The following is a 113778-nucleotide window of genomic DNA, read 5'->3' on the forward strand; positions in this document are numbered from 1 at the left end:
TGTGCGTGGTGCCGCACATCTCGGCGGCCCCGCGATAGGTGCCTACCTCACGGTAGGCGGCGATGATGTCCATGACTTCCCCCGAAGACTTCATGGCCGGGCAGACCCCCTGAGCGGTGATCTCGTGGCTGGCTGACACCGTCACGATCACCGCTCAGGGCACACCCCTCCTCACGACACGCGAACAGCGCGAAGGAGAAGTGGAGACCTAAACCGGCCATCAGTGGTGACCTGGAACTGGCCACCTGTGGGGACTTTTACATGGCCACGGACAGGCGAGCGCCTGCTCCCACACCTGTTGAAGACCCTTGCAGAGCTGGGTCCTCCAGCCCTTGGCGATGTGCGTGTACCGGCGGCGCACGTCTCCCCGCTTCATCCCCCCGTGAGGTGTGCCCGATCCGGTCGTCCCTCAGTCGAACCGGCGTCCCCAGCCCGTCCAGCAGCATGGAGTGACCATGCTGCATTCGGTGCGGCGTCAACCGCTCTTTTGGCCGGCAGCCATGACGCCAGCGGCCCATCATCGGTTCTGTGGCGCGGGCGCATCCGCCGGTCAAGGATCTTCTGGCGCGTCCACACCGTCGCCACACCCGGGGTCCGGGGATCGCTCCTCTGCCGAGAGGTAGCCGTAGAACCAGCGTCACGGCGAACTCGTCGCAGCAGTCCGCCAGGTCAAGGCGCCGGACAGTGCAGCTCGGGCGGAGCCGGACCGCCCATGTACTGCCGCCACTGATCGGCCGTGAGGTCCCTCCCAGCCGAGCGGCAGGCGGCCCCCAGCCAGGCGTCGTCGTCGACCCGCCACCCGACCACCGTGCCCCCGTCCACGAGGCCGGCACCGTCACCGCTCACTTCGGTGGCACTCACGAGCGTTTTCCCACCCGGAGCGAACTCCAGGCCGATGGAGGTCGCCTTGTAGCCCTTGGGCACGGGCAGGGTGCCGAGTCGGTGTCCGGACGGATAGTCGATGAGTGTGACTGTGCTGTCGCTGTCGGTCTCGACGATCGTGTCGACGCCGTTGACGACGGGTCCGATGACGCTGTCGGGCACCCCTCGCAGGGTGGCGGTGCGGGATCTGCCGGAGGCGTTCCAGACCTCCAGCACTCCGCTGGAGATCTGGATCAGCAGCTTGTCCCGGACGAAAGCGACGCCGCTCGCGTCCTTTCCGTGGATGACCTGGACCTTTCCGGCGGCGATGTCGGTGACGTGGACCTGGCTGTTGTCTTGGTCGATGACGGCCGCGTACGTCGCCGCGGCGTTCGCGGCCGCGTAGCCCGGGGGTAAGGGGGAGGGATCGTACGTTGTCGGAGTCATGCCTGCGGGCCCCTGGATCCTGCGCAGGATCCGTCCCGTTGTGGCGTCCCTGAGCTTCACGGTTCCGGTGTCGCCGATCTCCACCACCTGCCTGCCGGTTGAGGTCATCTGCAGTAACACCGGTGCGTCGGTCTGGTGCGGTGGAGCGCCGGGAGCCGGCCACGAGCCGACGGACGGGAGCCCGGGGGCGAAGGAACGGATTTGAGCGCTGTCGTCTTCCGCGCTGACAAGGATGATCTTCGTGCCGTCCGATGTCCACAGTGGTGGGCCGTAGACGGACAGCCGTCCCACCTCCGCCCGTTCCGTCCACCGGCGCGTAACGCGCGAACCGAGCGCCTGTACGTTCAGCGCTGAGCCGTTGCCGTCAACGACCGCGACGTGCCGATTGCCGGGCTGGACCCCGATCCGGGGCTCGTTACAGCCGTTGCAGGACTCGGGGATGATCGCTTCCGACGCCGCGCCAATGCGTGACACCTGGCTGAGGTCCCACAGGGTCAGCAGGTCGCCGGATGCCGAGAGCAGCCTGTCGTTGCCGGGCCCGACAAAGGCGAGACTGTCGTAGTGAAGCGGGCCGGCCCCGGTAAGGGCGGTGGGTGGCTGCCGATCCTGCGTCGACCGGACGGTCACGGACACGTAGATGGTGGTGTTGACGCCCTGCGCGACGCGTGAGCCGTCGGCGCTGAGCGCCAGCGCCACCGGATTGGTGCCCTGCGTCGCCGCGGTGAGAGTGGGCCTGTCGTAGTCAGGCGAGCCTCTGGTCGTCCACAGCGGCAACGAGGTGCCGGCGTTGGAGTAGGTGAAGTAGCCGCCGTTCGCCGCGAGGGCCGAGCCGAAGTTGTGGGCCCCGAAACCGACCGCGCTGCCGCCGAGGTGCCTCAGCTCGGGCACCGACACGCGTGCCCAGTTGCCATTTGCCGCGTCGAGGAGAATCAGCTGTCCATCGTCGGGGGCGGCGATGAGGTCGGGTGCGCTGCTCATGTCCTTCAGCACCTTGTCGCGAACGCGGCCGGTGGTCAGCTCCACGAGCCGGAGTCGCGGTTGGGTGAGGTCGTCCTCCATGGTGACCGCCACGTAGCGGCCGGAGGGAGAGACGGCCACCGCGGTCGGTCGTTGCCCGGGAGGGAGACTGAACGATCCCACGGAGCGGCTGGACGACCAGATCCGTACCGCCGTGTCGTCCATGGCCGCCCCAGTGTCGCCATCCGCGTCGATCGCGATCATCTTCACGGCGCCGTCGAGCGTGGTCGCCTGCTGCCGGCGGGCGTACCCCAGGTCGCCGGCGGGCCGCCACGTCAGGACCTTTCCTCCCTCGGTTCCCGCGGCGACCGTGTGCCCGTCGCCTGAGGCGGCGGTGGCCGCGATCGGACCGTCGGCCTGGAGGCTCCGGACCAGGTGGGGGCTTGCCGTCACCGCCTGGAGCAGGGCGGCCCGGGTCTGTGGTGTCGGGTCGTGGTGGTACGCCTGGGCGGCGAACAGCTGGGCCAGTCCGGTATCGGTGTTCAGCAGGGCGGCCGACACGTTCGCGAGCTGTGCGGCCGTCTGCTTCCGCGTGGCGGCCGTGGCCTGGATGTTCGACACGACGGTGCCGGAGGTCACGGCTGCCATGAGGATGGCGGCGGCGGTGACGAGCCGTGCGGTGCGCCACTGCCGGGCGTACCGCTCGGCCTGGCGGAGGGTGGCGGCGAACTTCACCGTGGCGGGGGGCTCGGAGATGTCCGCCCGGTTCTCCTCTGGTACGACGAGCTGCCAGCGTTTCCGCTGCGCCACCTGCAGCTTCGCCCCCAGCCCGCCGACGCGCGCGAGCCGCGCGGCTGCGTCGAGGCACCCGGTCACGGCGGTGCCGGGCCGTAGCCCGTACACGATCGCGCGCAGCCCGGCCGCGCTGGGCCGGTTGGAGACGGGATGGCGGAACAACTCTCGCAAGCCCAGGGCGAACGCCGCGCCGAGCGAGCCGCCACTGATCTGGAGCGCAGCTGAGGAGTGCCCGGGGAGTACGAGGCGCCAGAGCACGCACCTGCCCCGGTCCGACCAGGGAGAGGCATGCCAGGCGTGAGAGAGGGACGCCGTGAAGGACTGGCCGGTGCTGCGTGCCCCGGCCATGGCCTGCGGGTCGGGGAACAGGCCCATAGGTCCCGCCCTCAGTTCCCGCAGTTCCAGGACGCCCGCGACACCCTCATCCTGGCCGGTCCCATCGTGGCCGACCCGGTCGAACACGACGGACACCCGTACGACAGGCCGCTTGCGGCGTTCCGCTCCCGCCAGCAGCAACGCGGTGAGGCCCACCATGATGTGCGCCCGGCCACCGCTCACCGCGTCCACCAGGTATGCCAGCCGCCGCCGGACTCTCTCCGGAGCGTCCGGCACCACCTGATCCGGAGCGGCGAATCCACCGAGCAGAGCTTCCGGTGGCAGCAGCCGGGCCTGGTTCCACGCCTCGTTCGCCGGTTCGAGGGCTTCGACGTGCGCTTCCGGGGAACCGGGCGCGCCGCAGAGGGCTTGGGCGACAAGATACGCGAGGTCGGCCGGATGGGGACCGGCTGCGCTGCCGTCAGGAACGTTCCTGTTGATCCAGTCCCGCCAGTGTCCGGCCTGGTCTTGAAACAGCCAATCGGGATCTTCCCGTACGGCCTCCTGGCAGCACTTCCACCACAGTTGTTCCCGGCCGATCAGCCGGTCCAGCAGACCGCTCGCGCTTGTTCCCCGTCTGGTGCCGAGTTCGGTGAACGCCTCAGCCAGAGCGGCGCGGCAGGGAAGCCGCGACCGCGCCTCCAGCGTGCCTGGGACGGTCACCGCAGGGCCTCATCGATCGTCAGCCGCAGATCTTCCGAGACGAGTTCGCGCACCTGTCGCCAGGCGTCGCGGGTGACCTCGTTGACGGCGGCCTCGACCGAGTCGGACACCGTGGCGGCCTGCCAAGCTGTCCTCTCCGTGACCGGCACAGGCACCGAGGCCGCCCAGCCACTGCCGCCGTCGAACCCGGGAAGCGCGATCTGCGCGGTGGCGGGACCGAGGTCCTGTCCGGCCATCGGGATCAGCAGCGTCCGCTCACCGTCGGCGGCCGAGGTGTAGCGCACCGAGATGACGGCAGGAAGCTCGCGGAATTCGCGTAATACGACGTCCAGCGTAAATTCCGTTCCGACCGCCGGGTGGCGACGGACGAAAAACTCCGCGCGGCCGTCGGGCGAGGCCGCCTCCACGACGACGGCCTCATCGTCGGAAGCCAGGAGCCCGTCCGGCTCAGGGAACTGCGGCAGAAGGAACCAATGAGCGCTCGCCCGGTCGGTCCTGCGAGAAGAGTCTGACGGTGTCGCGCCGTACATCGTCTGACCGGTTGCCTGCTCGGACCGTACAGGCAGGTCGGCTCCGATAAAGGAGGCCCAGTACCGCTGTCCGAAGGTGTAGCCGTGGCGTCCCCGTCCAGCCGACGGCGCCGCGCGCGCCACATCCGCGTTCGTCAGCCGGCCCCAGTAGCGGCGCAGAAAAGAGGCACCGCTCATTCGGTGCCCTCCGCATTCTGTCCCTGTCGCCCGGCCGCGCGGCCGACGCTTCCGAGTAACGCCGGCGCCGCGGCTCCAACCGCCACAGCCGCGTAGAAGCCGCTGATCTGGGTGTGCAGGAGAGCCGCCGCCGCACAGCCGAGCGCCGCACGCGTCACGGCGACAGCCCCGTCGGCGGCCGGATCGATGAACTCGCTGATGCGGGGGCGGCGCTGGCGTTTCTTCTTGAGCGCCGCGTGGCGTGCTTCCCGCCAGGCGCTCAGCCGGTTCCAGGTGGTGATGGCCTCCACGACCAACCCGCCCATAGCCCCGTACCCCATCGCGACGGACCAAGACAGCATGCCGGCCCCTGTCTCCTTACGTGATCAACGTGAGGCTGTCGCGCGCCGACGGGTCCCCGTTTGCCGTGGCACGGCGTAGCGCAGCCATGCCCGTACGTTACGCCGTTGTCGCGTTTTGTACAGAGAATCGCATGCCGCAGTTAGCGCACTAGACAACGCGATCGGGTCGACCAGTTTGCTTATTGTCGGACGTTCCTCCGGCGCGTATCTCTCACATTTCCGAACAATTCGCCGTTTGCCGGAATCAATCTCCAGGCCATGAAACGCTCGCTATAACCCCACGCCGCGGAGGGATCAATCATGCGCGGTCAATGAGGCCTCCTGGCCGCACTGATGGGCGCGCGGAACGTGACCTACCGGACCGCCCTCTGCTGAGATTCGCGACGACTCTAGGTGGTGAGTTCCTCGATCATGGCTGTGGCCAAAGTGGCCGTGCGGTCCTCGTCGTCGTCCAGGGCGATGATGACGAAACCGGAACCCTGATCGGCGAGGCGGACGAGTTGCGTGCTCAGCCCGGCCCATCTACCGCCGTGCCGGTAGATCCGCCGGCCCGCGTGCTCGCGGACGCCGAGGGCCCACGCGTAGTCGAGCCGCGTGCCGTCGTCCAGGTGGCCGGGCGTCTGCAGGAGCGCGGAGACGCCCAGCTCGTCGTGTGCCAGGGCCTGGTTCCAGCGGATGAGGTCCGGGGCTGTGGACCAGATCCCGCCGTCGCCGAGGGACAGCGGTGCCGGGTAGTGCGGGTCGAGGGGTGTGGCTCCGGGCGGATGCGGGGCCGGGCCGGACCAGTACCGGCTGTTGGCCATCCCGAGCGGAACGAACACGTGCTCGCGGGCGAAGTCGGGCAGCGGCCGGCTCGCCGCGCGTTCGATGATGACGGCCAGGCAGACGTAGCCGGCGTTGCAGTAGCGGTATTCGGTCCCCGGCGCGCTGACGGGGTGGTCGAGCCGGGCAAGCGCACGGATGACGCCGGCGGTGGTGCGGTCGAGCTTCGCGCGATGGAGATCGTCGAATTCGACGCCCTCGGGCAGGCCGCTCGTGTGGGAGATCAGATGGCGCAGGCGTACGGTGCCCGCCCAGGTGGGGAGCTCGGGCATCCACTGCGCCGCAGTCGATTCGGTGTCCAGCCGACCCTGTTGCACGAGTAGAGCCGCGCAGGCGGCCGTGATCTGTTTGGACAGCGACGCGGTATAGACGATCGTGCCGGCGGTCAGCGGCTCTCCGGCTGCGGTCCGTCCGCTGGTCAGGAAGACAGGCGGTGCGCTGTCCTGCTGCACGCCGACGATGAGTGGATCGCGGGCGCCGTAGCCGGCCATCCTGATCAGCGCGGCGGTCCGCGTTGCGGGTGTTGGGCCGGAGCTCGATGGCATCGGTTCAGGCCGGCAGCGCCGCGGTGAGGTCGATCTCGATGAGTTGTCCTCGGTATCCGAGCGACGCCACTCCCAGCAACGTGCTGGCGGTGGTGAACGCTTCAGCCAGTGGTGATGCCTCGAGCTGCCACCACACCGCGGACAGGATCTCGCTGTCCGGGCTCACCACGTAGATCACCGACCGGACCACGTCGGCGGGGGTGGCGCCGGCTGCCGCCAATACCGCGAGGCAGTTCGTGACCACCTGCTCGGTCTGCGCGGTGAAATCACCGGGAGCGCCGACCACCTGGCCGGAGAGGTCGAGCGGACACTGACCGGCCAGGTGCGCGAGCCGGTCGGCGGGGGAGATGGTCACATGGCTGTAGCCGGCCGGTTCATGAACCGTCGGCGGATTGAATCTTTCGATCACCGGCTCATTATTGAAGCGCACCCGGCGAGATGTACATCGATTTTAGGAGCACCGGCATTCTTGAAGATCCTCCGTTGGCCGCATGCCCTGTCATGGTGGATTGCGGAGTGTCGTGGCCATTGACACGATGTCGGCCGGCCGCTCGGTCACATGCCGGCGATGAGCTTCTCCACCCGCTCGTCCACGCTGCGGAACGGGTCCTTGCACAGCACCGTACGCTGGGCCTGGTCGTTCAGCTTGAGATGCACCCAGTCGACGGTGAAGTCGCGCCGCTTCTCCTGCGCCTTGCTGATGAACTCGCCCCGCAGTCGCGCCCTGGTCGTCTGCGGCGGTACCGACTTCGCCTCGAAGATCTTGATGTCGGACGTCACCCGCTCCACCGCGCCGCGGCGCTGTAGCAGGTAGAACAGGCCGCGCTTGCGGTGCACGTCGTGGTAGGCGAGGTCGAGCTGCGCCACCCTCGGCGAGGACAGCGGCAGGTCGTACTTCTTCCGGTAGCGCTCGATGAGCTGGTATTTTGTCACCCAGTCGATCTCGCGTGCCACCAGGTCGAGGTTGCCGGTGTCGACCGCGCGCAGCGTGCGCTCCCACAGCTCCAGCACCCGGTGCGCGATCGCATCGCCGCCGCGGCGCTCGACGAAGTCCTTGGCCTTCGACAGGTATTCCTGCTGGATCTCCAGGCTGGACGCCTCGCGGCCGTTGGCCAGGCGCACCCGGCGCCGTCCGGTCATGTCGTGGGAGACCTCGCGGATGGCCCTGATCGGGTTCTCCAGTGACAGGTCGCGTATCACGGTGCCCGCCTCGATCATGCGCAGCACCAGGTCGGTGGCGCCGACCTTGAGCAGCATCGTGGTCTCGCTCATGTTGGAGTCGCCGACGATGACGTGCAGGCGGCGGAACCGCTCGGCGTCACCGTGCGGCTCGTCACGGGTGTTGATGATCGGCCTGGACCGGGTGGTGGCCGACGACACGCCTTCCCAGATGTGCTCGGCCCGCTGCGAGACGCAGTAGACCGCGCCGCGCGGCGTCTGCAGCACCTTGCCCGCGCCGCAGATGATCTGCCGGGTGACCAGGAACGGGATCAGGATATCGGCCAGCCGGCCGAACTCGCCGTGCCGGCCCACACAGTAGTTCTCGTGGCAGCCGTAGGAGTTGCCGGCCGAGTCGGTGTTGTTCTTGAACAGGTAGATGTCGCCGGCGATGCCCTCTTCGCGCAGCCGCTTCTCGGCGTCGACGAGGAGTCCCTCGAGGATGCGTTCGCCGGCCTTGTCGTGGGTGACGAGTTCGATGACGTTGTCGCACTCGGGGGTGGCGTATTCAGGATGGCTGCCCACGTCCAGATACAGGCGGGCGCCGTTGGGCAGGAACACGTTGCTCGACCGGCCCCAGGACACGACCCGCCTGAACAGGTAGCGCGCCACTTCGTCCGGGGACAGCCTGCGCTGGCCCCTGAACGTGCAGGTCACGCCGTACTCGTTCTCCAGGCCGAAGATGCGACGATCCATTACTTCACGTTACTCCACCATCACGATCTCGCCCAGGTCATCCAGGTGGTCTTGAGGACCTTCTCGTAGCTGTCATGAACACCTGTTCAGCATGCCCGCCAACGCTGACGTACGACACGGGCAACCGGACACTGAGCGAGAACCCCAGATAACTCGCACTCTGAAATCGAATCGGTGATGCCAGAGGAATCACAGCGAGATGTTCCGGAGAGCGAGAGCCGCTCCGCCTGCCGCCTCAGTACTGTGACTTCGCATGACCGACACCGAGATCGAGATCACCGCAGACCTGGTCCGCGACCTGCTGCAGGAGCAACATCCGGACCTTGCGGGGCTGGCCATCCGTGAGGTGGCGGGCGGTTGGGGCAACCAGATGTGGCGTCTCGGGGACGAGTTGGCCGTGCGCATGCAGCGCATGGACTCCACCCCGGAGCTCCAGCTCAAGGAGCGGCGGTGGCTGCCCGTGCTGGCCCCGCGCCTGCCGCTCCCGGTGCCGACCCCGGTGCGGTTCGGCGAACCGTCCGAGCGCTTCCCCAAACACTGGACCGTGATGACGTGGGTTCCCGGCGAGCCGCTGGACCACGGCTCGATCAGCCGCGGTGCCCACGCGGCCGACACGCTGGCGAGCTTCCTCCAGGCGCTCCACGTGGAGGCGCCCGCCGAGGCGCCGATCGCTACAGACCGCGGTGCCCATCCCAGGAACTGCACGGACGGCTTCGAGAGCTTCTTCCAGCCCGTTGCCCCCGACGACATCGCTGCCGATGTCCGGGCCGTCTGGGACGACGCCGTTGCGGCTCACGCGTGGAAGGGCCCGCGGGTGTGGGTGCACGGCGACCTCCATCCCGCGAACGTCGTCGTCTCGGACGGAACGCTCGCGGGCATCGTCGACTTCGGTGGCCTGTTCGCCGGCGATCCGGCGTGGGACCTCGCCGCCGCATGGGTGCTGCTACCCGCGGGCATGGCCACACGGTTCTTCGACAGGTACGCGCATGCGGACGAGGCGGCGATCCGGCGCGCCCGCGGGCTGGCCGCCATGAAGAGCCTCTTCCTGATGCTCATGGGGCAGAACGGAGATCGGGGCCTTCCCGGCGGCAAGCCGCACTGGGGACCTGCGGGCCGGGCGGCACTCGATCGTGTTCTGAAGGGCGCTTGACAGCTGATTCTTGAACTTGTTCTCGATCTTGGTTGACGGCCATGCGGCAACCATGGGACCTCTCAAGTGCCGCGATAACCCGGAAGCGGATCCTGCAACGGAACCGACGACGTCGCAAGATCAGTGACAGAGTCGACAAACGTGCAGAGGGGCGTGCCCGATAATCGCCTGGTGAGCTGGGTGGCGAACGTCATGGTGTCGGTTGATGTGATGGACCGGCCCAACGTCGAGGCGTTGAGCGAGTGGTTGCGGGCCGAGGCCCCGCGGCGGGACCGGCCAGGAAAGGGATGTGGGTTCCTGGCCGAGACGACCGGCCAGGATTCGCAGTGGGGTGGCTGGAAGTTCCCCGAGTGCACCGTGTGGGCCGGGGCGCTCAATAACGCTGATCTGCCCGCAGTTCTTGATCGGATCCAGGGCATCGCCTGGCGATCCCCGAACGCCGTCCAGCTGTTCCTGATGGATCAAGAGGAGTCGTTCTTCCGGGTGTGGATGCTGAGGGACGGCACGCTGCAGCAGTATGCGCCCACGCTCCCCGACGAGGAGGACAAGGACTTCTTCCCTGGCGACTACGGGTGATTTCGGGCAACTGTGTGGAGGCGGTCTGGGCCCGTTCGGAGGTGGTGGCGCAGGCCGCGATCATGCCATTCCCGGTCGGGCCAGTGGTGTCGCGGTCGGTGGGGAAGTCGGCGGGTGCAGGTAGGCGCGTAGCCGCCACCGCGAGCGCGACCGCGACCGCGATGTGCGTTCTGCCAACTCCGGGACGAGCAACAAGGCCTTCAGCATGCCCGGAGTTGGCTCCTGGTCGGTCAGGGTCGCACGTAGCGCCGGAACATGATTCCTGAGGCGAAGGAACGGTGCTCGACCAGGCGCAGCCGCAGTACTTCTCGCACAGGCAGGTACGGCTTGCCGCCTCCGACGATCACGGGGAGCGCGTACACCCAGAACTCGTCGATCAGGTCCAGCAGGGAGGTGGCCAACTCGGGGCCGCCGAGTTGGAGGGTGCCGTCGATCTCCTGCTTGAGGCGCGTCACCACGGACACGGCGTCCTTGCGACGGACGATCGTGACCTGTTCGGGGACGGTCTGGAGGGTGTCGGAGAAGACGTATCGCGGCGTCTCCTTGTAGAGCTGGGCGAACTCCCGCTCGACGGCCGGGGCGCCTTCCTTGCCGAGGTCCTGCGTCCAGGGCTTTTCCATCGCCTCATACAGCCGTCGCCCGAACAGGAACGCCGCGGTCCGGCGAACATGCTCGTTCGCCGCCTGCTGAAAGTCCTCGTCCGGGTCCATGAAGTCCATGCCACCGTCGCGATTCTCGATGTAGCCGTCGATCGAGGTGTTCATCCAGTAGATGACCTTGCCCATGAGCTCCTCCTTGGTCGTAGCGGTTGTCCAGAGTGAGACCTGGTGGAGCGCCGAAACTCATCGCAGGCAGGGCGACCAAACTATCCTTTTCCAAATGGACTGGGGTCGTGCCGGACGGCCAGGCCGCTCAGTAGGGATTCCAGGCCGAAGGTGAAGCGGCCTTCCGGGACGTCGGTGTCGTTGTGGCCGGTGTTTCCGGTCGAGATCGAGCTGAGTGTGAGCCGCATCAGGCTCTGTACGCGCGAACGGGTCGCCGACCTGCCACAGCCTTGGGCGTAACAACAGGCGAGAGGGAAGATCGTGATTCTCTCGGCTCGGCTCGGGGCCAGGAAGTACTGTCGCGGGCATGGTCGAACACGATGCCCTCAGTGTCACCCGCGAGGCTTACGACGATGCTGCCTCCACCTATGCGCAGCTGTTCCGCGACTCGCTGCGTGACAGTCCTCTGGACCGCGCGATCTTGGGTGCCTTCGCCGAGGTCGTGCGTGCGAGTGGGGACGGTCAGGTCGCGGATTTGGGGTGTGGGCCTGGCCATATCACCGCTTATCTGGACGAGCTGGGGCTGGCGGCGTTTGGTGTTGATGCCTCTCCAGCGATGATCAAGTTGGCTCGAGAGGCCTATCCGGGCTTGCGGTTCGATGTGGGCTCGATGACCGCGTTGAACATCGCTGACGGCGTGCTGGGCGGCGTACTCTCACGTTGGTCCGTCATCCACACTCCGCCGCGGGAACTTCCGGTCATCCTGGCGGAGTTCCATCGCGTGCTGGCACCTGGCGGCCACCTTCTGATCGGCTTTTCGGCAAGCGAGGATCCGGATCACCCGACGCAGGTCTTCGATCACGCGGTCGCGCCGGCCTATCGGTGGTGGCCTGATCACCTCGCCGCGCTGCTGCGCACGTCCGGGTTGGCCGAGGTTGCCCGGATGGTACGCGAGCCCCAGCCCACTGACCGAAGGCAGTTCCAGGAGATTCACCTGCTCGCCCGCAAAGGCTAGAAAGGGTTCTGTCCGCGAGTCCCGCGGCCCGCATGGCGCCGGCATCGGGTCGCGGGATCGTATGGCTCAACGGCACCCATAGGCAGACGCCGCCGTGGCGGCAGCTCGTCGTCGAGACGGCAGGTCTAGGTCGGATCGGCGCTCTCACCGAAGTGCGGCAGGACCATCTCGACCAGTGCGGTGACGTCGGCGTCGACCATCGGCTCGCCCGTCATGCCCATCCGGTGGAGCAAGGTTCCGACGACGACGTCGATGAAGAACAGGACCCGGTCGTCCGGCTCGCCGAGCGCGTCCTGGAGCGCGAGCCGGTACGGGTCCTGCAACCGCGAGGACAGCACCTCGCGCAGGGCCGGATCGCTGACGGCGTCACTGAACACGCCCGCGAACGCGTCGCCCACCCCGGGTTCGCCGATCTTCGCCGCGATCCAGCGGATGGCCGAGGTCATGAGCTCGGCCCGGCTGGTGCCCTCCAGCGGCACCGGGCCGAACGCGTCCAGCAGGCAGTCCACGATCAACGCGCCCTTCGACGGCCAGCGCCGGTAGATCGTCGTCTTCGCGACGCCGGCCACCGCGGCGATGCGGTCGACGGTGGCACGCGCGTAGCCGAGCTCGTGGACCGTACTCAGCGTGGCGGCGAAGACCACGGCGTGGACACCGGAGCGCGGGCGACCGGGTGATCTGGCGGATGTGGTCGCTGGGGTCATGCCCACACCCTAACCGCTTGCGCTACCATCGGTATCGATACTTGAGGTATCGAAACTAGGGAGAACGCATGAGCGAGGTCATGGACACGGAGCGGCCGCCGCTGGGCATCCGGTTGATGAGTGCCCTGGGAAAGGAGCCGGACTGGCTGGCGATGACGGCCGAGGAGCTGGTCCTCCTGCGCGACACGGTCAACCGCAAGCGGGCGTCCCGTCTGGCACGGCTGATCCTCGGGTTTCCGGACCGCGCCGCCACGATCGAGTGGCAGGAAGTGGCCCTGCCTGGCCGCAGGATCAAGGTCCGGGTGTCCCGGCCCTCAACCGGGCGCGAAGGCGCCGACCGGGCCGGCCTGCCACTCGTGCTCCACGTGCACGGAGGCGGGTTCGTGGGCACGGCGGTGCAGAGCGACTGGGTGAACAGCCACCTCGCCGCGCGACTGCCCGCGGTCGTCGTCTCGGTCGAGCACCGTCTCCTCGACGCGGAGACGCCGCTGTCGGCGGCCGTCGACGACGGCTGGGACGTGCTCCAGCACGTGGTACGGCACGCCGCGCAGTGGGGAGTCGACCCGGCACGGACCGCCGTCTTCGGTGAGAGCACCGGCGCGATGGTCACCGCCCTGGCCGCGATCCGGGCCAGAGACTCCGGCCTGCCCCTGCGCGCGCAGGTGCTGGCCAACGCCCCTGCCGACCTGACCTCGACGGGGTTCGAGCACGCCTCGATGAAGCGGCACGCCGACAGCCCGATGCTCACCATGACGCAGATGCGGCTGTTCCAGCGGTTCGCCGTGCCGCCGGGAACGGATCCTCGCGCGCTGTCGCCGCTGTACGCCGACGACCTGGGCGGGCTGGCGCCGGCCCTCGTGCTGGTGCCCACCATCGACCCGGTGGCCGACCACGGACGCTGTTACGCCGAACGACTGCGTGCGGCCGGGACGCCCGTGCGGCTCACCGAATATCCCGGGGCGACGCACGCGTTCCTCAGCATGCCGGGCGTGGTGCCGCAGGCGAAGGCCGCGCGGGCGGAGATCGTCGAGTTCCTCCGGGACACCATGTCGAATGTCCGTGTCGTTCCGTAGGGTGCCGTGTCATGACTTCCTCCCCGGGATCGCCAGACCTGGCTGCCCAGCGCGCCAAGCTGACGTCCGCATCCCCCGAGCGCGCCTGGAAATCTGTCCGGCAGCTCGTCCTCGACGGCCGGGGCGACGCCCTCGCGTTGGCCGTCGAGTTCGCCGAGATCGCGGAGCCTTCCACCGACAAGCTGCTCAAGCTCTGGTCGCAGGCCCCCGACCCGGATGCTTTCGCCGCGTGCCTTCTCGCCCCCGCCTTCGCCGATGAAGGACGTACCGAACTGAAACTCCGCAGGCGTGACTCCCTCACCGGCCTGCGGCACCTGACGACGCTGCGGACACTGCGCCTGGACCACTGCGCGAGCCTGACAGACCTTTCCGAGCTCGCCGCACTGACCGGGCTGACCGGGCTCGAGATGGACGGTTGCGCGGCCGTCACCGACCTCGCGCCGCTCGCCGGGCTCGCCGCACTGGAGACTCTCAGCCTCCAGAGCTGTCGCGGGATATCCGACATCTCCGCGCTGCTCGGTCTGCGTCGCCTCCGCCGGCTCGACCTGCACGGTAGCGGGGTGAGCAGTGTCGAAGGCGTCGGCGAGGCCTTCCCGGAGTTGACGTACCTCGGCCTCGACAACTGCCGGTCCATCGAGGACGTACGTGCGCTGTCCGGGCTACGCCGCCTGACCGAGCTGGATCTGACCGGTACCAAAATCAGGACCATCGCCGGGCTGCGCGACCTCGAATCCGTCACCGAACTGACCATGCACTGCGCCCGCCTGACCAGCCTCGACGGCATCGACGCCATGCCTGGGCTGCGCACGCTGTGGCTCAACGGCTGCACGAACCTGAAAAGCCTGGACGGCCTCGGCCACCACCCCCACCTCACGACACTCGGTCTGCCAGGCTCGTCGCTCCCGGATCTGCGCCCGCTGTCGCGACTGCCCGCCCTGACCGCGGTCACCATCGAGGGATTCCAGAAGCTCACCTCGCTCGACGGGCTCGAAGGGCACCCATCGATCACCGAAGTCAACCTGTGCTATGCGCTGGACCTGCGGGACTTCTCCGCTCTCGGCCACATGCCCGCACTGCGTACGCTGACCCTCCAAGGTCTGGACCAGATCAACGACCTCACCCCGTTCTCGGGGTTGTGGCAGCTGGAGCTTCTCAGCGTGGCGTACGCCGATCAGCTGTGGACCCTGGGCGCACCCGAGGACCTCCCCGCGCTGCGCACTCTTGAGCTGTACAACTGCCCCTCGCTGATCGACCTGGGGACGATCATCGACCTGCCGGGCCTCAAGGAGGTCGAGGTGCATGAATGCCGTGCGCTGCCGTCCGCCGTCATCTCCGGCCTGCGCGCCCGGGGCCTCCTCACCAACTGAGGATCGCAGGATCGGCCGACCAGCGGGGCCCATGTTCGGCAGGATGATCACATGACAGTGAAGGACGGAAAGCGGTGGAACCACAACATCCACTACCATCCCCACATCCTGCGCGCGGTCCCTGATGGTGCCCAGTGCGCCCTCGATATCGGCTGCGGCGAGGGCATGCTCGCCCGCGCACTCCGGCAGGCCGTGCCGCATGTCACCGGCATCGACCTTGACGCGACCAGCATCGGCCAAGCCCGCGAGTACCCGGACGACGTCGACTATCTACTCGGCGACTTCCTCACTCACCCCTTCGAGCCCGCCTCGTTCGACGTCATCGCCTCGGTGGCCACTCTGCATCACATGGACGCCGCCACCGGGTTGGCCCGCATGCGCGACCTGCTGCGCCCCGGCGGCGTCCTGGCCATCGTCGGCTTGGCCCGCAGCACGATGCCCAACGACCTGCCGCGCGACCTGGCCGGCGTCGTCGTCGGCACCCTCCACCGCGCCGCGAAGGGCCGCTGGCAGCATCCGTCCCCTACGGTGTGGCCGCCGCCGGTGACGTACCCGCAGATGCGGGCGCTGGCGACAGAGATCCTGCCCGGCTCCGAGTACCGCCGTCATCTCCTGTTGCGTTACAGCATCATCTGGCGCAAGCCGCAGGACTGAGCAAGCCGCCGCCGGACCAGCCACCTGATGGCCGGGTCCCGAAGGCCCCCCTTGGTGCGGGATGGCCCGAGGGGGCTTCGTCGGGGTGCCGACGCCGTCCGTCGTCATCATCGCGACCACGAAGAGGGGCACCCCGTTACTTGCGCGAGCGGTAGCGCGGGTAGGGGAGCGCCTCGTCGGGTGAGACCGCGTTGACGATGACGCCGACGGTCGCGCGCGGCAGGTGATGGGGTTGCTCAGCGGCTGACGCGTTCCGTACGGAGCGGGTGTCCGGGCGCGGGGTGGCGTCGGCGCGGGACGAGCCGACCCTGGCTGATGAGGATGCCGAGGATGACCAGGACGGCCCCGGCGGGCTCGTGCCAGTGGATGGTCTCGCCAAGGACGGCGATGCCCAGGACGACACCGACGATCGGCGTGAGGTAGGTGACGGTGGCGGCGGTGGTCGCGCCCCAGGCGGCTATGACCCGCGTGTTGAGGATGTACGCCAGCCCGGTGCCCGCCATGCCCAGCACCAGCATGCTGGACAGCACGGACGGGGTGATCTCGACCGGTTCGAGCCCTCCGATGAAGGGTGCGACGAACAAGCCGATGACCGTGGCGAGGACGATCTGGCTCGCCGCGATGGTGATGGTGTCCTGTTCGGTGCCGCGCAGCAGGCGGCGGCTGAGGACGAAGCCGATGCCGTAGCAGAGGGTGGCACCCAGGCAGGCGAACTGCGACAGGAGGAAGGAGCCCTCGCCGGATGCGCCGAGAGCGCTCCAGGGGGCGGCGACGACGGTGACGCCGAACAAGGCGAGGACCAGGCCCCCGGTGCGGGCGCGGGTCAGCCGCTCGTCGGGAAGGACGACCAGCGAGACCAGGAGGGCCGCGATCGGGGTTGTCGCGTTGTAGATGCTGGACAGTCCAGACGGGATGCGCTCACCGGCCCAGGCGTAGAGCGAGAACGGCGCGACGCACAGGAACACCGAGATCACCGCAAGGGCGCCCCAGGTGCGGGCGTCACGGGGCCAGCGCCGCCGGGTGACGGCCATGACACCGGCCAGGAAGACTCCGCCCAGGGCGAGCCGGCCGAGCATCACCTGCGCCGGGGACAGTCCGTCCAGTGACACTTTGATGAAGAGGAAACTCGCTCCCCACAGCAGGGCCAGCGCGACGAACTGCGCGCCGACGGAACCTACACGCCTCGGCTGCGTCACCACTGCTCTCCTCCCGATGACCTGCTGGCAGCCTGCCCTCACCAGGTAGGATGAAGCAAATCGATGAGATGCATTGAGTGATTGGTTGATTCGATGGATGTGACGCTGCGGCAACTCGATGTGTTCGTGGCGATCGCCGACAACGAGGGTTTCGGTGCGGCCGCCGCCGTGCTCGGCATGAGCCAGTCCTCGGTGTCGCACTCGCTCGCCTCACTCGAACGCGCGGTGCGGAGCGATCTCGTACGGCGCGCCACGCCGGTCCGGCCGACGCCCCTGGGCGAGGTGCTGCTGCCCCACGCCCGCGCCACCCTTGCCGCAGCCCGCGCTTTCAACGCTGCCGCGGCCGCGCACCAGAGCACCGGCGTGGCCGGGTCGATCGAGCTGGCCGTCCCGCCGACGGCCGCGCGTGGGCTACTGCCCGGCCTGTTGCGGTTGTGGCACGAGCACCTTCCGCACGTCAAGATCATGCTCTTCGAGGGCCTCGACGAGGAGATCGAACAGTGGCTGGAGAGCGGCACGGTCGACGCGGCCGTCCTCATCGATCCGGATCCGTTGCCCCGCGGCGCCCTGCTCCTGGCGACCGACGCCTTCGAGGCCGTGGTGCGCGGCGACCACCCGTTGGCGGGCGAGGAGTCCATCGAGCTGGCCGATCTGCTGGAGGACCCGCTGCTGGCCAGCACCTCAGGCTGCGAGACCCAGGTCAAGCACCTGCACTCGCTGACCGGCCTGCCCTACCGGCCCACCCAGCGCATCCGCGAACTCACCACACTGCTGTGCATGGTGGAAGCCGGGCTCGGTGTCGGGATCATCCCGTCCCTGGCGGCGAGCATGCTGTCCGAGACCCTCACCCTGGTTCCGCTGCGACCGCGCCTGGAACGCCGGCTTGTCCTGGCCGGCCCGACCGGCCGGCCCTGGCACCCGAACGTCACCGCGATCCGGGACCTGTGCGAGAAGCAGCTCGCCGGCGCTCCGTAGATTCGCCGGAAGTCGCTGAAGGAACCCTGCCACGGCTCCTTCAGCGACCGATCACCGAAGGGACGACGCTCCTAGTCGCAGTGTTCGAAGCCGCTGGTGTACGAGCTGCTGCCGACCGAACCGCCCCACTTGACGCATTGTCCGGCCGCGTCCCGCTTGACCGGACCCGCATAGTAGCCGTAGCTGCCCGAGTCGGTCGTCCTGCTCTCCCCTTCCGGCTCCAGGAACGCCGACACCGCCGACGCCGTGCCGAGGCTCGTCGTCTTCAACGTCGTGACGCAGTTGTAGCCGTTGCCCGAGTTGTAGAGCAGATAGGTGCGGCCACCGGTGAGGGCGGCCGAGTCGATGACCGAGTAACCGCTGCCGCAGACCTCCTCGGGGGTGTAGGGGTTGCCGCCGCAGGCATTGGTGCTCGTAACGGCCTTCTTCGTGCCCAAGGGCACGTTCACGCCGTCCACGGTCGGGCTGGTGTCCATCGCGCCGCTGGAGGTGCGCTGTTCGTAGTGCAGGTGCGCGGCGGTCGCGCCACCCGTCGAGCCGACCGTCCCGATCGCGGTGCCCTGACTGACGGTCATGGAGCTGCCGGCCGACTTCACCTGGGTGGCGAGGTGGGCGTAGCGGGTGCTGGTGCCGTCACTGTGATTGATCTGTACCCACTTGCCGTAGCTGGTGCTTCCCGCGTCATAGAAGTACGCGGTGCCCGCGGCGGTGGCACGAACGGTCTCACCGTTGATGTCGTCGCTGCCGTAGTCCTGCCAGTCGATGGAGCCCGATGGGTTGTGGGCGGGGGTCCCGGTCCAATTGTTGGCGTAGAAGGTCTTGCCGCAGTTGAACGGGCTCTTGTGGGAGACGGCCAGGACGGCGCTGTCCTGCGCTGAGGCGGACTGGGGGACCAGCGCCGCCGCGAGAGTGACTAACAGGGCGGTGGTCGCGAGTCTGAGGGTCTTCGGCCAGGTCGGCCTGCCGGTTGTGGGCATGCTCACCTCTTGAACAGGTGCGTTTGGGGGGATGTGGTAGGCGCCCAGTTCCTCGGGAGGGAGGGTCGATCATGAACATAACTCTGAAAGTTCTCTTCATCAATCTCTGTCACATGAAATTTTGCGGCTTTTCCGAGCTCTGAAGGCAGCGCTCAGGTCAGCGGGGAACGTACGCGTACCACGTGCCGGGCCGCACCTCTGGCAGCCGCCGCCTCTCCCACGCCCACAGGAACGGCGCCGGGACCGACCGGCCCTTGTCGACGGCGACCACGGTCTTCCCCGCGCCCTGGGCAGCGAGCACGGAGGCCGGCACCTCGCTGTCCTGCGGCCAGCTCAGGACGGTGTGCGCCTCGCAGCCCATCCGGTAGGCGATCATTACCGCGTGCTCGCCGTACACCAGGCAAGGCCGGCGCACGGTGAACGCGGCCAGCGCGCCGGCGACCTCGACGTCGGCCTGTCGCTTGGACAGGCGAGGCGAGACGACCTTGTCGAGCGTCAGGCCCTGCAGGGTGAACTGGGCGAGGAAGCCGGCGGCCACGAGAGCGGCACCGGCACGGCGAACCGCTCGCCCGCGGGGCCCTTCCAGCGGCCAGAGGGCGCTGTGCGCGATCGGGAACACCAGCAGCGCGTACGTGGGCAGCAGGAACCGGGGGGCCGCGTAGCCGACCAGGAAGATGTACGGCACGGCCAGCGACAGGCCGGTGAGGGCCGGCAGCACGCACTCGGCCAGGCGTTCCCGGCGTCGCGCCGCGTACAGACCGAGCAGGACCAGGACGGGGATCGCGCCCCACCAGAGCAGCCAGGGCAGCACGACGGGCCCGCAGTGCGCGGGCGGCCGGCAGAGCAACGGTCCGTTGAGCGCTCGGGCGTGCTCATAAAGGGAGAAGTGCAGGCCGGTCTCGTTCGCCGCGCCGGCTGCCTGCCATCGAGCGACCGGCCCGCCGAAGCGGACGAACGCCTCGATGATCCAGTCGGCCCAGCCGGCCACCAGGCCTGCGATCAGGGCGGCCCCGGCTCCGATCCGCCGCCATCCCGGCATGGCGAGCGCCACCGCGAGCGGGATGACGAGCCAGACGCTGTCCGGCGGGCGAAGCAGGGCCACCGCGGCCACGCTCACCGCCAGCCCTATGAGCGGACCCCGCCCGCTGTCCGGCCGCGTGCAGCGTACGAAGCAGCCGACGGCGGCGACCGCGCCGAACGCCACCCACATGTTCGGCATGGCCGCGCTGCCGTAGAACAACGACAGCCACAGGGACCCGAACAGCAGGGCGGCGAGGGGCACCGTCGGTCCGGAGCGTACCCGCAGCCAGGTGCCGAACGACGCGTACAGTGCCACGGCCGACAGCAGGCTCAGATAGATCCGCAGCGCGTCCGTGGACGAGGTGATCAGCACCACCGGGGCGACGATCAGGGTGATTCCCCGAGCGCGGGGCGCGATGAACTCGGCGGCGGGCACGCGCGGATCGACCTGGCTGACGTAGACGACCTCGTCCCATCCCACTCCCATCTTGGGGGTGACGGCGGCCAACTGGACGATCCCGTAGCAGACGGCGACCAGAATCAGCAGCGTGCGCCATGGATCGGCGCGCAGCCACGAACGAAGCGATTTGGTTGATCCCACCTGCCTGTTCTTAGCGCCGCTCGCCTCCGGAGGGCGGACAAGGCGACGAGACTTGCCGGAAGGGATGCACACCCATGAAGCTACGGCGCGGCGGTGATGGTGTTGTGGAGTGCCTTGAGGGCGGAGACGTAGATCTCGGAGAAGGTGGGGAAGGGCTGGATGGTGTCGCGCAGCACGGCGAGCGGGACCCCGGCGCGAATGGCCAGAGTCGCCTGTTGCAGCCACTCGCCGGCCTCAGGGCCGAGCGCGTAGGCGCCGGTCAGCCGCTCGCCGTCGGACAGCAGGGTCAGGAATCCGGGGGACTGGGCGTAGGCGCGCGTGTATGTGGCGGTTTTGGCCACCTCGGACACCGGGACGGTGGCGGCGAACCGGGCCTCGGCGGCCCCGACCGCGGCCGCCTGCGGGTCGGTGTAGACAACGTCCGGTATGGCGGCGTAGTTGGCCTCGCGGGGCTCGCCGAGGATGTTGGCGGCGACGACTTCGCCCTGGTATTTGCCTACGTGGGTCAGCAGCCGTACGCCGGTGACGTCGCCGATCGCCCACAGCCGCTCACCGGCCCGCAGCCGCGCGTCGACCGGGATCCCGCGCCCGTCGGTTTTCACGCCGACTGTTTCCAGGCCGATCCCCGCCACCCGCGGACGCCGGCCGGTGGCCACGAGCAGGCGGTCGCCGCGCAGCTCGCCGCCGTTGTCGAGGACGAGGACGTAGTCCTCACCCTCGCGTCGCGCGGCGGTCGCGTGCACGCCCAGCCACAGCTCGATGCCGTCGGCGCGCAGCACCTCGCCGAGCGCCTCGCCCAGGGGCGCGGGCTCGTGGGCGAGCAGGTGCGCGGCGGCCTCGGCGAGGGCCACCTCGCCGCCCAGGCGTCGTACGGCCTGGGCCATCTCGACGCCGACCGGCCCGCCACCCAGGACGATCAGGCGGCGCGGGACGGCCTTCATGCCGGTCACCTCGCGGTTGGTCCACACGCCGTCGAGTTCGCGCAGGCCCGGGACGGGCGGGATGACCGGATCCGAGCCGGTCGCCATGACGACATGCCGGGCGGAGTGGCGTACGCCATCGACCTCGACCTCGCCGATCCCGGTGAGCTTGCCGGTCCCGCGCAGCAAGGCGATGCCCTTGTCCGCCAGCCAGCGCTCCTGCCCGGCGTCGGAGTAGTCCGAGACCATGAAGTCCCGCCAGGCCAGCGCCGCCCCGACGTCGACCTGCGCGGTGGCCGCCGCCTCGCGCGCGTCGTGCACCGCCTCTCCTGGGCGCAGCAGCGTCTTGGACGGGATGCACGCCCGGTAGGAGCACTCGCCGCCGACCAGATCGCGCTCGACCAGCGCGACGCGCAGGCCGCCGTCGGCCAGTTCGCCGGCGCAGTGCTCGCCCGGCGAGCCGGCGCCCACGACGATGACGTCGTAGTCGCTCATGGGCGGCCCGTCTGCTCATTCACCATGAACTGCGCGTACCAGTCCGGCCAGTCCGGGTCGGGCTGCCCGGTCTCCTCCTCGTGCTTGCCGTGCGCGGTCTCCGCACGGCGCAATGCGGCGGCCAGTTCGGCCGCGGAATCATAGGTCGCTCGCATGTCAGTACTCCTCCTCGCCGGGGCCGAGCCAGGTCACCGGCCAGGCAGGCGGGTGGTGATCTCCTGAAGGAACCAGCCGTTGCCGTCGGGGTCGCTGAACGACGCGAACGAGCCGTAGCTGGTACGGTCCGGGTCCGGGCCGGAGACCCGTTCCCGGGTCCCGGCGTGGTGGAACACGCCACCCGAGTCGTGGAACACCTCGCTCATCTCGGCGCCGCGGTCGTCCAGCTCGGCCCGGGCCGCCTCGATGTCGGTCACTATCAGGTACAGGCCCTGCGCCGAGCCCGGCGCGGCCGAGGTGACGCCGGTGCCGAAGATGACCGAGCAGCCCGATCCCGGGGGTGTCAGCTGCACCACCCGGAAGTCCTCGCCGGTGGTGACGTCGGCATCCTCTCGCCAGCCCAGTGCTTTGTAGAAGTTCTTGGCCCGGTCCACATCAGCGACGGGCAGCACCACGATCTCGAGCTTCATGTCCACGACGTAGCCTCCTCCCTTATGACACCCACCCTCGCGTCACGTATCGCCGAAGTACACAAACCCCATCAAATCGCTCGGGAAAGTCTTGGGGAGTTGGGCTAGGCCGGGCCGCTCGCGCGGATCGCTGCCGTACCAGCGGGGAGAACACTGCCGACCACCTTGCGCAGATAAGCCTCGTCGGGTAGCGGGAGATGGACCATGAGGCGGTGGAAGATCGGCCCGTACACCAGGTCCATGATCACATCCAGGTCCGCGCCGGGCGGTAGCTGCCCCTGCTCCTGGGCCTTGACCAGGCGGTGCTTGAACTGATCGATGCGCGGGCCGATCCACTGGCGATGCAGTTGCTCGGCGAGGCCGGGGTCATGCTGGGCCTCGGTGAGCACCCCGATGAAGGCCGATCGCGTGCGCGGCGCGCTCAGCACGTCAACGACCCCGGACAACTGGGTACACAGGTCGGCGGCGAGATCGCTGCCCGAGGAAGAGATCCAGGCCTATCTGGGGTTCTATCCGACCCGCGAGAGCCGTCGCCCCCTGGTGGAATGGGCCCGTTCCCTCCCCTTGGACGGCGAGCCCGCCGACGTCGCCGAACGCGTCGAGCAGTACGACGCCTGGCTGGCCGCCAGCACCGACGTCCCCAAGCTCCTGCTCACCTTCGACTCCTCGCCGAGCCTGCTCATCGACGACCGCATGGCCGCGTGGTGCGCCGCGAACATCGCCGCTCTGGAGACCCGGCACTGCGGCCCGGCCGGCCACCACGCCCCCGAAGACCAACCCGAAACCATCGCCAAAGCGATCACCGACTGGGCCGCCCACCACCACCTGGACGCCCCTCGACCGTGACGATGGGGCTCGGCTCGGGCAGCGCCACGGCCAGGTCTCGCTTGGCACACCGGGCTGGTCGCCGTGAACTACGCTGCCGGGATGGCCAACGCAGACGAACGGGCGGAACGGGGTTCGGAGTCGCCATTCCCGCCGAGGCGGATGGCGGGCCGGGGGAGTGGCTGGTACCGAGGCGACTGCCATGTGCACTCGACGTATTCGAACGGCGGAGAGCTGACGCCGGAGCAGCTCTCGGCCGGTGCCCGTGCGGCGGGGCTGGACTTCATCGCGACCACCGAGCACAACACCTCCGCCGCGCACGCCGCGTGGGGTTCGCACGCCGAAGGTCTGCTGGTGGTCCTGGGCCAGGAGGTCACCACACGGACCGGGCACTGGCTGGCGCTGGGCATCGACCCGGGGCAGGTGGTCGACTGGCGATACGGCTTACGCGACGACGCGATCGACCGGCAGCTGGACCAGGTACGTCAAGCCGGCGGGCTGTGCGTGGCGGCCCACCCGCACGCGCCGTACCCCACCGGTGTGTTCGTGTATCCGTACCAGAAGGTCGACGTGGTCGAGGTGTGGAACGGGCTGTGGGCCTCGGACCTGCCCTGGAACGCCGACAACGAGGCGGTGTTGGCCGAGTGGGGCCGCGGCCTGGCCGCCGACGTCCACGGCGGGCGATGGCGGCCCGCGATGGGAAACAGCGACACCCATCTGGAGGGCCAGATCGGCACACCGCACACCGTCGTGCTGGCCGAGGAACTGAGCGCTGACGCGGTCCTCGCCGGCATCCGGGCCGGCCGCAGCTGGATCGCCGAATCGGCCGCCATCGAACTGTCGCTCACGGTCTCCGCCGGTGACCGCACCGCCGGCATCGGTGAGCGGCTGCGGATCGGCGACGAGCCGGCGCTGGTACGGGTGGACGTACGCGGTGTGCCCTCCGGCACGGTCAGCTTTCACACCGATCGCGGCAAGGCGCACCGCGAACCGCTGCCCGGCCACGGATCAGGCGTCGTGGAGTGGCGCACCAGCGCGGCGGAATCGGCGTTCGTCCGCATCGAAGTACGTCACTCCGAGGGGCACATGGCGGCGCTCAGCAACCCGATCATTCTCAGCTAGCCCTTCGCCAGCGCCGCGAGGAGGCGGTCCTCGGTCACCTCGGCGCCGTTGAGCTGCGCGCTGATCGCGCCGTCGCGCAGCACCACCACGCTGTCGCAGTTGCCCGCCAGCTCGGCCACGTCCGAAGAGATCAGCAGGATGGCCAGCCCGTCCACGGCCAGCTCGTCGAGCAGCGCCTGCATCTCCAGCTTGGTGGCCACGTCGACGCCGCGGGTCGGCTCGTCGAGCAGCAGCACCTTCGGGTGCATGGCCAGCCAGCGGGCCAGCAGCACCTTCTGCTGGTTGCCGCCCGACAGCTCGCCCGCGGGCTGACGCGGTGAGACGGCCTTGATGCCGAGCCGCTTCATGAACGTCTCGACGATGCCGTCGATCCGCGCGTCGGAGACGATCCCGGCCCGCGACAGCCGGGGGAGCGCGGCCAGCGCGATGTTGTCGCGTACCGACAGCGTGGGGACGATGCCCTCGGTCTTCCTGTTCTCGGGGACGAGGCCGACGCCGGCGCGGATGGCGTTCCTGATCGACCACTTGCGGGCCGCCGCGCCGGCCACGGTCACCTGGCCCGCGTCCACCGGCATGACGCCGGCGATCGCCCTGGCCGTCTCGCTGCGCCCGGCGCCGAGCAGGCCGCCGAGGCCGACGACCTCGCCCGCCCGCACCGCCAACGACACGCCGTCGAGCACGTGGTGGCGGGTGAGCCCCTTCGCCTCCAGCACCGGCTCGTCGCCCGGCTCGTCCGGCTCGCCGGGCTCGATCGCTTCCTCCACCGGGTGGAACGGCCGGCCGAGCATGAGCGACACCAGCCGGAGGCGATCCAGCCCGGTCAGCGGGCCGGTGTGCACGACGCGGCCGTCACGCAGCACGGTGACGTGGTCGCAGACCTCGTACAGCTCCTCCAGCCGATGAGTGACGTAGACGACCGCGCGGCCCTCGTCGCGCAGCCGGGCCACCGCGCCGAACAGCGTCTCCAGCTCGGCGTGTTCCAGCGCGGAGGTGGGCTCGTCCATGATGACCAGCCGGGCGTCGGCGGTGGCCGCCCTGGCCAGCGCCACGAGCTGCCTGGCCCCCTCGCCCAGCGTGACCAGGGGTTTGCGGACGTCGGTACGCAGGCCGTACTCGGCCAGGATCTGCTCGGCACGGGCGTTGGCGGCCGTGAAGTCGATCAGCCCGAGGCGGCCGCGCGGCTCCCTGCCGAGCAGCAGGTTGCGGGCGATGCTCATGGTCGGGACGAGGTTCGTCTCCTGGTGGATGGTGGCGATGCCGGCCCGCCTGGCCTCGGCCGGGCTGCCGAACCTGACGGGCTCGCCCAGGTAACGCAGCTGGCCCGCGTCCGGCTGGTAGACGCCGGAGAGGACCTTGACCAGGGTGGACTTGCCGGCGCCGTTGCCCCCGATCAGCGCGTGCACCTCGCCGGGGCGTACAGAGAGCGTGACGTGGTCGAGCGCGGTCACGCCCTGGAACGACTTGAGAACACCGGACACCTGCAACACGCTTGCCTCCGCCTCGATGGTGGTCGCGGAAGGAAACAATCCAGTAACAGAAACGTCACATTCGATCAGATGCGGGCGATATGTAGTCGGACGCCCCTGCCGCTCAGCTCGTCGAGTACGTCGCCCGGCGCGCCGTCGTCGGTGACCAGGTGGCCGATCTGCTCGGCGGCGACGGTCTGCACCATCGTGTCGACGCCGATCTTGGTGTGGTCGGCCAGCACCACGACCTCCTCGGCGGCCGCGGCCAGCGCCCGGTCGACACCCGCCACCTGCATGTTCGGGGTGGACAGGCCGCGTTCGGCGGTGAGCCCGTTGCCGGAGATGAACGCCCGGCGCACCCGCAGCCCGGACAGCGAGTGCTCGGCCGCGCTGCCCACCAGGGCCAGGATCGAACCGCGCAGCGTGCCGCCGGTCAGCATCACCTCGATCCGCGGCGAGCCGGCCAGCACCTGGGCGACCAGCAGGGAGTTGGTCACCACGGCGAGCTCCGCGTGCCTGGTCAGCCGGCGGGCGAACTCCTGCGTGGTGGTGCCGGGCCCGACGACGATGGCGTCGCCGTCCTCGACCAGCGCCGTGGCGAGGTCGGCGATCGCCGCCTTCTCGGCGGACTCCAGCGAGACCTTGTGCGCGTAACCCGCCTCCCGCGACAGCTCGCCGGGCAGCGTGGCCCCGCCGTGATGGCGGTTGAGCAGGCCCTCCGACTCCAGCGCGCGCAGGTCACGGCGGACGGTCACCTCGGAGGAGTGCACGGATTGGGCGAGCTCGCGCAGGGACACGGCGCCGTTGGCACGCACCAGTTCGAGGATGCGCTGCCGGCGTTCCGCGGCGAACACCGGCCTGCGGCCGTCGCTCTGCGTGTCGCTCACATGCCGATCATAGACGAATGCTCAACTCCGGTTCACCTCTGATCATATGAGAACGAATTTGATCGGAAATCTTGACCGGGTCGGTCCAAGGGTGCTTATTTTGGAGCCAGGCAGGGTCAGAACCTGTCCGATCCTGATCGAAGGGCATGCCATGCGCACCCCGCCTTAGCTGGTCCGATCGTCCTCGCGTTATCGCTGATCGCCCTCCCGGCCCCCCGCACAGGTACGGGCACAGGGCGCGCAGCCGGACATACGACATCTCCCACCCCCCAGCGTGAAAGGACACTCTGTGCGAAAGTCACTCGCGGCAATGATCGCCGTGCTGCTCGCCGTGCTCTGGCAGGCTTCCGCTCCGGCGGGCGCCGCGGCCGAACGGCACGGACTGCGCGGCGACTACTACCTCGCCTCGGCGGCCGGCGCGTTCGACTTCGGCGAGCTCAAGGCCAGCGTCGTGGACCCGAGCCTGGAAATGGCCGATCTCAACCCGGCGCTCAAGCTGCTGACCGGCCGGGATGACGACGTCACCGTCCGGTGGACCGGCAAGATCCGGCCCGAGTACTCCGAGACGTACACGTTCTCGATCATCGGCGACAACGGTTTCCGGCTCTGGGTGGACGGCAAGGCCGTCATCGACCACTGGGTGGACGACTGGGACCGGGAGCAGGTGGGCACGCCCATCGCGCTGGAGGCGGGCAAGGACTACGACATCAAGGTCGAGTACTTCGAGCACTTCGGCGGGGCGAACCTGCACCTGCGCTGGCAGAGCGCCAGCCAGCCGAAGGTGGCCGTGCCGTCGGAGGCGTTCACGCCGCCGGACGGGTTCGATCCGCCCGGGCCCAGTGAGGCGAAGGTCGGCTCGACGGGTGACCTGGCCACGCTGACGTTCGCCAAGGCGCTCGCCCCGCTGCCCGCCGACCTGACCGACCACCTGGTCCTCACGGTCGCCGGCACCAAGTGGCCCGTAACCTCCGTAGCCCTGAAAAATCAAAACACGGTAGTGCTAAAGCTGAAATATCCGGTTCCGGCCAAGGCGGGGAGCACGCTACGCGCCGCCTACGACGGCACCGGTCTCTCCTTCGCCGACGGCACCCCCGTCGCCGCGTTCCCCTACGCCTTCGTCGTCAACGAGTCCGCCTACATCCTCAAGACCCGCTGGTCCAAGGACGTGAACCCGGCGAACCCGCTGCCCGAGTACCCACGCCCCCAACTGGTCAGAGACAGGTGGCGCAGCCTCAACGGCACCTGGCAGTTCGCCGCCGCCAAGGCGGGTGAGGCCGTCCCCACCGGCCGTGACCTGGCCGAGCGGATCGTCGTGCCGTACCCGGTGGAGTCGCAGCTGTCCGGCATCGGCCGGCACGAGGACCGCATGTGGTACCGCAGGACGTTCGAGGTGCCGCGCTCGTGGAGCGGCGAGCGCCTGCTCCTGCACCTCGACGCGATCGACTGGGACGCCACGATCTACGTGAACGGCAAGCAGGTCGGCGCGCACAAGGGCGGCTACGGCCGGATCACCGTGGACGTGACCGACGCGCTCAAGCGCGGCGGAGCCCAGGAGCTCGTCGTCGGCGTCACCGACCCGACCGACAGCGGGCAGCAGCCCATCGGCAAGCAGCGGCTCGACCCGAGCGGCATCTGGTACACCGCCGTCTCCGGCATCTGGCAGACCGTCTGGATGGAGCCCGTCGCCAAGCAGCACATCGACCGCGTCGACACCGTGCCCGACGTCGCGGGCAAGGCACTGCGCGTCACCGTCCAGGGCTCGGCCGGCACCGCCGTCATCGTGGCCAAGGACGGCCACAAGGTCGTGGGCACCGTCTCCGGGCCCGTCGGCACGGAGCTCCGGCTGCCGGTGCCGAACCCCAAGCTGTGGTCGCCGGACAAGCCGTTCCTGTACGACCTCACGGTCCGGGTGAAGCAGGACGAGATCAAGTCCTATTTCGGGATGCGCACCATCTCGCTGGAGAACAACCGGATGCTCCTCAACGGCCGGCCGGTCTTCCAGATGGGCCCGCTCGACCAGGGGTTCTGGCCGGACGGCATCTACACCGCACCCACCGACGAGGCGCTCAAGTACGACCTCGTGCAGACCAAGAAGCTCGGCTTCAACACCGTGCGCAAGCACACCAAGGTCGAGTCCGACCGCTGGTACTACCACGCCGACAAGCTCGGCCTGCTCGTCTGGCAGGACATGCCCGCCATGTTCAAGACCGGCGACAAGCCGCAGTTCGAGACCGAACTGCGCGAGATGGTGGACCAGCACCGCAGCAGCCCGTCGATCATCATGTGGGTGCCCTTCAACGAGGGCTGGGGCCAGTACGACCAGGCCCGCATCGCCGACCTGGTCAAGAGCTGGGACCCTTCCCGCCTGGTGAACAACATGAGCGGCATCAACTGCTGCGGCGCCCGCGACGGCGGCAACGGCGACGTCAAGGACTACCACATCTACCCAGGTCCGGGTGTTCCCGGCAAGCCCAGCGACATCCGCGCGGTCGTGATCGGCGAGTACGGCGGCCTCGGCCTCCCGCTCATCGGCCACACCTGGTCCGGCGGCGGCTGGGGCTACGCGGTCGAACCCGACCCCGAGGCCCTCACCACCCGCTACGTCGACATGGCCAAGGCCCTGCAGAAACTGCACGCCTGCGACCAGCTCAGCGCGGCGATCTACACCCAGACCACCGACGTCGAGACCGAACTCAACGGCCTCATCACCTACGACAGAGCCGTCACCAAGGCCGACGTCACCCGGGTCCACGACGCGAACAAGGCGCTCACCGACCAGATCTCCCCGGCTTGCGCCTGATAGGAAGGAACCCCTATGAAACTCCGTACAGCCTGCCTGGCGCTGGCCGTACTCCTCACCGCGTCGGCCTGCGCCAAGTCGGAGGAGCCGCAGAGCGCGCCCGCCGCCACCAGCACGGCCGGGCAGCAGGTCGTGCAGAGCCCCAGCGGCTCGGCGGGACCGACGTGCACGCTCGACCAGTTCGGCGGCAAGAAGTTCGACCTCAAGACGGCCACCGTCGGCTTCTCCCAGTCGGAGAAGGAAGCCAACCCGTTCCGCATCGCCGAGACCAAGTCGATCAAGGACGAGGCGGCCAAGCTGGGCATCGCCAATCTCAAGGTCACCAACGCCCAGTCGCAGTTCTCCAAGCAGATCACCGACGTGCAGCAGCTCATCGCCCAGGGCGTGCAACTGCTGGTCATCGCGCCCCTGAACTCCGACGGCTGGGAGCCGGTGCTCCAGCAGGCCGCGGCCAAGAAGGTGCCGATCATCACGGTCGACAGGAAGATCAACGCCAAGGCGTGCAGCGACTACCTGACGTTCATCGGCTCCGACTTCCACGAGCAGGGCAAGCGGGCCGCCGACCGGATGATCGACGCCCTGGCGGGCAAGGGCAAGGTCGCCATCCTGCTCGGCGCGCCCGGCAACAACGTCACCACCGAGCGGACCGACGGCTTCAAGGAGCGGATCGCGGAGAAGGCGCCGGGCATCCAGATCTCCTTCGAGCAGACCGGTGAGTTCGCCCGCGAGAAGGGTCAGCAGGTCACCGAGCAGCTCATCCAGTCCAACCCCGACATCAACGGCATCTACGCCGAGAACGACGAGATGGCGCTCGGCGCGGTCACCGCTCTGAAGGGCGCGGGCAAGGAGGCGGGCACCATCAAGATCGTGTCCGTCGACGGCACCCGCAGCGCCGTCCAGGGCATCGCCGACGGCTGGCTGCACGCGGTCATCGAGTCGAACCCCCGCTTCGGGCCGCTCGCCTTCGAGACCGCGCAGAAGTTCCTCGACGGCCAGGCCATCCCCGACAAGGTGGTCATCTCCGACCGCGACTACGACACGTCCAACGCCAAGGACTCCCTCGGTGAGGCGTACTGAGTTGGCAGCTGTTCTCGAGGCGAAGGGGATCAGCAAGCGCTTCCCCGGCGTACTCGCTCTCGACAGTGTGCATCTCGCCCTCCTCCCGGGCGAGGTGCACGCCCTCGTGGGGGAGAACGGCGCGGGCAAGTCCACCCTGATCAAGGTCTTCACCGGCGTCTACCATCCCGACGGCGGCGAACTGCGCCACCTCGGCGCGCCCGCCGCCTTCGGCACACCGCTCGACGCGCAGCGCGCCGGGATCTCCACCATCTACCAGGAGGTCAACCTCGTCCCGATGATGAGCGTCGCCCGCAACCTGCTGCTCGGCCGCGAGCCACGCGGCCGCTTCGGGGTCATCGACGCCACGAGGATGTACGCCGAAGCCGACCGGATCCTGTCCGGCTACGGCGTCGACACCGACGTCAGGCGGCCGCTGCGCACGCTCGGCATCGGTGCCCAGCAGATGGTCGCCCTGGCCAGGGCCGTGGCCGTCGACGCCCGCGTGGTCATCATGGACGAGCCCACCTCCTCCCTGGAGCCGCGCGAGGTCGAGACGCTGTTCGGGGTGATCAGGCGGCTGCGCGACGAGGGCATCGCCGTCATGTACGTCAGCCACCGGCTCGACGAGCTCTACCAGGTGTGCGACCGGGTCACCGTGCTGCGCGACGGCCGCGTCGCGCACACCGGGCCGCTCGCCGGGCTCGACCGGCTCAAGCTCATCTCGCTCATGCTGGGCCGCGACCTGAACGAGGTCAAAGCCGATGGCCTGACCAGGTTCTCCCGCGATCGCCACGGCGCCGCGAACGGCCAGGAGCCACCGGCCGTCGAGGCGCGCGGCCTCACCCGGCGGCACGTCCTGGACGGGATCGACGTGTCTGTACGGCCCGGCGAGGTCGTGGGGCTCGGCGGGCTGCTCGGCGCGGGGCGTACCGAGACCGCCAAGGCCATCGTCGGCGCGATGCCCCTCGACGGCGGGCAGGTGCTCGTGGCCGGGCTGCCGCTGCGCGGCGGCTCCACGGCCGCGGCGATCAGGGCGGGCATCAGCCTGCTGCCCGAGGACCGCAAGGCCGAGGGCATCGTCCCGACCCTGTCCGTCCGCGAGAACATCGCGCTGGCCGCCCTGCCCGCCCTGGCCAGGGCGGGTGTGGTGTCCGACGCGAAGATCGACCGGATGGTCGAGATCTTCATGCGGCGGCTGCGCATCAAGGCGGCCTCGCCGAACCAGCTGGTGTCGGAGCTGTCCGGCGGCAACCAGCAGAAGGTGCTGCTGGCCCGCTGGCTGGCCGTACGTCCCAAGGTGCTGCTGCTCGACGAGCCCACCCGCGGCATCGACGTGGGCGCCAAGGCCGAGGTGCAGGCGCTGATCGACGAGCTGGCCGAGGAGGGGCTGGGCGTGCTGCTGATCTCCTCCGACCTGGAGGAGCTGGTCGAGGGCGCCGACCGCATCCTGGTGCTGCGCGAGGGCGCGGTCGTCGGGGAACTGACCGGTGACCAGGTGACCGAGGAGAGAATCATGGCGACGATCGCGGAGCAGTCCGATGACTGAACTCACCTCTAAACCGGCGCCGCGGACCGACCTCAAACCGCGGATCTTCGCGTGGGTGCAGGACTACGGCGTGTACGCGGCCGTGCTGGCGCTGCTGCTGTTCAACGTGCTGTTCACGCCGCACTTCCTCGACGTGTCGAACTTCCGCACCCAGTTCGTCCAGGTCACGCCCATCGTGATCGTGTCGCTCGGCATGGCGCTGGTGATCGGCACCCAGGGCATCGACCTGTCCGTCGGCTCGGTCATGGCGCTCGCCGCCGCGCTCGTCGCCCTCTACCTGGGGTACGGCGCGCTGCCCGCGCTGATCGTCGCCGTGATCGGCGGGGCGGTCGTCGGTGCGGCGGGCGGGGCCCTGGTCGCCTACGTGGGCGTCCAGCCGATCGTGGCCACACTGGCGCTGCTCGTCGGCATTCGCGGCATCGCGAACGTCCTGGTGCCGCAGCTCGTCGAGTTCCGCAACCCGGACCTGATCGCGTTGGGCAGCAGCTCGGTGGCCGGGATCCCGATCATCGTGCTGATCGCCGCGGCGCTGACGCTGATCATGCTGTTCGTGGTGCGGCGCACGACGTTCGGCCGGCAGGTCGTCGCGATCGGCGGCAACCGCTCGGCCAGCGAGCTGTCCGGGCTGCCGGTCAAACGGGTGCTGCTGATCGTGTACGTGATCTCCGGGCTGCTCGCCGCGCTGGCCGGGGTGCTGGCGACGGCCCGCCTGCAGGCCAGCGACCCGACGTCGCTCGGCCTGTTCATCGAGTTGTCGGCGATCACCGCCGTCGTGGTCGGCGGCACGCCGCTCACCGGCGGGCGGATCAGGGTGCTCAGCACGGTCATGGGCGCGCTGCTCATGCAACTGCTCGCGGCGACGCTGATCAAGCACAACCTGCCGCAGTCGTGGACCCAGATGGTCCAGGCGGTCATCATCCTGGCCGCCGTCTACGCCACCAGGGAGCGTGCGAACCGATGACCTCCATAGCCTCTTCACGGCGTGAGCAGGTGAGCCGGGTGCTCCAGCAGCACGGGGCGCTCATGGTGCTGGCGATGCTGGTGATCGTGGGCAGCCTGACCTTCGACTCCTTCGCCACGGCGGGGAACGCGGCCAGCGTGGTGGTCTCCTCGTCGTTCCTGGCGGTCATCGCGATCGGGATGACGTTCGTGATCATCAGCGGCGGGATCGACCTGTCGGTGGGGTCGCTGTTCGTGCTGGGCGGGGTGCTGGCGGCCTACGGGTCCCAGTACGGCCTGCTCATGGCGCTGGCGTTACCGTTGGGCGCGTGCGGGGTGGTCGGCCTGTTGCAGGGCCTCGTCATAGCTCGCACCGGTATGGCACCTTTTATCGTTACATTGGCGGGTTTGTTGGGTGTGCGGGGGTTGATGCTCGCCATTTCCGACGAAGGGGCCACCACCTATTTGGTGAAAAATCCTGCTTTCGCGTCATTGGGGCAGGGGGAGTTGCTCGGCCTGACGTACCCCGTGTACATCACCGCGGCGCTGGCACTGGTCGCGATGGTGCTGTTGCAGCGGACCGGCTTCGGACAGAACGTCTACGCGATCGGCGGCAACGAGCAGGCCGCGGCGCTCATGGGCGTGCCCGTGGCGCGCACCAAGGTGGCCGTGTACGTGATGTCGGCCCTGCTGGCGGGCCTCGCGGGCGCGCTGAACGCGGCCCGGCTCTCGTCCGGGGTCACGATCCTGGGCATCGGGCTGGAACTGGACGCGATCGCCGCCGTCGTCATCGGCGGCACCCTGCTGACCGGCGGCGCGGGCGGGATCACCGGAACGGTGGCGGGGGTGCTGCTGCTGGGGGTGATCCAAAGCCTGATCAACCAGGTGGGGAACCTGACGTCGGCCTTCCAGCAGGTGGTCAGCGGGGCGTTCCTGGCGCTGGTGGTGGTGGCGCAGCGGCTGCTGAGCAAGGCGCAACGACTGTCGTGACGGCTGTCACATCGGCACGGCCCCTGGGAGGTGAACTCCCGGGGGCTGTCGCGTTTGGTGGTTCGGCGGGGTCGTTTGGTGGTTCGGCGGGATAACTCGCCGCGTCAGGCATTCACTGATGTTTTTTCACCTTTGCTTTCCCTGTCCGGGGAAGTCCTTTTCGGCGTGGCGCCCGGAGGAGATCGATGGCGACTGTAAGTATTTTTTCAGTCACGCTGGGTCGCCCAGCGGGCAGGTATGGGCCGTCTTCCGGCCAATGGGTTAGCCGCGGTCACGGCCGCGCTCCAAAAGAAACGGTACCTCTATGTTCACGCATACTCCCAAAACCGACGCCACAGCCATACCGACCAAGCCGGCGCGGCGGCGGCGCTCGGCAAAAGGAATGATGACGCTGGCCGTGGCAGGATCCCTGTCCGTGGCCCTTGCCGGCACCACGACCAACCCGGCCTTCGGGGATGATCCGCGGGATCACAGGGACCACCACCACTTCCTCGACCACAAACTCCGCGAGCCGGTCCTGGTCGGAGACGGGGGTGGCTGTGAGGCGGGCACCTTCATCAGGGTTCATTCCCTCAGGCCGCACAACTTCTTCATTCCGCGCACCCGCTACACCGACGGTCCAGGCGGGGAGATGACCGTCTCGGTCCACCACGAGTTCGAAGTGCTCGCGTTCGTGGAGGCCGACAAGAACAGGTTCGTCTCGCACAGAAGGTCGGACGACACCGCAGTCCGCAACGTGGTCACCACTGATGAAATCGTCCGCGCGGTGAACCTGGAGGTCACTCCGCACCTCGAGAAGAGGCACATGATCTTCACGGGCCACGACTACACGCAGACGATCAGCAAGGGCAAGTACGGAAACATGTGGTACCGCGTCTTCGGTTACCGCGTGCACTGGGGACAGTGGGCACGGCTCCACAACTGCAGCGAGGTCAGGATCGGTACCGGTATCGCGAGCATCCCGTCGAGGATCGAAGGCTGGCGCTACTGGGAGACCGACCACCCGCAGTTCCGCGGACGGTTGCTCTCCGACAAGTAAGGTCGGGTCGCCCGGGGCGCTCCAGCCCCGGGCCCTACGGAGGCAAGTCGACCGCCGGAGAGGTGTCTGGGGGTCAGGTGGCAGCGGCGGCGGATCGATGGCGTCTCGCGAGAAGCGGCGAGCGCGTCGCGCCGGTGTTGCCCTACTGTGCGGGGACCGTTGGGGGATCAGGCGGATGTGCTCAGGCACATGCTGGCTGGTCGTCGAGAGACGGTCCCCGTTCCTTTTGCTGGACCCAGCCTGACGGGGCCGCTAGTTGTTGTGGGGGTCTTCGGTGGGGAGGGGGATGCCGAAGTGGGCGAACATCGTCTCGAACATCCGGGTGTGCTTGTCGAGCGTGCGCGTGTGGCCGTCCAGGATCTCCGTATGGGTATCGAGGATCTCTGTATGGGTGTCCAGGATCTCCCGGTGCTCGGCCAATGTCTGGCTGTGCTCGTCGAGCTTCCGATCCACCCCGTCGAGTCTCTCCTCCACTCGATCGAGTCTCGCGTCCACTTGGTCGAGCCTCGTGTCCACTCGGTCGAGTCTCAGTGTGTGCTGGTGCTGAGTCTCCGCCAGTTGGTCGAGTCTCAGTGTGTGCTGGTGCTGAGTCTCCGCCAGTTGGTCGAGTCTCAGTGTGTGCTGGTGCTGAGTCTCTTCCACTCGGTCGAGTCTCAGTGTGTGCTGGTGCTGAGTCTCCGTCACTTGGTCGAGTCTGAGCGTGTGCGTGTGCTGAGTCTCCATGATCATCGACAGTTCTGAGCCGAAGACCTTGATGTCTTCTCGCTGGTTGTCAGCGCGCTTTTCCAGGCGTGCCACCCGGCCGCCCAGCTCTTGGAGGGTTGTCATGGCGAGAATCCTAGCGGTGATCATTCCAGCACGCTCCGTTATGAGTCGAGGTCGAGGAGGGCTTCTTTACTCCCCGAGGGATGATCCTGTATCCGCGAGCTGACCGTTGTCATCAGCACGGTGGAGAGGAAGCTCGCCACGAGCAATCCACCGGCGACCCAGAAGGTCACTTGGACCGCGCTACCCGGCGAGCCCGACCGGGAGCCATCGAAGTAGACACTACCCAGGACGGCGACGCCGAGCGTCGCGCCGAGTTGCTGGACGGCGTTGAGCAGGCCGGCGGCCGAGCCGACCTCCTGTGGTCTGAGCGGCTTCAGCGCGGCGGTGAAGAACGACGGGGTGAACATCCCGATACCGAGACCCGCGACTCCCAGGGCGCCGAGCAGCGGCGTGGGATAGCCAGTGGAGCCGGCCGAGTGGTACACGGCGATGGCGGCCAGCACGCCGAGCGCCAGCGTGGCGAGTCCGACGAACATCACCCGCCGTCCGTGCCGAGGAACCAGGTACGCGCCCGCGACCCAAGAAGACGCCGCCAGGCCCACCGACCAAGGCGCCATGGTCAGGCCCGCGGTGCGTACATCCGTGCCCAACCCCAGCTGCAGGTGCAGGACCACGACGAACATCAGCCCGGTCGTCACCGCGAAGAACAGGGTGGACGTCACCAGCGCGGCCGGGAAAGCGCGGTGCGCGAACAGGCTGGTCTCCACCAGCGAGCTGCGGCCAAGCCCGGCACTGCGCCGCTGATGCAGGCCGAAACCGGCGACCACGGCCAGCCCGAGGCCGATAGCGCCCCACGTCCCCATTGACAGGTGCGCTGTGTCGGCCCCGATCAGCGGGTAGACGATCAGAGCGGTGCCGAGCATCGCCAGGGCGGTGCCGACGGGGTCAAGGCTCGGTCGCGCCGGCGCGTGGTCCTCGATCAGGATCGGCGCGACGGCCAGCACGGCGACAGAGAGCGGGACGTTGACCAGGAACGCCGCCCGCCATGACGAGCCGAACAGATCGGCGTGCGTCAGCACGCCCCCGAGAACCGGCCCGCCGACAGCGGCCAGACCCATGACGGGGCCGATGCTGCCCAGGGCCTTGGACGTCTCCTCACCATCGAACATGGCGCGGATCAGACCGATGGTCTGCGGAATGACCGCCGCGGCCGCAGCGCCTTGCACGACGCGGAAGCCGATCAGCATCCCGACCGAGGGCGCCAGGGCGCAGGCCACCGACGCGCCCAGGAACCCGGTGACACCGATCCGAAAGATCCGCCGCCGACCGGCGATATCGCCCAGCCGGCCGCCGGTGATCAGCAGCAGGGCGAACGGCAAGGTGTACGCCGTGCTGAACCACTGCATGTCTGCCGCAGACCCACCCAAGTCTGCACGGATCGCCGGGGTGGCGACCTGCACGATCGTCGAGTCCAGCAGATTCATCGCCTCGGCCAGCAGCAACGCCGCCAGCGCCACCCACCGCCAGCGGTAGGTCGCCATCACACGTTCAGACATTCACATTCCTCTCCAGTGCCGCGAACTCACGCCGTCAGCTCGGCGGGGTTCCCAGAGTGGAGAGGTAGGGGCCAGTTGTTCCATCTGGAGCGTGATGTTGGAGAGTATCTTCCATGACCGCCGGCATTATGAGGGAAATCCCCATGCTCGATGAGGTGGACCGAGGTCTGATCCACGCCCTGCACATCGACGGGCGAGCGCCCTTCGGCCGCATCGCCGAGGTGCTCGGTACCTCGACGCAGACCGTGGCCCGCCGCTACCGCCGGCTGCGCGCCGAGGCCGCCCTTCGTGTGGTCGGGCTCCCCAACCCGGACCGGGCAGGCCAGACGCAGTGGATGATCCGGCTCACCGCCACCCCGTCCACTGTGCAGGACCTCGCTCAGTCGCTGGCCCGGCGAGCCGATACATCGTGGGTCAAACTGGCCTCCGGGGGTACGGAGATCTTCGCCGTCATTCACGCGTCAAGCGACACGCAGGCCGTACCCACGCTGCTGCTGCACGACATCCCTCGCAGAGCGAGCATCACCGCGGTCTCCGCCCACTGCCTGCTGCACACGTACCTGGGCGGGCCGACCGCGTGGCGAGGACACCTCGAGGCCCTCACCGACGAGCAACAACAGCAGCTCGAACCGCCCCGCGCCACTGACCCGCCGGCCAGCCGCCCACCGGCGAGCGCCCCGCCGGCCAGCCGCTCACACGCGGCCGACACGCCAGCCAGTCGTTCACCGGCGACCGATGAGCCGACTTCTCGACCGCCGACGACTGATACGTCTGCTCCCCGGCCGCCACTGACGCGTGCCGACCATGACCTGATCGACGCTCTGCGCCGAGACGGCCGGGCCACGCACGCCGATCTCGCCGCGGCGACCGGTGTATCCCAAGCCACGGTGGCCCGCCGCCTCGCCGACCTCCGCGCCAACGGCGCGCTCTTCTTCGACGTCGAGGTCGCGCCCGTCCTCCTCGGAGCCACCACCCAAGCCCTGCTCTGGATGACCGTCCAACCAGGTCACCTCGACCGCGTCGCGACCACCCTGGCCGGCCACCGCGAACTCGCCCTGGTGGCCGCCACCACCGGCCGGACCAATCTGCTGGCCAACGCCCTCTGCCGCAGCCCCGCCGACCTGCACGATTACCTCACGCACCGGCTGGGCGGCCTCGACGCCATTCACGCACTCGAAACGGCCCCCGTACTGCACACCGTCAAGGCGGCGGGCCCGCTGACCCCCGCCACTTCGTTCACACGTGGAAACTGAGGAGTTTGTCGGTCCAAGCGGTAATTTTACCGGCTGGCGCAGTTAAGTCATTCGCAAGAAGCATGTCCATAATTTGGTCATGCCGTCGATGAGTGAGCTGAGAGCAGGAGATCCCGCCGGTCTCGGAGGTTACGAGATCCGCGGACGGCTGGGAGAAGGCGGACAAGGCGTCGTGTACCTGGGCGTCGACGAGCACGGCGACCAAGCCGCCATCAAGTGGTTACGCCCGCACCTGGCGGGCGACGCGGTCGCGGCCGAGCGGTTCGCGCGGGAGGCGGCCGTGGCGCAGCGGGTGGCGCCGTTCTGTACGGCGAAGGTGCTGGCGACCGGGGTGCACGAGGAGCGGCCGTTCATCGTCAGCGAGTACGTCGAAGGTCCGCCGCTGCAGCAGGTGGTGGCCGAAGAGGGGCCGCGGGCGGACGCCTCGCTCTACCGGCTGGCCATCGGGACCGTCACCGCGCTGGCGGCCATCCACCAGGCGGGCATCGTGCACCGCGACTTCAGCCCGAACAACGTGCTGCTCGCCGGCGAGGGCCCGCGGGTGATCGACTTCGGCATCGCGAAGGCGCTCGACGCCACCTCGACGATCACGTCCACGCCGGTGGGGACGCCCGCGTTCATGGCTCCGGAACAGGTCCTGGGGCACCCGGTGGGGCCACCCGCGGACATGTTCGCGTGGGGGAGCACCATGGTGTTCGCCGCCACCGGCACCGGGCCGTTCGAGGCGGAGTCGGTGCCGCTGATCGTCAACCAGGTCCTCTATGACGAGCCCGATCTGTCCCGGCTGACCGGGCCGCTGCGCGAACTCGTGGCCGCCTGCCTGTCGAAGGACCCCATCCGGCGGCCCACCGCCGAACAGGTGATCATGCGGCTGCTGGAACACCCCACGTCGAACCCCGCCGAATTGGAGCAGGCAGCCGCGGTGGTCAGCGGCTTCTCACCCCCGCCCCCCGCCTCGCCGCAGCCGCAATTCCCGCCCCGGCAGGGGTTCCCGCCCCAGCCCCCGTACCCGCAACCCCAGTACGCACAGCCCTCCTACGGGCAGTCGCCGTACGCACAACCGGGACCGCACCAGCAACCGCCACCACCGCAGGCGGCGCCGTACGCGCAGCCGGGCCCGCACGGGCAGGGCCCGCAGGCTGCGCGCCCGTTTGGGCCACCACCTCAAGGGCCGCAGCCATCGTCGGGGCCGCAGGGTGCGGACCTGTACGCGCAGTCGGGACCGCACGGGCAGGGCCCGCAGGCGGCGCACCCCCATGGGTCGGCACCCCAGGGGCCGCAGCCATCGTCGGGGCCGCAGGGTGCGGACCTGTATGCGCAGTCGGGCCCGCACGGGCAGGGCCCGCAGGCGGCGCACCCCTATGGGCCGCCACCCCAGGGGCCGCAACCACAGTCGGGAGCGCACCAGCAGCCGCAATGGGTCTCTCCGACCGCGTCCGGGCAGTCTCCGCAGTACGTCGGCCCGCCGGTTCAGCCATCCCGGTCGGGTGGCAAGAAGAGCTACGTGGTGGCGTCGATCGCCGCGGCCGTGGCCATCGTCGCGACCATCGCCGTGGTGGCCGTCGCGCTGGTCAATCTGCCCGGCCCGCCGACCCCCACCCCCTCCCCGAGCGCGAAGAGCACGTCTCCGGCCCCGGTGGCCATTCCCACCGCGAACCTGGTCACCTCGACGCTCCCCGGCACCGACGCGGTCATCTACGAGAACCCGGGCGACGCCGTACGGCTCACCACCTATATGGTCCGCGACGCCAAGACCCGGGACTGGATCTACTACGCCCGTGACACGCTGACCGGATCGTTCACGAAATATCAGGACATGTGGGAGAGCATGCTGTCGCCCGACGGCAGGTACCTGGCCCAGCGTGGCAAGAACTTCGTCGACGGCTACGACAGCGTCAAGATCACCGACAAGGTGACGGGTGAGGCGTTCACTGTCAAAACCTCACGCCAGCCGCTCAGCGCGTACGTGCAGGGCTGGTCGCGGGACAGCGGCCGCCTGCTGTTCAACGTCGGCAACCCGGTGAAGGGCGTGTGGCAGTCGACCGGGTTCGCGATCGTGAACGTCGCCACCAGGCAGGCCACGGTCGCGTCCCTCAGAGAGGGCTCGCTGCACGGCATCCGTTACGGCTTCGACCACGCCGACACGGGGGTGGTGGCCCTGTCGAACGACACCAAGCAGCAGGCGTTGCGTTTCTTCGACGAGAACGGACTCCGGATACGCCGCATCCCGAACGTGGGCCCAGGCATCGCCGACTCGTTGTTCTCGCCGTCGGGCAAGCAGTTCGTCACCAACTGCCCTGGCCTGGGCAGCGGCAACAACTGCGTTTACGACACCCAGACCGGCGCCGAGCTGAAGCGCCTCGAATCACCCTGCTCCGGTCTGGCCACCTGGTACGACGACAGCCACCTGGTCTGCTGGGTCAGGCCCGACCCGAGCGGGGAGAAGCAGCAGGTGCAGGTGGTCGACTTCACGGGCACCGCGGTGCGCCTGCTGGCCGAGATGCCGACGAACGGCTCGAACATGGACGTGATCTACACCTTCACACACCGGAACTAGCCGTTGCGCACGCGCCCCCTGGGCCGCAGCCGGGTGCCCGGCAGGACGGGCGCGGGGAGCGGGCCGCCGTCGAAGCCCTCGACGGCGCCGAACTCCTCGCCCTCCATCCACTCCTTGCGGAAGGCGACGATCTCGTCGTGGTCGCGGCCGACGAAGTTCCACCACATCACGATCTCCTCGCCGAACGGCTCGCCGCCGATCAGCAGCACCCGTCCGCGCCCGCTCAACCGCAGCCGGGTACGGCCGGGCGGCAGGTAGAGCAGCGGTCCCGCCTCCAGCGGCTCGACCTCACCGGCGAGCAGCAGCACACCGTGCTCGAATCCCGCGTCGAGCGGCACCTCGGCGCTCCCTTCGACGGCCACCTCGGCGCCCACCAGAGGGCTGAAGGTGGTCGCCGGCGAGGTCACGCCGCCGAGCGACCCCATGATCACCGTGGCGGCGAAGCCGGGGCCGGACAACTCGGGCAGTGACGCGTGGTGCTCGAACCCGGGCCCGGTCCGCCGGTGCTCACCGGGCAGCGCCACCCACAGTTGCACGCCGTGCAGCAGCGTCTCGCGCGACTCCTCGGAGTGGGAGATGCCGCGCCCGGCGGTCATCAGGTTCAGCTGACCGGGCCGTACCTCCTGGAGACTGCCGACACTGTCGCGGTGCAGCACCTCACCCGCGACCAGCCAGCTCACGGTCTGCAGGCCGGTGTGCGGGTGCGGAGGCACCCGCATCGTCGCCACCTCGGGGCCGTAGGCGTCCACGAAGCACCACGCCCCGATCATGCGGCGGTGCGCGTTGGGCAGCGTCCGGCTCACCGACATGCCACGCGGACCGCCCAGCGGCACCGCACGTCCGGCGAGCAGCTCGGTCTCCCCGCCCCCGGTCTCGCCATCGGTCGGGTCACCGGTCTCGGCGCCGCAGCGGATCTCGCGGGGGTCCTGTTCCAGGTTGCTCACGTTAAGACTGTACGACTGCCCAGATCAGCTCTCGGCGGGGAGCGTACGTCTGAGTAGACGAGCTCTCGGCGCGGACCGTGCGACCGTGCGGATCGGCTCTCGTCACGGACTGTACGACTGGGCGGATCAGCTCTCGGCGCGGCCCGTGCCGCTGCGTAGATCGGCTCTCGGCGCGGGCTGTACGACCTGCATGGATCGGCTCTCGGTGGTGACTGCACGACTGCATGGATCAGTTCTCGGCGGGGGTAGCGGTGCGGCGGCGGATCAGGAGTGACTGCGCGATGCCCACCACGACGACCGCGAGCGGGAAGACGGTGCCGACCAGCAGCCCGGCGCGGAGGCCGGAACCGTCGTCGAGCAGGTCCCCGTCGGCGACGGCGCCCGCCAGCCACGGGCCCGCCGCCGCGCCCGCGTCGCCGAACATCGCCAGGACGCCGAACATCGCGGCCCCGCCCAACGGGAAGCGGGCGGCCGTCAGGCTGAACGTCCCCGGCCACATCAGGCTGACCGCCAGCCCGCACAGCGCGCACCCGACCAGGCTGAGCACCGGGTCTCGGGCCAGGGCGGCGGCGAGGTAGCAGGCGGTCGCCAGCGCGCCGCAGGCGATCACGGCGGGCAGCAGGGGGATCCGGCTGCCCCAGAGCCCGTAGGCGATCCGGCCGAGCCCCATGAGCACCGCGAACAGGCACGGCCCCGCGAGGTCTCCCCACACCTTGGCCACGCCCAGCCCCTGCTCGGCGAAGAGCGAGGACCACTGCGACATGGTCAGCTCGGCCGCTCCCGCGCAGAGCATCAGCAGCAGCGCCGCCGCGAACGACGGGGTCCGCAGCAGCGTCCCGAGCCCGGTCCGGTGCTCGTCGGGCACCGTCGCGGGCAGCGGGACCCGCAGGAAGAGCGCAAGGCCGCCCAGGGGTACGAGGGCCCACAGCAGCGGCAGCACCTGCCAGGCCGAGTCGCCGATCCAGGCAAGTATCAGCGTCGTGCCCAGCACGACGGCGACCTGACCCCAGCAGTAGAAGGAGTGCAACAGGCTCATCGTGGCGGCCCGGTGTTCCTCCGGCGTGGGCAGGGCGTCCACCACCGGGCTGACCAGGACCTCCAGCAGCCCGCCGCCGATCCCGTAGACCACGACCGCCACGGCCAGCCCCCAGTAAGGGGACGGCAGCGCCGATGGAGCCACCGCCAGCAGCACCAGCCCGGCCACGCTGAACACGTGCGCCAGCACCAGAGGCACCCGGTAGCCCGTCCGGTCCACCACCTTGACCGCGACCAGGTCGGTGACGAGCTGGGTGGCGAAGTTGAGCAGGACCAGGCGGCCCAGCATCTCGTACGGCACCTGGTAGCGCGTCTGGAAGACGATGAACAGCAGGGGCGCCAGGTTGTTGACGATGGCCTGGGTGATGTACCCGGCGTAGCAGGCCCGCCGGGTGTGCTCGAAGGTGGTCAGCCCAGCGTCTCCCACCAGCCGTCGACGGCCGGGGCGCCGTCGGTGTCCACGGCCTCACCAGGACGTGGCACCACGATTTTGACGTCGCGGGCCTTTGCCTCGCGCCACAGCCGCTGCACCGGCTCCGCCCACGGGTGCAGCGCGAGCGTGAACGTCGCCCAGTGCACCGGCAACAGCAGCTTGCCGCCCAGGTCGAGGTGGGCGTTGACCGCCTCTTCTGGGTTCATGTGGATGTCGGGCCAGGCCGGGCTGTAGGCACCGATGGGCATCAGCGTCAGGTCGAACGGGCCGTGGGCCGACCCGATGCCCTGATAGCCCTCGAAGTAGCCGGAGTCGCCCGCGTAGAAGACCCGCTTGCTCGCCCCGGCCACGACCCACGATCCCCACAGCGTGTCGTTGCGGCTGAACATGCGGCCGGAGAAGTGACGGGCGGCCGTCGCGACGAAGCGCAGCCCGGCGACCTCGGCTTCCTCGTCCCAGTCGAGCTCGATGATCCGGTAGGCGGGCACGCCCCACCGTTCGAGGTGGGCGCCGATGCCCAGCGGCACCAGGAACGGCGCCTTCTGCGTCGCGGTGAGCGAGCGCACGGTCGTCATGTCGAGGTGGTCATAGTGGTCGTGCGAGATCGCGATGGCGTCGATCGGCGGCAACTGGTTGAGCTGGACGGGCAGCGGGTGGTGCCGCTTCGGCCCGACGAGCTGCGACGGCGACGGCCGTCTGCTCCACACGGGGTCGAACAGCACTCGGCGGCCCTCGATCTCGACCAGCGTGGACGCGTGGCCGTACCAGATCACGCTCAGGCCGGTCGGCGACGGGTCACCGGTCGGCGGGACGCGCAGCGGGATGGGGCCGCCTGGTCTGCGCTGGTCCCTGTCCTTGGCCAGCTCGCGCAGCAGGCCGGCGGGTGGCGTGGTCATCATGGCCGTGGACTCCGGCATCGGGTTGTAGAAGGTGCCGTCCTTGAACTGCGGCGAGCGCCGCATCCTGGCCACCCGGTCCGGCCCCGAGGTCAAAGGCCGTACGCCCAGCTCGGCGGGTACGTCGCGGAGGGCCCAGCCCGCCGCGGCCAAGGCTGCTCCGCCTACGAGGATCCGTCGTGCCGTCCGCATTCCCGCCATCGCTCACACTCCCCTGAAAGTCGGTCCACCCACCTCAACTGATCGCGATATCTCCGATGTTCCCGATTTGGACGATATATCGCGATAGATTCAGACAGTCTTGATCGCTCCGCCGTCCATGACGTAGTCGGCGCCGTTGACGCTCGCGGCATGCGGCGAGGCCAGATAGGTCACCAAGGTGGCGATCTCTTCCGGTGCGACGAACTTACCCGTCGTCATTCCCATGCTCGACGGCAGTCCCGCCAGGAGTTGGTGGTGCGCCAAGCCCATCTTGGCCGCGAGGGCCGCGCCGTAGCCGTTGGGGGCCTCCCACATCGAGGTGAGCGACGCGCCGGGGGAGATGGTGTTGACCCGCACTCCCTGAGGCCCGAACTCCTCGGCCAGCGCCTTGCCGAACGCGGTCAGCGCGGCCTTGGCCGTGGTGTAGGTGATCGGACCGGCGTGCGGCATGCGGGCGCCGTTGGAGGAGATGTTGACCACGGCTCCGCCCCGGCGCAGCAGGCTGGGCAGGGCGGCCCTGGTGGCGCGGACCGCGCTGAGGAAGTTGAGCTCGTGGGTCTGGTGCCAATGCTCGTCGCTGAAGCCCAGGAACCCGTCCAGCTGTCCCTCGCCGCCGTCACCGCCACCCACGTTGTTGACCAGCAGGTCGAGCTCGCCCAGCTCGGCCAGGGCGGTGCCGATCAGCTCGGCCGGGCCTCCGGCGGCGGACAGGTCGACGGCGACCGCCGTCGCGCCGGTCTCCTTCAGCTCGGGCGAGATCGTCCGCGAACCGGCCACGACCCGCATCCCCTCCGCCCGCAGCGCGGTGACGATGGCGAGACCGATGCCCCGGCTGGCGCCGGTGACGACGGCGGTCTTGCCGGTGAGCTTCATGTCCATGGCGGTGTGCCCTTCTGCAGTTGCGTCGTTTGTGATGCCAGGAACGTAGCACTTGCAACAGTGGTGTTGCAACTCTGGAGTGTATGGTTTCATCGTGGAAGCGATTCAGCAGGGACGGGCACTGCGTTCGGACGCCGAACGGACCGTGCGCACGATCCTCGAGGCGGCCGAGCGCGTGCTCAGCAAGAATCCGTCGGCCAGCATGGAGCAGATCGCCGAGGCGGCCGGGGTCGCCCGCACGACCGTGCACCGGCGTTTCGCGTCCCGCGACGCGCTGGTCAGCGCGATGGAGGGGTGGGCCGCCCGGCAGTTCGCGGCGGCCGTCGATTCCACCAACTCCGAGACCACGCCGCCGCTGGTCGCGCTCTACCAGGTCACGGCCAGCGTGCTGCGGGTGAAGATCGACTGGGGGTTCAGCATGAGCCGCGCGTCAGCGGATCCCGTGGTGGCCCAAGTGCACTCGGCGGTCGAGGAGAAGTGCGACCGGCTGTTCCGCAAGGCGCAGGCCACTGGCCTGCTGCGGGCCGATGTGGATGTGGTGTGGGCCAGGCGCGTCTACTACGCCCTGATCCATGAGGCCGCGCAGAGCCAGGGCGACGACGCCGACGCCCTGGCGACGCTCCTGGTCGACACCCTGCTCCGCGGCGTCGGCACCGACCGGGGTCTGAGTTAGACGGCCGAACCGCTCACTCTCCAGCGGCTACCGGCTACCGGAGAGCGGAGAGCGGAGAGCGGAGAGCGGAGAGCGGAGAGCGGAGAGCGGAGAGCGGAGAGCGGAGAGCGGAGAGCGGAGAGTGAGTCTGCCGGCGGCCGACCTAACAGCTCCCGTCAGGAGTCCTTTCCGTTGCCGATCGGCCGGAAGTCGCGGGCCGACCAGATCGCGTGCGAGACCGCCTCGGGATCGGCCACGTCCGACGGCTCCACATCGAACAGGTGCGTGATCCCGATCCCCGCCTCATAGCGCGGCCAGCCCGGATCGCCCGTGCCGGCGAAGCGCGTCCAGGCCGTACGGAACTGCTCCGACAGCCCCTCCAGATCCGGCGAGCCCCCGGCCATCATCGTCGCGATCGGCCCCGACGTCGTACCGAACGTGAGCGGCACGTCCAGCCCGTGGCAGGCCCCCAGCACCGGGTCGGGGGCCCAGGTCAGCTCATAGGTGTACGTCGGCCCGGTGTGCGCGTCGGCCAGCAGCACGCTGGGCATCCTGAAGATCCAGTCCGACATCAGCCGGATGTACAGCTCCTCGTCCGTCACCCCCGGCAGCCCGGCCCGGTAGGCGGCGTCGGCCCCGCCGGGGGCGAGCGTCTTCAGCGCGCCCTCCAGGTCCCATTCCCCGTTCATCGCGTGGAAGGTCCGGTATTCGTCCCGATTGAAGCCCACGATCAGTTCGACGTCGCGGCTCGCCCCGCCCGCCAGCACCTCCCACGGCGTCCCGGGCAGCACCTCCCCGTCGACCACCGGCGCGAACGGCATCGCCGAATACGCCATCGCCCCCCAGAGCTCGGCATTGCCGCGCATCTCCTCGTTCGCGACCGCGCTCGCCGCCGCCGTCAGCTCCTCGGGCGTCTTGTCGTATGGCGAGCCGCCCCCGAGCCTGCGCATGATCGACTCGGTGACGCGGGCCGCGTACTCGGGGGAGAAGAACATCCCCGGTACGCTCTGCGCGATCCCCCGCCTGAACAGCCCCTCGGCCTGCGGCATCGCCAGCAGTGCCGCCACCGATCCGCCGCCCGCCGACTCGCCGAAGATCGTGACGTTGTCCGGGTCGCCGCCGAACACCGCGATGTTCTCCCGCACCCATCGCAGCGCCGCCACCTGGTCGAGCAGCGCCCGGTTCGCCGGAGCGCCGTCGATGTGGCCGAAGCCCTCCATGCCGACCCGGTAGTTGAACGTGACGACCACCACGCCGTCTCGGGCCAGCCGCGCCCCGTCGTAGTCCGGCCAGTCGGCCGAGCCCAGCCAGTAGGCGCCGCCGTAGATCCACACCAGCACCGGCAGCCCGGAACCCCCGAGCTCGGGCGTCCAGACGTTGACGGTGAGGATGTCCAGCCCGTCGGCCGAGCTCCATGGCGCCTGCCCGGGGAACATCACGGGCTGTGGCGGGCGCGGGCCGTACGAGGTGGCCTCGAAGGTGCCTTCCCATGGGTCCGGGGGCACCGGCGCGGCGAACCGACGCTCGCCGAACGGGCTCTTCGCGAACGGGATGCCCTTGAAGACCGCGACACCGCCGTCATCGAGACCGCTGATCTCGCCGGATGAGATCGTCGTCATTGTGCCCTCCATTGCGATTGATCTTCAGCGCGCTGTCTGGTGAGGAATGCTCGCGGGTGCCACGGATGGGGTGCCAGTCCACCATGCGTTCAGCAGGATCAGATTAAGCGCGATGGCGGTGACGCCGGTCATTCCGACGCCAGCGCCGGTTCTTCTGGCGACGGACCTGGATCTCCGCGCGCGGGAATCGACCGCATGGCCAGGCACCCTTTGAGGAAGATCGCCCGCGCTGGCCCCAGGGTTGGTCGATTATCGATATGCACCAGATCTTCGCTCAAGCTGGAAGAGACGGGAGTTTCGATGGGGCAAAGGATGCCGATGCTGCTGGGGTTGCTCGGCCTAAGCATGGTCGCCCTGGCGCTGGGGCTCTATCTCGGCCGATGTAACAGCTTCGGGCTCTTCCCGCTTGTGCTGACCGGATACATCGCGGGCGCGGCCCTTCTCGGAGGAGGTCTCATCTTCCGCTACAGACCTGGTGTGGCGATGTCGGTCTTGGTCCTCCTCGGTGTTGCCGCGCTCGCCTTTCTCGTTGGCTTTCTGGCCTTCGCCGCCTCCTTCGCCCGCTGTTACGAGTTCTGATCGCAGGTGACCGCACCCGGCATTACGGGGCGTCGAACTCGTGTCGGGTTGCCGTTCCACAAGGTCGGCTCAGGCCGCCATCCCGGCCCCGGGCGGGGGAGCCGCACCCTCGCGAAGAAACGCCTTTGCCGGTAGGCCAGGCATGCTGTGATCATGCCGGTCATGAGTTGCGTCTTCTGCCGCATCGTCGCCGGCACCGAGCCCTCGCAGACCATCCACGAGGACGAGCACGCCATCGCCTTCCTCGACCTCGCTCAGGCCACCAGGGGCCACACGCTGGTCGTCCCGCGAGCGCATCACCGGGACCTGGGGGAGATCCCGGCAGAGACGGCGGCACACGTCATGCGGGCCGCGGTCGAGGTGTCTCGGCGGCTCGTCGGCGCGCTCCGGGCTCCTGGCGTCAATCTCTGGCACGCCAGCGGCGAGACGGCCGGGCAGAGTGTCTTCCACTTCCACCTCCACGTGGTGCCCCGCTTCGAGCCGACCGACCTCACATCGCCGTGGACGGAGGCCGAGCACCCGGTCGAGTCCCTCAAGGAGTTGGCCGAGGAGATCAGGGCCTGGCGCTGACGGCGAGCGCCAGGACGGGCTCCGAACACTGCGGGCAGCTTGCCGTCCCTCCAGGTCCGGCGAATCTTAATAGCTTGCCGCCCCTTCGCCGGGAGCGTTGAAATGTCCCGATGAGCGCGGAAAGTAGCAAGGCGCCGTCGGCTCCCCGCCTCGCCGGCATCCGGTCCCGCTGGCTCGGTGCCGCGACCGCCGGCCTCCACCACGACCCCGGCGTGGCCGGCGCAGCCCTGGTGGGGTCGCTCGGCGCGGGCCAGGCCGACGACTGGAGTGACATCGACCTGCTCGTGTTCGTGGACGACGCGCACCTCCACGATTACGCGGTGCCCGGCCGTCTCCCTTCCGGCCCGGGAACGTTGACGGCGGCCTTCGACGCCCGCCACAACGGTCCGCGCGGCACCAGGGCGCTCGGCCTGCACTATGTCGTCGACGGGCTGCCGCTCTGGGTCGACTGGCACATCCACCCGATCTCGCGGGCCGGCTGGGCTGCCGGCAGCGCGGTCATCCTCGACCGGCAGGGCTTCGACCGGCTCCCGGCCACCTTCTCCGAGCTGCTCAGTACCGGCGAATCCGAGCCGCCGACTCCCAAGCAGCCCATCGATCACCAGATCGCGCGGCTGGCGATGGTCCCGATCGCGGGCAAGCGGATCGCCCGCCGCTCGCCGGAAACGGCCCGGATGATCGAGTTCCTAGGAGGCCCCTACGCACCCGGCGCCTCCTGGCGGCACCACCTCGCCACGCTGCGCCAGATGCTGAACGGATTCGCGGTGCTCGGCGGCGGCGTGCCCGACAGCGTCGCCGCCGGGCACGCCTACCTCGACCTCGTGGAGGAGACTCTCGACTGACGCCGTCCTGGCTGCCGAATACGGCCTGAACACGACGAAAGACGCCGGTCCCGGTCAGTAGAACTCAACCGTGTCCACGACGTTCACGAGCGGCTGCCCGTCGAGCAGCCGAGTGGCATTGTCGGCGAACAACTCGACGACAGCCGCCTCCTCATCGGCCGCGAGGGCCGCCGTATGCGGACTGATCAAGACGTTGGGCAACGCCCAGAGCGGGCTCGTAGGAGGCAACGGCTCGACGTCGAACACATCGAGCGCCGCGAAACCGATCCGCCCGTCCTCCAGCGCCGCGATGAGAGCTGATTCGTCGACCACGCTGCCGCGGCCCACATTCATGAACGTGACACCGCGTTTGACCCGTGCGAGCAGTCGTTCGTCGACGATCCGTTTCGTGAGATCCGTTCCTGGTAGCGCGCACACGATCGCATCCATATCGCCGATGACATCAATCGCCTCATCGAGGCTGACGAACCGGTCGACATCCGGGTGCTCGGCGTCGGCGTGGCGCGAGGTCGCCGTAACATTCATGCCGAGCGCCGAGAGAGATCGGGCAACGGCCTTACCGATTCCGCCGAAGCCGAGAATCAATACCTTTTGCCGGGAGATCTGCCGCGACATCCACCGGTCGCCCCAGTGGCGTTGGTTTTTCAGCCGCAACAGCCGGGGCAGGTCTTTGGCGCCACAAAGGATGCCCAGCACCACGAATTCGGATAGCGGCGATCCATGTACGCCGGCGGAGGTGGTGAAAACAACTCTTTGGAGGTGCGAAGGGCTCAGTCCGGCTCTTCCGACCTGTTGGCCGCCACCGGCTGACGTCGTATGCACCCAGCGAAGACGCGGATTCGCATGCACCGTCCGGGAAAGCGCCGCAGGATCGACGTCGGGGATTCCGAGCAGCGCGTCGGCCGTATTGAGGAGGGCTTCGAATTCCGCTTGCTGTTCAGGGGTCCGCCGAAATTCAGGGTCGCCGGAGAAGTCCGCCCTGTGACGTATGGGAGGAAGCAACGAGGGGTCATTCAGCAGGGTCACGCGCGGTTCGCGGTCAATAATGCGCTGGTACGACTCCTCGTGAAGGGGGTTGGCAACAGCTACTCGAAGGCGTTTCTGGCCGGGCAAAAGTCGTTCCTCGGTCGGCTGGTCATGACCATTCATTCACAGCTCAGCTCTCGACGAAGAGCCGCTGAGCACGTTTCCACGCTTCCACGGAAGTGTCCATGTGAACCTTCATCGCGTGGTGCGCCTTCTCGGGGTCGCGCTGTTCGACCGCCCGCAGAATCTCCGTGTGCTCCTTCAACGCAAGTGAGATCGCGCCAGGAAGATGATCGGTCAACTGGCGCGCGTTCAGAAGAAGGTCACCCACACCCTCGAGCACGTTGCGGAACGCCACATTGTGGCTCGCGACCGCCAGCGCCGCGTGGAAGGCGACGTCGGCACGGTAGGCGCCATGGCCGTCCCGGTGAGCGCGTTCGTAGTCCTCGAGCGCGAGGGTGATCGCTTCGAGGTCGGCGGGTGTCGCCTCGGTTGCCGCGCGCTTGGCGATCTCGGTTTCCAGCACGCGCCGCAGTTCGTAGATGTCCCCAACGGCCTCGCCCGCCAGCAATGCCGAGATGGCCTCAGCCTCGACCGCCTCGTCGACCGGGATGGAGGTCACCCTCGCGCCAACGCGTGGGCGGACGTCGAGGTAGCCCATCGTGACCAGTGACTGGACCGCCTCCCGGACGGTGTTGCGGCCCACCCCATAGGCGGCCATGAGTTCCTTCTCGCCCGGGACTTTCGAGCCCGGCGGAAGCTGGCCGCTCTTGATCTTAAAGAGCAGGTCATCGGCGATCGAGGCCGACAGGTTCCTCCTGGTCGCCTTGACACGAGGTTCGATCATGTGATCTACTCCATTCATCCTACAAATAGGATCAATCGGATTCTATCGATAATCCGGTGCAGCGGCAAATCCCCGGCCTACTCGCTTTGTGGCGCTGCGACGCCCAGAAGCAACCAGAGAAAGCGGCAATGATGTTGACAGGTGAACGACGTCTCCTCCGTGCCGTCACGGTGATCGGAGCGGTCTCCACATTGGCGGTAGCGCTCACGGCGTGTTCCGGCCCTTCGGAGTCAGGCGCCACCAGTGCGCCACTCGATCCCGCCCTGGCCAAGTCGGCGAAGGGGAATATTACGGTTTGTGGGCCAACGGACTCGTCCGGTGTGTGGAAGGCGACGATGGCGGCCTTCAATAAGGCGCACCCGGGGATGTCGGCCAATTACACGGAGTTGGGGGCGGCGGCCGACGACCAGCTTCAGCAGATTACGCAGCGCATGCAGACGAAGTCGACCCAGTGTGATGTTTTCCGGCTGGATGTGGTGTGGACGGCGCAGCTGGCCGCCCAGGGGTGGCTCGCGGACACGAGTAAAGTCATCGCGTCCAAGCTGGACAAACTCATCCCCTCCACTGCCGGCACCCTGCTCTACAAGGGCAAATACTGGGGCGTCCCGTTCTACTCGAACACGGGCCTGCTCTACTACCGCACCGACAAGACGCAAGCTCCGCAAACCTGGCAGCAGCTCTACTCATACGGTGAGGCGGACCCCAAGAAGGGATTCCTCTACCAGGCATCGCAGAGCGAGTCGCTCACCGTCAGTTTCCTCGAGCAGCTCTACAGCGCGGGCGGTGAGGTGCTGAACGACAAGGGCGAGGTCGCCATCAACTCGCCGAAGACGGTCGAGGTGCTGACGTTCATGCAGAACGGCATCACCAAGGGCGCCGCGCCGAAGACCGTGTTGACCTACGACGAGGACGCCACCCGCCTCGCCTTCGAGGCCGGCGCCGGCGCGACGATGCGGAATTACCCGTACGCCTACGCCGCCGGTCAGAAGTCGGCCATCGCCGGCAAGTTCGCCGTGATGCCACTCCCCGGCTGGAAGACGCCAGGCAGTGGCGTCGGCGTGCTCGGTGGCAGCAACGTCGCCGTCAGCACGTTCTCCAAGAACCAGGCGGGCGCCCTCGCGATGATCGACTTCATGACCAGTGACCAGTGGCAGGAGCAGATCGCGGTCGGCAACTCGCTCGCTCCCGCCATCGCGGCGGCCTACACCTCCGAGCCGGTCAAGAAGGCCCTGCCGTTCTCGCAGGAGCTGCTGAAGGCGCTGACGAGCGCGAAGTCCCGGCCGGTGTCACCCGTCTACCCGCAGATCTCGCAGGCGATCTACCAGAACGTGGGGAAGGTGCTCTCCGGAGAGCTGACTCCGCAGGCGGCGGCACCGCAGATGGCGGACAAGATCGCCAGCGCCCTGAAGACGTTCTGACAGCTATGCGATTCCTCCGATCCTCGAAGCACCTTCCGGTGTCAGATGAGCGGCGCCTCGCCGGGCGGATGGTGGCACCCGCCCTGATCCTCATGGCCGGCGTCGCCGGCTATCCCGTGCTCTACGCCATCTGGCTTTCGCTGCACCAGTACAGTGTCATCACCCCTGGGCTCTCGCGGTTCGTCGGCCTGGGCAACTACATCGAACAGCTCACCTCGCACGCGTGGTGGGCGGCCGTGGGCAACACCTTCGTCTTCACGTTGATCTCGGTCCCGCTCGAGTTGCTCGCCGGGGTCGGGATGGCGCTCCTGCTGAACATCGCCTTCCGGTTCAGGCCGCTGCTGCGCAGTATCGTGCTGCTCCCGTACGCGATCCTGACCGTCGTGAGCGCCATCACGTGGCGGACCATCTTCGACCCGGACCTGGGTCTCGTCTCCACCATGCTCGGCGCCCTCGGCCTCACCGACACCGGTGTGGTCTGGCTGGGTCAGAGCGGATATGCCATGACGGTGGTGATCCTGGCGGATGTCTGGAAGACCGCGCCCTTCGTCGCACTGCTCGTACTCGCCGGACTCCAGGTCATTCCGGCCGAGTTGCGCGAGGCGTCGCAGCTCGACGGCGCCGGCGCTCTGCGGCACTTCTGGAACATCACCCTGCCCCTGCTCTGGCCCGCGATCGCGCTGGCGATGATCTTCCGGACCCTCGACGCTCTGCGTGTCTTCGACCTTCCGTTCGTGCTGACTCGTGGCGCGTACGGCACGGAGACGATGTCCGTCCTGGCCTACCAGACCCTGCGGGGCAACCAGTTGATCGGTGAAGGGTCCGCGGTGTCGATCCTCACCTTCGCGATCGTCATGCTCGTGTCCTTCCTCTACATCCGCTTCGTCGGCGGCAATATCCGATCGGTCGTCAAGGGAGGTTCGCGATGACCAACGCGATCACTGGCCAGGGGCCGTCGACCCGGCGGCGGCGACGGCGCGGAGCCGAACACAACCCGCTGGTCTGGTGCGCCGTCGCCATCGTCATGGTCTTCTCGCTCGTGCCGCTCTACTGGCTCATCAACACGTCGTTGAAGACCGGGCCCGATCTCTCGACGGCGAGTCTCACCCCGCCGCGCCCGACGCTGGACAATTACCTGGCGGTTCTCGGCGACAGCCGATTCCTGGGCGCGCTGGTCAATTCCATCATCGTGGCGACGACGACCACGATCCTCGCGCTCACCGTCGCGTCGTTCGCCGCGTATCCTCTCGCGCGGCTCACGATGCGCGGCAAGTTCCTCATCCTGAGCATCGTGCTGTCCGTGACCACGTTCCCGGGCATCGCGATCGCCGCGCCGATGTTCGCCCTGTGGAACGATCTCGGGCTCTACAACACGCTCGTCGGACTGATCATCCCCTATCTGACGTTCACGCTGCCGTTGTCGATCTACACCCTCGTGTCCTTCTTCAAAGAGATCCCCGTGGAGCTCGAGGAGGCGGCGTACATCGACGGCACGTCCCCGTTCCTGGCGTACTACAAGGTCATTCTCCCGCTGGCCGCGCCCAGCATCGCCACGGTGGGCATCCTCGCGTTCATCTTCGCCTGGAACGAGTTCCTGCTCGCGGCCACGTTGACCTACAGTCCCACGGCTCGTACCGTCCCTGTCGCCATCGCGTTCTTCACCGGCGCCAGCGAGTACGAGCAGCCGCTCGGCACGATCAGCGCCGCGTCCGTGATCATCTCCATCCCGCTCGTCCTCCTGGTCCTGGTCTTCCAGAAGAAGATCGTGTCCGGCCTGACCGCGGGTGCGGTGAAAGGATGACGGGGCAGTGGTGGCGCGAGGGGGTCTTCTACCAGGTGTACGTGCCGTCCTTCCAGGACGGCGACGGGGATGGGTTCGGCGATCTGTGGGGCGTGGAGCGGCGCCTCGACTACATCGCGGCACTCGGTGTGACGGCGATCTGGCTGAGCCCGGTCTATGCCTCACCGCTGCTGGACTTCGGTTACGACGTGTCCGGGTACACGGAGGTCGGGGCGCCGTTCGGCGATCTGGCGGTCTTCGATCAGCTCGTACGAGGGGCGCACGATCGAGGGCTACGTGTCGTACTCGACTACGTGCCCCAGCACACCTCCAGCGAGCACCCATGGTTCCGTGACGCGCTGTCCGGCCGGGACGGCGCACACCGGGACTGGTATATCTGGCACGATCCGAAACCGGACGGCGGCCCGCCCAACAACTGGGCCTCCGCCTTCGGCGGCTCCTCCTGGACCTTCCACGAGCCGACCGGCCAGTATTACTACCACGCGCATCTCCCCGAGCAGCCGAGCCTGAACTGGCGCAACCCGGACGTCCAACAGGCGATGTTCGACGTGATGAGATTCTGGCTCGACCGCGGGGTCGACGGGTTCCGCGTGGACGCGGTGTGGCGGCTCATCAAGGACGCGCAGCTGCGTGACAATCCCATGGATGACGGCGGCGAGTCGTTCGAGATCGGTGGCGCGGCCGCCCATACGACCGTCCGGCAGGTCCAGAAGTACACCGCCGACCAGCCCGAACTCCCAGGGCTCCTCGCGCGGATGCACACGGTCACCGAGGAGTACGACGACCGGATGCTGATGGGCGAACTCCATCTCAAGCTGGAACGTGTCGCCGCTCTCGGTGGGCGGGGGCTGGACCTCGCGATGAACTTCTCCCTCATCGACACCCCCTGGAACGGCCTCGACCTGGCGAACCTCATCCAGCGCTACTACGCCGCGCTCCCGCCCGGCTCGCACCCCAACTGGGTGCTGAGCAACCACGACAGGTCTCGTCTCGCCAGCCGAATCGGACCGGAACGCGTCCCCGGCGCGCTGGCCCTGCTGCTCACGCTCAAGGGAACGCCGACGCTCTACTACGGCGACGAACTCGGTCTGCCCGACGCCCCGGTCGACGGCGCGCATGCCCGCGACTGCGCCGAGCTCCGCGCGCCCGGCCTCGGGCTCGGCAGGGACCCACAGCGGATGCCCATGCCATGGCGCGAGAAGCCGGCGCGGGCCGGATTCACTCCCGATGACGTCGAGTCATGGCTGCCCATACCGTCGTGGGCGGGACGGTTCAGCGTCGAGAGCCAGGAACTCAGCCCCCGCTCGGTTCTCTGCCTCGTCAAAGAACTCCTCATGCTCCGGCGAGAGCTGGCCGTCCTGCGCCGAGGCGACATCACCGTGCTTTCCGCTCATCCGGACCATCTCGCCTACCTGCGCGGCGACGGAGAAGACGCGGTTCTTGTGGCGGTGAATCTTTCCGAGCGTCATCAGAGCATCGCCTTCAGCGGCACCGGACGTGCGCTGTGGTCGTCGCACGCGACCGCCGGTGAACGAGACCAACAGGCTGGCGCGATCGACCTCGCACCGTTCGAGGCACGACTCCTTGCCGTGACTTAGGACAAGTGGCCGGTTCCGGTCACGGCATAGGAAACCAGACCCCCGGAGGTTAGCGTCGGGAACGTTCCAGCGATGGGGAGGGAATCCATGGACCCGGGACTGTCCGATTCGCGTGCGGTGCTCAGCAAGCTGATCGAGGTCCGGCAAGCCCTGGCCGCGAGCCGGGTGGCTGTCGATCGCCAGGTCCGGGCCAAGCGCCTCAAAGCCATGGCCGCGCTGCTCGTCGCCGCGTGCACCGCATACGACCATGACAAAGACGCGTTCACGTTCGGCGACTTCCTCAGCCAGTGGCTGGAGATCAGCCCGATCACGTCGGCGGAGCTGGCCGGTGTCGCCCTGACCGTGGAGGACGGCGACACGCTGGGGAACGACTGGGAGCGCGTGTTCGGCGCCTACCTGCTCGCGCTCCTCGACAGATGGCCCGCCATGAGCCTCACCGACAACCGGGTCCGCGATCGCATACTCGCCGGACTGCGCCGCTGCGCGGTCACCGTTCGTCCCTGCGCCGACGGCGCCGTCAGGTTACGCGCGCTCACTCGCCAGGACCTGTACCAGGACACCGCGCTTCCCGTGCTGACGCGCCGGGTCGTGCATCTGCTGCTCGGGGGCGGCAACGGGCCTGGGCTGACGTTGTACCGGTATGTCCTGCCGCCGTATGAGCTGCCCACGGCGTACGCGAACGTGAGCCGGGACATCGAGGGGGAGGGGTACACGACAGACCTCTCCTTCGTGCCCGCGCACGAGCGCGACGCCGTCGAATACGCCGTCCTGCGGGCGACTGAGATGACGCTCAAGGGCGCGCCCCTGGATCTTCGGGGCGCCGTCTGGCCGCTGACCATCCCCGTCCCGGGCGGGTACGCGCGCTACGAACTGGTCACTGACCACAACGGCTGCGTGCGTGCCGAGCGGCTCGGCGACGGCGCGGCTCGGCCGCTGCCCGCGTGGCTGTCCCGGGCGCGTACCGTGGACGAGCGCAAGGCATCGCTCAAGGAGACGTTCCAGCTCGGCGGCGTGGGCGATCGGCCACGAGGCGCCGCACGCGCCGAGAGGAAGTGGACCGCCGCCGAACTCGGCCAGGTCGCCTCCGTGCTCGACCGCATCCCGGCGGGCGACCGCGACGCGCTCATCGGCACCTCGCTCGTCCGCGACGTCGCGTTGACCTCCGACCAGGTGGCCAGCTTCCACGGCGGCATGACCCACGTCGGCATGGGCGGCGACGACCTCGACGGTCCGCCCGCCGAGCCGACGCCGCACGTGCACTGCTATGACGTCATTTTTGAGAAAATGGCGCGTACGGCGTGTGGCCCGCCGGGGGACTGCGGGCCCGGCGGGGACGACACCGTCCTGCACGAGATCGGCCACGTGGTCACCATGTGCCCTCATGAGCAGGCCCTCCGGGCGCTGGCCCGGCTCCGCGACAAGCCGCGGACCGCCTACGAGCAGCTCAACGGCTACCTGCGCACCCTGCCGACCACCGACCAGTTCGTCGCCGCCTTCACCGCCTGGACCCTCGCCTACGGCGCCTACACCGACGCCAACGACGCCTTCGCCGACGCGGCGCACGCCTGCTGGCAGGCCCTCAGAACGGACGTGCCCGCGAACCCCGAGGCGCTCCTCACCCGCTACGCGGAGGCCCAGAAGACGGCCGTCGCCACGGCGGAGCCCACGATGAAAGCCGCCCGAGACCTCGACGCGCTGCTCCCCGCCCAGGAACGCAAGGTCGTCCGGGTCACCGAGGTACTGCTGAGCCGCCACACGCTCATTCCCGGGCTGGCGGCGCCCGGATTCACGCTGGCGAGGTTCGCGGCTTACGCCCGCCGGGTTGGCTTCGTGCCGTTCACCGCGTACGGGCAGAGCTCCAACAAGGAGTTCTTCGCCGAGACGTACGCCCTCTACACGACCGACCGCGAACGTCTGTGGGAGCTGAACTGGCGGATGTGCGCCTGGATGGAGGACGGTTACCCGGCTCTCGGTTCGTACGAGCCGACAGTCCGCTGACCCCTTGCCGGCGGGCGCTCAGGCTGGAGTGTGCGCGTAGGGGCGGATGTCGATGGGCGAGGGCTCGCCCAGTGCGAGCGCGGCGGCGATCTCGCCGGTGAACGGCCCCGCCGTCAGCCCGTACGCGCCCAGGCCCGTCGCCACCACCACCCGCTCGGTCAGCCGCTCGATGAGCGCCGTGCCCGCCGCGTGCACCGGCCGCAGGCCCACCCTCGTCTCCACCACCCTCGCGCCGTCCAGACCGGGCGCCACCCGCAGGCCCGCCGCCAGCACCTCGTGGATCCCGCCGACGGTGACGCACGGCGAGAAACCGGCGTCCTCCACGGTCGCGCCGACGACCAGCCGCGAGCCGGGGAACCCCAGCAGGTACGGTCCGCTCCGCGGCAGCACGATCGGCCAGGAGGCGGTGTCCACGCCGTCGAGGGCGGCATGCACGATCTGCCCCCGCCTGGGGAACACCGGGAGCTCCACCCCCAGCGCCCGGCACACCTCCCCGCTCCAGGCCCCAGCGGCCACGATCACCGCCTCGGCCGCCACTGGTATCCCGGTCTCCCCGGCGGTGGGGTGGAGGAGCACCGTGCCGCCGGGGGTGAGGGTCGCGGTCCCTGTACGGAGCTCGGTGCCCCGGCGCACGGCGGCGTGGAGGAGGGCGTCACGGACCGCCCGACCGTCCACCCGAGCGGCCCCCGGCACGTGGATCGCGCTCAGACCCGGGCCGAGCGGCGGAAACAGCGCCGACGGAGCCGCCACGTCCGTGATGTCGCCCATTTCCGGCGCATGCGGACGGCGGCGCAGCAGGAGGGCACGCACCGGCTCCAGCTCGGCCGGGTCCTGGGCCACCAGCAGCGCCCCCACCCGGGCGTACCCGATGTCCACGCCCAGCGCCGACACCAGCTCCGGGTAACGGCGCGCGCCCTCACGCGCCAGCGCGTACCAGGCGTCGTCCTCGGCATGGTCCACCCACGGGCACACGATCCCCGCGCCCGCCTCCGTCGCCCGCCCGCTGAAGGCCCCGTCCACCACCGTCACGGACACTCCGCGCCCGCTCAGCCACCAGGCCGCGGCCGCTCCGACGATCCCGCTACCGATCACCGCAACACGCATGCCCCCATGATCGCAGCCAGGGCGCCGGCGCGGCGGCCGGTCAGCCGCCGGCGGACCAGCCGTGCGTCTTCATGAGATGGCTCGCCACGCGGGCGAAGCGGTGACCGTCGAGCACCGCCCCCTCGCGCCTGATGTCGTCCTCGTCCAGGACGAAGACGCGGTCCAGCCGCAGGTAGGACGTCTTGCCGTCGCGCCCCCACACGCCGATCTCCAGCCAGTCGGGGCCGTCGTCGCCCTGGCTGGACAGCATCATGCCGAGCAGCCTGCGCCCGGTGCGGCCCACGACCAGCAGCGGCCGGTCCTTGCCGCGCTCCGGGTCCTCCTCGTAGGGCACCCAGGCCCAGACGATCTCGCCGGGGTCGGCCAGCCCGTCGAGGTCGGGGGAGTAGGACAGCGTCGCGGCCCGGTCGAGCGAGTGGATCTCCCGCACCGCGCCACGGGCGGGCCGGGGGTCCTCAGCTGAATCACGCACGCGTCGGAGCTTACGCCACCGGGCCGTCGTTGATCGAATCCTGTACGGCGGGACCGAGGATGAAGGTCGTCCCCTTGTCCGCGGGCACCTGCATGGCGAGCCCGGTCTCCGCGAGGGCCGCGGCGATCTCCTCATGGTCGCCTGCCCATCCGAGGTAGAGCTCGCCGACCAGGTTGCCACTGGCGTCGAAGGCGGTGTCGTGGCTCTGGGTGTTCCAGAAGACGGCCCGGGGCGACTCCATGTCCTCGGTCCGCTCGGCAACGCGCTGCCAGCATCCCGATGTGGTGGGCCAGAGGGCGGGCTCGGCGACGTAGCCCTTCGCGGCCAGGCGTTCGAAGGCCCGTATGATCCGGCACAGGTCCGAGGTCTCCGTGGTGGCCAGGCAGGTCACGGTGCCCTCGCCCGGTTCCTGGGGGCCGTGGGCCGCTGCCATAAGCCGTTCCATCGCGGCATCGAAGTCGTCCTCTTCCTCCGGCTCGTCCTCAGGGACGCGGACCACGATCCCCTCCCGGGCGAAGAGCGACTGAATCTCCGACGGAAGACCGCCTCTCCAGCGGACGTCGACGTCCCGGTGCTGAGCGCCGTCGGCCGAGAACGCGTCAGTGAAGTCGTCCGGCAGGGTCAGCAGTCCGTATTCGCCGGTCGCGGAAGCGAACTCCTTGCCCGTGACCTGCCGCCACCCCGCCTCGTCGAGCCGGTCGAGGGCCCGGTCGAAGGCGTCGCTGCGCGACTCGGCAGGCGCATGCGCCCTCTCGCGCCTGGCCGCTTCCCGCCGGAGCCGGGCGAGCGCCATCGCCCACCAGCAGTGCGGATGTCTGAACGACTCGGGATCGAGTTCTTCGAGCCCTGCGGCGATCTCCGCGAGCCGGGCTTTGTCGTCTGCGGGCCGCTCCGCCCGGGGCGAGTGCATGTACGCGCCCACCTGGCGAACGAACGCGGCGAAGGCCGTCAGCGTGGTGTTCACGACCTCGAACTGGGGCTCCTCGTCGGCCTCCCCAAGAGAGAGGAGCACAACGACTCCCTCGTTCAGATCGAGGAAGTACAGCATGTCGCCGTCGGGTCCGATTCCGCCCAGGATCAGGGCTCGATTGTCCTCGCCGAGTGGGCGGACGCCGAACAGCCCGAGCGGCCCGTCGGGGATGTCCGTACAGAAGTGCCCGCCCGCGACCCTGGGCAGCCCGGTCTCGGTGAGAAACACGAAGTCGGCCTTGGACAACCCGAGCTCCCTCGCCTTGCCGACTTCCAGGGTGACGACGTCGTCCTCGCTTACGGCCATGAAATTTCCCTTTCAGAGGAGTGGGGTTGTCCGACCGAAAAAGACCGTAGTGACCCGTTATCGCTCGTGTCTGCGGATTACCAGCATCGGTGATCATGGGTAACTCCGGCCGGATCTGGGCGCTGGTCGGCGCTGGCTTCGGCTTCGGCCCTACCTGTCGGCCGACCAGGCGCAGGTCACGCTCGTTCGGCCCGCAGCCGAGGACAGCGGTAGAGAGAGTGGCGCTGGTGTGCGTGCCACGGTGGGCCGGAGCCAAGCGGCGCCGCCATGGCGACGGTCACGACGCGGGCCTCGGCCCAGGAGGGGCGAGCAGGCGGCGTAGCGCCGCGGGAGTGCGGCCGGCGTGGCGGCGGACCGTACGGGTCAGATGGGCCTGATCGGCGAACCCCAGCTCGGCGGCCAGCAGCGCCAGGTTGGCCGCGCCGCCCTCGAGCTGGTCGAGCGCCCGCCCGACCCGCACCCGGTTGCGGTAGTGGGTCAGCGACACGCCGAGCTCCCGAGTGAACGCCCTGCTCAGCTGGTACGGCGAGACGGCCAGCAACTCCGCCAGCGGCAGGAGCCCATCGGCGGCGGGATGCCCCGCGGCGATGGCCTCCTGGGCACCCTCAACGATCACCTGTGACCTCTCGCGCGGCACCGGCAGCGGGGCGAGCTGGCTGAGGGCGGTGGAGACGAGGGGCAGCAGGGCCTCGGCGAGCTCGAAAGCCGGGTCGCCGGTGCGGGCGGCGGTCAGGAAACGGCGATGGGCCAGGTCAAGCCGGGCGTCCACGTAGATCGTCGAACGGGACGGCCGTGTGCTGCCGCCCGCGAGCGTGCGCCACAGGTCCGGCGACACGGACAGGGAGGTGCACACGTCGCCGCCCGCCGGATGCGCGAAGTGCTCCTCCTCGCCCGGCATGCCGAGATAGGCCATCGTCGGATCCACCACGGCGGCCCGCCCGTCGGCCTTGCGGTGGAAGCGGCCGCGGCGCACCAGCACCACCCGGTAGGCGGAGCTCATTTCGGGCCGCGACCACCCGCGGTGGTCGTCGTGGCAGGTCACCGCGTCGAGGGAGAATCCGGACCCGGTGCCGAGACGGACGGCTGAACGCACGTGCGGAACCCTACGCTCCGGCTACGACAATCTCCGCAGCGCAAGGATGTTCAAGACTACGCCGCCCGGCCTGTCCCACCCTGGACCCATGACAACGACCACCATGACGATTTCCTCCGTCATCTTCGACTGCGAAGATCCGGCCACCCTTGCCGACTTCTACGCCAAGGCCACGGGCGGGCGGATCAGCCACAGCGACGACGACTTCGCCACCGTGGAGGGCGGCCCCGTCGGGCTGGCGTTCCAGCGTGTCCCCGGCTACCGGAGTCCGGGCTGGCCTGACGACGCCAAGCACGTCCACCTCGACCTCCAGGTGGCCGACGTAGAGACCGCCGTCAAGGAGCTGGTCCGGCTCGGCGCCGCCGTACCGGAGTTCCAGCCCGGCGGCGCCGACTGGACCGTGCTCACCGACCCCGAAGGTCACCCGTTCTGCGTCGCGGCAGGCGGCTGACCGCGACCCCCGCACCCCGTCATGGCTGAAGCTCATGGGTCAGGGGCTGAGCGCTGTGAAGAATTCCCTGATATCGGCCGCGAGCAGCAGCGGCGCCTGAAGCGCGGCGTAATGTCCGCCGGCGGGGAACTCCGACCAGCGCACCACGTTGTGCGCCACCTCGGCGTAACGCCGCACCGAGCTGTCGCCGGGGAAGACCGCCACGGCCGTCGGCGTCTTGCCCGGCTCGGCGGGCCGCTCCCAGGCTGAGGCGCTCTCGCGATAGAGACGGCCGGAGGAGCCCGCCGTGTCCGTCAGCCAGTAGATCGTCACGTTGGTCAGGATGTCGTCGCGCGACAGGCCGCCGATGTCCTGGCCCCAGGAGGCGTACGCGTCGAGGTTCCAGGCGAGCTGGCCGGTGGGCGAATCGGCCAGGCCGTAGGCGAGGGTCTGCGGCCGGGTGCTCTGGATCATGGCGTACCCGGAGTGGTGGCGGTGCCAGCGCTCCACTCCCTTGGCCCGCTCCGCCTCGGCCTCGGTCAGCCCGGTCATGTCGTCGTTGGGCAACGTCGTGAGCGCGTTCACGTGCACTCCGACGACGTGCTCCGGATCGAGCCTGGCGACCTCGGGGGAGATCAGCGCGCCGAAGTCGCCGCCCTGCGTGCCGTACCGCGGGTAACCGAGCCCGCGCATCAGCTCCGCCCAGGCGGCGGCGATCCGCCGCACGCCCCAGCCGGTCTCCGTCGTCGGCCCCGAGAAGGCGAAGCCGGGGATCGACGGGATGACCAGGTGGAAGTCGCGGCTGAGCGGTTCGATGACGCGGGTGAAGTCGGCGAACGAGCTGGGCCACCCATGCGTCAGCAGCAGCGGCAGCGCGTCCTCGCGCGGGGAACGGATGTGCGCGAAGTGCACGCGTTGCCCGTCGATGACGGTCGTGTACTGCGGCAGAGTGTTCAGCCTGGCCTCGTGCTCGCGCCAGGAATAGCCGTCCAGCCAGTAGTCGGCCAGCTCGCGGACCGCTTCCGGCGGCACCCCGTACGACCAGCCGACCCCCTCCAAAGCGTCGGGCCGGCGAGTACGGCGCAGCCGCTCCACCAGATCGTCCAAGTCGGCCTGCGGGATATCGATGACGAAGGTCTCCATGCCCCCCAAGCTAGACAGCATTGTGGCCAGGATCAGGACACAATGGCCGTGTGTTGGACACCTCCGCCAGGCTGCTCCGTCTGCTGTCCCTGCTGCAGCTCCGCCGCGACTGGCCCAGCGCCGACCTGGCCGAACGGCTCGGCGTCGCGGCCAGGACCGTCCGCCGCGACGTCGAGCGGCTGCGCAGCCTCGGCTACCCGGTCCACTCCACGCCCGGCGTCTCCGGCGGCTACCGGCTGGGCGCGGGCGCCGAGCTGCCGCCGCTGCTGCTGGACGACGACGAGGCGGTGGCCGTCGCGGTGGGCCTGCGCACGGCCGCGGGCGGCACGGTGACGGGCATCGAGGAGACCTCCCTGCGCGCGCTGGCCAAGCTGGAGCAGGTGCTGCCCGCCAGGCTGCGCCACCGGGTCAACGCGCTGCAGACCCACACCGTCCCGATCACCCGCGAGGGCCCGACCGTCGCCTCCGACGTGCTGATCGCCGTGACCGCCGCCTGCCGCGACCACGAGCAGCTCCGCTTCGACTACACCGGCCACGAAGGCGCCGCCACGCAGCGCAGGGCCGAGCCGCTCACGCTGGTCAACTGGTCACGCCGCTGGTACCTGGTCGCCTGGGACGTCGACCGGCAGGACTGGCGCACCTTCCGCGCCGACCGCCTGCGCCTCCGCACGCCGAACGGGCCCCGCTTCACACCGCGCGAGCCGCCGGGCGGCGACGTCGCGGCCTGGGTCGAGCGCCGGCTGGGTCACGAGATGTGGCCGATCCAGGCCCGCGTCCTGCTGCATGCCCCGGCCGACCAGGTCGCGAGCCGTACGTCGTCGGGCGTCGTCGAGCCGGTCGGCGACGACACCTGCGTGCTCACGCTGCGCGGCGACGACCTGCATCTGATCGCCGTGGTCGTGGCCTTCCTCGACCTCGACTTCGAGGTGCTGGAGCCGGTCGAGCTCAAGGAACGGATGCGCGCGCTCGGGCGGCGCCTCACCACCCTCTAGAATCTCATTCTGTGACGTCAGCGTTCTTCACGCGTAAGAGGGGCGAGTTCGTGCCCGCCCCGCACGCCCGCGGCCCCTGGTCGCCCGACATGCTCCACGGCCGCCTGCTCGGCGGCCTGGCGGCCATGGCCGTCGAGCAGGAGCACGGTGAGCCGGACCTGCGGTTCGCCCGGCTCACCGTCGACCTGTTCCGCAACAGCCCGCTGCTGCCGGTCACCGTCGAGACGGCGCTGGTCAGGGACGGGCGCAGGATCCGGGTGGCCGATGTGACGATCCGCACCGACCAGGGCGTGATCGGCCGGGCCAGTGCCGTACTGCTCAGGAAGGGTGAGCAGCCGGACGGCGAGCTGAACGACACGCCCGCGTGGGACGAGCCGCCGCCGTCGGAGCCGCCCGTCACGGGCGGGGCGTGGGAGCCGCCGTTCGAGCTGTGGCGGCTGACCGACTGGAACCAGCCGGGCCCGAACCGGGTCTGGCTGCGCGAGACCCATCCGCTCGTCGACGACGAGCCGCTCACGCCGTTCACCAGGGTGGCGCTCGCGGCTGATTTCGCCAGCCCGCTCAGCAACGCCGACACCGGCGGCCTGCACTTCATCAACGCCGACTACACGCTCACGCTCGGCCGGGTCCCCGAGGGAGAGCTGATCGGGGTGGAGGCGACCGGGCATCTCAGCCACGGCGGCGTCGCCACAGGGCAGTGCACCCTGCACGACGCCGCCGGGCCGATCGGCTTCTGCCTCGTGACCGCCGTGGCCAACCCGGCCACCTTCCGCAGCCGCTGACGAGAGCTGATTACGCGGGGCGCTCGGCGCGGTCGCCGGACCAGTCCGTGTGGTACGCGCCGTCCCGGTCCACCCGGTGGTAGGTGTGCGCGCCGAAGAAGTCGCGCAGCCCCTGGATCAGCGCGGCGGGCAGCCGCTCACGCCGCAGCCCGTCGTAGTAGGCCAGCGCCGAGGAGAAGCCCGGCGTCGGCACGCCGATCTGCACCGCGGTGGTCACCACGCGCCGCCACGACTCCTGCGCCACGTTCACCGCCGCCGCGAACGTCGGGTCGGCCAGCAGCGTCGGCAGCGTGGGGTCGGCGTCATAGGCGGAGCGGATCCGGTCGAGGAAGCGGGCCCTGATGATGCAGCCGCCCCGCCAGATCGTGGCCATGGCGCCCAGCTCCAGGTCCCAGCCGTACTCCTTGGAGGCGGCGGCCATCTGGTCGAAGCCCTGCGCGTAGGCGACGATCTTGGAGGCGTACAGTGCCTGGCGTACGTCCTCGATCAGTTCGCGCCCGCCGACGCCCGACAGCTTCGGCCCTTCCAGCGACGCGGCAGCGGCCCGCTGCTCCGGGTGGCCCGACAGCGCGCGGGCGAACACCGCCTCGGCGATGCCCGTCACCGGAACGCCCAGGTCGAGCGCGCTCTGCACGGTCCAGCGGCCGGTGCCCTTCTGCTCGGCCTGGTCGACCACGATGTCGATGAACGGCTTGCCGGTGGCCACGTCCACCTGGTCGAGCACCTCGGCGGTGATCTCGATCAGGTAGGACTCCAGCTCGCCCTGGTTCCACTCGCGGAACACCTGCGCCAGCTCGGCCGGGGTGGCGCCGAGCGCCTGGCGCAGCAGGTCGTAGGACTCGGCGATGAGCTGCATGTCCGAGTACTCGATGCCGTTGTGCACCATCTTGACGAAATGTCCGGCGCCGTCGGGGCCCACGTGCACCGCGCACGGGACGCCGTCGACCTTGGCCGAGATGTCCTGCAGGATCGGGCCGAGCGCCTCCCACGACTCCTTGGAGCCGCCGGGCATGATGCTCGGGCCGTTCAGCGCGCCCTCCTCGCCGCCGGAGATGCCGGTGCCGACGAAGTGGATCCCCTTGTCGCGCAGCGCCGCCTCGCGCCGCCGGGTGTCGGCGAAGTGCGCGTTGCCGCCGTCGACGATCATGTCGCCCGGCTCCATGAGCTCGGCGAGCTGGTCGATCACCGCGTCGGTGCCCGCGCCCGCCTTCACCATGATGATCGCCCGTCGCGGTCGCTTCAGCGAGGCCACGAAGCCCGCCAGCTCCTCCGACAGTACGAACGTGCCCTCCCCGGCGAACTCCTTGACCAGCTGCTGCGTACGTCCGGCCGAGCGATTGTGCACGGCCACCGCGTAACCGTGCCTCGCCAGGTTCCTCGCCAGGTTCCTGCCCATGACCGCCAGGCCGGTGACACCGATGTCTGCCAAGTCCATATCAAGCTCCTCTGTGGGGGATACGCATGATCCAGCGGTCGAGGTTCGGCTGGATATTCCGATTTTTTCAGTCGCTCTGGCGTACGCCCAGCTCGTCGAGCCGCTGCAGCATATCGGCGGGATCGGAGTAGACGCGGAAGGCACCCGCGCGCTCCAGCTCTTCCCGGCCGTATCCGCCGGACAGCACCCCGATCCCGAGCGCGCCCGCGCGGCGGGCGGCGAGCAGGTCCCAGACGCTGTCACCTACCACCATCGCATGCCGCGCGTCCACGTTCAGCAGCGCAGCCCCCGCCAGGAACAGGTCGGGGTCCGGCTTGGCCCTGCGCACCATGTCGCGGGTGACCATCGGGGTGTCCTCCGGCAGGCCCAGCATGCCCAGCGCCAGCCGGGCCGTACGCGCGTAACCGCTGGTCGCGATCGCCCACGGCACGCCCCGCGAGGACAGTTCGCCCAGCAGCTCGGCGGCGCCCGGCAGCGGGCGGACGGAGTCGATCTGCTCGGTGTAGGCGTCGCCGTGGATCGTCTGCAACTCGTCGATCTGCTCGGCCGTCAGCTTCAGCCCGGTCTCGCGCAGCAGCGCGCTCACGAACAGGCCGCCGCTCATCCCGATGCGGCGGTGGATGCGCCACACCGACAGGTCGATGCCCAGTCCGGACAAGGCCTGCCGCCAGGCGATGACATGCTGGTAGACGCTGTCGATCAAGGTGCCGTCGAGGTCGAAGAGAAACGCCGGGGTGGGTGCGTGCGGGAACTCCGTCATGGCTCCATGACACCATGACCGGCATGAACGTCATCATCGCGGGCGGCCACGGGCAGATCGCGCGGCGGCTCGAACGGTTGCTCGGCGCCGGGTCGGTGGGCCTGGTGCGCAATCCCGCGCACCTGCCCGACGTCGAGGCCACCGGAGCCGCGGCCGTGCTGTGCGACCTGGAACGGGCCGGGATCGAGGAGGTGGCGGAGGTGCTCGGAGGCGCCGACGCCGTCGTGTTCGCCGCGGGCGCCGGCCCCGGCAGCGGCGTCGCCCGCAAGGACACCGTCGACAAGGGCGCCTCCGTCCTGCTGGCCGACGCCGCCGAGCGGGCGGGCGTACGGCGGTTCGTGCAGATCTCCTCGATGGGCGCGGGGCAGCCGCCCAGGCCGGGCGGCGACGAGGTGTGGGCGGCCTACATCCAGGCCAAGACCGAGGCGGAGAACGACCTGCGGCGCCGCGACCTCGACTGGACGATCCTGCGCCCCGGCGGGCTGACCGACGATCCCGGCACGGGCCGGGTGCTGCTGGCGCCCTCGGTACCTCGCGGCACCGTCCCGCGCGACGACGTGGCGGCCGTCATCGTGGCGCTGCTGGCCACCGGCGCGCGGGTCCGGCAGGTGCTGGAACTCGTCTCCGGTGATACGCCGATCGACGAGGCCGTCATGCAAGAGTGAGGGAATGACGGAATACCGCAATCTTGGACGTACCGGTCTCAAAGTCAGTCCTCTGTGTCTCGGCGCGATGATGTTCGGCGGGTTCGGTGAGGAGTCGGCCGACGAATCGGCCCGCATCATCGACCGCGCCCTCGACTCGGGCATCAACTTCATCGACACCGCCGACGTCTACTCGCGGGGGGAGTCGGAGGAGTTCGTCGGCCGGGCCCTGGCCAAGTCGGGCAGGCGTGACGAGGTCGTCCTGGCCACCAAGTGTCACGGCGCCATGGGCGAGGGGCCCAACGAGGCCGGCAACTCGCGGCGCTGGATCTTCCAGGCCGTCGAGAACAGCCTGCGCCGCCTGGGCACCGACTGGATCGATCTCTACCAGATCCACCGCCCCGACCCCGCCACCGACATCGAGGAGACGCTCGGCGCCCTCACCGACCTCGTCCGGCAGGGCAAGGTCCGCTACATCGGCAGCTCCACCTTCCCCGCGCACCGCGTGGTCGAGGCCCAGTGGGCGGCCGAGCGGCGCAACCTCGAACGCTTCGTCTGCGAACAGCCCCCGTACTCGCTGCTCGCCCGCGGCATCGAGGCGAGCCTGCTGCCCACCGTCCAGAAGTACGGCATGGGCGCCATCGTCTGGAGCCCGCTGGCGGGCGGCTGGCTGACCGGCCGCTATCGCAAGGGGCAGGAGCAGCCCGAGAGCCGCAGGGCGGCCCGGCTGCCCGCCCGCTACGACATGAAGCTGGCGGCCAACCAGCGCAAGCTCGACGCCGTCGAACAGCTCGCCCTGCTGGCCGAGGAGGCCGGGCTCACGCTGATCGAACTGTCCCTGGCGTTCACGATCAGGCACCCGGCGGTCACCTCGGCCATCATCGGCCCGCGCACGATGGAACACCTGGAGAGCCAGCTCCCCGCCACCGACGTGCGGCTCAGCGACGACGTGCTGGACAGGATCGACGCCATCGTGGCACCGGGCATCACCATCAACCCCGGCGACGAGGGCTGGCAGCCTCCGGAGCTGTCCGACGCGACACTCCGCCGGCGCCCCTGACCGTCACCGGGACCGCGCGGCGAGCTTCCGGCAGTCCTCCAGGGTGTGCTGGGACAGCTCTTCGCGTACGGACGGCACGCACACCGCCGCCATCGACAGGCTCGTCACCCCCAGCCCCACCAGCACCGGAGCGAGCTGGGGGTCTCCGGCGGCCTCGCCGCAGACGCCGACCGGTTTGCCGGCGGCGCGGCCCGCTTCCGCGCAGGAGGCGATGAGCTTCAGCAGGGCGGGCTGCCACGGGTCCAGGAGGTCGGCCAGGCCGGGGTGCTGACGGTCGGCCGCGAACGTGTACTGGCTGAGGTCGTTGGTGCCGATGCTGAGGAAGTCCACCTCCGTCAGCAGCCGGTCGGCCAGCAGGGCGGCGGCGGGCACCTCGACCATCGCGCCGACCCGCGTCAGACCCCGGGCGCGGGCCCGGCGGGCGAACGCGGCGGCCTCGGCCGGGGTGGTGACCATCGGGGCCATCACCCACGCGTCGGCGCCCGTCGCGCGGGCCGCCTCCGCTATCGCGTCGAGTTGCGTGTCCAGGACGTCCGGCAGCACGCGGTCCACGCGCAGCCCCCTGATGCCGAGCGCCGGGTTCGGCTCCGGGGGCAGGCCGAGGAACGGCAGCGGCTTGTCCGTGCCCGCGTCGAGCGTGCGCACCACGACCATCTCGGCCCGCGCGAACACCTCGGCGTAGGCGGTCACCTGCTCCTCGAACGACGGGGCCTGCTTGCGGTCCAGGAACAGGAACTCGGTCCTGAACAGCCCGACCCCTTCCGCGCCCGGCCGGAGGTCGGCGGCCGAGCCGATGTTGAGCAGCAGCTTGACCGGGTGGTCGTCGGCCGTCCTGCCGGGGCCGCTGCTCTTGGCCAGGCGGTCGCGCTCCTCGCGGTCGTTGCGGCGGAGCTCGGCCACGGCCTCGTCCGTCAGGCCGACGCCGATCTGGCCCGTCTTGCCGTCGACCGAGATGACCGTGCCGTCGGCCAGGGCGGTGATGCCCGCGCAGGCGACCACGGCGGGCAGGCCGCGGCCACGTGCCAGGATCGCGGTGTGGCTGGTCGGGCCGCCCTTCTCGGTCACCAGCGCCACCACGTCCGTGCCCAGCCCTGCTGTGTCGGCGGGGGAGAGGTCGTCGGCCACCAGGACGTATGGGTGGCCGGGGGCGGGGATACCGGGCATGGGCAGGCCCAGGCAGGCGGCGATGGCGCGATGCTTGAGATCGTCCAGGTCGGCGGCGCGTTCGGCGAGGTAGCCGCCCAGCGCGGCCAGTGTGTCGCGGTGGTGGGTGAAGGCGGCGTCGAGCGCGTGCGGAGCGTCCAGACCGCCGCGGACGGCGGCCTCGGCGTCCTCGCGCAGCATCGGGTCGTCGGCGATCATGGCGAGCGCATCGAGAATCTCCGCCGCGTCGCTGCCGCCCGCCGCGTCGTCGCCGCCCGCCGGGGCGGCGTTGCCGTCGCCTCTCGCGGCCCGCGCGGCGGTGGCGGCGCGTTGTCGTAGGTCCGCGGTGACCGACTCCAGCGCCTTCACCACCATCGCGGCCTCCGCGGCCAGGTCGGCGACCTGCCGAGGGCCGGGGAGTACGGGCGGCGGGGCCATGCGCACCACCGGCCCCGCGGCCCGCCCCTGACTCACCCCCAGCCCCGCCAGCCCGGCACTCGGGGTGGTCGGGTGGGTGGGGTCAGCCATCGAGGGCCTCTTCCGCGTCCAGGTCCTGGGCGAGCAGGGCTACCAACGCGTCCAGTGCCGCGTCCGCGTCCGGGGCGTCCGACTCCAGTGTCACCTCGGTGCCCTGGGTGGCGCCGAGCGACAGGACGCCCAGCATGCTGTTCGCGGGGACCGACTTCTCGCCCACCCGGATCCGCACCGGCACCCCCAGCCGTACCGCCTCCTGGACGAACAGCTTCGCGGGCCGCGCGTGCAGACCGCTCGCCGATGCCACCGTCACCGTACGTTGTGCCATCACAAACCCCCCTCAGGGCTCGATCGTGACCTTGATGGCCGCGCCCCGGCTGACGAGGTCGATCCCGTCGAGCACCTGGGAGAGCGGCAGCCGGTGGGTGATCAGGTCCGCCACCGGCACCAGACCCTCCGCGATCAGCTGGAGCGCCTCGGCGTTGTGCGCGGGGCTGGAGCCGTTCGCGCCGACGATGGTCAGCTCGCGGTAGTGCACCAGGTTCGAGTCCAGGGCGATGATCGGGGCGTCCTTGGGCAGGCCGCCGAAGAAGCTGATCCTGGCCTGCCGGGCCGCCATCCGCAGCGCCTGTTCCTGGGCCGCCCCGGACGCCGCCGCGGTGATCACCACGTCGGCGCCGCGGCCACCGGTCAGCTTGAGCACCTGGTCCACCGCGTCGGTGTCGACGACCGCGTCCGGGCGTACCAGATCGGCCGCCATCGCGAGCCGCTCGGCGTTCACGTCGACCAGGAACACCCGCGCGGCCCCCCGTGCCCGGGCCAGCCGCACGTGCAGGCAGCCGATCGGGCCCGCGCCCATGACGACCACGTCGTCGCCCGCGCCGACGCGGGCCAGTGACTGGCCGTTCAGCACGCAGGCGAGCGGCTCGGCCACCGACGCCTCGGCGAACCCGACGCCGGGCGGGATGGCGTTGACGCCGTCCACGGCCCGTACTTTCGCCGGGATCACCATGTACTCGGCGAAACCGCCGTCGTAGTGGTAACCCATCGACTCCTGGTTCGGGCAGACGGTGCGGCGGCCGCGGCGGCACTCCTCGCAGGTGCCGCACGGGATCGCGGCGATCACCTGGACGCGTTCGCCCGTGCCGACGACCTCGCCGGCGATCTCGTGGCCCATCACGCGGGGCGGGCGGATGTGGTGGTGGCCGTGCTTGAAGATCTTCACGTCGGTGCCGCACGTCGAGCAGTTGCGTACCCGGATCTTCAGCTCGCCGGGGCCGGCGACCGGCTCCGGCGCGTCCTCCACGCGGATGTCCCCTGGGGCGTGGAATCGGGCGACTTTCACGTCAGCTCCTTGATCACTTGGCCGACCTCCGTCGCCTCGCGGAGTGTCCTGGCGCGGTCGGGGTCGAGCAGGATGTCGGCGAGCGCCGCGAGCAGCCGCACGTGCCCGTCGTTCTTCGCGGCGATGCCGACGCAGAGGGTGACGGGTTCGCCACCCCAGTCGACGCCGTCCGGGAAGCGCACGACGCAGATCGCGTCGTGCCGGACGACCTCCTTGGCCGCCGCGGTGCCGTGCGGGATGGCCACGCCCTCGCCGACGTACGTGGAGATGGTCTGTTCGCGTTCGAGCATGGCCTCGATGTACGGCTCGGCGACCGCGCCCACGTCCACCAGGGCGCGCCCGCACCTCCTGATCGCGTCGTCCCGGTCGGCCGCGCGCTCGTGCAGGAGTACGGCGCGCGGATCGAGCAGGTCGTCACGCATCGACCGTGCCGCCGTTCTTGATGGTGGCGACCAGCTTCGTCACGGCCGGGTCGCCGAGGAAGATCTGGAACGGCACCAGCACCTTGTCCGGCGCCGAGGCCCGGGCCCTGGCGGCCAGCCCGGAGTGGCAGACCACCACGTCGGCGTCGGCCGGGATCTCGTTCACCGGGGTGTGCTCCACGGAGACGCCGGTGTCCTTGAGCTGCTTGCGTAGCTGGCTGGCGAGCATGACGCTGCTGCCCATGCCCGCGTCGCAGGCCACGATGATCTTGTGAATGTCCTTGCTGTCGATGCTGGCCATGGGTTCACGCCTCCTTGGCGACGGGCTGGGTCTGGGTCTCGCGGTCGTTCTGGCCGCTCTCGTGGGTCTCCTCGATGCGGTCCGCCAGCGGTTCCGGGGCGTCGGCGACGGCCTCCTCCTCCTTCTCGCCGCGGCCGAAGCCGAGCAGGAGCGAGGAGACCGCGAACGACACGGCCGTGGCGACGACGATGCCGGCGATCACGCCGAGCCAGCCGCCCTTCGGCGTCACCGCGATGTAGGCGAAGATGCTGCCCGGCGAAGGCGTCGCCACCAGTCCGGCACCGGTGATCATGAACGTGAACACGCCGGCCGCGCCGCCCGCGATGACCCCGAGGATGAGCCGCGGCTTCATCAGGACGTACGGGAAGTAGATCTCGTGGATCCCGCCGAAGAAGTGGATGATCATCGCGGCGGGCGTGCTCGGGCGCAGCGGGCGCGGGCCGAACAGCAGGAACGCGATGAGCAGGCCGAGCCCGGGGCCCGGGTTCGACTCCAGCATGAACAGGATCGACTTGCCGTGCTTGACGGACTCGGCGACGCCGAGCGGCCCGAGCACGCCGTGGTTGACCGCGTTGTTCAGGAACAGCACCTTGGCCGGCTCGATCAGCACCGAGGCGATGGGCAGCAGGTTGTTGACGATGAGCCACTCGACCGCGTTGCCCGCGGCCGTGGTCACGACGCGGACGATCGGGCCGATGGCCCACACCCCCGCGATGGCCATGACGGCGCCGACGATGCCCGCGGTGAAGTTGTCGACGAGCATCTCGAAGCCGGACTTGGTGCGATCCTCCGTGAACTTGTCCACATATTTCAGGATCAGGGCGGTGAGGGGACCGATGATCATGGCGCCGAGGAACATCGGGATGTCCGAACCCACGATCACCCCCATCGCCGCGACCGCGCCCACCACCGCGCCGCGTTGCCCGTGGACCATCCGGCCGCCGGTGTAGGCGATGAGGATGGGCAGCAGCATCTTGATGATCGGGTCGACCATCGCGGCCAGCGCCGCGTTCGGCAGCCAGCCGGTGGGGATGAACAGCGCGGTGATCAGCCCCCAGGCGATGAACGCGCCGATGTTCGGCATGATCATGCCGGCCAGGTGGCCGCCGATGCGCTGGATGGTGGCCTTGGCCCCGGTCCCGTAGACCGGGGGTGTGTAGGTTTCGGCCATTGGACGTGCTCCTTTGGGGGGTGAGCAAGGTGCCTGGTATGTCGAAGTCAGGTGGGGTCGGCGGAGGCTTCCAGGGGGCGGGTTAAAAGGGGTGGGCCGGTGCGTACGCCGTCGCGGCGGATGTCGGCCGGCCCCGGCATCCGGCTGCCCGGCAGGCAGACCGCCGCCGCGCCCCAGGCCAGCGCCTCGACCAGCGCTTCCTCGCCGGTCGCGCCACCGGCGAGGAAGCCCGCCAGCATGGCGTCCCCGGCCCCGACCGAGCTGCGCGGCTCCGTCACCGTGGCGTGGCCGTACCAGATGCCGTGGTCCTGGACGAGCACCGCGCCGTCGGCGCCGAGGCTGGCCAGGACCGTACGCGCGCCCGCCGCCCGGAGCTTGCCGGCGGCCTCCACCACGTCGCCGACACAGCGGATCGGCATGCCGGTGGCGGCGGCGAGCTCGTCCAGGTTGGGCTTGACGAGGGCGGGGCCGGCGGCGAGCGCGCTGGCCAGCGCCGGGCCGCTGGTGTCGACGGCGACGTGGATGCCCGCCCCGGCGAAGCGGCGGCAGAGCCTGGCGTAGACGTCGGCGGGCACCTCAGGCGGCAGGCTGCCGGAGGCCACCACCCAGTCGGCCTCGTGCGCGGCGGCCAGTACGGTGTCGGCGATCGTGTCGAGCTCACCGGGGGACAGGGCGGTGCCGGGTTCGTTGATCTTGGTGATGGTGCCGTCGGGCTCGGCCAGGGTGACGTTCGAGCGGGTCGTGCCGGTCACCGGGACCGTCACCATGTCGAGCCCTTCGAGGGCGAGCAGGCGGACGAGCTGCCGGCCCTCGTCGCCGCCGAACGGCACCACGGCCCGCGACGCGACCGCGTTGGCGAGCAGGGCTCGGGAGACGTTCACACCCTTGCCGCCGGGGTCCAGGCGGGCGGCGGCGGCCCGGATGACGGCGCCCCGGTCGAGCGAGGCGATCTCGATCGTGCGGTCCAGGCTGGGGTTGAGCGTCAGCGTGAGGATCATGCCCGGACCACCTCCGGTCCGGCCGCGGACAGCTCGGCGGCCAGGGCGAGGTCGAGGCCCGTGTCGGTGATCACCACGTCGATCTCGCTCAGCTCGGCGAAGCTCGCGAGGTAGGTGTTGGTGAACTTGGTGTGATCGGCCAGCAGCACGCTGCGCTCCGCGGCCGTCACCATCGCCCGCTTGATCGCCGCCTCCGCCGGATCCGGCGTGGTCAGGCCCTTGGCGGCCGAGCAGCCGTTCGTCGCCATGAACGCCACGTCCACGTGCAGCTGTGACAGCGGCCGCAGCGCCCAGTCGTCCACGGTGGCCAGTGTCCGGCCGCGCACCCGGCCGCCGAGCATGATGACGCTCAGGTTGGCGCGGCCGGCCAGCACGGTCGCCAGCGGCGGCGAGTTGACCACGACCGTGAGCTCGCGGTCGGTGGGCAGAATCGGCACCAGGCGGCCGGTGGTGGTACCCGCGTCGATGATGACCGAGCCGTCCTCCGGCAGCTCGGCCAGGGCGGCCTTGGCGATGCGCTCCTTCTCCGCGGTCAGCACCTCGTCGCGGGTGGCGAGCGCGGGCTCGAACCCCATCCGCTCCACGGGAATCGCGCCGCCGTGCACCCTGCGCAGCACGCCCGCCCGCTCCAGCGCGGTCAGGTCGCGGCGGATCGTCTCGGTGGTCACGTCGAGCTCGTCGGCCAGGGACACCACGTCGACACGGCCCGCGGTCCGGGCCCTGCGAAGGATCTCCTGCTGCCGCTCCTCGGCGTACATGATGTTGATTCACCGCCGTTTCAGTGTGGTTTCCTCTGTGTTTATACCCGATTCTGTTGGAAGGTCAAGACTCTGGTAGTTATGTCGGATGCGAACCAAGCCCTGGGCCGCCGTCGCGGCAGCCGTACCCCTCGCAGCCGTCTGCGTCGCCGGGCCCTCGGCCTCGGCCGCGTCGTCCGGCCCGCTCACGGCCAAGCCCCCGGCCGTGCCGGCCGGCACCACGGCATCGTGGCTGGTCTACGACCGGCAGGCCGGGAAGTTCGTCGCCACCCGCAACGCGCACCGCAAGTTCCGCTCGGCCTCGGTCGTCAAGATCCTGATCGCCATCGACTACCTGGAGAAGCGCAAGACCGTCCCGGCGAACGACGCTCGGCTGCTCAAGGTCATGCTGCGCTCCAGCGACGATCACGCGGCCACCACGTTCTGGAACCGTGACGGCAAGGGCGCGATCGTCGAGCGGATGGCGCGCCGGCTCGGGCTGTCCGACACCGCGCCGCCGCCCGCGTCCAAGCCCGGGTTCTGGGGTTACACGTCACTGAGCGCGTACGACATCGTGCGTACGTACCGCTACCTGCTCGACACGGCGGCGCCCAGGGTGCGGGACACGATACTCGGGCACCTGCGCAACTCCACGCCGTGCGGCACCGACGGGTTCGACCAGTACTTCGGCATCCCGCGCGCGGTGCCCAGGCCGTGGGCGGTCAAGCAGGGCTGGTCGGGGTTCGGCGACGTCCCGCCCACCAAGTGCGGCACCGGGGCCGCCGTGAACCCGGTCCCGCTGCGGGCCCCCGGGGCCGACCTGTCGATCAGCGGGGTCGCGTCGCGGGCCACCGGGTCTGGCGTGCCTGACCACGGCCGTCCTGTGCTGCACACCACGGGCCTGCTGGGCAAGGACGACCGGTTCATCATGGCCGTGCTCACGGCCCACCCCGCGGGCGGCACCTGGAGCTCCTCCGTCAAGCGCGTCACGCAGCTGACCCAGGGCCTCTACCGGAGCGTGTCCTAGAGGAAGGTGAACATCCGGACGTCTGGCTCCAGCGGCCTGGGCGGGCCGGTGTAGCGGTGCACGCCGACGCCGTAGCGGCCGTCGCTCGCCAGGTCGACCCGCTCGAACCCGTCCTCCTCGAACCACTCGCAGATCACCGGCAGCAGGTCGGGCGCGTGCCGCCCCCTGGTCCAGATCACGGTCGCTCCGGGCGCGCAGAGCTGGGGCAGCGTGGCGACCGTACGCCGGATGTCGGCGTCGCCGATGTTGCCGAAGATCCCGCAGGCGAGAACCAGGTCGGCGGGGACGGCGCCCACATAGGCGTCGGTCAACGCGGCGTCGCCGCACACCACCTCGACGCCGCCGGGCGCGGCGCGCTGGGCGATCCGGGCGTTGCCCTCGTCGAGCTCCACCAGTCTGGCGCGTACGCGGTCCCGGCGGGGGTGGGCGGCCAGCACGGGCAGCAGGTCGCGGCCCTGCCCGGCGCACAGGCTCACCACCCGTTCGGCGCCGGCATCGAGGGCCAGCCGGACGTGGTCGCGGACCACGGCCAGGCGTCTGCCCAGGGAGGAGCCGGGCGTGTCGTAATGGTCGTGCCAGGTAATCCAGTCGCGTTCGGCCACGATCATGATGATGCTTGTCTGATGGGAGATGATTCAACGGCTTTGCGGCGGGTGCTCCGGCAGGCGGGCGGTCCCGAGATCCTCGACGTGCTGGCCGAGCGGCTCTCCGGCGCCGACCTCACCACGCTGCTGCTCGAAGTCATGCGGGTCAGAGCGCGTGCTCTGGCGCCGGCCGACGTGCTGCGCCGCTACACCAGTGACCGGTTCGTGGGGCCGTCCGTGGTGCCGTTCGAGCGTCTGCGCCGGGCCGAGGACGCGGTGCTGTCGGTCGTACCGGCCGAGTTCGAGCTGGTCACGCTGTCACCCGTCGCGCCGCTCGGGGCGCACTCGACGCCGGCCACCGTGGACCAGAACAAGGTGATCAGCACGATCAGGAACACCGAGGTCGCGGCCGACCCGACGAACGCGCTCGCCCTGGAGGCGGCCGTCCGGCGGCGCGACTCGGCCGGTCCGGTCCGGCTGGCCGCCTTGCAGCGCGTGGTGCGGGCGCAGCACTTCGCGGGCGCGTACCCGCATTTCGGGCTGTTCGCGCTGGTGTCAGCCGACCGTGACACCGGGAACCTGGCGTTCGAACGCCGTCACCTGGCCGAGCACCTGCGCCTGCTGACGGACGCCGTCCGGGCCTGCGGCAGCGCCGAGCCGGAGGTCCGCCTCACCGTCCTCGACCCCCGTTTCGCGCCCGTGACGGCCGGGCTGGACACGACGGACGACCCAGGACGGGAGTCCGGGCGCGGCTACTACTCGGGGCTGTGCTTCAAGATCTACGCTGACGGCGTGGAAGTGGGCGACGGAGGCTTCGTCGACTGGACGGCCCGCCTGCTCGGCAACCGCAAGGAGCGCCTGCTGATCAGCGCGCTCGGTATGGACCGGCTGAGCTGATGTAGGCGGCGTAGACCTTCTTCGGGACCGCCAGCCGCCACGCCTCGATGACCAGCTCCGGCATCTCGTCGGCGTCGATGGCGGCCATCCGCGCGACGACCCAGTTGAACCGCATGTCGGACTCGCGCGGCAACTGGAACTTGTCCGGCTCGGCCGCCACCAGGGCGGCCCGTTCCTCCTTGGGGAAGCCGAAGCCCATGAGGGTCTCGTCATGCGAGAAGGCCACGTAGACGATCGAGCCGACGCGGAACTTGACGCGGTCCCTGATGAGATGCTCCGACGAGCGCGGCAGCGTGCTCGCCAGCCGCCGGACGTCCTCCACCGTGATCACACTCCCACGGTAGTGGGTCCGCGCGCCCGCCGCCTCGGACCGTCGCCTTGGCCCGTCGCCTTGGCCCGTCGCCTCAGCGCGCTCGCCGCTTCAGACCGCCGCTTCAGACCGCCGGCGACCCGGAGCGGGCGTGCGGCCGAGCCAGAGTTTCGGAGCCGGACCCGGCGCGCTCCAGCCGGTCGAGGTGGGCGCGGATGCCGTCGGAGGGGGCCTCCTCGTCCTCGGTACGCTCGAGGCAGAGCGCGGTCAGGATGCGCAGGGCCGCACGCCAGCGCCGACGGGCCTTATCGCCCTGGGCCGGTGCCCAGCAGCCGTGTGCGAGGCCGTCGTGGGCCGGTGCCCGGCAGGCGTGGGCGAGGTCGTCGTGGGCTGGTGCCCGGCAGGCGTAGGGGAGGCCCTCATGGGCCGGTGTGCGGCAGCCGGGGAAGAGGCCGTCATGGGTGCGGGTCTGGTCGTCGGGTCGGCTGAGATCCGTCGCCAAGCCCAGGGCCCGTTGGTGGTGGGCGATCGCCTGGCGGGGATCGCCCAGAGCGCCGGCCAGCCGGCCCAGCCCCTGGAGCGCGGTCGTCTGGCCGATCCCCGCCATGCCGTCGATGGCGATGATCACTACCGCCGTCGTCTCCGCCTCGCCGGTCAAAGCGGCCAGATCGCTCGCCCGCCCGACGAACACGGGCACGTCGGCGGGCAACTGCCGCAGGGGTGCGGGGCTTTGACGGTCCTGGTCCGGTACGACCCGCGTGGTCTCCGCCGTGAGGGCGTCGGCGGCCCGGGTCAGCAGGGCCTGTTCCGCGTCGTCCAGTTCCAGCGCCTTCGCCAGGAGCTGGAGGGAGGAGTCGCGGGGCGCGGCGCCGTGCTCCCAGCGGCGTACCGTCCGGGCATTCAGGCCGGCGCGTTCGGCCAACTGCTCCTGCGTCAGCCGCGCCCGCTTCCGCCATGCCCGCAACAGTGCCCCGAACGTGGGCACGTCCTTCGGCACGATCCGCCGCTCTCGACGGGACGCTTGGGCCGCGGACGGCTCCGCCGGCTCAGTCGGCTCCGCCAGCTCGGTCGGCTCGGTCGGCTCGGTCGGTTCGGTCGGTCCGGTTGGTTCGGTCGATCCGGTCGGTCCTGTCGGCTCCGCCAGCTCGGTCGGCTCGGTCGGTCCGGTCGGGGCTTCGCGGCCTTGTCGGACGGCTGCGGCTCGCGAGGCGCCGGAGTGGTCTTCGCTCTGGTAGCGACCGGTGAGCATGGCCTGGTGGAGTCGGCGCAGCTCGGCGTTGGGGCCGATGCCGTGCTCCTCTTTGAGGAGACGGGAAACCGTGCCGTACGCCTCCAGGGCCTCGGCCTGCCGTCCGCTCCGGTAGAGGGCGGTCATCAACTGGGCCCAGAACCGCTCCCGCAAGGGATGCTCGGCGGTCAAGGCCCGCAGTTCCACGGTCAGCTCGGCGGCCTCGCCCAGCTGGGCGTCGAGGTCGATGCGGCGTTCCAGGACCTGAAGGCGTTGCTCGGCGAGGGGCGGGACGTCGATCCGGTGGAGCGTCTCGGATTCGACGTCGGCGCACACCGGGCCGCGCCACAGCCGCAGGGCGTCGTGGAGGAGCCGGCTTCGCGGTGCGGGCGCCTTCGTGTGGTCGGCCGCCCGTATCAGCTCCTGGAATTCGAGCAGATCGAGCTGCTCGGGCCGCAGCCGGGCGACATAGCCGCCCGGCTCGGTCAGGATCAGCGAACCCAGGCCCAGGCTCCGGCGCAGGCGCGCGAGGTTGGTCCGCAGGGCCCGGCGCGGCTGTGTCGGCGGCCGGTGGCCCCACAGCCGTTCGGTGAGGATGTCGAGCGGGACGACCTGGTTGGGCCGGAGCAGGAGCGTCGCGAGCAGAGTCCGGATCTTGCCGCCCGGGACGGAGATCGTCGTCCCGTCGCGATCCACCCGTAAGGGGCCCAGCACCGAGAACCGTACAGCGGTCACAGCACCTGTCTCCAATGTCTCATCGATGCGCACCCGAGCGATGTCCCGCGGCGATTCGCTGCGCGCTGGACCGTTTGGCGGGATCCGCGGCTGTGCGGGCGAATTCGGGCGCGATGTGCTTCCTACTTGAGCAGGTTCAGGCACGGCGAGGAGATTGTCGTCGTCTCGCGGGCGATGCGTGCGGTACGCCTTCCGACGTAGCTCTCCCGATCAGCGGAGGGCGGCCTGTCGGGACCGGTGGGTGTTCGCAGCTTCTGTCGTGTCCCCGGCAAGGAGGAGATGTCGGTCATGACGCCGACTCTGGCCAGCCGGCCGGCGCCTATCGAGACTCTTGGAGTGAAGTGTCCAAAATCTTGGGAGTCTGGTCCGACCGGACTGGGGTGACGCCGCCGTTACGGCGTCTGGTGGCCCGTCGTCGAGCCCAGCCCCACAGGGCGGGACTGCTCGTACGCGGCCAGGACCTGCTTGCGGCGCTTGGCCGGGAGGCGGTCGATGTAGAGGTAGCCGTCGAGGTGGTCCGTCTCGTGCTGGAGGCAGCGGGACAGCATGCCGGTGCCCTCGACGGTGACCGGTGCGCCGTCGGCGTCGAAGCCGTGCACGGTGGCGTGGTCGGGACGGGGGAGCGGAGCGTACTGGCCCAGGACCGACAGGCAGCCCTCTTCGCCCGCGTCGAGGCGCCGTTCGCCCAGTCCGGGCAGGACGAGCGTCGGGTTGACCACGACGCCCTTGTGCCGCTCGCCGTTCTCGTCGGGGCAGTCGTACACGAACACCCGCAGCGGCACACCGATCTGGTTGGCGGCCAGGCCCACGCCCTCGGCCGCGTACATGCTCGCGAACATGTCGTCCACCAGCGCCGCCAGTGCCCCGTCGAACCGGGTGACCGGCTCGCAGGGTGCGTGCAGCACCGGGTCTCCCACCTGAACGATCGGCCGGACCTCTCCCACGACCAGTGCCCTCTCCGGATGCGAAATGTGTCGCGACAAAGTCTATGAGGGTCAACGACATGATCAGTACCAGATTGTGCTCATATAATGAGACATATCTTCTTGCATGGTGAGATTGAGGCTAATGTCGGTCTCATTGACGCGAGACGAAGGAGTTTCGATGGACGCCGTCTACACCCATGGCCATCACGAGTCCGTGCTGCGCTCCCACCGGTGGCGCACCGCCGAGAACTCGGCCGCGTACCTGCTGCCCCACCTCAAGCCGCACATGAAGCTGCTGGACGTGGGCGCCGGGCCCGGCACCATCACGGCCGACCTGGCGGGCCGGGTCGGGCACGTGACGGCGTCCGAGGTGACCGCGGAGGCGCTGGAGCTGACCAGGGCGGGAGTGGGGGCCGCGGGCAACGTGGAGTTCGCCGTCGCCGACGTGCACGCGCTGGAGTATCCCGACGCCACGTTCTGCGTCGTCCACGCCCACCAGGTGCTCCAGCACGTCGGCGACCCCGTACAGGCGCTGCGTGAGATGGGGAGGGTGACCAAGCCGGGCGGACTGGTGGCGGCGCGTGACAGCGACTACGCCTCGTTCGTCTGGTACCCGCTGCTGCCGGAGCTCGACGAGTGGCTGGCGCTGTATCAGCGGGTCGCGCGGAGCAACGGCGGCGAGCCGGACGCCGGGCGGCGCCTGCTGTCGTGGGCCAGGGCCGCGGGCTTCGACGACGTCACCGCCACCTCGTCCACCTGGTGCTTCGCCACGCCGGAAGACCGGGCCTGGTGGGGCGGGATGTGGGCCGACCGGGTCAGGCACTCCGCCCTGGCCGAGCAGGCGCTCGCCACGGGCGCCGCCACGGAGGACGACCTGCGGCGCATCGCCGAGGGCTGGCTGACGTGGGCCGCGGCGGACGACGGCTGGCTGTCGATCACCCACGGCGAGATCCTCTGCCGCGTTTGACGCCCTGAAGGCCAGGCTAAAGGCTGAGGCGCGTCCTGAAGGCCGGAGTTGCGAGCTAAAGGCCGGAAGCGCGGGCTAAGGCGGGAGGTGTCGGCTAAAAGCCGGAGGAGGGTGGACTAGAGGCTCGAGGTGCGGGCCCACTGGGGATCGCGGTAGAGGACCACGTCGGCGCCGTCCAGCAGCTCGTCCGGCGCCGACAGCATGGTGATCTCACCCGCCGCCTGCAGCCGCAGCAGCAGGTCGCGGACCCGTGGTCCCACCGGCAGCCGGCCGGGCGGCAGACCGAGGCCCGATCGGACCGTGTCCGCGATCTCCGACAGGCGGAACGGACCGCCGAACTCCGCCACCACCCCCCGCACCAGGCCCAGGGTGATCACCTGTTCGGCCTCGGCGTGGGCCAGCTCCCAGACGATCTGCTCCTTACGGCGGCCCGTGGCCGCGCAGGCCGTGCAGGAGCGCATCAGGCCGGCCGAGAGGCCGGGCAGGATGCCGGGCGCCAGGCCGGGCAGCACCGGCTGCTCGGCCGAGCCGAGACAGGCGGTGCACTGGTTGGTCTCGGAGGCGTGCAGCTCGGCGGACATGAGGTCGGGCAGGTCGGCGCCGCAGCCGCAGGAGTACGCGCCGAGCGTGCCGAGTCGCGGGGTGATCGGGTGATTCGTCATCTCGGCAGACTCTACCCGCGAGCGTCCATCAGGCCGTGCCGGCGCAGCGCCTTACGGGCCGCCGCCACCACGCGCTCGTCCGGATGGTGGTCGATGAACACCAGCAGCACCCGTTCCGTCCAGGGATGATCACCCAGGGCCAGCAGGGCGATCGTGCTCGCCTGCTCGTCCTTCTCCATGCCCTGGGAGACCGACTTGATGACCTCGGCCGTCTCCCCGCCGAACTCCAGCAGCGCCGCGGCCATGTCCACGAACGCCCACGCGATCTCCTCGGGCGTCGGGGGCCGCTCCTCGCGGCCCAGCCGGGCGGCCACGACGGCGCCCAGCTTCGGCTCGCCGAGCAGCCCGTCGAGCACCCGCGTGCCCTCGTCGCCGAGTCCCGTGGCGAGCAGTTCCACACCGACCGCCCGGCTCAGCGGGCTCGCCTCGGCCAGCGCGGCCGCGATCTCGGCCGCCGCCTCGCCCCGGTCGCGATCGGCCAGCCAGCCGGCAAGCTCCTCGTCGCGTTCCGGCTCGGGGTAGGAGCGCAGGCCGTGCAGCAGCGACCCGGCGTCCTGATCGGCCAGCGCGCCCATGACCGGGATGTCCTGCCCGGTCGCCGTGCCGATCACCTGACCGGCCGCCCAGAGGCCGAGCGGGGTCAGGGTGCGCGGCGGCGCCTGGGATATCAGGCCGAGGTCCGTCAGGGCGGCGGGTACGTCGTCGGTCAGCGGGCCGCCCCCCAGGAAGAGGCGTACCACCTCCATGAACAGCTCCTCGTCGGTGCCCAGCGTGAGGCGGCAGGCGTCCGCCCATACCTGGAGCACCTTGTCGTCGGAGCCGTCACGCAGGACCTCGACCGCGTCCGGCGTGAACGCCGGGCCGATGTCTTCACCGGCTTCGCCGGCCAGCAGGCCGGTCGCCAGGGGAGTCTCGCGTACGGCCGCCACCAGGTCGCCGTCGGACGGCAGCCGGATGGGCGGCTGGAGCGGAAGCGTGTCTTCTTCGTTGGAGCCCACATCCTTATCCTGTCGGATCTCGCACCACATTTGCGATAAAGTCCCGCTGACCGTGAAAAGTCCGGAAGAAGGGAGGCGTTGAGATGGTCCGCGTTTTCCGGGCGCTCCACGCGTCCGCTTCTACTCTTCGGAGGAACCGTGCTTTTCCGCTCCACGGTCGAGACTGACCTCGACCTGCTGCTCGACTGCGCCGTCGACGAGCCCATCAGCTGGGCCGATCCCGACCGGCTGCTCCCCTTCCTCAAGAACGGCCAGTACCACCACGACCGCATCTGGGTCGCGGAACACGACGGCCAGATCCTCGCCCGCGCCGTCTGGTGGGGCTTCCCCGACGGCGACCGACCGCTCGCGCTCGACTGCCTCTGGGTCCACCCGTCGGTGCCCGACCGCGTGGGACTGGCCGCCGAACTGCTGCGACACGCCCATGAGAAGTACGGCGACGCGCCCGCCTATCACGTGTTCGTGGCGAACGGCTGGCGGGACAACCCGGACATAACCGCCGCCATCGCCTGGCGGTGGCAGGCCGGGGCGGGCGCCGGGCTGACCGACGAGCTCGAACGGCTCCGGTACGAATGGACCACCGGCGCGCCGGTGCCGGCGGCGTCGGGCCGACTGGTGTTCCGGGCGGAGGCCGACGACGAGGCGTTCGTCGAGGCGTTCCGCCGCGTGGCCGTCGGCACGCTCGACCACCACACCCAGCAGGCCCTGGCCACGACCGACCCCGAGGCGCAGGCCCGCGAGGACATCGCCGACTACCGGAGCATGCCCGGTGACCGGGACTGGTGGCGCCTGGCGTACACGCCGGACGGCGACCTCGCCGGCGTGGCGCTGCCGTCGGCCAACGGCGGCGGGCCCGTCGTCGCCTACCTCGGCGTGGTGCCCGAGCACCGCGGCCACGGCTACGCCGACGACCTGCTCGGCGAGATCACCCGGACGCACGCCGAACGCGGCGCCGACCGGATCGTGGCCGACACCGACGCCGTGAACGTCCCGATGGCCAGGGCCTTCGAGCGGGCCGGTTACCGGAACTTCGCCGTCAGACTCGTCCTGTCAGCCCCGCCCGCGAACGGCTGACCCGGTCCGGCGTCCTGTCAGCGCCGCCCGCGAACGGCTGACCTGGTCCGGTGTCCCGCTCACGCGGTGGCGAGGCGGGCCCGGACCACCAGGTCGTGCATGGCGTCCCTGACCGTGGCGGCTTCCGGCAGCGGTGAGGAGTCCCTGGCCGCCTCCAGCGAGGCGGTCAGGGAAGCCACGTCGGCCGCCGCGTTGATCGCGGGCGCGCGGCCGTGTTCGGCGTCCCGCTTGGCGGCCACCAGGTCAGGCACGTACGCCGGGACGTACCCGAACAGGTGCGTCAGATCGGCGTCCAGCTCCCCGGTGCGCATCAGGTGGATACCGGTGGCCAGGACCCGGAAGGTGTAGAGCAGCGGCTTGAGCTCCCCGTTCTTCTCGAACAGCCGCCACTGCGTACGCGCGAACCCCAGATAGTGATGGGCGTGGTGCCGCGTCAGGCAGCCGGGCGCCAGCGCCGTCAGCTCCTCGTGCAGCGGGGAGGAGGACACGACCAAGGGAGAGAGGAGTTGCTCCAGGACGTAGCCGTTGCGGTTCAGCAGCAGCCCGCAGAACTTGGCCAGGTCATGCGTGACCAGGTCCACCTCGACGCCGTCGCGCGTCCAGGTCCGGTCGAGGGTCGCCGGGCCGGTACGCAGGCCGACGATCTCACGCAGCGGCAGCACGTGCACGCCCCGCAGGTCCACGTCCGAGTCGGCCGAGGGGAAGCCGTACAGGTGCGCGCCGCTCACCGTGGCGAACACCAGCGGGTACGGCTGCTCGCCGGGGATCTCCGGCAGCCAGGCAGGCAGGTTCACTGTAGGTGGGCCCTCCGTACGGCCGTGAGATACGTTTCGACGGACTCCCGGTCCGGCGCCTCCGGCAGGACGCTCGGCGCCTCGGCCAGGTCGGTGGTCAGCTCGGCCCGCCAGGCGGCCACCTCGGCCCACGCCACCTCGCCCCGCTTGATCGCCAGCAGCCGGTCGCGGTAGGCGCCCATCTGGACCAGGGGCTCGCCGTGGCGTACCAGATGCAGGCCGCTCAGCAGCAGCCTGATCATGTGCATCGCCTGCTTCCACTTCGGCGCGGCCGGGTCCAGGCGGCGGAACTGGGCGTCGGCGTAACCGCTGAACGTCTCGTGCGCCCGCCGCGACAGGAACGCCTCGCGCAGGCCGCGCAGCCGCTCGCCCTCCGGCGTGAGCACCTCCGTGAGGGGTGACCACAGGCACTCCAGGACCGTGGGGTTCGCGTCGAGGGCGAGGCCGCAGAACCGCTCGACCTCCCACGAGAACTGCTCAGGCAGCGGCCCGTCGCGGTGCGTCACCGGCTTGGTCAGCCGCCAGAACTCCTCCGTCGGCGCCACGAACACGCCGCGCCGGTCGGTGTCGGAGTCGCCGGTATCCAGACCGTAGGCCCGCGACCCCACCACCACCGAAAGGATCAGATCATCGCTCACGCGGACACTTTCCCAGGATCGGGCGACAGTTCGCTCAGCAGGTCGGCCGCTCCGAGCGGACGCACGTCGCCGAGGCCGTCCGGGTGCAGCGCGTACGTCGGACAGCCGCTGGGGAGGGGCACGTCGCCGTGGATGAGCATGGCCAGCTCCACCTCGTCGAACGACGCGGGTGCCGCGGGGGCGTCCGCGCGGGCGATCAGGCGGGCGGCGAACGCGGCCGCGTCCTCGCCGGGGCGCCGCTCGTAGCGGACCAGCGAGCCGTCGCGGCGCCGCACCAGCACCTCGGCCGCCCGCGCGGCGGCGTGCCAGCAGCCCACCTCCCACAGCGTCACCCGGTGCGTGAACGCCTGCTCCAGCGCCGCGCCCAGCAGGCCCAGCTCGTCGCTGCTGCCGTCCACGCTGTGCCCGTAACCGACGGCGGACAAGTTGAGGTCCGCCCACCGCATCGTCCGCGTCCACAGGTCGGCCACCAGCGGGACCAGGATCTTGGCCTGCCCCATCAGGTCGAAGCGCTGCCGCACGGCCAGCGGGTCGAACAGCCCCTCCGGCTGCTCCATGAACCCGGCGAACCCGCGTACCAGCTCCTCGAACGGCACGTCGTTGTAGCTGAACACGACCGGCACCAGGTAGCGGCCGCGCAACGCCCGTACGTGCACGTCGATGAACTCCGACGCCCCCAGCGGCTCGGGCGCCGACGTCAGGTCGCCGGAGTGCGTGACGGCCTTGCCCAGCGTCAGGTTCGTGTAGTCGCACAACCCGACGAACTCCCAGCGCTCGTCGAAGACCGCCACCGACAGGTCGAGGTCCACCCTGGCGTCCTTCGGCTCGGCCCAGTGGAGGAAGAACCGGAGCCGGTCGCCGCCGGGGATGGGCTGGGTGCTGCCGCGCGGCAGCCGTACCAGTGCCTTGACCGCCGTCCGCTCGGACGTCGGCGCGATCAGGTCGGCCAGCCCCTCGTCCAGCAGCACCCGGCGCAGCGCGGGCAGCTCGCCGGTGCGGCGCAGCAGTTCGGCGGCCAGCGTCCGCTCGGCCGTCAGCACGACCTCGTCCGGCAGCGGCGGCCGGTCGTCGGGCCGGGTGTGGAAGCGCGCCGTGCCACCGCGCGGCAGGAACAACCGCAGCCCGCCTGGCGGCGTGCGCAGCTGCCCCAGCGTGGCGATCAGCACCCCGGGCGCGACCTGCGCCGCCACCCGCGCCAACCCGCCCGCCTCGATCGGATCGCCACCGGGCACCACGGACTCCCGCAGGCCCGGGTCGGCGGGGGCCATGGTCTCCGTCAGGCCCGGGTCGGCGGGGAGCATGGTCTCCAGCAAGTCCGGGGAGAGGCGGAGCAGGTGCGACAGCCGCCGCATCAGCTCGCCGGGCCGGTGGGCCAGCAGGTCGGCCGCGTCGGAGTGGCGGCCGTCGGCCAGGGCCGTCTCCACGCGGCCGGCGAACGACGTCGCCCGCACCCGCCCGTCACACACCCGCAGCCCCGGCCGACGCGCGGCCCGCTCCAGCAGGGTCCGGCCGAACGCCGTCTCCGGGTCGAGCCGGGTGCCGCGCAGCGCGGCGAACGCCAGCGCGGCGTCCGGGTAGCGGGCGTGGTGCTCGTGCGGGTGCAGCACCTCGGCCATGCGCTTCCACTGCTCGCCGTACCGGAACAGGTCCTCGATCGCGTACGGCATCGCGTCCAGGCACGACAGCAGGATCCGGCGGACGGCGCGCGGCAGCGACACGCGGCGCCGCGGACGGATCCGCAGCCCGGGGTCGGCGTCCATCAGCACGTACAGCAGGCGCAGCACGTCCGTGGCCGTCTCCAGATGGCTCCGCAGCAGCTCGGGGGCGCCGCGACGGAGGGCCACGGCGAGCACGACGGCCCGCGTCTCCTTGACCGGGATGGTCTCCGGCAGCCACCCGCCCGACGCCGGCCAGAACTCCTCCAGCAGCGCCTCCAGGTCGGCCCGGTCCTCCGGCGGCAGGGGAGTGCGGCGGTTCATCAGGTCCACGGCCAGGTCACGGCAGCTCGCGGCGGGATCGTCAGCGAGACGCAGCAGACCGGTCGCCGTGACGGCGTCGCGATCGACGATCGCCGGCCCCTCCGACGGGAGCAGGAACGGGTCGTCCAGGTCGATGCGGCGGTGGCAGATGGGGCAGGCGCTGAAGTCGGCCCCGTCCCAGCACGAACGGCACACCAGGTGCGCGCACGGCGACACGGCGTGGACGCTGCCGACCTTCCCGCACAGGACGCACGGCCGGTGCGGCTCCTGCAGCAGCAGGGAGAACACCCGCCGCACGAAGAAGTCACGGGTGTCGGCGGGCACGGTGTCCGGAAATTTCCGGAAAAGGGGTACGTGCGTGACGGCCGCGCCCACCTCGGACCGCAGGAGGTGCAGCAGCCGCCGCCCGGCCCGCGTCAGCTCCGCCATGGACAGCGCTGCCAGCGCCCGATACAGGTCCGCCGACAGCAGGAAGCCGAGCTGCAGCAGCTCGAACTCCAGCGCCGCCACCCCGGACGGCACGTCGGCCCGCCTCATGGTCAGGCGCTTGGGCAGCTTGCCGACGGGTTCGGGCGTGCGCGGATCGGCGGCCAGCAGCGCGGGCGCGACCAGCCGCGTACGGCGGAGCAGGATCTCACCGGAACCGTTCATCAAGCCAACCCCCAGAAACTGATGAGAGGTCGCGCGGTGACACCGCGCGACCTCTTTGAGGTGGAGAGCAGGCACGCTAGAGATCTTTTTTAAGAAGAGGAGAAGGAAGCACACCCAAAGAGCCACCCTGGTGAATCACCGTACCGGGATGAATCAAGAAATGTCCCCCGATTTCCCGGTCCAGTAGGGCCCGGCATGCGCGAGAGCCGCTGCGATGGATAGGGTCTCCGGATCTGACCAGGAGAGAAAGGGCCGACCGGTGACCATGCGGAGCTGGCTGCTACACGGGCTGCAGCCGACGTCCGGGATGCACGACGAACATCCCGGCAAGCGTCACTCCTGGTGGCAGGTCATGTGCCTCACAGGTGTCGACTACTTCTCCACCCTCGGATACCAGCCGGGCATCGCCGCGCTGGCGGCGGGCGCGCTGTCGCCGATCGCCACACTCATGCTGGTGGCGCTGACGCTGTTCGGCGCGCTGCCCACCTACCGCGTGGTGGCGGCCGAGAGCCCCAACGGCATGGGCTCCATCGCCATGCTCGAACGGCTGCTGCCGAGCTGGTGGGGCAAGCTGCTGGTGCTGGTGCTGCTCGGGTTCGTGGCGACGGCGTTCATCTTCACGATCACGCTGTCGGCCTCCGACGCGACCGCCCACATCCTGCAGAACCCGTTCTTCCCGGACGCGCTCGCCGGCCAGCAGGTGCCCATCACGCTGCTGCTCATCGCCGCGCTCGGCGCGATCTTCCTGCGCGGGTTCAGCGAGGCCATCGGCCTGGCCATCGCGTTGGTGGCCGTCTATCTGGCACTGAACGTGGTCGTCGTCGGCACCGCCGTCGCCCAGGTGATGTCCCACCCTGAGCTGGTGGGCGACTGGCAGGACGCCCTCACCGCCGGGCACTCCAGCCCCCTGGCGATGATCGCGCTGTCCGCCGTCGCGCTGCCCAAGCTGGCGCTCGGCATGTCCGGGTTCGAGACGGGCGTCGCCGTGATGCCGCAGATCGAGGGCGATCTCGAACAACGCGTCAAGGGCGCCAAGCGGCTGCTCACCACGGCCGCGTTGATCATGAGCGTGTTCCTGATCTTCAGCGGGTTCGCGACGGCCGTGCTGATCCCGCACAAGGAGTTCGAGGAGGGCGGGCAGGCGGCCGGGCGGGCCCTGGCGTACCTGGCGCATCACTACCTGGGCGACTGGTTCGGCACCCTCTACGACATCAGCACCATCGCCATCCTCTGGTTCGCCGGCGCGTCGGCGCTGACGGGCCTGCTCAACATCGTGCCGCGCTACCTGCCCCGCTACGGCATGGCCCCCGACTGGGCGCGGGCCGTACGACCGCTGGTGCTGGTGTTCACCGCGATCTCGTTCGCCATCACCATCCTGTTCGGCGCGAACGTCGAGTCGCAGGGCGGCGCCTACGCCACCGGCGTGCTCGCGTTGATCCTGTCGGCCGCGGTCGCCGTCACCATCTCGGTCGCGCGCGCCGGGCGGCGGGGCGCGGCGGCTGCGTTCGGCCTCATCTCGGTCATCCTCGCCTACACCTTCGCCGCCAACGTGATCGAACGCCCCGACGGCCTGTCGATCGCGCTGTTCTTCGTCGTCGCGATCATCGTGACCTCGATCATCTCCCGCGCCACGCGCTCCACCGAGCTGCGGGTGACGGGGGTGACGCTCGACAAGGAGGCCAAGCGGCTCATCGACGCGCTGCCGCCGGGCGACCTGCGCATCATCGCCAACGAGCCCGACGCGCGCGACGAGGCCGAGTACGCCGAGAAGGACCGCGAGACGCGCGAGTACCACCACCTGCCCGACGACGAGCCGATGCTGTTCCTGGAGGTCACGCTCGGCGACACCTCGGAGTTCGAGTCCGAGGTGGCCGTGCGGGGCGAGGAGCGTCACGGGTACGGGGTGCTGACCGCGCGGAGCGCGGCGGTGGCCAACACGATCGCCGCCATCCTGCTGCATCTGCGCGACACGACCGGCCGCCGTCCCCATGTGTACTTCCACTGGGCGGAGGGCAACCCGGTCTGGGCGCTGCTGAGATACCTGCTGTTCGGCGGGGGAGACGTGCCGCCGCTCACGCGTGAGGTCCTGCGCGTCGCCGAGCCGGAGCCCGGCCGCCGGCCCGCGGTGCATGTCGGGTAGTCGATGGGCTTGCGCCTGGGGGTGAGGCGCTGATCTGATCGGAATATGAGTGCTTATGATGCGGTCTACCAGCGCAGCATCGTGGAGCCCGAGGCGTTCTGGGGGGAGGCCGCCCAGGGCGTCGAGTGGGATGTGGCCCCTGCGACCGTGTTCGACGACGGGCGCTGGTTCGTCGACGGGCGGCTGAACACCTGTCACAACGCCGTCGATCGGCACGTGGCCACCGGGCGGGGTGAGCAGACCGCGTTGATCTACGACAGCCCGGTGACCGGGGTCGTGCGGCGCTACAGCTACGCCGAGCTGCTCGAGTCCGTGGCCCGGACCGCCGGGATGCTGTGCGATCTCGGCGTGGTCGCCGGGGACACCGTGGTGATCTACATGCCGATGGTGCCCGAGGCGGTGATCGGGATGCTGGCCTGCGCCCGGCTCGGCGCCGTGCACTCCGTGGTGTTCGGCGGGTTCGCCGCCAACGAGCTGGCCGTACGGATCGATCACGCCAGGCCCAAGGTGGTGCTCTCCGCCTCCTGCGGGATCGAGCCGACCCGGATCGTGCCGTACAAGCCGCTGCTCGACGCCGCCCTCGAGCAGGCCGGGCACCGGCCGGCGCGCTGCGTGATCCTTCAGCGGCCCGAGGCGCCCGCCGACCTCGTCGAGGGGCGGGATCTGGACTGGGCCGAGGCCGTGCGCGACGCGGCGCCGGCCGGGTGCGTGAGCGTGGCCGCCACCGATCCGCTCTACATCCTCTACACCTCCGGCACCACCGGCGTGCCCAAGGGGGTCGTGCGGGACAACGGCGGGCATGCCGTCGCGCTGCACTGGAGCATGTCCCACGTCTATGGCGCGGCGCCCGGCGAGGTCTACTGGGCGGCCTCCGACGTGGGGTGGGTGGTCGGCCACTCCTACATCGTCTACGCGCCGCTGCTGGCCGGGTGCACGACCGTGCTGTACGAGGGGAAGCCGGTCGGGACACCCGATCCGGGGGCGTTCTGGCGGGTCGTGGCCACGCACGGGGTACGGACGCTGTTCACCGCGCCGACCGCCCTCCGAGCCATCAAAAAAGACGACCCATCCGGAAATTTCGCGCAAAAATGGGATTTGTCGGGACTGCGGTACCTGTTCATGGCCGGGGAGCGGCTCGACCCCGACACCTACCACTGGGCGTCCGACCTGCTCGGGATCCCGGTCATCGACCACTGGTGGCAGACCGAGACCGGCTGGCCGATCGCGGCCAACTGCGTCGGCATCGAGCCGCTGCCGATCAAGCCGGGCTCGCCGACCAGGCCCGTACCCGGATGGGACGTGCGCGTGCTGGACCCGGCGGGCGAGGAGTGCCCGCCCGGCGTGGAGGGCGCGGTGGCGATCAGGCTGCCCCTGCCGCCCGGCGCGCTGCCGACGCTCTATCGCGACGACGCCCGCTTCGCCGAGTCGTACCTGTCGCGCTATCCCGGCCACTACCTGACCGGCGACGGCGGCTTCCTCGACGATGACGGCTACCTGTTCGTCATGGGGCGCATCGACGACGTCATCAACGTCGCCGGCCACCGGCTGTCCACGGGCGCGATGGAGGAGGTCATCGCGGCCCACCCGGACGTGGCCGAGTGCGCGGTGATCGGCGTCGACGACGAGCTGAAGGGCCAGCTCCCGCTCGGCTTCGTGGTGCTCAAGGCAGGCGCCGACCGTGACCCCGCCGACGTCGAGCGCGAGCTGTCGGCCATGGTCCGCGACCGCATCGGCCCGGTCGCCGCCTTCCGCCGCGCCGTGGTCGTGGGCCGCCTGCCCAAGACCCGGTCCGGCAAGATCCTGCGCGCCACCATGCGGGACATCGCGGCCGGACGCGACTACCGTGCGCCTTCCACGATCGAGGACCCGGCGGCCCTGACGGAGATCGCCGACGCTCTCTGAGCACGATCCGGTTAAACCCTCCCTGAGGGCGATGGAACGCGACATGATGGGAATTCCCACGCTCTTCGGAGACCGTGATGACGGAGACCCTGAGCTACGCCGACGCGTTGAAGATCCTCGGCTGCAAGGACAGCAGGCTCGTCAAGGTGGTCGACTTCGCCGCGACCGCCGCCCTGACCGGATGGGCGCTGGCCGGCGGCGCCGACCTGGCGCTGGGCCTGCGCGATCTGCAGGAAGACGCCGTCCGCTACGGCAACGACGTGGTGCGGCGCGTGCCCGAGTGGCGCAGCGGCGCCGGCCGGTTCGCCCGAACCCAGCGGCTGGCCGCCGTCCACGCCGTGGTGATCGTCTCGGCCTATTTCGAGGCGCTCGGCCAGGCCGGTCTGCCGTTCGGGCTGGACCGGCTCGACCGGGACCGCGCGGGCGGCGGCACCCGCGCGGCGGCGTTCGCCGAACTGGTGGCGAAGTTACTCACCGAGCCGCTGCCCAGGCCGGAGCCGCACCGCCCCTACGCCGAGACCCGCGAGGCCGTCGAACACCACTACCGGCGGATGTCGGAGGCCGTGGCGGTGTACGTGCGGGAGGTGGCGGTGTGGGACGAGCTCTCGGCCGACGAACGCGTCCGCGTCCCCGTGCTGCTCGTGGAGGGGCCGTCGGCGCACGCCCTGCGGATCTACGACGAGGACTACCGTTCGCTCACCCTCGACAGCCCCGAGTTCCGGATGTGGAGCCTGGTCACCGAGACGCAGACCTTCGCCCCGGGACTGTCGCGCGTGGCGCGGCTGCTGGCGGAGCTGGCGCCGCCCCGCGTGGGCGACCGGCCTATGATCCACCTGGTCCGGCTGGCCGCCGCCGCGCTCGACCAGTCGCTCATGGCCGTCGGCAGGGCGCCGGACGACGTCACGCTGCCGCTGCTCGGCGAGGGGTACATCAGTCCCCGGTGCAAGGTCGCGGAGATGACGGGCGAGTGCGCGCCGGCCGTGAAGAGCTGGTGGAAGAGCCGGCTGGAGCTGGCCGACGCGGAGGCGTTCCTGGTGGGGCACCTCACCTCGCCGCACGCCACCCAGGCGCCCCTGGTCGTGCTGGGCGAGCCGGGGTCGGGCAAGACCAAGCTGACCGAGGTGCTCGCGGCCCGGCTGGCCGCCTCGGAGTTCCTGCCGATCAAGGTGGAGCTGCGCGACGTCGCCGCCGAGTCGTCCGTGATCTCGCAGATCGAGCAGGGCATTTCCCCCGTACTCCCAGAGAAGGTGAAATATCAGGACCTGGTGGAGGCGGCGGACGGGATGCTGCCCGTCGTCATGCTCGACGGATTCGACGAGCTGCTCCAGGCCGCCGACACCAACCGCTACGACTACCTGGAACAGGTCCAGGAGTTCCAGGACGAGCAGTCCAGGCTCGGCCGGCCCGTCGCGGTGATCGTGACCAGCCGGACCGTCGTGGCCGACCGGGTCAGGTTCCCCCAGGGCGTGCTCACGATCGAGCTCCAGCCGTTCGAGAAGGAGCAGGTCCGCCAGTGGCTGGAGATCTGGGCCGAGACCAACCGCCCCGTCCTGTCCAGGCGCGGCAGGACACCGCTGCCCGCCGACGTCGCGCTGGCCCAGGGCGAACTGGCCAGGCAGCCGCTGCTCCTGCTGCTGCTGGCCATCCACGACGCCGCCGACAACGCGTTGCAGCGCGACGAGGCGGTCCCCGGCCGCGGCCGGCTCTACGAGTCGCTGATCAGGGGTGTCGCGGACCGCGAGATCGTCAAGAACCCCGAGGCGCGGGCGCTGCCTGCCGCCCGCCGGCACGGGCTGGTGGACCGGGAGCTGGTACGGCTCGGGACCGTGGCGCTGTCGATGTTCGTGCGCGGCCGGGCGGTGGTCTCGGAGGCCGCCCTCGACCGGGACCTGCCCGCCCTGTGCGGGGCGCCGGGCGACGAGCGGCAGGACGAGGGCGGCTGGGCGCGGCGGGCGACCGAGCGGTTCTTCTTCGTGCATGCCGACGACACGGGTCATTACGAGTTCCTGCACGCCACGTTCGGCGAGTTCCTGGTGGCCTGGCTGGCCGTGTACGCGCTGCGTGACCTGGTCAGGAGGCACGGCCGCGACGAGGATCTGGCCGGCCAGCTGGTGGACGACGACCTGCTCTACGCCGTCACGTCGTTCTCCTGCCTGGCCGAGCGGGGGCCGACGGTCGGCTTCGCCATGGAGCTGCTGGGCGCGCTGCCGGCCGAGATCCGGGCCAGGAGCGTGACGCTGCTCAGCGCGCTGCTGCGCGAGTCGCTCCATGAGCGCCCGCGCCGCTCCTTCCTCGCCTTCCGCCCGGTGCGGCATCCCGTGCCGCGCCGCCTGGCCGCCTATTCGGCCAACCTCACCCTCCTGGTGGTGGCCGCGTCGGACAAACCGGTCAGCGTCTCGGAGCTGCTCCACGACTCGGGGGACTTCGCCCGGTGGAGCTCGTACGCGCATCTGTGGAAGAGCCAGCTCGGCGGGGAGGGCTGGACCGGCCTCATCGGCGCCCTGCCCGCGCGCAGGGTGGTGGACGGCGGCAGGCGGGACATCCGGCTCGGCGGGAGCGCCGAGTCGTGGGAGTTCGAGGGCGCGGGCTGGTGGTTCGGCCGGGCCAAGCCCGTGGCGCGCACCAGGACGCTGGGCCGCTACAGGTCCTACGCCCTGGAGGAACGGCCCTACCTGCTCAACGTCGACGCCGACCTGCTGACCGACTCGCTGCACGCCGACGACGAGGCGCACCCGAGCCTGGTCGTCGTGCAGCGGACGTCCGGGCAGGTGGTGAGCTGCACCCGCCTGGTCGAGGAGGTGCTGATGAACCGCCCGTCGAGCGCCGAGGCGCGCGTCGCGCTCTACGCCGACGCGATCGCCGCGGTCAGCGCCTTCCAGACGCTCAGGAGCCGGCGGCTGCTCGACCTGGTGCTGCGGGCCCTCACCCTGGAGGGCCCGGCCATGCCCTTCCAGGACCGGGCCGGGATCCTCGGCGGGCTGGCCGCGGACGGCGTCGATCCGGCGCTGTGGCGGCCGGTGCTGGAGTCGATGTTCTTCGAGCGGTCCGACAGTTGGGAGATCCTCCTGCGGGCGGGCGTCCCGGAAGCGGTCATGCGCGAGGTGCGTACGCCCTAGAAACGGCTCCTAGGCGGCCGATCGGTCCACCGGCAGCTCGATCGTGATCGTCAGGCCGCCCTCGTCGCGCGGCCGGGCGACGACCGTGCCGCGGTGGGCCTCGGTGATGACGCGCACGATCGACAGGCCGAGGCCGCTGCCCCGGTCGGAGCGCAGCCGGTCACCGTGCAGCCGCCGGAACGGCTCGAAGATCGTCTCGATCTCGTACGGCGGCACGTGCAGACCGGTGTTGGCCACGACCAGCTCCACCCGCTCGGCGCGTCGCCTGGTCGTCACCCACACCTCGCCCTTGGGCTGGTTGTGCCTGATCGCGTTCTCCACCAGGTTCTGGACGAGCCGCTCCACCAGCACCGCCTCGCCGGTCGTCGGCGCGTAGTCCAGCAGCCGGTGGATCGTCACCTCCCGCCCGGCCGCCTCCTCCGCCGCCTGGTCCAGCACGTGCTCGGCCACGTCCGTCAGGTCGAACGGGCGCCGGTCCAGCACCGCCTGCTCGCCTTCGGCCAGCGCCAGCAGGCCGTCGATGAGCCGCTCGTTGCGGGCGTTGACCAGCAGCAGCGACTCACCGAGCCGCTTGACGTCGTCGGTCGCGTCGGGCCGCCGCACCGCCACGTCGACCAGCGTCCTGTTGATGGTCAGCGGGGTGCGCAGCTCGTGGGAGGCGTTGGCGACGAAGCGCCGCTGGCTGTCGAAGGAGCGGGCGAGCCGGCCGAGCATGGTGTCGAAGATGCCGGTCAGCTCCTTGAGCTCGTCGCTCGGCCCCTCGTAGTCGATCCGGCCGGTCAGGTCGTGGCTCTGGGCGACCCGGCGCGCGGTCTCGGTGACCGACTTGACCGGTTTCAGCACCCACCCGGCCCCGCGCCAGCCCAGGGCGAACGCGGCGGCGGTGGCCCCCAGCACCGCGAGTGCGCCGATGGTGCGCACGCTGGACAGGGTGTCGCGCTGGTAGACGGTGCGGACCTGGAGCACCCGGGCTCGCGCGACCTCGTAGTAGTCGTCGTACCTGCTGAACCCCCGAAAGTCCACGGTGAAGTTCTGAGGGGTGATGAGGTCGGCGCGGTACTCGAGGTTCTGCCGCACGATGAAGTAGACGCCCGTCAGCAGCAGGCCGCCGAGAACGAAGAACACCCCAGCACAGGCCAGGGCGAAGCGGAGACGGACGCTCATACGATGCGATACCCCGATCCCGGCACGGTCTCGATGACCTGCGGGTCGCCGAGCTTCTTGCGCAGCTTCATCATCGTGGTCCGCACCGTGTTCGTGAACGGGTCGATGTGCTCGTCCCACACCTTCTCCAGCAGCTCCTCGGCCGAGACCACCGCGCCCTGTGCCCGCAGCAACTCGGCCAGCACCCCGAACTCCTTACGCGCCAGCGGCACGTACCGGCCCTCGCGGAACACCTGCCGGTGCGCCCAGTCCAGCCGCACCCCGGCGCGTTCCAGCATCGGCGGGTCGGCCCGCCTGGCCCGGCGGCCGAGCGCGTGCACCCGCGCCACCAGCTCCTCGAACGCGAACGGCTTGGTCAGGTAGTCGTCGGCCCCCAGCGACAGCCCCGACACCCTCGACCGCACGTCCCCGGCGGCGGTCAGCATCAGGACCCTGACCGGCCACCCCCGCTCGACCACCGCCCGGCACACCTCGTCGCCGTGCACCAGCGGCATGTCCCGGTCCAGGATCAGCACGTCGTAGTCGTGCACGCCGAGCCGTTCCAGCGCCCCGTCGCCGTCGTAGGCCACATCGACGGCCAGCGCCTCCCCCCGCAGCCCCTCGGCGATCGAGTCGGCCAGCATGCGCTCGTCCTCCGCGACCAGCACCCGCAATGTCGCCCCCTGTGAAGATCCCCGGTGAAGATCGAAAGTCCCGACAGTCTGCTCCAGCCGGCATAACGCGGACATAACCACTTTTGGTGACGCTCAGGTTAGCGCCGACTCGGTGGACTTCCCTCCCTACGGCCGGGAATCGCCCGGCCTCTCACGGGGGAGAGATGTCATGGTTGCCGCTCTTGTGGCGCCCACGCGGCCCCGCCTGGCCGATCCCGTCCTGGGGAGGACGGGTCACCGCCTGTTCGGGATCGTCCTGGCGCTGGCCGCGGCGCTGCGCGTGCTGGTCATGCTCGGCTACGACACCGCGCAGGTCTACTGGTACGACTCGTTCACCTACCTGAACACGGCCGTGCACATGCGGCCACAGGGGGCCTTCCACCCGGCGGGCTACTCGTGGTTCCTGTGGCTGCTGCGCCCCTTCCACAGCGTCGAGCTGGTCGTCGGCGTGCAGCACGCGATGGGCCTGGGCGTCGGCGTGCTGATCTACGCGCTGCTGCGCCGCTGGTCGTTACCCGGCTGGGGGGCCACGCTGGCCGCGGTGCCGATGCTGTTCGACCCGGCGTTCCTGCGCCTGGAGCACGCCGTGCTCTCGGACCTGCAGGTGATCTTCCTCGTCATGGCAGCGCTCACGGTGCTGATGTGGCGCCGCGAGGTGTCGCCCCGGGCCGCCGCGTTCGCCGGGGCGCTGCTCGCGCTGGCCGGACTGACCCGCACGGCCGCGGTGCCGCTGCTCGGCCTGGCCGCGCTCTACCTGCTGCTGCGCCGCACCCCATGGCGCCGCGTCGCCGCCCTGGTGCTCGCCGGGGCGTTGCCGCTGCTCGCCTACGCGGGCTGGTACGCCCAGTATCACGGCAGGTTCGCGCTGAGCGGCGGCGACGGCGTCGCCCTCTGGGCCCGCACGATGACGTTCGCCGACTGCTCGATCATCAAACCGCCCGCGGCGGAGGCCAGGCTCTGCCCGAACGGCAACGTCGTCGACGCCGCCTCCGAGTACGTCTGGGCGCCCGGCGCCGCACTCAACCGCCTGCCTGGCGACCGGTTCGCCTACAACGATCTGGCCCGCTCGTTCGCCGTCAAGGCCATCGCCGCGCAGCCGCTCGACTATCTGCGCGAGATCGTCAAGGACACCTCGCTGGCCTTCACCTGGGAGCCGGTGCAGCACCCCAAGCGGGTGACCGCGATGTCGACCTTCCCGCACGGCTCGTGGCGGCTGCCGGAGGAGCACAGCCTCATCGGCCAGGTACGCAAGGAGTACGACCCGGCCATCCGCGGCATGAGCTCGGTCGAGCCGTTCGGCTCGATCCTGGCCGCCTACCCGTACCCGTGGTTCCTGCACGGCACGCTGTTCGGCGTGATCCTCCTGGCGGGCACGGCCGGGGCGATAGGCCGCCGCCGCCCCGCCCTGCTGCCGTGGGCGTTCTCGATGTTCCTGCTCGTCGCACCGGTGGCGGCACTGGACTTCGACCACCGTTACGTGCTGCCCGCCATCCCGGTCGCCTGCGTCGCCGCGGCGCTGGCCGTACACGGGCTACCGCGGCGGCGGTATCGCGCGGCGGGGAGAGAGCGGAATACCGTACCGGTGTGAGGGCGCTCGTCCTGGTGTGCGGCATGGCCGTGGTCGTCGTGTACTCGACCGTCCTGGCCTACGGCAACCAGCCGGACACCAGGCCGCTCGACCCGGCGGGCTACGCGCTGTTGGCCGCGGCCGTGATCGGGCTGGCCTGGCTGCGGTCCAGGCCCGAGGTCTCCCTGATCGTCTGTGTGGGGGCGGCGGGCGGCTGCTTCATGCTCGGCTACGCCTACGCCCTCTGGCCGGTCCCCGCGCTGATCGCGGTGTTCACCGCCATCTCCGGCGGCAGGCGCTCGGCCGGCTGGGTGGGCGCGGCGGTCCTGGTCCTGCTGCCCGCCATCGGCGTGGCCACCCATCCCGCGCTGGACCGTGTGGTGGGCGCGGTCATCTGGGCGCTGCTCGTCCTGGTCGTGGCCCAGCCGGCCGAGGTGTCACGGGCGCGGCGCGCCTACACCGCCGAGGTGGAGCGGCGCGCCGCCGACGCCGAGCGCACCCGCGAGGAGGAGGCGCTGCGCAGGGCCCAGGAGGAGCGGCTGCGCGTCGCCAGGGAGCTGCACGACGTCACCTCCCACACGGTGTCGGTGATCGCGCTGCACGCCGCCGTCGCCGCCGAGGCCGTCGAGCGCGCCGGTGGCCCGCCGGAGGCCCGCGCCGCCCTCCAGGTCATCCGTACGGCCAGCCGCCAGGCGCTGGCCGAGATGAAAGGCGTGCTCGGCGTGCTGCGTCCCGATTCCCGCCACCCACCGCCCGGCTCCGCCCAGCTGCCCGAACTGCTGAAGACGGCCGGGCTGCCGGTCACCCTCGAGGTGTCGGGCGAACGGCGCCCGCTGCCGCCGGCCGTCGACCTGACCGTCTACCGGGTGGTCCAGGAGGCGCTGACCAACACCATGCGGCACGCCGGCGCCACCGGGGCGACGGTGACGCTGAGATACGAGACGGGAGCCGTGACCGTGCAGGTGGACGACGACGGGACCGGCAGCCGGGCCCCCAGGGGCAACGGGCTCACCGGCATGGCCGAACGCGTGGCCGCCGCCGGGGGCCGGTTCACCACCGGCGACGGGCCGGAGGGCGGCTTCCGCATCGCCGCGTGGCTGCCCGCGTGATCTCCGTCCTGCTGGCCGACGACCAGCCGCTCGTCAGGGCCGGGCTGCGCGCCCTGCTCGACACCGAGGACGACCTGACCGTGGTGGGCGAGGCCGCCGACGGCGCCGAGGCGATCCGGCTGGCCGCCGCCCTGGCGCCCGACGTGGTGCTCATGGACGTCCGCATGCCCGGCCTCGACGGGCTGGAGGCGACCCGGCGGATCGTCTCCGGCCGCACCAGGGTCGTCGTGGTCACCACCTTCGACCTGGACGAGTACATCTACGAGGCGCTCCGCTCGGGGGCCAGCGGCTTCCTGGTCAAGGACGCCGAACCGGCCGAGATCCGGCACGCCGTCCGCGTCGCCGCCCGGGGCGACGCGCTGTTGTCGCCGGGCGTCACGCGGCGGTTGATCGAGGAGTTCATCGCCCGCCCCGCCGAGCCCGACACCGGCCGGCTGGCGCCGCTGACCGGGCGGGAACGCGAGGTGCTGGCCGGGGTCGCGGGCGGGCTGAGCAACGGCCAGATCGCCGAGGCGCTGTTCATGAGCCCGGCCACGGTCAAAACGCACGTCAACCGGATGATGGTCAAGCTCGCCGTGCACGACCGGGCGCAGCTCGTGGTCATCGGCTATGAGAGCGGCCTGGTCCGCCCCGGCTACCGCGCCTGACGTACGGGGCCGTCCGCCTCCGGTGGACGACGGCGAGCGGGGGCGCTTCCTACCGTCTGCCGCATGATCGGATTCTGTATCCGCCACCGGCGGCTCGTGCTGCTGCTCTGGCTGGCCCTGACCGCCGCCCTCATCGCGGCCGCGGCGACCTGGCCGGGCCCCTCCGACGACGACTTCACCCTCCCGGACTCCGAGAGCGGCCAGGCCGCCGAGCTGCTCGGCCCGGTCGCCGACGGTCCGCCCGGCGCGCTCGTCCTGTCCGCCCCGTCCGGAGTCACCGCCCCGCCGGTACGGTCGGCGGTGACGGATCTGCTCGCCCGGATGACCGCGATCCCGGGTGTCAGGACCTTCGACCAGCGCGTCTCGGCGGACGGCACGGTCGCCACGATCCCCCTCGACTACCCCGACGCGGCCACCGCCGATCGGCTGGCCGGGCTGCGCGACGCCTTCCACGGGCCGGGGGTGACCGCCGAGCTGTCCGGGGACGACTTCGCCACCTCGACAGGAGGGGGAGCCACCGAGGGCCTCGGGCTGCTCGCCGCGGCGGTGGTCATGCTGGTGGCGTTCCGGTCGGTGATCGCCGCCGCGCTGCCGCTGATCATCGGGGTGACCGGTGTGGCGTGCGGCGTGACCCTCCTCACGCTGCTGAGCAACGTGGCCGGCACGCCGGGCTTCGCCGTCTACCTGACGATCATGCTGGGGCTGGGCACCGGCATCGACTACGCGCTGCTGATCGTCACCCGGTTCCGCACCTCACTGGCCGAAGGACTGTCCGTGGACGCGGCCATCGTCAAGGCCATGCGCACGGCGGGCAGGTCCGTGCTGCTCGCCGGCGTGACGGTGATCGTCACAGGGGCCGGCATTTTGTTTCTCGGTCCCTCGCTCGGCGGCGGCATCGCGCTGGCCGCCGGATGCGGCGTGCTGATGGTGATGCTCGCCTCGCTCACGCTGCTGCCCGCACTGCTTCGCATGATCGGCAGCGGGATCGACCGGTTCGCGCTGCCCCGGCGTACCGGAAAGCCGCCGTTGGCGTACCGGTGGAGCCGGGTCGTGCAACGCCGCCCCTGGGTGGCCGGGACGCTGGCGCTGGGGCTGCTCGTGCTGCTCGCCCTGCCCGCGCTGCAGCTGCGCGTCGGCTGGTCCGACGCTTCCGACCGGCCGGTCAGCGACACGACCAGGCGCGCCCACGACCTGCTGTCCCGCGGGTTCGGGCCGGGCATGGAGGGGCCCCTCGTCCTGGTGGTCGCCCCGCGGGCCGGCGCGCCGTCCCTCGACGATGTGGTAGGGCGGGCCCGCGCCACGGCTGGAGTCGCGCAGGCCTTCCCGCTGGGGGAGCGGGCCGCGATGGTCGTGCCCACCGGCGGGCCGCAGGACGAGGCGACCACCGGGCTGATCCACCGGCTGCGCGCGGAGTTGCCCGCGCCCGTGCTCGTCACCGGCTCCACCGCCGCGGCGATCGACTACGCGCGCTTCTCCGGCGAGCGGTTGCCGTGGACGGTGGGCGCGGTACTCCTGGCCTCGTTCGTGCTGCTGCTGTTCGTCTTCAGGAGCGTGGTGCTGCCGCTGAAGGCGATCGCGGTGAACCTGCTGTCCATCGGTGCCGCCTTCGGGGTGATCGTCGCCGTCTTCCAGTGGGACGTGCTCGGCCGGGCCAGCGCCGGACCGATCGACGCGTGGGTGCCGATGATGCTGTTCGTGATCACGTTCGGGTTGTCGATGGACTACGAGGTGTTCCTGCTCTCCCGGATCAGGGAGGAGTATCGGCTCGGCCGCGGCAACAGCGGCGCGGTGGCCGCCGGGCTCGGTGCGACCGCCCGGGTCATTAGCGCCGCGGCTACGATCATGTTCTGTGTTTTCGCCGCGTTCGGCACGTTCGATGATCGGCCACTGCAGATCATGGGCATCGGATTGGCCGCTGCGGTGCTGGTAGACGCCACAGTCGTCCGCCTTGTCCTGGTGCCGTCGATCATGGAAGTGCTCGGCGAGCGCGCCTGGTGGTTCCCCCGACTGTCCTCGGCGAGGCTGCCGCTCACGGGAAATGTTCCGTAGTATCCGGACATCACGAGCGTTGGGGGCGCCAGGGTGCCAGGACAGAGCGTGGGTGTGGTCGTCGATCCGGGAGTACCCCCGGAGGTCGCCGGAATGCTGCGTGCCAACGCCCCGCTGCTGTCCAGGATCAGAGCAGGATGGGTGCCGCCCGCCGCGCCGCTGCCCGAACGGCGGCGCCCGTCGGGCCTGCTGCTGCTGGCCGCCACGCCCGTGGTCGTCGCGCTGATGTCCCTGCTGCTGGCCTCGCACGCGGCGCCGGTCGGGTTCGTGCTGCTGGGCTCCTTCGTCTTCATCGTGCTGGTCAAGATCGCCTCCATCAACGAGGTGCCGCAGCACGACCGGCCGCGGGAGCGCGACGTCTACGAGCAGGCCCGCTGGTACGACGGGCGCTACCTGCTGGCCGACGACTTCGACGCCGAGGCCCGACTGGTGCTGGCCAGGGCGCAGCGGGCGATCGGCAGCGTGCTGCGTTCCCACGTCAACGCCGAAGGCCTGCTGGACGACGCGCGCAACGCCGTGATGCTGCCGGAGCAGGAATGGGAGATCGCCAGGCTGCTGGCCAAGCTCGCGGCCCTGCGCGGCGAGCACAGGGTGCTGCTGTCGCGCGGTATCGCGCCGGAGGTGGCGGCCGTGGTCGAGCCGCTGGACCGCGCCCTGGCCAACAGCGAGGCCGCGGTCGTCGCGCGGGTCGAGGCGTTGGAACGTTACGCCGGGCACGTCGCCGAGGCCGAGCGCGCCTACCACGCCCGCGGCCAGATCGAGGAGCTGCGGGCCCGGCTGCCGCGCTACGAGGAGCTCCTGGCCGAGTCGGGGGCCGACGCGCTGGCCGTACCGGAGATCGAGAAGCTCGCCCAGGACGCCGACGCCCTGGAGCGGCTGCTGCGCAAGAGCGTGAGCTCGGCGCACGAGGCGTTCCGCTACCTGGAAGGCTGACACTCTGACAGACCGCCACATAGGATCCCTTACGTGCCCTGTCCGAAGGTCTTGGTGGATCCGGCGGTGCCAGACGAGATCGCGGAGCTGCTGCGCGGCCACCGCGAGCTGCTGCTGGGCATGCGGAAGGGGTGGGCACCGGTCCGCAGGAGGCGCTACGACCCGACGCTCGGCATCGTGGCGAGCGCGGCGGCCGGGCTGGCCGCGCTGCTGGCCGTCGCCGCCGGGTTCGGCTTCTTCCTGGAGGAACGCTACACCTCCTTCGTGGTCGTCATGACCGTGGCCGCGCTGCTCGTGGTCGGCGTGCTGCTCAGGCCGCGCACCGACGCGGAGGTCGCGCGGCGGCGCGCGCAGGAGCTGGACGTCTACGAGAACGCCCTGCGGTACGAGGGGCGGTTCGTGCTCGGCGAGGATCTCGACGAGGGCGCCCGCGCGCTGCTGGCCCGCGCCCGCGCCGCCGTGGAGGCGGTCATGGAGTCGCGCGTCAACGCCGAGGGCCTGCTGGACGATGTACGCAACGCGGTGATGCTGCCGGAGCAGGAGTGGGAGATCGCCCGGCTGCTGGCCAAGCTGTCGGCGCTGCGGCGCGAGCACGAGGACGTCGTCGCCGAGGGGCTCACGCCCGAGGTCGCCGCCGTCGCCGAGCCGCTGGGGGAGGCGCTGGCGAGCAGCGAGCAGGCGGTGCTCGCCCGCGTCGAGGCCCTGGAACGGTACGCCGGGCACGTGGCCGAGGCCGAGCGCGCCTTCCGGGCCCGGCACCAGATCGAGCGGTTCGGCGCCAAGCTACCGCGCTACGAGGAACTGCTGGCCGAGTCGGGTGCCGACAGCTCAGCGGTGCCCGAGCTGGGCCGGCTGACCGAGGACGCCGACCGGCTGGAGGAGACGCTGCGCGACAGCGTGACCTCGGCACACGAGGCATTCCGCCACTTGAACGGGTGACATCCCATAAAATCCGATTTTGTGGCGGATGTGGTAGTCGATCCAGGTGTCCCGGAGGATGACGCCCAGCTGATCAAGGAGAGCGAGCACCTCCTGATCAGGATGCGCCGCGGCTGGGTGCCCGATCCCCGGCCTTCCAGGGTCGCCGGCAAGTCCTGGCGCGCGGTCATCGTGGTGATCACCCTGGCCGTGCTGACCCTCCTGCCGATCAGGGCGGGCGGCATCCAGTCGAGCAGCGTGGTGCTGGCCGGCCTCATCGCCATCCCCGTCCTGCTCGTGATCTTCCTGCGCAAGGACCACGACGAGGACGAAGAGGTGACCGTCGACCGGGAGGTCTACGAGCAACTGCGCTGGTACGAGGGCCGGTACGTGCTCGCCGCCGACCTCGACGAGTCCTCCCGCAGGCTGCTCGCCCGGGCCAGGCGGGCCGTCGCCACGGTGACGCACTCGGCGGTCAACGTCGAAGGGCTGCTGGACGACGTGCGCAACGCCGTGATGCTGCCCGCGCAGGAGTGGGAGATCGCCCGGCTGCTGGCCAAGCTGTCGGCGCTGCGGGCCAAGCACCGCCAGACCATGTCCGAGGGGATCACGCCGGAGGTCGCCGCCGTGGCCGAGCCGCTCGCGCGGGCGCTCGACAGCAGCGAGGACGCCGTGGTGGCCCGGGTGGAGGCGTTGGAACGGTACGCCGCCAACGTGGCCGAAGCCGAGATCGCCTACCGGGCCCACCACCAGATCGAGGAGTTGCGGGGCCGGCTCCACCAGTATGAGGAACTGGTCTCCGAGGCCGGCGCCGACGCCTTCGCCGTACCGGAGATCGCCCGGCTCGCGGAGGACGCCGACCAGTTGGAGCGGGCGCTGCGGCGGAGCGTGAGCTCCGCCCACGAGGCGTTCCGCTACCTGGAGCCCTGAGCCCGAGCTACTCGACGTGCGCGGCCTCCAGGAGGACGTCGCACAGGGCGTCGGCCGCGTCGACCCGGCCCAGTTTGCGGGCCGCCTCGGCCATCGTCGCGCGCAGGCCCGGGTCGGCCAGCAGCGGCATCAGCTCGGCCAGCAACTGCTCGCCCGTCGGGTGCGGCTCCAGCAGCGCGCGGGCCCCGCCCGCGGAGGCCAGGTAGCCCGCGTTCTTGCGCTGCTCGTCGCCGCCGGTCGGGATCAGCGGGATGAGCACCGCGGGCTTGCCGATCGCGGTCAGCTCCGACACCGTGCCCGCGCCGCTGCGCGAGATCACCACGTCGGCCGCGGCGAACAGGTCGGGCAGCTCCGAGCCGACGTACGGCACCGGGTGGTAGCGCTCGGCCAGGTCCGGCGGCAGCTCGATGGCGCGCATCTGGTCGATCCAGGCGGGCCCGCACTGGTGCACGATCTGGGCGTGCGGCAGCAGCCGCGGCAGGATCTCGGCGATCAGCGTGTTGATCTGCTTGCTGCCCGTCGCGCCGCCCGTCACATAGATCAGCGGCACCTCGAACGTCAGCCCGAACAGGTCGTAGGCCGCGGCCCGGTTGCCCTGCAGCAGCTCGGGCCTGATCGGGTTGCCGGTCACCACGGCCTTGGCGCGCGCCGCCGGGGGCAGGTATTCCAGGGACGACTCGTGCGAGAGCGCGATCCGCGTGGCCAGCCGGGCCAGGATCCGGTTGGCCAGCCCCACCACCGTGGTCTGCTCGTGCATGACCAGCGGCCGGCGGATCAGCTTGGCCGCCACCCCGATCGGCACCGCCACATAACCCCCCGTCGACAGCACCACGTCGGGCAGGTAGCGGGCGGCGTGCCCGATCGCCTGGACCACGCCCACCGGGATGCGGAACACGTCGGCGATATTGGTGCCGAGCTCGCGGATATTGGGCCGGCGGCGCAGCTTGCCGGTGGTGATGGCCTTGAACGGGATGCCGTTCTCGGCGGTGATCCTGGCCTCCAGGCCGTTCGCGGTGCCTACCCACAGCACGTCGTGCGGCACCTGACGTCGCTGGACGGCCGACAGGGTCGTCAGGGCCGGATAGGTGTGACCACCGGTGCCGCCGCCGGTGATCAACAGTCGCAGGGTTCGTGACATGCGATCAGACTATGGCCCCGGCGGGTAGACCAATCGCGCCGCACGGCCACTTCGGACTCGGCTTCGCCGTACAGAGCGTTGACCGGTAGCGTTTCCCCATGCGACTCGGCGTGCTGGACATCGGCTCGAACACCGTCCACCTACTCGTCGTCGATGCCCACCGCGGCGCGCGGCCCCTCCCCGCCTACTCGCACAAGGAGGAGCTGCGGCTGACCGAGCACCTCGACGAGCGCAACGAGCTGTCCGCGGACGGCATCGAGCGGCTCGGTGAGTTCGTGGAGGAAGCACTGCGCATCGCCGAGGACAAAGGCGTCGAGAACTTCCTGGCCTTCGCCACCTCGGCCGTGCGCGAGGCCGCCAACGGCGAGCACGTGCTCGACCAGATCAACGACCGCTGCGGCGTGCACATCGAGGTCCTGTCCGGCAGCGACGAGGCCAGGCTGACGTTCCTGGCCGTGCGGCGCTGGTTCGGCTGGTCCTCGGGACGGCTGCTCGCCTTCGACATCGGGGGCGGCTCGCTGGAGATCGCCGCCGGGGTCGACGAGGAGCCCGACGTCGCCGTCTCGCTGCCGCTCGGCGCGGGGCGGCTCACCCGCGACTGGTTCGGCGCCGACCCGCCGACCGCCGACGAGGTCCGCAAGCTGCGCCGGCACGTACGCGCCGAGATCGCCCGCACGGTCGGCGGCATCGTCAGATACGGCGAGCCCAACCGGGCCGTGGCCACCTCCAAGACCTTCAAGCAGCTGGCCAGGATCGCCGGTGCCGCGCCCACCAACGACGGCCTCTACGTCTCCCGATCGCTGTCGCGCCAGGACATGGCCGACTGGGCCGTCAAGCTGACCACCATGAGCTCGGCCGAGCGGGCCGGGCTGTCAGGCGTGTCCGACGGGCGGGCCCTCCAGCTGGCCGCGGGGGCCATCGTGGCCCACGCGACCATGGACCTGTTCGAGGTCGATCGGCTGGAGGTCTGCCCGTGGGCGCTGCGCGAGGGCGTCATCCTGCGCCGCCTCGACATGCTGCCGGGGCGGCTGGATGTGACGCCGCGGTAACCGCGATCTACCCGATTCTCGCGCATAAGATCCGGTTCACGGGGCATCTCCGGCGGATGTTGGCTGTACTCAGCACGATCGCCTCGCTGGTGATCGTCCTCATTCTGGCGTTCGTGGCCGTTTTTCTCATCTCCGTGGTCGTCCTGATCACGCTCGGGCTGTTGGCGAGATCGACCGCCCGGCAGCCCGAGACAGGACCGGTTCTGGGAGGGCCAGGGGCGCGGTCTCCGGGGAAACATGAGCACCTACGCCCCTCCAGAGGGCCGAGGGAGCTCAGTTCGCCATGAAGTGCGGGCCGGCGGCGCCCGGGGCAAAGCGCAGGTGCTTCTCCAGGCACACCACAGACCCGTCCTCGTGCCGGTTGGTGAAGCGGATGTCGTCGGCCAGCGCGCGCATGATCTGGATCCCCCGGCCGGACTCGGCGCCGGGGGCCGCCTCGCTGAACATGGGCGGGTCGAAGCCGCCGCCCATGTCGATCACCCGGATGACGCAGAGCTTGTCGTACACCCCCGCGCTCACCATGTACTCGTCACTGGGCCCCGCGTGTCTGACGACGTTGGCACACGCCTCGGTGAGCATGAGCTCGATGTCGTCGCGGATCTGTGGCTCCACCCCCAGTGACCTGAGTGTGCCGTCGAACATCTGCCTGATCAGGGGGACGCTCGCCGCATCTCTTGGCAGCCGGAGCGCTATCGTGGCCTCCACCGCACCTCCTCCGTCTCCGTCCGGACGCGTCAGTGCCTTCTGCCCAATCCGGCCCGCCCCAATCGTCTCTAGGGTTCCATCAGGCGGAGCGCGACCTCGATCGCGGCCTCGTTGATCTCCTCGTCGGTCAGCTTCTCGTCCTGCGACATCCACTTGCCGGCATGCAGCGTGAACAGCGCCATCGAGCGGCTGATGCGGACGGCCAGCGGATCGCCGGGGTCGTTGAGCTCGTCGGTCAGCTCCAGCATCACTTCGCGCATCCGATGGATCTTCGGATGGTCGCGCATGGCCGTCTGGTTGCGCTCCATGAAGCGGGCGACCTCCAGATAGCGGGGGTTCGTCAGCTTGGCGGCGTAGCGCAGGACGAGCTCCTTGCGCGTCTCCGGAGTCTTCGGCTGGCTCCTGACCCAGGTCAGGAGCTCCTCGACGTCCGCCACGCGCATGTCGGCCAGGCTGGCGACGATGTCTTCCTTGGTCTTGAAGTGGTAATAGAGCGCGGCCTTCGTCACGCCGAGCTCCTCCGCGATCTCACGCAGCGAAGTCGCCTCGTAACCCTGCTCGGTGAAGAGCTTGAGCGCGATCTCCTGGATCCGGCTCCGGGTGTCTTCCCGCAATGTGCACCTATTTCGACTTGACGACCGGCAGGTTGGCTATCTAGCTTATTCTATGCTTGCCGGTCGGCAAGTAAGCAAGCTCTCATCAGGGGGTGCGCGGTGGCGGAGGCAGTCGGACGACGGCGTGAGGTGATGGTCGTCCTGCCCGGGCTGATGCTCGCGATGGTCCTGGCCATGCTCGACAACATGATCGTGGGCACGGCGATGCCGCGCATCGTCGGCGAGCTCGGGGGCCTGACCCATTTGTCCTGGGTCGTGACAGCTTATGTTCTGGGGACGACCGTCTCCACCCCCATCTGGGGCAAGATCGGCGACCTGTACGGCCGCAAGACCATCTTCATGATCTCGATCGTAGTCTTCATGATCGGTTCCGCGCTCTGCGGCATGGCGGGCTCCTCCTTGCTCGGCGGCACCGACGGCGGCATGGCCGAGCTGATCGGGTTCCGCGCGCTGCAGGGACTGGGCGCGGGCGGCCTGATCGTCAACGTGATGGCCATCATCGGCGACCTGGTGCCGCCCCGCGAGCGCGGCCAGTACCAGGGCATCATGGCGGGCGTCATGTCGCTGGCCATGATCGCGGGCCCGCTGGTGGGCGGTTTCATCACCGACAACCTCGACTGGCGCTGGGCCTTCTACGTGAACCTCCCGATCGGCGCCATCGCGCTGACCTGGCTGGCCCTGAAGCTGAAGCTGCCCAAGCTGCACAACCGGGTGCGGATCGACTGGCTGGGCGCGATCCTGCTGTCGATCAGCATCACCGCGATGGTCCTCATCACGACCTGGGGCGGCAACCAGTACGACTGGGGCTCCTGGCAGATCCTCGCCCTGGCCGCGACCGCCGTGGTCTCGCTGGCCGTGTTCGTCTTCGTGGAAGTCCGGGCGGCCGAGCCGATCATGCCGCTCCAGTTGTTCCGCAACCGCAACTTCGCCCTGATCTCGGGCGTCGGCTTCCTGCTCGGCTTCGCCATGTTCGGCGCCATCAACTTCCTGCCGCTGTTCCAGCAGACCGTCCAGGGCGCCTCGGCCACCAACTCGGGCCTGCTGCTGCTGCCGATGATGGCCACGGCCATGGTCGTCTCGCTGTTCGTCGGCCGGGCCATCACCGCCACGGGCAAGTACAAGATCTACCCGGTGATCGGCGGCGTCGGCATGGCCGTGGCCATGTGGCTGCTGTCGACCATGGACGCCGCCACACCCAGCTGGGAGACGGGGATCTACATCGCCGTCCTCGGCCTCGGCATGGGCTTCCTCATGCAGACCACGATGCTGATCGCGCAGAACAGCGTCGAGCAGAAGGACCTCGGCGTCTCCAGCAGCGCCGCCACGTTCTTCCGGTCGATCGGCGGCTCGTTCGGCGTCTCGCTGTTCGGCGCCGTCTTCAACAACCACTTCTCCTCGGAGCTGACCGGCAGGTTCGGCGCGCAGGCGGCGGACCGGATCGCCAAGGGCGGCGGCCGGCTGGATCCGGCGGCGCTCGGCCAGCTGCCGCCGCAGATGCGCACCGGCCTGCTGGAGTCGCTCGCCGTGTCGATCTCCGGCGTCTTCTGGTGGGCGATCGTGTTCGCCGTGGTCGTGCCGGTGCTGGCGGTCTTCATCAAGGAGATCCCGCTGCGCGGTGGCCCGTCGGCCGGGGCCGCCGCGCAGGAGGAGGCGGTCAGCCCGGCGGCAGGCTGAACAGCTTGTCGAGCCCGGTCATCCGCATCAGATTACGCAGATAGGGCGTCAACGCCACCACGCGCAGCACGGCGTCGGCGCCCTCGACCTGCCGCTGGAGCCGTACGAGAGCGGCCAGGCCGGAGGAGTCGATGAAGGCCAGCCCCGACAGATCCACGTCGAGCCGGTGGTAGCCGGCATCCAACGTCAGCCCCGTCAGATCGGCGGCGGTGTCGAAATCGAGGTCGCCGCTGAGTGCCAGCCGGATCGTCGTCTCGTCCGGTGTGGCGACGTCGATGCGCAACGGCGTCTTGTCGAGCACCGCCTCAGCTTATCCACCACGCCGAAAACAGGAGGCGCGGGGCGTCCGGATTCGGGAAAATCGCTGCCATGAAGCCGTCCGCCGCGCACAGGTTCAGCCGTCCACGGGCCGAAGACGCCCCCGCCATCCATGAGCTCGTCGCGGCCTGCGACCTCGCCGTCATCGGCGTTCCCGACGCGACGGTCGACGACATCGCCGACGAGCTGGCGGAGCCGGGCTTCGACCTCGACGCGGACGGCTGGCTCGTCCACGACGTCGGCGGCACGCTCGTCGGCTGGGCCTGGGCCTGCGCCAAGGGCGACAGCGACATGATCGACATAGAGGTCCTGGTGCGTCCAGGCGTCGAGGGGCTCGAGGGGCTCGAGGGCGAGCTGTGGCGCCTCGTGCTCGACCGCGCCGGGGAGCTGGCGCTGGCCCGAGGCCACGACGCCGCCACGGTCGACATCGGCATCTACCGGGCCGACACCGGCAAGCAGGAGCTCGCCAAGGCATACGGCTTCACCCCCGGCACCAGCTTCCACCGCATGCGGATCGACCACGAAGGCCCGGTCGAGCCGCCCGCCCCGATTCCGGGGCTCACCCTCCACAGCGGGGAGACGGACGCCGTCCGCAGGCAGGCGCACCAGGTCCAGCAGGAGGCGTTCGCCGACCACTTCGGCTTCGTCAAGGTCGACTACGAGCACTGGCTCGAGCGCAGGCAGGCGCAGAGCGTCACCGACTGGAGCCAGCTCGCGGTCGCCAGGATCGACGGGCGGCCGGCGGCGCTGGTGGTCGGCAACAACCAGTTCGTGCCGGACGAGGACTGCGGCTATGTCGCCACGCTGGCCGTCCTGCCCGAGCATCGGGGCAAGGGGCTGGGCCGCTTCCTGCTCCAGCACGCCTTCGCCGCCGACGCGGCGCGTGGGCGGCGGGCGACCCTGCTGCACGTCGACTCCAACAACACCACGCCCGCGCTCGACCTCTACCTGTCGGCGGGCATGCGGCCGGTCCTGGTGATCGACGTCTGGCGCCGCCTGATCCGGCCCGGTCAGGCTTCCTGAACGCCCGCTCTCACGGGTGGTACTCCTTCCGGTCTAGCGTACGAACGTACTAGTTCGTACATTTGAGGGACACCGGAGGAGAGTGAGAGCGGATGAGCTCCTATCTGATCGGCCTGATCGGCGCCGGGATCGGCCCGTCGTTCAGCCCCGCGCTGCACGAGCGCGAGGCGGACGCGCACGGCGTGCGTTACG

General features: G+C 70.1%; 105 protein-coding genes (1 of these 105 only partly in view). 49 read left to right on the forward strand and 56 right to left on the reverse strand.

What is annotated here, in order from left to right; translation table 11 throughout:
- Nucleotides 1–669: 669 nt before the first annotated feature.
- The 6 genes from KME78_RS43830 to pafA all read right to left on the reverse strand — a co-directional run bounded on the left by KME78_RS43830 (nt 670) and on the right by pafA (nt 8427).
- The gene (locus KME78_RS43830; protein ID WP_219535657.1) at nt 670–4098 is read right to left on the reverse strand and encodes a WD40 repeat domain-containing protein; all 3429 of its coding nucleotides are present in this window, start codon (nt 4096–4098) and stop codon (nt 670–672) included.
- Nucleotides 4095–4805, reverse strand: a complete 711-nt coding sequence (locus KME78_RS43835; RefSeq protein ID WP_219535659.1) for a hypothetical protein — start codon at nt 4803–4805, stop codon at nt 4095–4097. Before KME78_RS43835 ends, KME78_RS43830 begins: the two co-directional genes overlap by 4 nt.
- Entirely contained in the window at nt 4802–5146 is a 345-nt protein-coding gene (locus KME78_RS43840) for a hypothetical protein (RefSeq protein ID WP_219535661.1), read from the reverse strand. Before KME78_RS43840 ends, KME78_RS43835 begins: the two co-directional genes overlap by 4 nt.
- Before the next feature lie 389 nt (nt 5147–5535).
- Entirely contained in the window at nt 5536–6513 is a 978-nt protein-coding gene (locus tag KME78_RS43845) for a serine hydrolase domain-containing protein (protein WP_219535663.1), read from the reverse strand.
- A 4-nt stretch (nt 6514–6517) separates the two neighbouring features.
- On the reverse strand, nt 6518–6922 hold the full coding sequence (locus tag KME78_RS43850) for a RidA family protein (protein WP_308127356.1): 405 nt from the start codon (nt 6920–6922) through the stop codon (nt 6518–6520).
- 146 nt (nt 6923–7068) lie between these two features.
- A complete protein-coding gene (pafA, locus tag KME78_RS43855) occupies nt 7069–8427 on the reverse strand; it encodes a Pup--protein ligase (protein WP_219535665.1) in 1359 nt (452 codons plus the stop codon).
- A 253-nt stretch (nt 8428–8680) separates the two neighbouring features.
- Between pafA and KME78_RS43860 the strand changes: the two genes are divergently transcribed.
- Both KME78_RS43860 and KME78_RS43865 read left to right on the forward strand, forming a co-directional pair.
- The gene (locus KME78_RS43860) at nt 8681–9577 is read left to right on the forward strand and encodes an aminoglycoside phosphotransferase family protein (protein WP_219535667.1); all 897 of its coding nucleotides are present in this window, start codon (nt 8681–8683) and stop codon (nt 9575–9577) included.
- A gap of 171 nt (nt 9578–9748) precedes the next feature.
- Nucleotides 9749–10153: a hypothetical protein gene (locus KME78_RS43865; protein WP_219535669.1), complete on the forward strand. Its 405-nt coding sequence runs from the start codon at nt 9749–9751 to the stop codon at nt 10151–10153.
- Between the two features lie 230 nt (nt 10154–10383).
- On the opposite strand, the gene KME78_RS43870 is transcribed toward KME78_RS43865, so the two are convergent.
- Nucleotides 10384–10938: a dihydrofolate reductase family protein gene (locus tag KME78_RS43870; RefSeq protein WP_219535671.1), complete on the reverse strand. Its 555-nt coding sequence runs from the start codon at nt 10936–10938 to the stop codon at nt 10384–10386.
- Nucleotides 10939–11284: 346 nt separating this feature from the next.
- Between KME78_RS43870 and KME78_RS43875 the strand changes: the two genes are divergently transcribed.
- The gene (locus KME78_RS43875) at nt 11285–11932 is read left to right on the forward strand and encodes a class I SAM-dependent methyltransferase (RefSeq protein ID WP_219535673.1); all 648 of its coding nucleotides are present in this window, start codon (nt 11285–11287) and stop codon (nt 11930–11932) included.
- 125 nt (nt 11933–12057) lie between these two features.
- Here KME78_RS43875 and KME78_RS43880 read toward each other — a convergent pair whose 3' ends face one another.
- Nucleotides 12058–12636: a TetR/AcrR family transcriptional regulator gene (locus tag KME78_RS43880; protein WP_219535675.1), complete on the reverse strand. Its 579-nt coding sequence runs from the start codon at nt 12634–12636 to the stop codon at nt 12058–12060.
- A gap of 68 nt (nt 12637–12704) precedes the next feature.
- Here KME78_RS43880 and KME78_RS43885 point away from each other — a divergent pair, with 68 nt between their 5' ends.
- Genes KME78_RS43885 through KME78_RS43895 form a run of 3 tightly spaced genes read left to right on the forward strand, consistent with a single transcriptional unit; the run spans nt 12705 to nt 15730 of the window.
- Nucleotides 12705–13709: an alpha/beta hydrolase gene (locus KME78_RS43885; protein ID WP_219535677.1), complete on the forward strand. Its 1005-nt coding sequence runs from the start codon at nt 12705–12707 to the stop codon at nt 13707–13709.
- Nucleotides 13710–13720: 11 nt separating this feature from the next.
- Nucleotides 13721–15076 (forward strand): hypothetical protein, encoded by a 1356-nt coding sequence (locus tag KME78_RS43890; protein ID WP_219535679.1) that lies wholly within the window; start codon nt 13721–13723, stop codon nt 15074–15076.
- Between the two features lie 51 nt (nt 15077–15127).
- Nucleotides 15128–15730, forward strand: coding sequence for a class I SAM-dependent methyltransferase (locus KME78_RS43895; RefSeq protein WP_219535681.1), 603 nt, complete (start codon nt 15128–15130; stop codon nt 15728–15730).
- Nucleotides 15731–15966: 236 nt separating this feature from the next.
- Here KME78_RS43895 and KME78_RS43900 read toward each other — a convergent pair whose 3' ends face one another.
- Nucleotides 15967–16926: a DMT family transporter gene (locus KME78_RS43900; RefSeq protein ID WP_219535683.1), complete on the reverse strand. Its 960-nt coding sequence runs from the start codon at nt 16924–16926 to the stop codon at nt 15967–15969.
- Nucleotides 16927–17019: 93 nt separating this feature from the next.
- Here KME78_RS43900 and KME78_RS43905 point away from each other — a divergent pair, with 93 nt between their 5' ends.
- A complete protein-coding gene (locus tag KME78_RS43905) occupies nt 17020–17901 on the forward strand; it encodes a LysR family transcriptional regulator (RefSeq protein ID WP_219535685.1) in 882 nt (293 codons plus the stop codon).
- Between the two features lie 71 nt (nt 17902–17972).
- Here the strand turns inward: KME78_RS43905 and KME78_RS43910 are convergent, their stop codons facing one another.
- The 6 genes from KME78_RS43910 to KME78_RS43935 form a co-directional block, all read right to left on the reverse strand.
- Nucleotides 17973–18878 (reverse strand): M23 family metallopeptidase, encoded by a 906-nt coding sequence (locus tag KME78_RS43910; protein ID WP_219535689.1) that lies wholly within the window; start codon nt 18876–18878, stop codon nt 17973–17975.
- A 157-nt stretch (nt 18879–19035) separates the two neighbouring features.
- Nucleotides 19036–20499, reverse strand: a complete 1464-nt coding sequence (locus KME78_RS43915) for a hypothetical protein (protein ID WP_219535692.1) — start codon at nt 20497–20499, stop codon at nt 19036–19038.
- 80 nt (nt 20500–20579) lie between these two features.
- Nucleotides 20580–21914, reverse strand: a complete 1335-nt coding sequence (locus KME78_RS43920) for a dihydrolipoyl dehydrogenase family protein (RefSeq protein ID WP_219535694.1) — start codon at nt 21912–21914, stop codon at nt 20580–20582.
- Nucleotides 21911–22069 (reverse strand): hypothetical protein, encoded by a 159-nt coding sequence (locus KME78_RS43925; protein ID WP_219535696.1) that lies wholly within the window; start codon nt 22067–22069, stop codon nt 21911–21913. Before KME78_RS43925 ends, KME78_RS43920 begins: the two co-directional genes overlap by 4 nt.
- 33 nt (nt 22070–22102) lie before the next feature.
- The gene (locus KME78_RS43930) at nt 22103–22540 is read right to left on the reverse strand and encodes a VOC family protein (RefSeq protein ID WP_246653243.1); all 438 of its coding nucleotides are present in this window, start codon (nt 22538–22540) and stop codon (nt 22103–22105) included.
- Between the two features lie 104 nt (nt 22541–22644).
- Nucleotides 22645–22968 carry a TetR-like C-terminal domain-containing protein gene (locus tag KME78_RS43935; protein WP_308127357.1) on the reverse strand — a complete coding sequence of 108 codons (324 nt, stop codon included), beginning with the start codon at nt 22966–22968 and terminating at the stop codon, nt 22645–22647.
- Between KME78_RS43935 and KME78_RS43940 the strand changes: the two genes are divergently transcribed.
- The gene (locus KME78_RS43940) at nt 22922–23386 is read left to right on the forward strand and encodes a hypothetical protein (protein ID WP_219536010.1); all 465 of its coding nucleotides are present in this window, start codon (nt 22922–22924) and stop codon (nt 23384–23386) included. The two genes, KME78_RS43935 and KME78_RS43940, sit on opposite strands and share 47 nt — an antisense overlap.
- An 81-nt stretch (nt 23387–23467) precedes the next feature.
- Nucleotides 23468–24487 (forward strand): CehA/McbA family metallohydrolase, encoded by a 1020-nt coding sequence (locus KME78_RS43945; protein ID WP_219535703.1) that lies wholly within the window; start codon nt 23468–23470, stop codon nt 24485–24487.
- Here KME78_RS43945 and KME78_RS43950 read toward each other — a convergent pair.
- Both KME78_RS43950 and KME78_RS43955 read right to left on the reverse strand, forming a co-directional pair.
- Entirely contained in the window at nt 24484–25965 is a 1482-nt protein-coding gene (locus tag KME78_RS43950) for a sugar ABC transporter ATP-binding protein (RefSeq protein WP_308127358.1), read from the reverse strand. The genes KME78_RS43945 and KME78_RS43950 overlap by 4 nt on opposite strands.
- 74 nt (nt 25966–26039) lie before the next feature.
- Complete coding sequence (locus KME78_RS43955; RefSeq protein ID WP_219535707.1) at nt 26040–26840, reverse strand: DeoR/GlpR family DNA-binding transcription regulator; 801 nt, start codon at nt 26838–26840, stop codon at nt 26040–26042.
- 289 nt (nt 26841–27129) lie between these two features.
- On the opposite strand from KME78_RS43955, the gene KME78_RS43960 reads away from it, so the two are divergent.
- The 6 genes from KME78_RS43960 to KME78_RS43985 all read left to right on the forward strand — a co-directional run bounded on the left by KME78_RS43960 (nt 27130) and on the right by KME78_RS43985 (nt 35213).
- A complete protein-coding gene (locus KME78_RS43960) occupies nt 27130–29640 on the forward strand; it encodes a PA14 domain-containing protein (protein ID WP_219535709.1) in 2511 nt (836 codons plus the stop codon).
- A 15-nt stretch (nt 29641–29655) separates the two neighbouring features.
- Nucleotides 29656–30717, forward strand: coding sequence for an ABC transporter substrate-binding protein (locus tag KME78_RS43965; protein ID WP_219535711.1), 1062 nt, complete (start codon nt 29656–29658; stop codon nt 30715–30717).
- A gap of 1 nt (nt 30718) precedes the next feature.
- A complete protein-coding gene (locus KME78_RS43970) occupies nt 30719–32245 on the forward strand; it encodes a sugar ABC transporter ATP-binding protein (protein WP_219535713.1) in 1527 nt (508 codons plus the stop codon).
- On the forward strand, nt 32238–33206 hold the full coding sequence (locus KME78_RS43975; RefSeq protein ID WP_219535715.1) for an ABC transporter permease: 969 nt from the start codon (nt 32238–32240) through the stop codon (nt 33204–33206). Before KME78_RS43970 ends, KME78_RS43975 begins: the two co-directional genes overlap by 8 nt.
- On the forward strand, nt 33203–34174 hold the full coding sequence (locus tag KME78_RS43980) for an ABC transporter permease (protein WP_246653232.1): 972 nt from the start codon (nt 33203–33205) through the stop codon (nt 34172–34174). Before KME78_RS43975 ends, KME78_RS43980 begins: the two co-directional genes overlap by 4 nt.
- Before the next feature lie 397 nt (nt 34175–34571).
- Nucleotides 34572–35213 carry a hypothetical protein gene (locus KME78_RS43985; protein WP_219535717.1) on the forward strand — a complete coding sequence of 214 codons (642 nt, stop codon included), beginning with the start codon at nt 34572–34574 and terminating at the stop codon, nt 35211–35213.
- 252 nt (nt 35214–35465) lie between these two features.
- Here the strand turns inward: KME78_RS43985 and KME78_RS43990 are convergent, their stop codons facing one another.
- Together KME78_RS43990 and KME78_RS43995 are read right to left on the reverse strand one after the other, a co-directional pair.
- Nucleotides 35466–36041: a hypothetical protein gene (locus tag KME78_RS43990; protein ID WP_219535719.1), complete on the reverse strand. Its 576-nt coding sequence runs from the start codon at nt 36039–36041 to the stop codon at nt 35466–35468.
- Nucleotides 36042–36079: 38 nt separating this feature from the next.
- Nucleotides 36080–37537 carry an MFS transporter gene (locus tag KME78_RS43995; protein WP_219535721.1) on the reverse strand — a complete coding sequence of 486 codons (1458 nt, stop codon included), beginning with the start codon at nt 37535–37537 and terminating at the stop codon, nt 36080–36082.
- Nucleotides 37538–37680: 143 nt separating this feature from the next.
- Between KME78_RS43995 and KME78_RS44000 the strand changes: the two genes are divergently transcribed.
- Nucleotides 37681–38790, forward strand: coding sequence for an Lrp/AsnC family transcriptional regulator (locus tag KME78_RS44000; protein WP_246653233.1), 1110 nt, complete (start codon nt 37681–37683; stop codon nt 38788–38790).
- A 79-nt stretch (nt 38791–38869) separates the two neighbouring features.
- On the forward strand, nt 38870–41347 hold the full coding sequence (locus tag KME78_RS66655; protein WP_219535723.1) for a serine/threonine protein kinase: 2478 nt from the start codon (nt 38870–38872) through the stop codon (nt 41345–41347).
- On the opposite strand, the gene KME78_RS44010 is transcribed toward KME78_RS66655, so the two are convergent.
- The 4 genes from KME78_RS44010 to KME78_RS44025 form a co-directional block, all read right to left on the reverse strand.
- Nucleotides 41344–42291, reverse strand: a complete 948-nt coding sequence (locus KME78_RS44010; protein WP_219535725.1) for a pirin family protein — start codon at nt 42289–42291, stop codon at nt 41344–41346. The two genes, KME78_RS66655 and KME78_RS44010, sit on opposite strands and share 4 nt — an antisense overlap.
- Before the next feature lie 229 nt (nt 42292–42520).
- A complete protein-coding gene (locus tag KME78_RS44015; protein WP_219535727.1) occupies nt 42521–43753 on the reverse strand; it encodes an MFS transporter in 1233 nt (410 codons plus the stop codon).
- The gene (locus KME78_RS44020; protein WP_246653234.1) at nt 43735–44856 is read right to left on the reverse strand and encodes an MBL fold metallo-hydrolase; all 1122 of its coding nucleotides are present in this window, start codon (nt 44854–44856) and stop codon (nt 43735–43737) included. The genes KME78_RS44015 and KME78_RS44020 overlap by 19 nt, the downstream gene beginning before the upstream one ends.
- Before the next feature lie 90 nt (nt 44857–44946).
- Nucleotides 44947–45735, reverse strand: a complete 789-nt coding sequence (locus tag KME78_RS44025; protein WP_219535729.1) for an SDR family oxidoreductase — start codon at nt 45733–45735, stop codon at nt 44947–44949.
- A 94-nt stretch (nt 45736–45829) separates the two neighbouring features.
- Between KME78_RS44025 and KME78_RS44030 the strand changes: the two genes are divergently transcribed.
- Nucleotides 45830–46408: a TetR/AcrR family transcriptional regulator gene (locus KME78_RS44030; protein WP_219535731.1), complete on the forward strand. Its 579-nt coding sequence runs from the start codon at nt 45830–45832 to the stop codon at nt 46406–46408.
- A 155-nt stretch (nt 46409–46563) separates the two neighbouring features.
- Here KME78_RS44030 and KME78_RS44035 read toward each other — a convergent pair whose 3' ends face one another.
- Nucleotides 46564–48006, reverse strand: coding sequence for a carboxylesterase/lipase family protein (locus tag KME78_RS44035; protein WP_219535733.1), 1443 nt, complete (start codon nt 48004–48006; stop codon nt 46564–46566).
- Nucleotides 48007–48318: 312 nt separating this feature from the next.
- On the opposite strand from KME78_RS44035, the gene KME78_RS44040 reads away from it, so the two are divergent.
- From KME78_RS44040 to KME78_RS44050, 3 genes are all read left to right on the forward strand, one after another.
- Entirely contained in the window at nt 48319–48585 is a 267-nt protein-coding gene (locus tag KME78_RS44040; RefSeq protein WP_219535735.1) for a hypothetical protein, read from the forward strand.
- A 153-nt stretch (nt 48586–48738) separates the two neighbouring features.
- Nucleotides 48739–49155: an HIT family protein gene (locus KME78_RS44045; protein ID WP_219535737.1), complete on the forward strand. Its 417-nt coding sequence runs from the start codon at nt 48739–48741 to the stop codon at nt 49153–49155.
- Between the two features lie 110 nt (nt 49156–49265).
- On the forward strand, nt 49266–49997 hold the full coding sequence (locus tag KME78_RS44050) for a nucleotidyltransferase domain-containing protein (protein ID WP_219535739.1): 732 nt from the start codon (nt 49266–49268) through the stop codon (nt 49995–49997).
- A gap of 54 nt (nt 49998–50051) precedes the next feature.
- Here KME78_RS44050 and KME78_RS44055 read toward each other — a convergent pair whose 3' ends face one another.
- The gene (locus KME78_RS44055) at nt 50052–51146 is read right to left on the reverse strand and encodes a D-2-hydroxyacid dehydrogenase (protein WP_219535741.1); all 1095 of its coding nucleotides are present in this window, start codon (nt 51144–51146) and stop codon (nt 50052–50054) included.
- A 7-nt stretch (nt 51147–51153) separates the two neighbouring features.
- Nucleotides 51154–51870 (reverse strand): FadR/GntR family transcriptional regulator, encoded by a 717-nt coding sequence (locus KME78_RS44060; RefSeq protein ID WP_219535743.1) that lies wholly within the window; start codon nt 51868–51870, stop codon nt 51154–51156.
- A gap of 131 nt (nt 51871–52001) precedes the next feature.
- On the opposite strand from KME78_RS44060, the gene KME78_RS44065 reads away from it, so the two are divergent.
- From KME78_RS44065 to KME78_RS44085, 5 genes are all read left to right on the forward strand, one after another.
- Complete coding sequence (locus tag KME78_RS44065; protein WP_281429043.1) at nt 52002–53288, forward strand: ABC transporter substrate-binding protein; 1287 nt, start codon at nt 52002–52004, stop codon at nt 53286–53288.
- A gap of 38 nt (nt 53289–53326) precedes the next feature.
- Entirely contained in the window at nt 53327–54217 is an 891-nt protein-coding gene (locus KME78_RS44070; RefSeq protein ID WP_219535747.1) for a carbohydrate ABC transporter permease, read from the forward strand.
- Nucleotides 54214–55089, forward strand: a complete 876-nt coding sequence (locus KME78_RS44075) for a carbohydrate ABC transporter permease (protein ID WP_219535749.1) — start codon at nt 54214–54216, stop codon at nt 55087–55089. Before KME78_RS44070 ends, KME78_RS44075 begins: the two co-directional genes overlap by 4 nt.
- Entirely contained in the window at nt 55086–56687 is a 1602-nt protein-coding gene (locus tag KME78_RS44080) for an alpha-amylase family glycosyl hydrolase (RefSeq protein ID WP_219535751.1), read from the forward strand. The genes KME78_RS44075 and KME78_RS44080 overlap by 4 nt, the downstream gene beginning before the upstream one ends.
- Nucleotides 56688–56774: 87 nt before the next feature.
- Complete coding sequence (locus tag KME78_RS44085) at nt 56775–58685, forward strand: hypothetical protein (RefSeq protein WP_219535753.1); 1911 nt, start codon at nt 56775–56777, stop codon at nt 58683–58685.
- Nucleotides 58686–58703: 18 nt separating this feature from the next.
- Here the strand turns inward: KME78_RS44085 and KME78_RS44090 are convergent, their stop codons facing one another.
- The 4 genes from KME78_RS44090 to KME78_RS44100 form a co-directional block, all read right to left on the reverse strand.
- Nucleotides 58704–59789: an NAD(P)/FAD-dependent oxidoreductase gene (locus tag KME78_RS44090; protein WP_219535755.1), complete on the reverse strand. Its 1086-nt coding sequence runs from the start codon at nt 59787–59789 to the stop codon at nt 58704–58706.
- A 40-nt stretch (nt 59790–59829) separates the two neighbouring features.
- On the reverse strand, nt 59830–60261 hold the full coding sequence (locus KME78_RS44095) for a type II toxin-antitoxin system PemK/MazF family toxin (RefSeq protein WP_308127359.1): 432 nt from the start codon (nt 60259–60261) through the stop codon (nt 59830–59832).
- Nucleotides 60262–60271: 10 nt separating this feature from the next.
- Entirely contained in the window at nt 60272–61537 is a 1266-nt protein-coding gene (locus KME78_RS65210) for an SUKH-4 family immunity protein (protein ID WP_246653235.1), read from the reverse strand.
- 277 nt (nt 61538–61814) lie between these two features.
- The gene (locus KME78_RS44100; protein WP_219535759.1) at nt 61815–62630 is read right to left on the reverse strand and encodes an AraC family transcriptional regulator; all 816 of its coding nucleotides are present in this window, start codon (nt 62628–62630) and stop codon (nt 61815–61817) included.
- Between the two features lie 88 nt (nt 62631–62718).
- Here KME78_RS44100 and KME78_RS44105 point away from each other — a divergent pair, with 88 nt between their 5' ends.
- Nucleotides 62719–63081 (forward strand): VOC family protein, encoded by a 363-nt coding sequence (locus KME78_RS44105; RefSeq protein ID WP_246653236.1) that lies wholly within the window; start codon nt 62719–62721, stop codon nt 63079–63081.
- A gap of 39 nt (nt 63082–63120) precedes the next feature.
- On the opposite strand, the gene KME78_RS44110 is transcribed toward KME78_RS44105, so the two are convergent.
- A complete protein-coding gene (locus KME78_RS44110; protein ID WP_246653237.1) occupies nt 63121–64203 on the reverse strand; it encodes an epoxide hydrolase family protein in 1083 nt (360 codons plus the stop codon).
- A 50-nt stretch (nt 64204–64253) separates the two neighbouring features.
- Here KME78_RS44110 and KME78_RS44115 point away from each other — a divergent pair, with 50 nt between their 5' ends.
- Nucleotides 64254–65195, forward strand: a complete 942-nt coding sequence (locus tag KME78_RS44115; protein ID WP_219535763.1) for a helix-turn-helix transcriptional regulator — start codon at nt 64254–64256, stop codon at nt 65193–65195.
- 11 nt (nt 65196–65206) lie between these two features.
- Complete coding sequence (locus KME78_RS44120; RefSeq protein ID WP_308127360.1) at nt 65207–65977, forward strand: thioesterase family protein; 771 nt, start codon at nt 65207–65209, stop codon at nt 65975–65977.
- 10 nt (nt 65978–65987) lie between these two features.
- Here the strand turns inward: KME78_RS44120 and gnd are convergent, their stop codons facing one another.
- Nucleotides 65988–67412 (reverse strand): NADP-dependent phosphogluconate dehydrogenase, encoded by a 1425-nt coding sequence (gene gnd, locus KME78_RS44125; protein WP_219535765.1) that lies wholly within the window; start codon nt 67410–67412, stop codon nt 65988–65990.
- A gap of 67 nt (nt 67413–67479) precedes the next feature.
- Entirely contained in the window at nt 67480–68172 is a 693-nt protein-coding gene (locus KME78_RS44130; protein ID WP_219535767.1) for an HAD family hydrolase, read from the reverse strand.
- A gap of 23 nt (nt 68173–68195) precedes the next feature.
- On the opposite strand from KME78_RS44130, the gene KME78_RS44135 reads away from it, so the two are divergent.
- Together KME78_RS44135 and KME78_RS44140 are read left to right on the forward strand one after the other, a co-directional pair.
- On the forward strand, nt 68196–68837 hold the full coding sequence (locus KME78_RS44135; protein ID WP_219535769.1) for an SDR family oxidoreductase: 642 nt from the start codon (nt 68196–68198) through the stop codon (nt 68835–68837).
- 4 nt (nt 68838–68841) lie between these two features.
- Nucleotides 68842–69876, forward strand: coding sequence for an aldo/keto reductase (locus KME78_RS44140; protein ID WP_219535771.1), 1035 nt, complete (start codon nt 68842–68844; stop codon nt 69874–69876).
- Nucleotides 69877–69879: 3 nt separating this feature from the next.
- On the opposite strand, the gene ptsP is transcribed toward KME78_RS44140, so the two are convergent.
- Genes ptsP through KME78_RS44180 form a run of 8 tightly spaced genes read right to left on the reverse strand, consistent with a single transcriptional unit; the run spans nt 69880 to nt 76488 of the window.
- Nucleotides 69880–71547, reverse strand: a complete 1668-nt coding sequence (gene ptsP, locus KME78_RS44145; protein WP_219535773.1) for a phosphoenolpyruvate--protein phosphotransferase — start codon at nt 71545–71547, stop codon at nt 69880–69882.
- Nucleotides 71540–71821: an HPr family phosphocarrier protein gene (locus KME78_RS44150; RefSeq protein ID WP_219535775.1), complete on the reverse strand. Its 282-nt coding sequence runs from the start codon at nt 71819–71821 to the stop codon at nt 71540–71542. The genes ptsP and KME78_RS44150 overlap by 8 nt, the downstream gene beginning before the upstream one ends.
- A 12-nt stretch (nt 71822–71833) precedes the next feature.
- Nucleotides 71834–72838: a zinc-dependent dehydrogenase gene (locus KME78_RS44155; protein ID WP_219535777.1), complete on the reverse strand. Its 1005-nt coding sequence runs from the start codon at nt 72836–72838 to the stop codon at nt 71834–71836.
- The gene (locus KME78_RS44160) at nt 72835–73260 is read right to left on the reverse strand and encodes a PTS mannitol transporter subunit IIA (RefSeq protein WP_219535779.1); all 426 of its coding nucleotides are present in this window, start codon (nt 73258–73260) and stop codon (nt 72835–72837) included. The genes KME78_RS44155 and KME78_RS44160 overlap by 4 nt, the downstream gene beginning before the upstream one ends.
- Entirely contained in the window at nt 73253–73561 is a 309-nt protein-coding gene (locus KME78_RS44165; protein ID WP_219535781.1) for a PTS sugar transporter subunit IIBC family protein, read from the reverse strand. The genes KME78_RS44160 and KME78_RS44165 overlap by 8 nt, the downstream gene beginning before the upstream one ends.
- A gap of 4 nt (nt 73562–73565) precedes the next feature.
- Nucleotides 73566–74732: a mannitol-specific PTS transporter subunit IIC gene (mtlA, locus tag KME78_RS44170; protein ID WP_219535783.1), complete on the reverse strand. Its 1167-nt coding sequence runs from the start codon at nt 74730–74732 to the stop codon at nt 73566–73568.
- Nucleotides 74733–74779: 47 nt separating this feature from the next.
- Nucleotides 74780–75730, reverse strand: a complete 951-nt coding sequence (gene pfkB, locus KME78_RS44175) for a 1-phosphofructokinase (protein ID WP_219535785.1) — start codon at nt 75728–75730, stop codon at nt 74780–74782.
- On the reverse strand, nt 75727–76488 hold the full coding sequence (locus KME78_RS44180; protein ID WP_219535787.1) for a DeoR/GlpR family DNA-binding transcription regulator: 762 nt from the start codon (nt 76486–76488) through the stop codon (nt 75727–75729). The genes pfkB and KME78_RS44180 overlap by 4 nt, the downstream gene beginning before the upstream one ends.
- Nucleotides 76489–76576: 88 nt before the next feature.
- On the opposite strand from KME78_RS44180, the gene KME78_RS44185 reads away from it, so the two are divergent.
- Entirely contained in the window at nt 76577–77494 is a 918-nt protein-coding gene (locus tag KME78_RS44185) for a D-alanyl-D-alanine carboxypeptidase family protein (protein ID WP_219535789.1), read from the forward strand.
- Here KME78_RS44185 and KME78_RS44190 read toward each other — a convergent pair.
- Complete coding sequence (locus tag KME78_RS44190; protein ID WP_308127361.1) at nt 77491–78096, reverse strand: class I SAM-dependent methyltransferase; 606 nt, start codon at nt 78094–78096, stop codon at nt 77491–77493. The two genes, KME78_RS44185 and KME78_RS44190, sit on opposite strands and share 4 nt — an antisense overlap.
- Before the next feature lie 21 nt (nt 78097–78117).
- Here KME78_RS44190 and KME78_RS44195 point away from each other — a divergent pair, with 21 nt between their 5' ends.
- Nucleotides 78118–78975, forward strand: a complete 858-nt coding sequence (locus tag KME78_RS44195; RefSeq protein WP_219535793.1) for a class-II aminoacyl-tRNA synthetase family protein — start codon at nt 78118–78120, stop codon at nt 78973–78975.
- On the opposite strand, the gene KME78_RS44200 is transcribed toward KME78_RS44195, so the two are convergent.
- From KME78_RS44200 to def, 3 genes are all read right to left on the reverse strand, one after another.
- The gene (locus tag KME78_RS44200; RefSeq protein ID WP_219535795.1) at nt 78944–79306 is read right to left on the reverse strand and encodes an MmcQ/YjbR family DNA-binding protein; all 363 of its coding nucleotides are present in this window, start codon (nt 79304–79306) and stop codon (nt 78944–78946) included. The two genes, KME78_RS44195 and KME78_RS44200, sit on opposite strands and share 32 nt — an antisense overlap.
- 103 nt (nt 79307–79409) lie before the next feature.
- The gene (locus KME78_RS66660; protein ID WP_219535797.1) at nt 79410–81248 is read right to left on the reverse strand and encodes a BTAD domain-containing putative transcriptional regulator; all 1839 of its coding nucleotides are present in this window, start codon (nt 81246–81248) and stop codon (nt 79410–79412) included.
- A 392-nt stretch (nt 81249–81640) separates the two neighbouring features.
- Entirely contained in the window at nt 81641–82192 is a 552-nt protein-coding gene (gene def / locus KME78_RS44210; protein ID WP_219535799.1) for a peptide deformylase, read from the reverse strand.
- Between the two features lie 160 nt (nt 82193–82352).
- Between def and KME78_RS44215 the strand changes: the two genes are divergently transcribed.
- Nucleotides 82353–83141 carry a class I SAM-dependent methyltransferase gene (locus tag KME78_RS44215; protein ID WP_219535800.1) on the forward strand — a complete coding sequence of 263 codons (789 nt, stop codon included), beginning with the start codon at nt 82353–82355 and terminating at the stop codon, nt 83139–83141.
- A 116-nt stretch (nt 83142–83257) separates the two neighbouring features.
- Here KME78_RS44215 and KME78_RS44220 read toward each other — a convergent pair whose 3' ends face one another.
- Nucleotides 83258–83803 carry a hypothetical protein gene (locus KME78_RS44220; RefSeq protein ID WP_219535802.1) on the reverse strand — a complete coding sequence of 182 codons (546 nt, stop codon included), beginning with the start codon at nt 83801–83803 and terminating at the stop codon, nt 83258–83260.
- An 11-nt stretch (nt 83804–83814) separates the two neighbouring features.
- Complete coding sequence (locus tag KME78_RS44225) at nt 83815–84801, reverse strand: hypothetical protein (RefSeq protein WP_219535804.1); 987 nt, start codon at nt 84799–84801, stop codon at nt 83815–83817.
- A 138-nt stretch (nt 84802–84939) separates the two neighbouring features.
- Here KME78_RS44225 and KME78_RS67550 point away from each other — a divergent pair, with 138 nt between their 5' ends.
- Nucleotides 84940–85875: a GNAT family N-acetyltransferase gene (locus KME78_RS67550; protein ID WP_219535806.1), complete on the forward strand. Its 936-nt coding sequence runs from the start codon at nt 84940–84942 to the stop codon at nt 85873–85875.
- A 59-nt stretch (nt 85876–85934) separates the two neighbouring features.
- On the opposite strand, the gene KME78_RS44235 is transcribed toward KME78_RS67550, so the two are convergent.
- From KME78_RS44235 to KME78_RS44245, 3 genes are read right to left on the reverse strand one after another with little or no spacing between them, the layout of a single operon-like run.
- Nucleotides 85935–86669, reverse strand: a complete 735-nt coding sequence (locus KME78_RS44235; protein WP_219535808.1) for a nucleotidyltransferase domain-containing protein — start codon at nt 86667–86669, stop codon at nt 85935–85937.
- Complete coding sequence (locus KME78_RS44240; protein WP_219535810.1) at nt 86666–87307, reverse strand: nucleotidyltransferase domain-containing protein; 642 nt, start codon at nt 87305–87307, stop codon at nt 86666–86668. The genes KME78_RS44235 and KME78_RS44240 overlap by 4 nt, the downstream gene beginning before the upstream one ends.
- On the reverse strand, nt 87304–89937 hold the full coding sequence (locus KME78_RS44245; RefSeq protein WP_219535812.1) for an MXAN_6230/SCO0854 family RING domain-containing protein: 2634 nt from the start codon (nt 89935–89937) through the stop codon (nt 87304–87306). Before KME78_RS44245 ends, KME78_RS44240 begins: the two co-directional genes overlap by 4 nt.
- A 265-nt stretch (nt 89938–90202) precedes the next feature.
- Between KME78_RS44245 and KME78_RS44250 the strand changes: the two genes are divergently transcribed.
- The 3 genes from KME78_RS44250 to KME78_RS44260 all read left to right on the forward strand — a co-directional run bounded on the left by KME78_RS44250 (nt 90203) and on the right by KME78_RS44260 (nt 97095).
- Nucleotides 90203–92077 carry an APC family permease gene (locus KME78_RS44250; RefSeq protein ID WP_246653267.1) on the forward strand — a complete coding sequence of 625 codons (1875 nt, stop codon included), beginning with the start codon at nt 90203–90205 and terminating at the stop codon, nt 92075–92077.
- Nucleotides 92078–92122: 45 nt separating this feature from the next.
- On the forward strand, nt 92123–93979 hold the full coding sequence (locus KME78_RS44255) for a propionyl-CoA synthetase (RefSeq protein WP_219535814.1): 1857 nt from the start codon (nt 92123–92125) through the stop codon (nt 93977–93979).
- Between the two features lie 77 nt (nt 93980–94056).
- The gene (locus KME78_RS44260) at nt 94057–97095 is read left to right on the forward strand and encodes an NACHT domain-containing protein (protein WP_219535816.1); all 3039 of its coding nucleotides are present in this window, start codon (nt 94057–94059) and stop codon (nt 97093–97095) included.
- A 9-nt stretch (nt 97096–97104) separates the two neighbouring features.
- Here the strand turns inward: KME78_RS44260 and KME78_RS44265 are convergent, their stop codons facing one another.
- Together KME78_RS44265 and KME78_RS44270 are read right to left on the reverse strand one after the other, a co-directional pair.
- Entirely contained in the window at nt 97105–98259 is a 1155-nt protein-coding gene (locus tag KME78_RS44265; protein ID WP_219535818.1) for a sensor histidine kinase, read from the reverse strand.
- A complete protein-coding gene (locus KME78_RS44270) occupies nt 98256–98912 on the reverse strand; it encodes a response regulator transcription factor (protein ID WP_219535820.1) in 657 nt (218 codons plus the stop codon). Before KME78_RS44270 ends, KME78_RS44265 begins: the two co-directional genes overlap by 4 nt.
- A 169-nt stretch (nt 98913–99081) precedes the next feature.
- Here KME78_RS44270 and KME78_RS44275 point away from each other — a divergent pair, with 169 nt between their 5' ends.
- The 7 genes from KME78_RS44275 to KME78_RS44305 all read left to right on the forward strand — a co-directional run bounded on the left by KME78_RS44275 (nt 99082) and on the right by KME78_RS44305 (nt 107065).
- Complete coding sequence (locus KME78_RS44275; protein ID WP_219535822.1) at nt 99082–100500, forward strand: DUF2189 domain-containing protein; 1419 nt, start codon at nt 99082–99084, stop codon at nt 100498–100500.
- On the forward strand, nt 100497–101588 hold the full coding sequence (locus KME78_RS44280; protein ID WP_219535824.1) for a sensor histidine kinase: 1092 nt from the start codon (nt 100497–100499) through the stop codon (nt 101586–101588). Before KME78_RS44275 ends, KME78_RS44280 begins: the two co-directional genes overlap by 4 nt.
- The gene (locus KME78_RS44285) at nt 101585–102235 is read left to right on the forward strand and encodes a response regulator (protein WP_219535994.1); all 651 of its coding nucleotides are present in this window, start codon (nt 101585–101587) and stop codon (nt 102233–102235) included. Before KME78_RS44280 ends, KME78_RS44285 begins: the two co-directional genes overlap by 4 nt.
- 63 nt (nt 102236–102298) lie before the next feature.
- Entirely contained in the window at nt 102299–104284 is a 1986-nt protein-coding gene (locus tag KME78_RS44290) for an MMPL family transporter (protein ID WP_219535826.1), read from the forward strand.
- Between the two features lie 48 nt (nt 104285–104332).
- Entirely contained in the window at nt 104333–105217 is an 885-nt protein-coding gene (locus tag KME78_RS44295; protein ID WP_308127362.1) for a hypothetical protein, read from the forward strand.
- Nucleotides 105218–105283: 66 nt separating this feature from the next.
- Nucleotides 105284–106156 carry a hypothetical protein gene (locus KME78_RS44300; protein WP_308127363.1) on the forward strand — a complete coding sequence of 291 codons (873 nt, stop codon included), beginning with the start codon at nt 105284–105286 and terminating at the stop codon, nt 106154–106156.
- 21 nt (nt 106157–106177) lie between these two features.
- Complete coding sequence (locus tag KME78_RS44305; protein WP_308127364.1) at nt 106178–107065, forward strand: hypothetical protein; 888 nt, start codon at nt 106178–106180, stop codon at nt 107063–107065.
- Between the two features lie 7 nt (nt 107066–107072).
- On the opposite strand, the gene KME78_RS44310 is transcribed toward KME78_RS44305, so the two are convergent.
- Complete coding sequence (locus tag KME78_RS44310; protein ID WP_219535830.1) at nt 107073–108203, reverse strand: UDP-N-acetylglucosamine--N-acetylmuramyl-(pentapeptide) pyrophosphoryl-undecaprenol N-acetylglucosamine transferase; 1131 nt, start codon at nt 108201–108203, stop codon at nt 107073–107075.
- A 98-nt stretch (nt 108204–108301) separates the two neighbouring features.
- Between KME78_RS44310 and KME78_RS44315 the strand changes: the two genes are divergently transcribed.
- Nucleotides 108302–109252, forward strand: a complete 951-nt coding sequence (locus KME78_RS44315; protein WP_219535832.1) for a Ppx/GppA family phosphatase — start codon at nt 108302–108304, stop codon at nt 109250–109252.
- Between the two features lie 273 nt (nt 109253–109525).
- Here the strand turns inward: KME78_RS44315 and KME78_RS44320 are convergent, their stop codons facing one another.
- Both KME78_RS44320 and KME78_RS44325 read right to left on the reverse strand, forming a co-directional pair.
- Nucleotides 109526–109957 (reverse strand): ATP-binding protein, encoded by a 432-nt coding sequence (locus tag KME78_RS44320; protein WP_219535834.1) that lies wholly within the window; start codon nt 109955–109957, stop codon nt 109526–109528.
- Nucleotides 109958–110025: 68 nt separating this feature from the next.
- On the reverse strand, nt 110026–110571 hold the full coding sequence (locus KME78_RS44325; RefSeq protein ID WP_219535836.1) for a TetR/AcrR family transcriptional regulator: 546 nt from the start codon (nt 110569–110571) through the stop codon (nt 110026–110028).
- A gap of 99 nt (nt 110572–110670) precedes the next feature.
- On the opposite strand from KME78_RS44325, the gene KME78_RS44330 reads away from it, so the two are divergent.
- The gene (locus tag KME78_RS44330) at nt 110671–112245 is read left to right on the forward strand and encodes an MDR family MFS transporter (RefSeq protein WP_308127365.1); all 1575 of its coding nucleotides are present in this window, start codon (nt 110671–110673) and stop codon (nt 112243–112245) included.
- On the opposite strand, the gene KME78_RS65230 is transcribed toward KME78_RS44330, so the two are convergent.
- Nucleotides 112226–112546, reverse strand: a complete 321-nt coding sequence (locus KME78_RS65230) for an STAS domain-containing protein (RefSeq protein ID WP_219535838.1) — start codon at nt 112544–112546, stop codon at nt 112226–112228. The genes KME78_RS44330 and KME78_RS65230 overlap by 20 nt on opposite strands.
- Nucleotides 112547–112614: 68 nt before the next feature.
- Here KME78_RS65230 and KME78_RS44340 point away from each other — a divergent pair, with 68 nt between their 5' ends.
- Both KME78_RS44340 and KME78_RS44345 read left to right on the forward strand, forming a co-directional pair.
- A complete protein-coding gene (locus KME78_RS44340; protein ID WP_219535840.1) occupies nt 112615–113586 on the forward strand; it encodes a GNAT family N-acetyltransferase in 972 nt (323 codons plus the stop codon).
- Between the two features lie 92 nt (nt 113587–113678).
- Nucleotides 113679–113778, forward strand: the start of a protein-coding gene (locus KME78_RS44345; protein ID WP_219535841.1) for a shikimate dehydrogenase. 755 nt of this gene lie beyond the right edge of the window; 100 of the gene's 855 nt are visible here — the first part of the coding sequence; it begins with the start codon at nt 113679–113681; its stop codon lies off the right edge, out of view.

Source organism: Nonomuraea guangzhouensis (assembly GCF_019396345.1).
In the GTDB taxonomy this organism is placed as follows: domain Bacteria; phylum Actinomycetota; class Actinomycetes; order Streptosporangiales; family Streptosporangiaceae; genus Nonomuraea; species Nonomuraea guangzhouensis.

Excerpts from the sequence above, each read along its gene's own strand:
- KME78_RS43835 (WP_219535659.1), bottom strand. The coding sequence starts at position 4,805 with ATGAGCGGTGCCTCTTTTCTGCGCCGCTACTGGGGCCGGCTGACGAAC.
- KME78_RS43840 (WP_219535661.1), bottom strand. The coding sequence starts at position 5,146 with ATGCTGTCTTGGTCCGTCGCGATGGGGTACGGGGCTATGGGCGGGTTG.
- KME78_RS43845 (WP_219535663.1), bottom strand. The coding sequence starts at position 6,513 with ATGCCATCGAGCTCCGGCCCAACACCCGCAACGCGGACCGCCGCGCTG.
- pafA (WP_219535665.1), bottom strand. The coding sequence starts at position 8,427 with ATGGATCGTCGCATCTTCGGCCTGGAGAACGAGTACGGCGTGACCTGC.
- KME78_RS43860 (WP_219535667.1), top strand. The coding sequence starts at position 8,681 with ATGACCGACACCGAGATCGAGATCACCGCAGACCTGGTCCGCGACCTG.
- KME78_RS43870 (WP_219535671.1), bottom strand. The coding sequence starts at position 10,938 with ATGGGCAAGGTCATCTACTGGATGAACACCTCGATCGACGGCTACATC.
- KME78_RS43875 (WP_219535673.1), top strand. The coding sequence starts at position 11,285 with ATGGTCGAACACGATGCCCTCAGTGTCACCCGCGAGGCTTACGACGAT.
- KME78_RS43880 (WP_219535675.1), bottom strand. The coding sequence starts at position 12,636 with ATGACCCCAGCGACCACATCCGCCAGATCACCCGGTCGCCCGCGCTCC.
- KME78_RS43885 (WP_219535677.1), top strand. The coding sequence starts at position 12,705 with ATGAGCGAGGTCATGGACACGGAGCGGCCGCCGCTGGGCATCCGGTTG.
- KME78_RS43890 (WP_219535679.1), top strand. The coding sequence starts at position 13,721 with ATGACTTCCTCCCCGGGATCGCCAGACCTGGCTGCCCAGCGCGCCAAG.
- KME78_RS43895 (WP_219535681.1), top strand. The coding sequence starts at position 15,128 with ATGACAGTGAAGGACGGAAAGCGGTGGAACCACAACATCCACTACCAT.
- KME78_RS43905 (WP_219535685.1), top strand. The coding sequence starts at position 17,020 with ATGGATGTGACGCTGCGGCAACTCGATGTGTTCGTGGCGATCGCCGAC.
- KME78_RS43910 (WP_219535689.1), bottom strand. The coding sequence starts at position 18,878 with ATGCCCACAACCGGCAGGCCGACCTGGCCGAAGACCCTCAGACTCGCG.
- KME78_RS43920 (WP_219535694.1), bottom strand. The coding sequence starts at position 21,914 with ATGAGCGACTACGACGTCATCGTCGTGGGCGCCGGCTCGCCGGGCGAG.
- KME78_RS43925 (WP_219535696.1), bottom strand. The coding sequence starts at position 22,069 with ATGCGAGCGACCTATGATTCCGCGGCCGAACTGGCCGCCGCATTGCGC.
- KME78_RS43930 (WP_246653243.1), bottom strand. The coding sequence starts at position 22,540 with ATGAAGCTCGAGATCGTGGTGCTGCCCGTCGCTGATGTGGACCGGGCC.
- KME78_RS43945 (WP_219535703.1), top strand. The coding sequence starts at position 23,468 with ATGGCCAACGCAGACGAACGGGCGGAACGGGGTTCGGAGTCGCCATTC.
- KME78_RS43965 (WP_219535711.1), top strand. The coding sequence starts at position 29,656 with ATGAAACTCCGTACAGCCTGCCTGGCGCTGGCCGTACTCCTCACCGCG.
- KME78_RS43975 (WP_219535715.1), top strand. The coding sequence starts at position 32,238 with ATGACTGAACTCACCTCTAAACCGGCGCCGCGGACCGACCTCAAACCG.
- KME78_RS43980 (WP_246653232.1), top strand. The coding sequence starts at position 33,203 with ATGACCTCCATAGCCTCTTCACGGCGTGAGCAGGTGAGCCGGGTGCTC.
- KME78_RS43990 (WP_219535719.1), bottom strand. The coding sequence starts at position 36,041 with ATGACAACCCTCCAAGAGCTGGGCGGCCGGGTGGCACGCCTGGAAAAG.
- KME78_RS43995 (WP_219535721.1), bottom strand. The coding sequence starts at position 37,537 with ATGTCTGAACGTGTGATGGCGACCTACCGCTGGCGGTGGGTGGCGCTG.
- KME78_RS44000 (WP_246653233.1), top strand. The coding sequence starts at position 37,681 with ATGCTCGATGAGGTGGACCGAGGTCTGATCCACGCCCTGCACATCGAC.
- KME78_RS66655 (WP_219535723.1), top strand. The coding sequence starts at position 38,870 with ATGCCGTCGATGAGTGAGCTGAGAGCAGGAGATCCCGCCGGTCTCGGA.
- KME78_RS44020 (WP_246653234.1), bottom strand. The coding sequence starts at position 44,856 with ATGGCGGGAATGCGGACGGCACGACGGATCCTCGTAGGCGGAGCAGCC.
- KME78_RS44025 (WP_219535729.1), bottom strand. The coding sequence starts at position 45,735 with ATGGACATGAAGCTCACCGGCAAGACCGCCGTCGTCACCGGCGCCAGC.
- KME78_RS44035 (WP_219535733.1), bottom strand. The coding sequence starts at position 48,006 with ATGACGACGATCTCATCCGGCGAGATCAGCGGTCTCGATGACGGCGGT.
- KME78_RS44040 (WP_219535735.1), top strand. The coding sequence starts at position 48,319 with ATGCCGATGCTGCTGGGGTTGCTCGGCCTAAGCATGGTCGCCCTGGCG.
- KME78_RS44045 (WP_219535737.1), top strand. The coding sequence starts at position 48,739 with ATGCCGGTCATGAGTTGCGTCTTCTGCCGCATCGTCGCCGGCACCGAG.
- KME78_RS44050 (WP_219535739.1), top strand. The coding sequence starts at position 49,266 with ATGAGCGCGGAAAGTAGCAAGGCGCCGTCGGCTCCCCGCCTCGCCGGC.
- KME78_RS44055 (WP_219535741.1), bottom strand. The coding sequence starts at position 51,146 with ATGAATGGTCATGACCAGCCGACCGAGGAACGACTTTTGCCCGGCCAG.
- KME78_RS44060 (WP_219535743.1), bottom strand. The coding sequence starts at position 51,870 with ATGATCGAACCTCGTGTCAAGGCGACCAGGAGGAACCTGTCGGCCTCG.
- KME78_RS44065 (WP_281429043.1), top strand. The coding sequence starts at position 52,002 with ATGTTGACAGGTGAACGACGTCTCCTCCGTGCCGTCACGGTGATCGGA.
- KME78_RS44075 (WP_219535749.1), top strand. The coding sequence starts at position 54,214 with ATGACCAACGCGATCACTGGCCAGGGGCCGTCGACCCGGCGGCGGCGA.
- KME78_RS44080 (WP_219535751.1), top strand. The coding sequence starts at position 55,086 with ATGACGGGGCAGTGGTGGCGCGAGGGGGTCTTCTACCAGGTGTACGTG.
- KME78_RS44085 (WP_219535753.1), top strand. The coding sequence starts at position 56,775 with ATGGACCCGGGACTGTCCGATTCGCGTGCGGTGCTCAGCAAGCTGATC.
- KME78_RS44090 (WP_219535755.1), bottom strand. The coding sequence starts at position 59,789 with ATGCGTGTTGCGGTGATCGGTAGCGGGATCGTCGGAGCGGCCGCGGCC.
- KME78_RS65210 (WP_246653235.1), bottom strand. The coding sequence starts at position 61,537 with ATGGCCGTAAGCGAGGACGACGTCGTCACCCTGGAAGTCGGCAAGGCG.
- KME78_RS44105 (WP_246653236.1), top strand. The coding sequence starts at position 62,719 with ATGACAACGACCACCATGACGATTTCCTCCGTCATCTTCGACTGCGAA.
- KME78_RS44110 (WP_246653237.1), bottom strand. The coding sequence starts at position 64,203 with ATGGAGACCTTCGTCATCGATATCCCGCAGGCCGACTTGGACGATCTG.
- gnd (WP_219535765.1), bottom strand. The coding sequence starts at position 67,412 with ATGGACTTGGCAGACATCGGTGTCACCGGCCTGGCGGTCATGGGCAGG.
- KME78_RS44130 (WP_219535767.1), bottom strand. The coding sequence starts at position 68,172 with ATGACGGAGTTCCCGCACGCACCCACCCCGGCGTTTCTCTTCGACCTC.
- KME78_RS44135 (WP_219535769.1), top strand. The coding sequence starts at position 68,196 with ATGAACGTCATCATCGCGGGCGGCCACGGGCAGATCGCGCGGCGGCTC.
- KME78_RS44140 (WP_219535771.1), top strand. The coding sequence starts at position 68,842 with ATGACGGAATACCGCAATCTTGGACGTACCGGTCTCAAAGTCAGTCCT.
- ptsP (WP_219535773.1), bottom strand. The coding sequence starts at position 71,547 with ATGGCTGACCCCACCCACCCGACCACCCCGAGTGCCGGGCTGGCGGGG.
- KME78_RS44150 (WP_219535775.1), bottom strand. The coding sequence starts at position 71,821 with ATGGCACAACGTACGGTGACGGTGGCATCGGCGAGCGGTCTGCACGCG.
- KME78_RS44160 (WP_219535779.1), bottom strand. The coding sequence starts at position 73,260 with ATGCGTGACGACCTGCTCGATCCGCGCGCCGTACTCCTGCACGAGCGC.
- KME78_RS44165 (WP_219535781.1), bottom strand. The coding sequence starts at position 73,561 with ATGGCCAGCATCGACAGCAAGGACATTCACAAGATCATCGTGGCCTGC.
- mtlA (WP_219535783.1), bottom strand. The coding sequence starts at position 74,732 with ATGGCCGAAACCTACACACCCCCGGTCTACGGGACCGGGGCCAAGGCC.
- pfkB (WP_219535785.1), bottom strand. The coding sequence starts at position 75,730 with ATGATCCTCACGCTGACGCTCAACCCCAGCCTGGACCGCACGATCGAG.
- KME78_RS44180 (WP_219535787.1), bottom strand. The coding sequence starts at position 76,488 with ATGTACGCCGAGGAGCGGCAGCAGGAGATCCTTCGCAGGGCCCGGACC.
- KME78_RS44185 (WP_219535789.1), top strand. The coding sequence starts at position 76,577 with ATGCGAACCAAGCCCTGGGCCGCCGTCGCGGCAGCCGTACCCCTCGCA.
- KME78_RS44195 (WP_219535793.1), top strand. The coding sequence starts at position 78,118 with ATGGGAGATGATTCAACGGCTTTGCGGCGGGTGCTCCGGCAGGCGGGC.
- KME78_RS44215 (WP_219535800.1), top strand. The coding sequence starts at position 82,353 with ATGGACGCCGTCTACACCCATGGCCATCACGAGTCCGTGCTGCGCTCC.
- KME78_RS44220 (WP_219535802.1), bottom strand. The coding sequence starts at position 83,803 with ATGACGAATCACCCGATCACCCCGCGACTCGGCACGCTCGGCGCGTAC.
- KME78_RS44245 (WP_219535812.1), bottom strand. The coding sequence starts at position 89,937 with ATGAACGGTTCCGGTGAGATCCTGCTCCGCCGTACGCGGCTGGTCGCG.
- KME78_RS44250 (WP_246653267.1), top strand. The coding sequence starts at position 90,203 with ATGCGGAGCTGGCTGCTACACGGGCTGCAGCCGACGTCCGGGATGCAC.
- KME78_RS44255 (WP_219535814.1), top strand. The coding sequence starts at position 92,123 with ATGAGTGCTTATGATGCGGTCTACCAGCGCAGCATCGTGGAGCCCGAG.
- KME78_RS44260 (WP_219535816.1), top strand. The coding sequence starts at position 94,057 with ATGACGGAGACCCTGAGCTACGCCGACGCGTTGAAGATCCTCGGCTGC.
- KME78_RS44265 (WP_219535818.1), bottom strand. The coding sequence starts at position 98,259 with ATGAGCGTCCGTCTCCGCTTCGCCCTGGCCTGTGCTGGGGTGTTCTTC.
- KME78_RS44275 (WP_219535822.1), top strand. The coding sequence starts at position 99,082 with ATGGTTGCCGCTCTTGTGGCGCCCACGCGGCCCCGCCTGGCCGATCCC.
- KME78_RS44290 (WP_219535826.1), top strand. The coding sequence starts at position 102,299 with ATGATCGGATTCTGTATCCGCCACCGGCGGCTCGTGCTGCTGCTCTGG.
- KME78_RS44310 (WP_219535830.1), bottom strand. The coding sequence starts at position 108,203 with ATGTCACGAACCCTGCGACTGTTGATCACCGGCGGCGGCACCGGTGGT.
- KME78_RS44315 (WP_219535832.1), top strand. The coding sequence starts at position 108,302 with ATGCGACTCGGCGTGCTGGACATCGGCTCGAACACCGTCCACCTACTC.
- KME78_RS44340 (WP_219535840.1), top strand. The coding sequence starts at position 112,615 with ATGAAGCCGTCCGCCGCGCACAGGTTCAGCCGTCCACGGGCCGAAGAC.